Consider the following 115,343-nt stretch of genomic DNA (forward strand, 5'->3'; position numbering starts at 1 on the left):
ACCATCAGCTTCGGCTGCTCTTCTTCCGCAATCTGGCAAATCTGCTCGATACTGGTTTCGGAGAGCATATTCAGGTTCGCCGTCGGCAGGCCGAGACGATGCGCGCGCATCGCCACCTGCTGCAACGACTCTTCGCCGGTGACGTACAGCGTTTTCATCTGTTCGGCCAGCTTGCACAGGGTTTGCAGCAGCAGGGTCGATTTCCCCGCCCCCGGGTTACCACCAATCAGAATGGCGCTGCCGGGCACCACGCCGCCGCCCAGCACGCGGTCAAACTCTTTAAAGCCGGTCGAGAAGCGCGGTAGCTCTTCCAGGCTGATTTCCGACAGCTTCTGCACCTTGGCCACGCCAGCATTACCGGCATAGCCGCTCAGGCGTTCATTACGCGCGACCGTGGGAGAAGCCGCTACGCGCACCTCGGTGATGGTATTCCACGCATGACAGGCGCTGCATTGCCCCTGCCAGCGCGGGTAGTCCGCACCGCACTCATTACAAACAAATGCGCGTTTAGGAGCTTTCGCCACGTTAACCTCTTTATTTCTGATTCATGCTGCCGGAGAGGATGCAGAACACCCCCATCAAATCGGCATGACGGATAGTCACTTCCGTCTGTTCATTCACTTTGGGTTTGGCATGATACGCAATCCCCAGACCGGCTTTTTTGATCATCGGCAGGTCATTGGCGCCGTCGCCGATAGCCACGGTCTGCGCATGCGGAATTTCATATTTTTCAGCCAGCTGCAGCAGCGTTTTCGCTTTATACTGCGCGTCGACGATATCGCCAACCACTTCGCCGGTCAGCTTGCCATCGCGAATGCCCAGCTCGTTAGCCACCGCGGCGGTGAGGCGCAGCTTGTCGCGCAGATACTCGGCAAAGAAGGTGAAGCCGCCGGAGGCGATCGCCACCTTCCAGCCCAGCGTTTCCAGCTTCAGCACCAGTTGAGTCAGCCCCGGCATCAGCGGCAGCGTTTCGCGCACCTGACGCAGGATATCGGCATCCGCATCTTTCAACGTCGCCACACGCTGGCGCAGGCTGGCGCTGAAGTCCAGCTCGCCGCGCATCGCGCGTTCGGTGACTTCCGACACCAGCTCGCCGGTGCCGGCCAGTTTAGCGATTTCATCAATGCACTCAATCTGAATGGCCGTGGAGTCCATGTCCATCACCAACAGGCCCGGCGTGCGCAGATGCGGGATTTTCCCCAGCGGCGCGACATCCAGCCCGGCATCATGCGCCAGTCGCGTCGCGCGCGGCGTTAACGATCCGGCCAGACGAATCACCTGATAGTCTTCCACGCACCAGGCTGCCACAATGACCATCGCCGCGCCCAGCTTGCGCTGGTAGGTTGTCAGACGCGCTTTATCCAGGCCGCGGCCATACAGCAGCCAGCCGCTACGGCCAGCGTGGTAATCCAGCGGCATCACTTCATCACCGCTGAGCGAAAGCGGCAACCCAGGCCACAAGGAGACATCTTCAGGCAGGTCGCACCAGGTCAAACTGTTTGGCATTACAGCTCCAATCTTCTTTATTAAGCCCAGGAAAATAACGCATGAGGCTACCTTGTAACCAGCGCTTCTGGCAACATTAAGCTGTAAATTTTCAAAGGTGGAATATGGTTCGCGCAAAACTGAAATTTCGACTGCATCGCACGGTGATTGTTCTTATCTGTCTGGCGCTGCTCGTCGCGCTGATGCAGGGGGCGTCCTGGTTCAGTCAGCAAAGCCAGAAACAACGCAATCCGCAGCTGGAAGATCTGGCGAGGACGCTGGCGTATCAGGTGTCGCTCAATCTCGCGCCGATGATGAAAACGGAAACGCCGGACGAGAAAAAAATCGGCCAGTTGCTGAAACAACTTACCGTGAAAAGCCGAATCCTCGACGCGGGCGTCTATGATGAGCAGGGCGACCTTATCGCGCGCGCCGGCGAACAGGTTGAGCTTCGCGACCGTCTGGCGCTGGACGGCAAAAAGGCCGGGAGCTACTTCAACCAGCAGATTGTTGAACCTATTCAGGGAAAAAATGGCCCGCTCGGCTATCTGCGTCTGACGCTCGATACGCACACCATCGCTACCGAATCCAATCAGGTGGATAACACCACCAATATTTTACGCCTGATGCTGCTGCTGTCGCTGGCCATTGGCGTGGTACTGGCACGCACGCTGCTGCGCGGCAAACGTACTCGCTGGCAGCAGTCGCCGTTCCTGCTCACCGCCAACAAGCCCGTACAGGACGAAGATAAAGATTAATCAGAAAAGGAAATCGCTATGACAACGCTGCGCCTGCTGCTTTCTGACTCTCACGATCCGTGGTTCAACCTCGCCGTCGAGGAGTGTATTTTTCGCCAGATGCCCGCCACCCAGCGGGTGCTATTCCTGTGGCGCAACGCGGACACGGTCGTTATCGGTCGCGCGCAGAACCCATGGAAAGAGTGCAATACCCGACGTATGGAAGAAGATAACGTCCGCCTGGCGCGTCGCAGCAGCGGCGGCGGCGCGGTGTTCCACGACCTTGGCAACACCTGCTTTACCTTTATGGCGGGTAAACCGGAGTACGACAAGACCGTCTCTACCGCCATCGTGCTGGAGGCACTGAATTCACTCGGCATTACGGCTGAAGCCTCAGGGCGAAACGATCTGATCGTTAAAACGGAGGAAGGCGATCGTAAAGTCTCCGGCTCAGCCTACCGGGAAACGAAAGATCGTGGTTTCCACCACGGCACGCTGCTGCTGAATGCCGATCTCAGCCGACTGGCCAATTATCTGAATCCAGACAAGAAAAAGCTCCAGGCAAAGGGAATAACCTCCGTGCGTGGGCGCGTAGCGAACCTGATTGAACTGCTGCCGGATATTACCCACCAGCAAATTTGCGAAGCCGTAACCGAAGCGTTTTTCCGCCACTACGGTGAGCGCGTCGAAGCAGAAATTATCTCGCCGGATAACGTGCCAGACCTGCCCAACTTCGCCGAAACCTTTGCCCGACAAAGCAGTTGGGAGTGGAATTTTGGCCAGGCGCCGGCGTTCAGCCATCTGCTGGATGAACGTTTTACCTGGGGTGGCGTCGAGCTACATTTCGACGTTGAGAAAGGCGTGATTACCCGCACTCAGGTGTTTACCGATAGCCTGAATCCGGCACCGCTTGAGGCACTGGGCGAGCGTTTACAGGGCTGCCAGTATCGAGTGGATGTATTGGAGCAGGCCTGCGAATCTTTAATTGCTGAATTCCCGGCTCAGAAAGGTGAGCTGCGAGAACTGGCTGCATGGATGGCTCAAGCTGTACGCTAAGCGTCTACGCCAGCCGCCCGATGGTCTGCGCGGCTAACTTCAATTTACCCACCATCGCGCGGGCAATCTCCTGAAAGCCCGCGCTGATGCGTCTATCATCAGCGACCAGCAGCCAAAAGCGCTCGGCCAACGGCAAGGCAAATTCCCACGCTTTCTTATCGATTGTTGCCTCCACACGGATGTCGACAGGCGCGTAGCGCAACATGCCCGATGCCGCCGGAGCGTAAGCCATCGGCAACATATCATAGACAGGCGCGAGCGCCATCGGGGCATCGGAGTAATAAAACGAGAGGTTACCCGCATGCATATCGCTGTTGGCGATAAGCCGGCCAAACGCCCAAATTTTCTCAATTTGCTGATGGGCAACAGCATCTATAATGCCCTGCCCGGCAAGCCGATGCATGACCACCGGCCAGATGCCTGGCGAAGATGCATACTCGCCTTGCAATGCCTCCAGGGAAACAATTTGCCGACGACCACGTATCCCGGTGCAGTCGAAGCGAATGCTTTCCAGAAAGACCTGTCCTCCCTCGCTGCAAATCGCCGTGGCTGAACTGGCGTCAATGTTGGCGGAAGAAAGCACGGCTAATGCGATGGACTCGGCAATCAAGAGATCGCTCCAGCGTTCAGAAACGGCGTTCCTTTCACGCGTGCTGAATTTCACCAGCACGTGCTGATTGCCCCATCTTGTTTCTGCAAAACAGGCAAATTTAGGCTGCTTACCACCGGCTGAAGAGCCGATGACCTCACCTGCGAGCGCATCTTCCGCCAGTTGTTGATAGCGGTTGAGTTTTTCGGCCTGCGTAATTGCCGTCGCATCCGGCGCGGTCACCCAACGCTGGTAATTTTCCTCACCCACGATCCAGCCGCCCGCATTCTCACCCTGATACGCCCGCAGCGCATACAGGACTTCATCCTCTTGCCACAACCGGATGTCATCAGGCAGATGCGCATACCCAGCCACGGCCCTTCCCCAGGCTCGTCCAAGGAATCCCTGTGGCCGAAGATCGGTCAGATACCATGGCAGGCTGTCAAACCATTGCCATTCACCTGTATCAAGCGCAACCAGGCAACTCCCCTGAGGCCAACACGGATAAAGAACGCCAAACTTAGCGGCCTGCCCTTGTGCATTGACCTGCCAGAGGGGAAAGGCCGCAACGCCGCGAACAGGCCGAACAAGCGCGTAGCGCGTTGCACGGGCTTTACCAAACTGGATGACGTCCTGATGCGCGGAAACCAGACGAGAGAACGTTGCCTGACTAATGGCCAGCGATGATCTTAATTCAGCGGCGGAACTCGGCCCCTGTAGGAGCAAATCGGTTAATGCGCTCATAGATGAATAGATTAATGAATAGATACTTGAATGGATTTAAGGACACAGACCTTTGATTGTCAATACAAACAAAGAGAGAGCGAGAGGAAATATGAATAGATTATCGGAAGAGATTTGATATAACGCTGACATTACCCGGACCAGGCCTTGACGCACCTCGTCCGGGTCGATTTACTGCTTACTCCTGGTCGCCCAGCAGCACAGATTCCAGCGCGATTTTGATCATGTCGTTGAAGGTCGTCTGACGTTCAGCGGCAGTGGTCTGCTCGTGGGTACGGATGTGGTCGGACACGGTGCAGATGGTCAGCGCTTTCGCACCAAACTCAGCCGCAACGCCGTAGATACCCGCCGCTTCCATTTCCACGCCCAGTACGCCGTATTTTTCCATCACGTCGAACATTTCGCCGTCCGGAGAATAGAACAGGTCTGCGGAGAACAGATTGCCCACGCGCGCGTCTACGCCCAGCGCTTTTGCCGCGTCAACCGCGTTCCGGACCATGTCGAAGTCAGCGATAGCCGCGAAGTCATGATCTTTGAAACGAATACGGTTCACCTTGGAGTCGGTGCAAGCACCCATACCGATCACCACGTCACGCAGTTTGACGTCCATGCGCACGGCGCCACAGGAACCTACGCGAATGATTTTCTTCACGCCGAAATCGGTGATCAGTTCTTTGGTGTAGATAGAGCAGGACGGGATACCCATGCCGTGGCCCATCACGGAGATCTTACGGCCTTTGTAAGTACCGGTGAAACCTAACATGCCGCGAACGTTGTTCACTTCACGGACATCTTCGAGGAAAGTCTCAGCAATGTGCTTCGCGCGCAGCGGGTCGCCCGGCATCAGCACGACATCAGCGAAATCGCCCATTTCAGCGTTAATATGTGGGGTAGCCATCGTAATATCCTTTATTTTTTAAATAGACGAAGGGCGGGAAATCCTCCCGCCCAAATACTCACAGCATGTTTTTGCCGTATTCCATTGGCGACGTACCAAAGTAAGTCGCCAGCGTCTGACCAATATCCGCGAAGGTTTCACGGTGGCCCAGCGAGCCCGGTTTTACTTTCGGGCCGTAGATCAGCACCGGAATGTGCTCACGGGTATGGTCAGTACCGGTCCAGCTCGGGTCGCAGCCGTGGTCAGCGGTCAGGATCAGAATGTCATCTTCCCCCACCAGCTCCATCAGCTCTGGCAGACGGCGGTCGAACAGTTCCAGGCCTGCGGCATAGCCCGCGATGTCGCGACGGTGGCCCCAGGACGAGTCGAAGTCGACGAAGTTGGTGAAGACAATGGTCTCATCGCCCGCTTCTTTCATCTCTTTGATGGTCGCGTCGAACAGCGCGTCCAGACCGGTGGCTTTCACTTTCTTAGTGATGCCACAGTTAGCGTAAATGTCCGCAATCTTACCGACGGAAACCACGTGGCCGTTTTTCTCGTCCACCAGTTTCTGCAACACGGTCGGCGCTGGCGGTTCAACGGCCAGGTCGTGACGGTTGCCGGTACGCTGGAAGTTACCCGCTTTGTCGCCGATAAACGGACGCGCGATAACGCGGCCAATGTTGTAGCCGCCTTCGGTCAGCTCTTCACGCGCGATTTCACACAGCTCGTAGAGTTTATCCAGGCCAAAGGTCTCTTCGTGACAGGCGATCTGGAACACGGAGTCAGCGGAGGTGTAGAAAATCGGCTTGCCGGTTTTCATATGCTCTTCGCCGAGCTGGTCCAGAATGACCGTACCGGAAGAGTGGCAGTTGCCGAGATAACCCGGCAGATTGGCACGCTTAACCAGTTTATCCAGCAGTTCTTGTGGGAAGCTGTTTTCGTGGTCGCTGAAATAGCCCCAGTCGAACAGTACCGGCACGCCGGCAATTTCCCAGTGGCCTGACGGCGTATCTTTACCGGAGGAGAGCTCATGCGCCCAGGCGTATGCGCCCACCACTTCCGCGTTGCCGTCCATTCCGGCAGCAATTTTACCCGTTGAGCCTTCATGGGCTTTCACCAGGCCCAGACGGGTCAGGTTAGGCAGCGTCAGCGGGCCTTTACGACCGTGGTCAGCCTCACCTTTGGCGCAGGCTTCGGCAATGTGGCCCATGGTATCCGCGCCAACGTCGCCAAAGCGGTCAGCGTCTTCCGTTGCACCAATCCCAAAGGAGTCCAGCACCATAATAAATGCACGTTTCATCTTGTTCTCCATACATCTTGCGCTGCAAAAAAGCGATCAGATCAGTATATCGCTATTCGGTAATACGACGATAGACTGTCGGTGTAATTTCTGGGGCTTTATCGTCCAGTTTAATTGCCGCTTTGACGGCTTTCGCCGCTTCCTGCCAGCTTGATTCATCTTTCGCATGAATCACCGCCAGCGGGCGCTGCCCGTCGATGCTGTCGCCCAGACGAGCCATGTCGGTAAAGCCAACGCTGTAGTCAATGGTGTCAGACGCCTGACGACGGCCGCCGCCCATAGAAACCACCGCCATACCCAGCGCGCGGGTGTCCATCGCGCTGACGAAACCTTCAGTATCAGCATAGACAGCTTTGCTCAGCATCGCCGTTGGCAGATATTTCGCATAGTTTTCAACGAAGTCGGTCGGGCCTTTCTGCGCTGCAACCATCCGGCCAAAGATCTCCGCTGCTTTACCGTTATCCAGTACCGCCTGCAGTTTGGCACGCGCTTCGGCGTCGTCTTTCGCCAGCTTGCCGGAGATCAGCATCTCCACGCACAGCGCCATCGTGACGTCGAACAGACGCGGGTTGCGATATTCACCTGTCAGGAACTGCACGGCCTCACGTACTTCCACCGCATTACCCGCACTGGAGGCCAGCACCTGATTCATGTCGGTCAGCAGCGCCGTGGTTTTGACGCCTGCGCCATTGGAAACGCCGACGATGGCTTCCGCCAGCGCAGCTGAGAGTTCGTAGGTCGGCATAAACGCACCGCTGCCGACTTTCACATCCATCACCAGCGCGTCCAGACCTTCCGCCAGTTTTTTGGCGAGGATGGAAGCGGTGATCAGCGGGATGGAGTCCACCGTCGCGGTAATGTCGCGGGTGGCATAAAAACGTTTGTCCGCCGGTGCGAGCGAGCTGGTCTGCCCAATAATCGCCACACCCACGTCTTTAATAATTTCACGGAAACGGTTGTCGTCCGGGAAGATGTCGAAGCCCGGAATGGCTTCCAGTTTGTCGAGCGTGCCGCCGGTATGGCCGAGGCCGCGACCGGAGATCATCGGAACATAGCCGCCGCAGGCCGCTACCATCGGGCCAAGCATCAGCGAAGTGACGTCGCCGACGCCGCCGGTAGAGTGCTTGTCGACAATCGGGCCGTTGAGGTTGAGGCTCTTCCAGTCGAGGACGGTGCCTGAATCTCGCATCGCCATGGTCAGCGAGACACGCTCCGGCATGCTCATATCATGGAAGAAAATGGTCATCGCCAGCGCGGCAATCTGCCCTTCAGAGATGGTGTTGTCGCGAATGCCGTTGATAAAGAAACGAATTTCTTCATCACTCAGCGCCAGGCCATCACGTTTTTTGCGAATAATTTCTTGAGCGAGAAACAAGGTACCCTCCTTTGGAGTTAATAGCGAGGCTGCGGGGATGCCCCCTCACCCTAGCCCTCTCCCCCGTGGGGAGAGGGAACCGTATGACATCGTTTGTCTGTCATGACGTTACCCGGTTTTCTCCCTCTCCCTTCCAGGGAGAGGGGCGGGGTGAGGGAACACCCGTCGAACATGCAAACTTAGTAGCTGCTTGCGCTCTTACCGTCGCCGTGGCCCAGCGCCTTCAGCAGGCTAGCCAGCAGAGAAGAAGCGCCGAAGCGGTAGTGACGGGAGTCGGCCCAGTCCGCGCCAAACAGTTCGTCCGCGATAGACAGGAACAGTTGCGCGTCTTCTGCGGTACGCACGCCGCCAGCAGGCTTAAAGCCCACGGTTTTCTGTACGCCCATATCACGGATCACTTCCATCATGATGCGTGCGCTTTCTGGGGTCGCGTTCACCGGCACTTTACCGGTAGAGGTTTTGATGAAATCAGCGCCAGCTTTGATAGAGATTTCAGACGCTTTACGAATCAGCGCTTCTTCTTTCAGTTCACCGGTTTCAATGATCACTTTCAGCAGCACGTTAGCCGCCGCACAGGCGTCTTTACAGGCTTTGACCAGATCAAAACCAACCTGCTCGTTCCCGGCGATCAGCGCGCGGTACGGGAAGACCACGTCAACTTCGTCAGCGCCATAGGCAATCGCCGCGCGGGTTTCCGCCAGAGCAATATCAATATCGTCATTGCCGTGCGGGAAGTTAGTCACGGTGGCAATACGGATGTCAGGCGTTCCCTGCTCTTTCAGCGTTTTACGCGCGATCGGGATGAAACGCGGATAGATGCAGACAGCGGCGGTGTTGCCCACTGGCGTTTTCGCCTGATGGCACAGGGCGATCACTTTCGCATCGGTGTCATCTTCGTTCAGGGTGGTTAAGTCCATCAGTTGCAGTGCACGCAGGCTGCTTGCCTTTAAATCAGTCATTTTGCTCTCCGACGGCGTATTGCCGTTTAAATCGTTACCTTGCGGGTCTGTGATTATTGTAACACCGCCCCGCGCTCACACTTCGACTTTCATCACACTTAGTGAAAACTTCGTACAAATTTGCATAACAACAACGAGATCTTAATCAAACTTTGCCACCAAAGATGGGCCATAAAGCACCACTTCAACGGCTCGGATCAAAAGATGCCTTCATCGTTTCTCATACACTTCGCGCATCGCTCGTCTGAGGAACTCAACATGTCCACTTCGCCAGAATCATCACTGCTGCAACACTGCCAGCAAATTGTGACAAGCTCCGTGTTATCCCCGGAACAAAAACGCCATTTCCTGGCATTAGAAGCCGAGAATGCCCTGCCCTATCCTGAGCTATCAGAGCAGGCGCAAGCCGCGCTGAGCGAGGGCGTAATCTGCGATATGTTCGAAGGACACGCCCCCTACAAACCGCGCTATGTCCTGCCGGACTACGAACGTTTTCTCGCCAACGGCTCCGCATGGCTGGAGCTGGAAGGTGCGCAGGATCTGGACGACGCCCTGTCGCTGCTGACCATCCTGTATCACCATGTTCCTTCTGTGACGGCGATGCCGGTGTATCTCGGCCATCTTGATGCGTTGCTGTCACCATATGTTAGAATTCTAACACAAGATGAAATCGATGTTCGAATAAAACGTTTCTGGCGCTATCTCGACCGCACGCTGCCCGATGCCTTCACACACGTAAACATTGGCCCGCACGATACGCCGATTACGCGCGCCATTTTACGTGCTGATGCTGAATTAAAGCAGGTTGCGCCTAATCTAACCTTTATCTACGATCCACAAATTACACCTGACGATCTGCTGTTACAGGTGGCACAAAATATTTGCGAGTGCAGTAAACCACATATCGCTAACGGCCCGGTGAATGATAAAATATTCACAAAAGGCCAATATGGCATCGTGAGCTGTTACAACTCTCTGCCGATCGCCGGCGGCGGCAGCACCCTGGTTCGCATGAATCTGCAGCAGGTTGCCCAACGCAGCGACTCGATTGACGATTTCTTCAGCCGCGTCCTGCCACACTACTGCCAGCTGCAAATCGATATCATTGATGCCCGCTGCCGCTTCCTCTACGAGCAGTCTCACTTCTTTGAGAATAGCTTCCTGGTGAGCGAAGGGCTGATAAGCCCGGACCGTTTTGTACCGATGTTCGGGATCTACTCGCTGGCGGAAGCGGTCAACATCCTGTGTGAACGCAACGGCATTGCCGGGCGCTACGGTAAAGATGAGCAGGCCAATACGCTGGCTTATCGCATCAGCGCGGCGCTGGCCGAGTTCGTCGCCCAAACGCCGGTGCAGTACGGCTGGCAGCAGCGCGCGCTGCTGCACGCACAGTCTGGCATCAGCTCCGACACCGGTACCACGCCGGGCGCGCGTCTGCCTTACGGCGATGAACCGGACCCGATTAGCCATCTGCTGGCCGTCGCACCGCACCATGCTTTCTACGCCGCGGGCATTAGCGACATTCTGACCCTCGATGAAACCGTGAAACGTAACCCGCAGGCGGTGATGCAACTGTGCCTTGGCGCGTTCAAGGCGGGGATGCGTGAATTCAGTGCTAACGTCAGCGGTAACGATCTGGTGCGCGTCACCGGCTATATGGTGCGCCTGTCCGATCTGGAAAAATACCGCGCGGAAGGCTCACGTACCAATACCACCTGGCTCGGTGAAGAAGCCGCGCGTAATACCCGTATTCTGGAACGTCAACCTCGTGTCGTGAGCCATGAACAGCAGATGCGCTTTAGTCAGTAAGATTATCCCGTTCTCCTGCGTCGACGGGCCGGGCAGCCGCCTGGCCCTGTTCCTGCAGGGCTGCAACCTACGCTGTAAGAACTGCCACAATCCGTGGACTATGGGGCGCTGCAACGATTGCGGCGAATGCGTGCCGCAGTGTCCGCATCAGGCGCTCAGCCTTGAGGCTGGTCGCGTAGTGTGGCAACCCGACGTCTGCCAGCAGTGCGATACCTGCCTGCACCTGTGCCCGCAGCAGGCAACGCCGATGGCGCAGTCGATGAGCGTTGAGCAGGTGATTGAGCACATCAGCAAGGTGGCGCCGTTTATTGAAGGCATTACCGTCAGCGGCGGCGAAGCCACCACTCAACTGCCGTTTGTCTGTGAGCTATTCACTCGCCTGAAGGCCACGCCGGCGCTTAAGCATCTGACCTGTCTGGTCGACAGCAATGGTGAATTGCCCATCGGCGGCTGGGAAAAGCTGCGTCCGGTGTGTGACGGCGTGATGGTCGATTTAAAAGCCTGGGACAACGCCTGCCATCTCGCGCTGACCGGCAGAAGCAACGTGCGGATAAAGCAAAGCATTCAATGGTTGGCTGAACACGACATGCTGGCTGAACTGCGATTGTTAGTCATTCCCAACCAAACAGATTATCTACAGGAGGCGGAGGCGCTGAGCGGATTTATCGGCGGGCTGGGTGAGGTGACTATTCGTCTGAACGCTTTTCATGCACATGGCGTTTATGGTGAAGCCAGAACATGGCGTAGCGCCGGGCCGCAGGATATCGAAGCCTTAAGCCAGGCGCTACGTGCCGGAGGAATAACGCAAATTATCCCTCCAGCGCTGTACTTATAGGGCGAGGAACACGCCGGCAATGGTGGCGCTCATCAGGTTGGAGAGCGTCCCGGCGGCCACCGCCTTCAGGCCCAACTGGGCAATATCCTGACGGCGCTTCGGCGCCATGCTGCCCAGGCCGCCAATCAGAATGGCAATAGACGAGAGGTTAGCAAACCCACACAGCGCGAAAGAGATAATCGCTTTGGTATGGTTTGAAATGACCTGTAGCCCTGCTGCCGCCACTTCTGCATCCGCCTTCAGGTATTCGCCGAAGTTCATGTAGGCCACAAATTCGTTAATCACCAGCTTCTGGCCGATAAACGAGCCCGCTACCGTCGCTTCACTCCACGGTACCCCAATAACCCACGCCAGCGGCGAGAACACCCAGCCCAGGATCAGCTGCAACGACAGTTCCGGGTAGTTGAACCAGCCGCCCACGCCAGAGAGGATACCGTTCAGCAACGCAATCAGCGCGATAAACGCCAGCAGCATTGCGCCCACGTTCAGCGCCAGCTGCATCCCGGATGCCGCGCCCGATGCCGCGGCGTCCAGCACGTTAGTTGGAGCATCCGGATCTTTCGAATTCTGCTCCAGCGTAGGGGAATCCTGCGGCGTTTCGGTTTCAGGAACCATAATCTTAGCGAACAGCAGGCCACCCGGCGCCGCCATAAACGATGCGGCAATCAGATATTCCAACGGCACGCCCATCTGCGCGTAACCCGCCAGCACGGAACCGGCTACTGATGCCAGACCGCCGCACATTACGGCAAACAGCTCAGAACGCGTCATCGTGGCAATGTACGGACGGACAACCAGCGGCGCTTCCGTCTGGCCAACGAAGATGTTCGCAGTCGCAGAAAGTGATTCGGTACGCGACGTTTTGAGCACCTTGCGCAGGCCGCCCCCGAGAATACGGATGACAAACTGCATAATGCCGAGGTAATACAACACGGCAATCAGCGAGGAGAAGAAGACAATGACCGGCAGCACGCGCAGCGCAAAGACGAAACCACCGCCGCCAAAGACTTCAAACATCTTGTCGGAGACCAGACCGCCGAACAGGAAGCCGATCCCTTCGTTGCCGTAAGCGATAACGTTAGCCACGCCTTCCGACATCGCCAACAGCACCTTACGCCCGGCAGGCACATAGAGGATTAATGCACCGATGCCCACCTGCAAAAGCCAGGCTCCCAGCACGGTGCGAAGATTGATTGCTTTACGATTACTCGATAGAAGTAAGGCAATGGCGAGCAGCACCACCATGCCGATAAGTCCCATGAGGATTTGCATACAGAGTCCCTGTGTATTGAAAAATATAAAGATTACGGCAAACCAGCGAGGCCGATTATAACGTTCCGCAATTATATTTTTCGTTTAATGTCACAGGTTTTTCGCAATAGCGGAGAGTTAATACTCAATAACGAGACCTAAGTCACCCTACAAGTCCAAAAAGAGCGCACAGGTATTCTCGTAAAGGGTATGAGCTATCTGTTGCGGTGATTCCGGGCGCAGCGCACACAGATGCGTAAACACCTCGGCAATGCGCTCAGGGCGATTAGGCTGCCCTTGATAGCCATTGAGCGGCATATCCGGCGCATCGGTTTCCAGCACCAGCGCCGAAAGCGGCAACCGGGCCATCACGTCACGCGTCTTACTGGCGCGCGGATACGAAATCGTGCCGCCGACGCCAATTTTATAGCCTAACTGCACAAACCGCTCAGCCTGTTGCAGACTACCGGAAAAACCGTGCACCACCCCTGTTCTCGGCAGGTTGTGCCGCTTCAGATGCAGCGCCAGCTTGTCGTGCGTGCGTCGCGAATGAAGGATTACCGGCAGATCGTAATGTTTGGCTAGCCGCAGCTGTGCGTCCAGCAGGTACTGCTGGCGTTCAAACTGCGGGTTTTCGCGGTAGAGATCGAGACCAATTTCTCCCACCGCAACCAATTTGGAGGGCTTACGGGAGAGTTCCACTTCCAGTTGCGCCAGGCTCTCATCGCTATGGCGTTCCACAACAATGGGATGCAGGCCAATCGCGGCATACAAAGAAGGAAAGCGTTCGGCTAACGCCAGCACACGAGTGAAATTGTCAGCCTCGGTTGCCGGGATCACTATCTTGCTAATACCGGCTGCCGCCGCGCGTTGAAGACTGGCCTCTTCATCGCCGGTAAACGGTGGAAAATCAAAATGGCAATGGGTATCAATGAAGCTGCTGTTCAAGCCAGATCCTCATTATTGAAGAGAGTGTCATTGATGGGCGATACGTCGGACATCGCCGCCGTAGGAATATCGTTTGCGACCGGTAGCGTAGGAATAGACCTCACGCCGGGTGAAATATGGCGCGCTAACGGCGGTTTTTCCGCCAACAGCTTCCCGATCGTCGCCAGAAAATAGCGACCGCACAAACGCCCTGTTTTGTAATCCTGCCGCAGGGCGGGAATACGGCTGCCAAGCGCCATACTCAGCAACGGTTTCGGCGGATAGATTTCAAAAATACGCAGATTACCCGGGGGATTCTCGATAAATTTCTGGATTTCGGAATAGCTGGTTTCATGGTGTTGCACCAGATTCAGCAGCGGCTGCAGGCTACTCTCCCCCAGCCACCGTTCCATTCGTTTAAACCACTGCGGCGTATAGTACATCTGAGATGGCACGGTGCGGATCACCACCAGCGTCTTCGCCCCCTGCTTTGCTGCTTCGCGCACCGGGATCGCATCGCTCACGCCGCCATCAAAGTAACTAATCCCATCCAGCGCCACGCCGGGGCGATAGAAGCCCGGAATCGCGCTGGACGCCCGAATAATATCGAGCCAGTTATGCCGGGTGGGTGAAAAATAGCTCGGCGTATAGTCATCACTGCGACAGGCGCAGATATAAAAGGATTTTCCCAGCTCAAACAGGCGTTCGGCGGTGTCCATTGCCAGCGGCATTTGCCCAGCGGTTGAGCCGACCAGCCAATCCAGGTCAATAAGGTTGCCGCCGCGGACAAAACGAACCGGGTCGAAAAACTCCCGCCGGGTGGTGTAACGCATGATGACTTTACGCCCGTATCCCGGCTGGTTACACAGATAGGCAGAAATATTCTGCGCCCCCGCCGAGCTGCCATAGTAGAGATCGAAGGGGTTGAACTGTGCCCGCATAAACTCATCAAGCACCCCTGCGGTGAAGATACCACGTTGCCCTCCCCCCTCGCAGACCAGCGCCATGCGACCAGGAGTGAAACGCCTCAGCGATAATGGCGCAATATTGCCAAGCGTGACGGGTATACGCTGCCCCACCTTTACCTACCTGTTTTTTAGTTCTCAGACTAACAAAGTAGCCTAAATTCGCGTCGGCTAAAACTAATAAAGCCAGTCCGCTGGACTGGCTTTGATTTCATGCTATTTCGTACGCGATGCTCTAGGGCCGTTTACGCCCGGTAAACAGGCTCACCAGGAAGATGATAATCCCCACAACAAACACGATTTTCGCTGCCCATGCAGCGGTACCTGCCAGTCCACCAAATCCTAATGCGGCGGCAATTAACGCGATAACCAGAAATATAATGCCCCAACGAAACATAAGCTTCTCCTTTACCATAGTTAATGTCGCCCGCTTGCTATGAGCGTCCAGGCCACCCATCGGCACTTTTTTTAGTGTGGTGCACATCTTGTCTCCTGCCAAATTTCAGGAGACAAGATGACCACTTATTACTGCACTTTCAGATCATTTTTGACGCTTTTCACACCTTCGACGGCTTTAGCGACACTTTCCGCACGCTCGCTTTGCGCCTGGGATTCCACGGTACCCGACAGTTGCACAACGCCGTCTGTCGTCTCAACTTTCACGTTACGTGAGGGTACGATGTCGTCAGCCAGCAGCTTGGCTTTCACTTCGCTGGTCGTTGCCGTATCACCGGCATAGCCTTTTATCGAGCTTTCTTTACTGTCGCGGACGTGGAGTTTGTCACTCACAGAAGCAACGCCCTCAACAGTTTTCGCCGCTGCGACAGCCGCTTCCGCCTGCGCCTGACTTTGTACAAAGCCGCTCAGGGTCACGACTTTTTTGTCTGTTTTCACAGAGATATCCGTGCTCTTAATACTCTCGTTGTCCAGCAGGGCGGCTTTAACTTTTGCCGTGATGGTGCTGTCATCCATAAAGTTACCCACTTTATTCCCTGCACTTTCAGCACTGGCCTGAGCCTTGTCCATCGTTGTCGTTTCTGCGTAGACGGAACCGGTAGCCACAGCAGAAGTCAGCATTACGGCAAGCAGCGTTTTAGACATCGTCAGTTTTTTCATCATCAAAATATTCCTGTATGTTTTGCCCGCAATTTGAGCATGTGCAACACGCAGGTTGCATTGCTGAATAGGGGACGAAGCCCCTGACCACGTATTTCACGACAGTCCCAATTCTTCGGGTCACAAATCACCGCGAAAACGCGCCCTTATCCAGTTATTAATATTGCGATGAAAATAAGTGTCAGCTTTAAGCACTTTACATGGCGTGACTAACAGAATTTAAAGCCGACACAGATGTCATCGCTTTGTTAAATATAGATCACAATTTTGAAAGCGCCCGCTTCGTTGGGCAAAAAACAGACAGTTAATGGAAAAAGGAGCGGAATTAAGAACTTTCCGTAACAGGCTAAAAAGGAAGGAAAAGTGTCAGGGTGCAGCGGCTGCCGCACCCTGAAGGGGGTTTTAGTGCTCGCGAGTTTTGCGGAACTCAACGTCAGGATAACGTTCCTGAGTCAGGTTCAGGTTTACCATGGTCGGGGCGATGTAGGTCAGATTATCGCCACCGTCCAGCGCCAGCTGAACTTCGTTTTTACGCTTGAACTCTTCGAATTTCTTCGCGTCTTTACCCTCTACCCAACGGGCGGTGGCGACGTTCACCGATTCGTAAATCGCTTCAACGTTGTATTCGCTTTTCAGACGCGCAACGACCACGTCGAACTGCAGTACACCCACGGCGCCCACGATCAAATCGTTGTTGGCAATCGGACGGAACACCTGCACCGCGCCCTCTTCCGACAGCTGTACCAGCCCTTTCAGCAGCTGTTTCTGCTTCAACGGATCCTTCAGACGGATACGACGGAACAGTTCCGGCGCGAAGTTCGGAATACCGGTGAACTTCATCATCTCGCCCTGAGTAAAGGTGTCGCCGATCTGGATGGTACCGTGGTTGTGCAGCCCGATGATGTCGCCCGGATAGGCCTCTTCAACGTGCGAACGGTCGCCCGCCATAAAGGTCAGCGCGTCGGAGATAACCACATCTTTACCGATACGCACCTGACGCAGCTTCATGCCTTTTTCATATTTCCCCGACACCACGCGCATAAATGCCACGCGGTCGCGGTGTTTCGGGTCCATGTTGGCCTGAATTTTAAACACGAAGCCGGAGAACTTCTCATCCTGCGCTTCCACCAGGCGGGTATCGGTTTTACGCGGCATCGGCGCTGGCGCCCACTCCACCAGACCGTCGAGCATATGGTCAACGCCGAAGTTGCCCAGCGCGGTACCGAAGAAGACCGGAGTAATTTCCCCTGCCAGGAACAGCTCTTTATCGAACTCGTTGGACGCACCCTGCACCAGTTCCAGCTCGTCACGCAGCTGCTGGGCCAGCTCTTCACCTACCGCCGCGTCCAGCTCAGGGCTGTTCAGCCCTTTAACAATACGCACTTCCTGAATGGTGTGGCCTTTACCCGTCTGATACAGATAGGTTTCATCTTTATAGAGGTGGTAAACGCCTTTGAACAGCTTGCCGCAGCCAATCGGCCAGGTAATCGGCGCACAGCCGATTTTCAGCTCGCGCTCAACTTCATCCAGCACTTCCATCGGATCGCGGATATCACGGTCGAGTTTGTTCATGAAGGTCAGGATCGGCGTATCACGCAGACGGGTGACTTCCATCAGCTTGCGGGTACGATCCTCTACGCCTTTCGCGGCGTCGATGACCATCAGGCAGCAGTCGACCGCTGTCAGCGTACGATAGGTATCCTCGGAGAAGTCTTCGTGCCCCGGGGTGTCCAGCAGGTTCACCAGGCTGTCACGGTATGGGAACTGCATTACGGACGTGGTAATCGAGATACCACGCTGCTTTTCCATCTCCATCCAGTCGGATTTCGCATGCTGGCTGGAACCACGACCTTTTACCGTACCGGCGGTCTGAATGGCCTGTCCGAATAACAGCACCTTTTCAGTAATCGTCGTTTTACCGGCATCCGGGTGAGAAATAATGGCAAAAGTGCGGCGCTTGGCCACCTCTTGCAAATAAGGAGACAACGTCATAATTCAATCTTCTTAGTAAACGCGGCAACGCGCCGCGCATGTTGAATACGAAAAAATTGCGGCTATTTTACCCATCAAAGGGGGGCTGGCAATCACTGTTTACACAGGAGTCGCTCCAGTTCAGGCAATGAGGTTACCGTCCAGTCAGGCGTGATGCCTTCCGGCAGCGCGCGCTGGTGCGCATTCAGCCAGCAGGTTGCCCAGCCAGCGTTCATTCCACCGCGGATATCAGACTCGGCGGTATCGCCGACCATCAGCACGCGGGAAGGGTCCGGATGACCGGCTTGTTCAAGGGCGTAATCAAAGATCTGGCGATCCGGTTTGGCGACGCCGACTTCTTCAGAAATGATCAGCAAATCAAAGTGATTGCTAAAGCCAGTACGCTCAAGACGCGTTTGCTGTAATGAGGTAAAACCGTTTGTGATAATCCCCATTTTCACTTTGCCTTTCAGAGCGTTCAGCAGTGACTCCGCCCCCGGCAAGGGCGCACAAATCTCGGCCATCGCGTTCATAAAGGCATCGTTCAGATCGCCCGGATGAACGTTCAGACGTTCCGCCCAGCCGGTAAAGCGCTGATGTTGAAGCTGGAGAGAAGTGATCGTGCCGTTCTGGTAATCGACCCACAGCGGCTTATTCACCGCCTGATAGTCCTGGAAATCTTCCGCGGTAAAGGTCACGCTATAGTCGAGAAACATCCGCTGTAAGCCGCTAAACGAGTCAAACGTAAACAGCGTCTCGTCGGCATCGAAGAAAATCCAGTCCCACTTCATCATCTTTTCACCTTGTCTTACATACTGATGGGCAGCGCCATAATAATGGCATCCTCGCGGCCTTCTGCCGTGGGATAATAGTTGCGACGGATCGTCGCCTCGTTAAAGCCTAAACTTTCATACAGGGCAATAGCGGCATGATTTGACGCGCGGACTTCCAGCCATAGCGTGACCACGCCCTGGGCTTCTAACGCATCAATGAGATGTTCAAGCAGCTCGCGCCCTAGCCCACGGCGCTGATATGCCGGGTCGACGGCAATATTGAACAGCGTCGCTTCATCCAGCACCACCTGCGTGATCGCAAAGGCGGCCATTTCACCGTCGACCGACAGCTGCAGGTTCAGATAGCGCTCTCCCTGATTACTGGCGAAGGTTGTTTCACTCCAGGGAAACGCATGAGCGCGCGTTTCAATCGCGAAGGCGCGGGGTAAATCAGTCGTGCTGAGGGTAGAAATCGTGTTCATGGGCGCAAATTTGTTGCCAAAGCGCGGCGCGCGCGGGCGCGCTGGCTTGCAGTTCATTAAACGGCGGCGTCGAAATCACCGCCCCTTCCAGCGTGACGGGCTCATCATTACCTAGCCGCCAGCAGTGGCAGCGGCTCTCCTGCGGCAGCATCGCGACGCGATCGGGCGTCAGCGGTAAAACCTGGTCCGGCGTCAGACGCAGAGCGCGCAGAATATCGCCCATCAGCGGTTCCGTCAGCGCGGGCAGATCCTCGCCGACAATGACTAAGCGAACGTGCTGTGGAAGCGTAATCGCAATTTCACCCTGCAGCGCCCCAGGGCGACGCAGTGACCATTGGGTAATACCCAACTGTTGTAATTGCCAGTCTCGCCGGGATGTCATGTGCAACGCTCCTGTCTATCAAGGGCGCAAATATAGCAAATTCATCGAAACTGCGCCAATTACACTCTATATACACAAAATCATTCGAGTTGCATCGAGGCGGCAAGCGAATGAATCCCCAGGAGCGTACAAAAGTACGTGACTGAGGTGAATGAGTGCAGCCAACATAGAGGCAACTTGAAGGATGACGTGTATAATCGCGGCCTGAGTTTAATGAGGAACCATTCATGTCTGCTTTTACCCCGGCAAGTGAAGTCTTGCTGCGCCACAGTGACGATTTCGAACAGAGCCGTATTTTCTTTGCCGGCGATCTGCAGGATGACCTGCCCGCACGTCTTGAGACCGCCGCAAGCCGCGCACATACCCAGCAGTTTCACCACTGGCAGGTGCTGAGCCGCCAGATGGGCGACAACGTCCGCTTTGGCCTTGTGGCGCAGGCGGAAGACGTCGCCGACAGCGACACCTTTATCTACTACTGGCCAAAGAACAAACCGGAAGCCCATTTCCAGCTGATGAACATTCTGTCTCTGCTGCCGGTGGGTACCGATATTTTCGTCATTGGCGAAAACCGCAGCGGCGTGCGCAGCGCTGAACAGATGCTGGCAGAGTTCGCGCCGCTGAATAAAGTCGACAGCGCTCGCCGCTGCGGCCTGTATCACGGTCGTCTGGAAAAACAGCCGGCGTTCGATGCGGAAACATTCTGGGGCGAATATCAGCTTGATAAGCTGACCATTAAGACCCTACCGGGCGTCTTCAGCCGTGACGGGCTGGATGTCGGCAGCCAGCTGCTGCTCTCCACCCTGACGCCACACACCAAAGGTAAAGTGCTGGACGTCGGATGCGGCGCGGGCGTGCTGGCGGCGACGCTGGCCAGCCACTCGCCGAAGGTTCGTTTGACCCTGTGCGATGTGAGCGCTCCGGCGGTCGAAGCCAGCCGCGCAACCCTGGCGGCAAATGGCATTGAAGGCGACGTGCTGGCGAGCAACGTCTTCTCTGAGGTGAACGGTCGTTTCGATATGATCATCTCCAACCCGCCGTTCCACGATGGCATGCAGACCAGCCTGGACGCCGCGCAAACGCTGATTCGTGGCGCCGTGCGTCATCTGAACAGCGGCGGCGAGCTACGCATCGTGGCCAACGCCTTCCTGCCGTATCCGGCAGTGCTGGATGAGACCTTTGGCTTCCATGAAGTCATTGCCCAGACTGGCCGTTTCAAGGTGTACCGCACCGTTATGACCCGTCAGGCGAAAAAAGCCTAATCAATGCAGGCCGGATAAGGCATTTACGCCGATATCCGGTGCTGCATCGAACAAGGCCGGATGGCGCTAACGCTTATCCGGCCTACAACAAACGGCAAAATCCGCATAAACGCCTTTTTTTTCGGCAATCGCGCAGTCTTCGATAATTAACTATTGACGCACAGCGTAAAATCTCTAGAATTCGCCTCCGTGGTAACGATTCTTTCATAAAGAATCGATGGTATGCGAAGGTGGCGGAATTGGTAGACGCGCTAGCTTCAGGTGTTAGTGTCCTTACGGACGTGGGGGTTCAAGTCCCCCCCCTCGCACCAGTTTCCTCGTTCTCTTCCTGATTTCCTTTCTCGCTTCATCCCATCGATTTTAAATTCATTATAATCAGTACAATACCGCCAATTAACGCAATACAAGACGGCAACAGTACAAAATGCCTTAGCTGACGATGCCAGATCATCGCACTGCTTAGCAGCAGCCCGCAGACAATCACTCCGCGCCAGACATCGGCAGAAAGCTCCATGGTGCTAAGTAGCGCCATAATCACTCCCGGAAGCACTACGCCCCAACCGCTGCCTAACGTTTTTTGCAACATGATCAGACCTTCAAATGATAATGATTACCAATATCATATAGTCTTTTTTGTCATTTGTCTGCTATTGCGCTAAGGTTTCATATTCATTAATGACATGAATATTATATGGTGTTAAGTTGTCTAAAAAACCAACATGTCAAATATAAAGCAAACGCACAACTCTTCCTGCATTATTGTTGCTTTTGATGCAGTTACTTATTTATTTAAGGCTGACTACAACTTCAAACAATGACTGTACAATCATGGCGCACCCTGCGTGCGCAAAAATATCAGCTAACGTTCCGGCTGTTTTTGTTTCTCAATTTGGTCTCATCGGCGCTGTCGGTGTTCAGTCCGATATATGATGTACATATATTTCCCTTACCGGCAATGCTCATTGCGGTGGGCAGCGGCGCTATGCTGCTGTGGAACTGGCGATACGCGAGAGTAAAACTCAACCTGCCGATAGTTTCGGCAATATTTGGCTGCTTGTGGGGCTGGCATATTTTAAGTAAAACTTTTGTACTCCCCACGGTAAATGATAACTTTCAAATGGTTGCGCTATTTAGCGTGTTATTTGTTGGAACTATTGCCTTTTCAAATAATATCGTTGCCTTTGTGCTGCATTCATTACCGACTTTTATTGTCTGCCTGTTCAGCAGCAATTCGGAAGAGTGGTGGAGAATGGTCTACTGCTTCGCGCTACCATTAATCGGCATTACCATTCAGCACATCATCCAGCGGCGTAACGACAGCTTTGCCCAGGGGTTGATGTACAAACTGCTGGAGGAACGCGAAACGCTGAACGGCCTGAGCATGCTCGACCCACTTACCGGCTTGTATAATCGTCGCGGCTTCCAGTTCCGCCTGGATTCCCTGAAAGCGCTTGGCCCGGCGCAACACTCGGTGCTGCTGCTGGATATCGACCATTTTAAGGCCTACAACGACCACTACGGTCATATGATGGGCGATCAGGCGCTGATGCGTGTTTCTGCCGCGATTCGCAATGCGGTGCGCTCTCGCGACATTGTGACCCGCTACGGTGGCGAAGAGTTTTTGGTCCTGCTGCCGCAGTGTGATCTGAATAATGCCATCCTGACGGCAGAGCGCATTCGTCAGCAGGTCTACGATCTGAAGATCCCACATATGTTTAATGCCAGCGTCGCCACCCATGTCACCGTCAGTATTGGCATTGCCCCGTTAGAGGATAACGATATCGACGCGGCAATCCAGATGGCGGATAAGGCGCTGTACGAAGCCAAACACCAGGGGCGTAACAACGCCCTGACCAGCGAACGGCTTCCCGCCATCTGAGTTCACAAAAAACAAGCGCGAGCGATAAACCGCTTGCGCTTGTTTTTATCTATAGCTAGGATTGCTAATCATTATCATTTAGTTTTGTATCTAGCTAATCCTATGGCCTATCGTTCCGCTCCGATTGCTGATGATCTCATCTGGCGCGCGCCGCTTCCTTCGTGGGAACACGCGTTCGCTGACTCGGTACGCGCGAAAATCGCCGAGCATCGTCCGCATATGCTGGAGATGTTTCGCCTGGACGAGACGCCGCCAGGCAACGCCAGAACGCTAGCCGAATGGGCAAAACCAACGGAACTGCGTTCTCTGCTGGCTATTTACTCTGATCATATCTACCGCAACCAGCCAACGCAGCCGCGTGAAAACAAGCCGTTGATTTCACTCTGGGCGCAGTGGTATCTCGGCCTGATGGTGCCACCGCTGATGCTGGCGTTACTGACCGAAGAATCGGCTATCGCCGTCTCGCCAGAACATATCCACGTCGAATTCCACGAAACCGGCCGTGCAGCCTGCTTCTGGGTCGACGTACGCCACGATCTGCGCGCCAGCCAAAAGCCGCTTGTCGAGCGTATGGATCATCTGGTGATTCAGGGAATCACGCCGGTTATTGAAGCGCTGGAAGCGACTGGCGACATTAATGGAAAGCTTATCTGGAGTAATACCGGTTATTTAATTAACTGGTATCTCGGGGAAATGATGGCTTTACTGGGTGAAGAACAGGTGAACCAACTGCGTCAGCGATACTTCTTTAGCAAGACGCTGGCGAATGGTCAGGATAATCCGCTCTGGCGTACCGTTGTGGTAAGAGAAGGTCGTTTGGCGCGGCGTACCTGCTGTCAGCGCTATCGCCTGCCAGACGTCCAGCAATGCGGCGACTGCACGCTAAAATAACCAACGGGGCGATAACGCCCCGTCGATTTTCTAATCATTAAGCAACCTGCTGGCTCTCTTCAGCCGAACGCTGTGCTTCTTCCTCTTCCTGTGCCAGCAACTGTTTCTCATACACCTTGAAGAACGGGTAGTAGATAATTGCCGAAACACAGGCCAGCAACACGACCAGAATCGCCGCACGGAAATCCCAACCTAATGCCCACGCGCCACCGATAGGTGCCGGCGCAGTCCACGGAACAACAGAGATCACTCGGCCAATCAGATCCAGCTTCATTGCGGCCCAAGCCAGAATAGCGTTAACCATCGGCGCCAGCAGGAACGGAATAAAGAACACCGGGTTCATTACGATAGGCGTACCGAAAATCACCGGCTCGTTGATGTTGAACAGGCTTGGCACCACGCTCAGACGGCCAATCGAGCGCAGATGTGCCGAGCGGCTACGCAGATAGCAGAATACCAGACCCATGGTAGCGCCTGAACCGCCGACCACGATGAAGAAGGTCCAGAACGCTTCCATAAAGATGTGCGGCAGCGGTGCCCCTTGCGCCAGCGCGGTCTGGTTCAGACCGAGGTTGGTCAGCCAGAACATCTGCAGCATGCCGGATACAATCGCCGCCCCGTGAATCCCTGCGAACCACAGCAGGTGGCCAATCAGTACCGCCAGCAGAATAGCCGGTAAGGAGTCAGCCGCGGACACTAACGGTTTGAACACCGACATGATGGCCTGAGGGATCAGCATATCGAACTGGCTCTGAATAAACAGGCTCAGCGGATAAAGCGTCAGCACCACCACCAGCACAGGAATCAGCAGGTCGAAGGAGTTTTTGATCATCGGCGGCACCTGGTCCGGTAAACGGATCCCGATGTTGCGGATTTTCAGAAAGCGCATCATCTCTACGCAATAAACGGCGACGAGGATGGCGGTGAAGATCCCGGTACCGCCGAGGCTATCCACCGGCAGAGTGCCGTTAGTTTTCGGTGCGGCAACCAGCAGGAAGGCCATAATTGACAGCATCGAACACATGAAGGGATCGAGCTGATTGGTCTTTTCGTAGTGTTTACCTAAGTTGTAGGAGATGGCGGCACAGATATAGATAGACATAATGCCCATCGTCATATCAAACGGCGTGAGAATGCGGCCTTCAAACTGTTTCGCCAGGTCCAGCCATGCGCGAGCAAAGCCCCAGGTGGTATCCGGCGAGAATGGCGGGTATGCGAATACCAACAAGAACGACCCCACAATCATGAAAGGCATAGCAGAGATAAAGCCGTCACGGATAGCCATGACGTGGCGCTGAGATGAAATACGCCCAGCAACTGGACTAACGTAGTTTTCTACAAAACGAAATATCAAATTAAATGCAGCGTGATTAGCAGACATAGCAGCCCTCCTGACAGGCTTTAGACGTAAGCACAGCAACAACGATTTTGCCGACATACGACTGGGCAAACTGTGAACGCTCTGCGGTTGCAGCAACGCGACCTGACATATTGTTCATAGGGATACAGTTCATATATGGCTCTTATTATGGATACAAAGGAAGTTACCCTCGCAGTATCAATCGACTGAACACGAACCGCAACCGGTTACTGTAACCGGTTGCAGCGAATGTGAAGGAGATCCAGAAATCAAACAATTTTTGCACAACTTAGTCGATATATTTACAACCAAGGTAGCTTTATGACAGAGTGACTCGCCGAAAAATCAGGAGACCATGATGAGCTTACAGTCTGTACGAGAATTCTTTGCCGAGCACGCGCCCGACATCAATATTATCGAGCTTGAGCAAAGCACTGCGACCGTCGCGCTGGCCGCCGCCGCTCACCAGGTTGAGCCTGGACAGATTGCCAAAACTCTGTCGTTAAAGATCAAAGACCGTGTCATTCTGGTGGTCGCCAAAGGCGATGCCCGTCTGGACAATAAAAAGCTGAAAGAAACGTTCGGGGCGAAGGCTCGCATGCTCAGCAGTGATGAAGTGGTCATGCTGACCGGACACCCCGTCGGCGGCGTATGCCCGTTTGGTCTGGAAAACCCGCTGGACGTCTATTGCGATATCTCACTGCAGGCCTATGACGAAGTTCTCCCGGCGGCGGGCGCCATTCATAGCGCGGTACGCATCTCTCCGCAAAGAATGGCCAGCCTGACCTCGGCAACGTGGGTTGACGTCTGCTTACCATCATCCCATTAAACAGAATGGGATGGTCTCTGGTTGTATGCGATATTCCTGTCGGGCAGAGACACCAATAAGTCAGCGGCACTCAGCAGTCCAACGTCTGAATTCACACCGAGCTTCGTCATCGCATTGAATTTGTGCGCACGGATAGTTTTGATGTTTCTATCCAGGCGCTGCGCAATTTCCATCAGCGAATAGCCGTAAGTCATATAACGCAGAATAATATTTTCGGTCGGACTCAGGCTGCGACTTTCATGATGCAGTAAGGATGCATCAATGTATTCATGACCAAGCGCCGCCTCTCGCAGTAGATCCTGCATACGCTGTTGAAGCTCCGCTAACGGACTGGATTTACTCAGTACTCCGTGAAGATAAGTTGGTGAGAGGTGCTTAATAAGTTCTGCCTCCACGCTATCGTTCGCCAGAACGATACGTGTTATTCCGGCGTCATGACGCGCAATCTCCTCCATCGTAAGCAGACACTCAATCCGCGGCTCCCTAGTACCGGACAGGCAGCAGATTAATACATCAAAAGAGGTCTGACGGAGCGCCAGCTTAAATTCACGAATAGATCGATAAAAGTGAAAAGTAAAATTTCGATAATGAGAATGCGCCAACAGATGACGCAGCCCCATTTCAGCCATCATACAATGTTCTATGATAGCGACGCACTGCTTCCTGCTGTGCTTTTCCATTCCGCTTGTTCTCCATAAGCCGAGTAGAGATTGAGTTCCTTCATCCCTTGATTGCTATTGATCCAGGCATACATTTCCGCATTACTGCGCAATGACAACCGGCGCATTGCGCTATTTTTCTGCGCGCTGATCGTCTTGTTGCTCTTTTTCAATAATGCGGCAATTTGATTAATTCCCCAGCCTTTAGCCAGCAGACGTAATACCTTACGTTCTGATAGCGTAAGCATGATTAATTGATCATTTTCACCATCAATCTCATCGTTGTTTTGCATGGAAAGCAGCGTCTGACTGATCTTTTCCGTACTGACGCCCCCTTGCTGGACGGCCCTGATAAGACGATCGATGGGATCTGAATCTGAAAGCAACGTGCTTTCCGGGCGCATTAAAAACTCAACGGCGAGCGGGTAATATTGCCGACTAATCATGAAGATCCAGTGAATATCACGATATTGGGACAACAGCGTGTAGTATTGTTCGCAAAGCGCGCGAGGGTGTCTGACCTCCCCCGAAAAATCAACAATGACTACGTCAGTACGACGTAACTGAAGTAACGTTAACTCTTCAAGAGACTGGCAAAAATTGAGCTCATAATCAGGAAAATGCGTTTCCATTATCGTACTGAGCCCAGACTGCATTACCGGTATTTTGCTGATAATCACCGCGAATTTGCAGTATTCTGGCGACATAAAACCTCCGTATCCATTCGAAGATTCATTTCCTGAATATAAAATTATTTAATACTATGCAAAGTATTAACAGGAAACTGAACCCATCCGTTTCTATTCCCTTTACTGCAATAAAATTATTATTATGTTGTCGTTACCGGACCAATAAATATTTTGCCACATGGATGTACTGGTGGGATTGACGAAGGTAGTATGGCATGTCGTCTGGAAAGCACTAACTTAGAAAATATTAATTAAGTTATAAGAAAATTTAAAATTCGCGCCCTGTATTTTTTCCTCGTTATTGCATTTTCATTTTGAATTCTTTGGGCGTCATGCCCCCCCGTTTTCTGAAAAAACGGGAAAAATAGGTGACATCACTAAATCCAAGATAGTCAGACACCTGGGTGATGGTCATACTGGTGTACTGTAGGCTTCTTTTGGCCTCCAGCAACAGTCTCTGGTGCAGTACGCTCAGCGCGCTGGCCCCATGGAATTCGCGGCACAGGCAGTTTAAATGGGTTGTCGATACCCCGAGCCGCTGTGCATATTCCGCCAGCGACAAATGCTCGCGATAATGGCTTTCAACCAGCCGCGCAAACTGCCGAAGCACGCCGCGCTTGCGCTCGCTTTTGTCTTCAATCACCTTTGACGGCGTGCCCTGCCGATTTAGCCAAACCAGTAACACGCCCAGTAGTGAATAGAGCATCATCTCGCGCGCATCGTTCTCGTGCGTATACTCCTCAAGCAGCGTCGTAAACACCGACCGAATATGACGACTTGAACGCTTAACCGGAATACATCCTGGCTGGCTAAGCACATCAAGCTGGCCACCGAACTGCGCCTCCAGCTTGCTCAGCAATGGAAGCGCTAGCGACAGCACGTAGCCCTGGGTACCGGGTGAAAAGCGAAAACCGTGCACGCACAGCGACGGCACAACCTGGATACTGGACTCGTTGACCACGTAGCGCTCGCCCTCCACTTCAATTTCCGCCTGCCCCTTGTGCAAATAGAGCAACTGCACCAGTTCCGCATGCTGATGCACGCGGATATGCCACTCATACAGGCTGCTGCGCTGGAGTATCGACTCACAGTGCAACAGGTCAGGCGTGGGCCAGCCTATCTGCTCACCATAGAGCTTAAAGACCGGCACGATATCCGACTGTGGTGTCGCCACGCCCGCACGCTTCATGTTCTATTCCACTGTTTCATAAGGCAACCCAACATAGTTCTCCGCAATGGTGGTCAGCCCGGCGCGCGATCCCAGATAGTACTGGCGATCCGCCTCCTGCATTTTTCTGTCGAACGCGCTCTTGTCCTGGAAATCGTGTAGCAGATGCGTCATAAACCAGCTAAAGCGTTCGCCTTTCCACACCCGATTCAGCGCCAGCTGCGAATAGTGGCTAAGCAAATCTTCGCGGCCATGGCGGTAGTACTGACGCAAAATACGCCACAGATAATTCACATCCGACACCGCCAGGTTCAACCCTTTGGCGCCCGTCGGTGGGACAATGTGCGCCGCATCACCGACAAGGAACATTCGGCCATACTGCATTGGCTCCACCACGTAGCTGCGCAGCGGCGCGATGCTCTTCTCAAGTGAGTGACCAGTCACTAACTTTTGACTCAACTCCTCCGGGAGGCGCCGCTTGAGCTCACCCCAGAAGCGTTCATCAGACCACTGCTCGACCTTATCGCTGAGCGGGACCTGGAGATAGTAGCGGCTTCTTGTTAGTGAGCGCTGACTACACAATACAAACCCACGTTCATGGTGAGCATAAATAAGCTCGTGGTTTACCGGCGGCGTATCCGCGAGCAGCCCCAGCCAGCCGAACGGCCAGATACTTTCGTACTCGCGCAGAATCTCGCGGGGAATGCTCTGTCGCGAAACACCGTGGAACCCGTCGCAACCCGCGACAAAATCACATTCCAGCCGACACGTTTCGCCATTTTTCACAAACGTCACACAAGGTTTATCACTCTTGAGATCGTGCAGCTCGACCTGTTCTACGCCATAAATGGTCTGGGCGCCGCACGCCTGTCGCGCCTCCATTAAATCGCGCGTCACTTCGGTCTGGCCGTAAACCATCACCGTTTTCCCCCCCGTGAGCTCGCTCAGCGGCACGGGAATGCGCTGGTTGGCAAACAGAAACTCCACGCCGTGGTGAATCAGCCCTTCGGCGTCCATGCGGCGAGAAACTCCCGCTTCACGCAGCAACTCAACGGTACCGTTTTCCAGAATGCCCGCGCGAATGCGCCCCAGTACATACTCCGGCGTCTGGCGCTCAAGGATAACGGTTTTAATCCCGGCGTTATGCAGCAGCTGGCCTAACAGCAGCCCCGAAGGCCCGGCACCGATAATGGCGACTTGCGTGTTCATAGGGTGACCTCACATTCTGGTTAATTATTTGTTTGTTTTGTGTATACATAAAGTTTCAGAATGCATTTTTGATAAGTCAGTAACGAAAAAGAAGGCCAGAATCCGTTCAAAATTTGCACTTTCGAACAGTTTTGCAAAAGTGTGGGCGATATCAACTCTTCACCCTCTGGTGACGAACGCTGAATTTTTGCACATTGTTTGATCCGGCGCGGAGAGTACAGACCAACTCTTCGGGTACAAGTAGGTCATTACACAGGCGTTTTGGGTACCAGGGTGCTTATGGAAGTCGATCAGTCAGAACAACGCATCGTTACGCGGCTATGTATTCAGTGCGGGCTTTTTTTATTGCAGCACGGGGCGGAGAGCGCCCTGGTGGAGGAGTTGTCAACGCGGCTGGGTCGGGCGCTGGGGATGGACAGCGTCGAAAGCGCCATCTCATCGAACGCCATCGTGCTAACCACCATCAAGGATGGTCTCTGCCTGACGTCCACGCGCAAAAACAGCGATCGCGGCATTAACATGCACGTGGTCACCGAAGTACAGCACATCGTCATCATGGCCGAGCACAAGCTGCTGGACTATAAAGATGTCGGTAAACGTTTTGCGCAGATAAAACCGCTTCGCTATCCGCGCTGGCTGGTCGTGCTGATGGTCGGGCTATCGTGCGCCTGCTTCTGTAAACTGAACAACGGCGGCTGGGACGGCGCGCTGGTCACCTTCTGCGCCAGTACTATTGCCATGTACATCCGCCAGTTGCTCACGCACCGTTCCATGCATCCGCAGATTAACTTTGGGCTGACCGCCTTCGTGGCGACCACCGTCTCCGGTCTGATGCTACAGTTGCCAGCCTTTCATCAGACTTCGACCGTCGCCATGGCGGCCAGCGTCCTGCTGCTGGTGCCGGGCTTCCCGCTAATTAATGCCGTCGCCGACATGTTCAAAGGGCATATCAACACCGGCCTGGCGCGCTGGGCGATTGCCAGTCTGTTAACCCTTGCCACCTGTGTCGGCGTGGTGATGGCCATGACCTTATGGGGGCTGCGCGGATGGGTGTAATCGATTTTGTACTGCTGCTGGCGCAGGACATGGTGCTGTCGGCCATTCCAGCGGTTGGTTTCGCCATGGTCTTTAACGTGCCGCACCGCGCGCTGCCATGGTGCGCCCTGCTGGGGGCCATCGGCCACGCTTCGCGCTTTTGCATGATGACCGCGGGCTTCAATATCGAATGGGCCACCTTCCTGGGCGCCATGCTGGTGGGCAGCATCGGCATCCAGTGGTCGCGCTGGTATCTGGCGCATCCGAAAATTTTCACCGTGGCCGCCGTGATCCCGATGTTCCCGGGTATTTCGGCCTACACGGCCATGATCTCGGCGGTCAAAATCAGCCATTTTGGCTATTCCGAAGAGCTGATGATCACCCTGCTGAGTAACTTCCTGAAAGCGTCGTCCATCGTTGGCGCGCTCTCCATCGGTCTGTCGATTCCCGGGCTGTGGCTGTATCGCAAGCGCCCACGGGTATGATCCTGAGGGCGGTACGGGAGAGTGCCGCCCTTCCCCCGGCTTGTGCTACTATGTGCAGTATTCGTGCGGATTTCCCGCACCCTTCCCGTATTTTTCAGTATTGAGATAGTGTGTTATGTCTTCTCGTATTTTAACGCCAAACGTGATTGGTATTGACGCTTTCGTGGCCGATCCGGCAGCCATTCTTGCGCAAACCCAGGGCGGCGCGGTCGCCGTGTTTGCCAATAATGCGCCGGCATTCTATGCCGTCACGCCGGAGCGATTGGCGCAATTGCTGGCGCTGGAAGAAAAGCTTGCCCGTCCGGGAAGCGACGTGACGCTGGACGCCCAGTTCTTTGAAGAACCCACGGCGGCACCGGTCTCCGTACCGATGGGAAAATTTGCCATGTACGCAGGATGGCAGCCCGATGCCGAGTTTCTGCGTCTTTCCGCGCTGTGGGGGATCGCCTTAAGCGAGCCGGTCACGCCGGAAGAGCTGGCCTCCTTCGTCGCATACTGGCAGGCGGAAGGCAAAGTCTTCCATCACGTACAGTGGCAGCAAAAATTAGCGCGCAGCGTACAGATGGGCCGGGCGAATAACAGTGGCCAGATGCGGCGCGACGTTAACGCGGTCAGCGAACCTGACCGTCAGATTCCACCGGGTTTCAGAGGTTGAGCATGAAAAACGTTGGCGAATTAATGAAACGCCTGCAAAAGATGATGCCGGCGCATATTGAACCCGCCTTTAAAACGGGCGAAGAGCTGCTGGCCTGGCAGAAAGAACAGGGCGAGATCCGCGCGGCGGCGCTGGCGCGTGAAAACCGCGCGATGAAAATGCAGCGTACCTTTAACCGCTCCGGCATTCGTCCGCTGCACCAGAACTGCTCGTTCGATAACTATCGCGTGGAAAACGAAGGCCAGATGAACGCGCTGGCGAAAGCGCGGCAGTACGTTGACGAATTCGACGGCAATATCGCGAGCTTTATCTTCTCCGGCAAGCCAGGCACCGGTAAAAACCATCTTGCCGCCGCCATCTGCAACGAACTGCTGCTGCGTGGGAAATCAGTGCTGATTATCACCGTCGCCGATATTATGTCGGCAATGAAAGAGACCTTCAGCAACCGTGAAACCAGCGAAGAACAGCTGTTAAGCGACTTAAGCAACGTTGATCTGCTGGTCATCGATGAGATCGGCATGCAGACCGAATCGCGCTATGAGAAGGTGATCATCAACCAGATTGTCGATCGCCGCTCGTCGTCCAAGCGCCCGACCGGCATGCTCACCAACAGCAATCTCGACGAAATGAACAAGCTGCTGGGTGAACGAGTGATGGACCGCATGCGCCTCGGTAACAGCCTGTGGGTCATCTTCAATTGGGAAAGTTACCGCAGCCGTGTGACCGGGAAAGAGTATTAAGATATATCTTATGAATGACAGGCGTATACTTATCACGTCCATTTATAATTGCACACACGAGTAGACCCCATGAAATCTGTAAAATCGATGCTTTGCCGCGTAATCATTGCCAGCGCGTTTATTTCTACCGCTGCGAGCGCCGTATCGTTGAATGATCTGAGTAGCGCAGCCAGCTCCCTCGCCGGCAGCAGCAGCTCGTCACAGAGCGGCGGAACGTCCATCTCAACGCTGACCAGTCTGCTTAACGGTGGCAGCCAGTCGCTGAGCGCCAGCAGCATGAACAATGCCGCCGGCATCATGGGGTACTGCGCGAAAGAAAAACTGACTTCCGTCGCCAACGTGGATAACGTAAAAAATCAGGTACTGGATAAACTGGGCCTCAACACCGCGACTGAGCAGAAGAAAGATACCGGCTACATGGAAGGCCTTGAGGGGCTGCTGAACGCCAAAGACGGTCAGAAACTCGATCTCGACAGCCTGGGGAACACTGAACTGGGTAAAAAAGTGAAAGCAAAAGCCTGTGATTTCGTCCTGAAACAAGGTGTTAGCTTCATTTCCTGATAGTCAATTTGGGTGGCGGGACTCACACTCGCCGCCCGAAATCGCTCAAATAACGCTCATTTCTAAACCAATTCCGAATAACAGCACACTTTCACTACGTTAGAATTGCAGACAGATGACGGCACAATTACATTGTGAAGTTACTTTCTGTGTAGCCAGAAAACCTGGCGCGGTTGAGGACGTGTAGTGTCAGAGTTGTTATCCCTCGTTCTGTTTCTGGCTTCCATTGCGATATACGCCTGGAAGGCCGGGCGCAATAAATGGTGGTTTGCCGCCACGTTAACGGTACTGGGCCTGTTTGTGGTCCTGAATATTACCCTGTATGCCAGCGACTACTTTACCGGTGACGGTATCAACGATGCGGTGCTCTATACGCTGACCAACAGCCTGACAGGCGCGGGCGTCAGCAAATACATTCTTCCTGGAGTCGGCCTCGTCGTCGCGCTGGTCGCCGTTTTTAGCGCGTTAGGCTGGCTACTGCGCCGACGCCGTCATCATCCTCACCATTTTGGCTACAGCCTGCTGGCGCTGATTCTGGCCGTCGGCTCGGTCGACGCCAGCCCGGCGTTCCGCCAGATTAGCGAACTGGTAAAATCCCAGTCGCGCGACGGCGATCCTGATTTCTCGGCGTACTATAAAGAGCCGTCGAAAACGATCCCGAACCCCAGGCTGAACCTCGTCTATATCTATGGCGAGAGCCTGGAACGCACCTACTTTGACAACGATGCCTTCCCCAACCTGACGCCAGAGCTGGGCGAGCTGAAAAACCAGAGTCTGGATTTCAGCCATACCATGCAGCTGCCGGGTACCGATTACACCATTGCCGGCATGGTTGCCTCCCAGTGCGGCATCCCGCTGTTCGCGCCGTTCGAAGGCAACGCCTCCGCATCGCTGTCGAGCTTCTTCCCGCAAAATATCTGCCTTGGCGATATCCTTAAAAACTCCGGCTACGAAAACTATTTCGTGCAGGGCGCCAACCTGCGTTTCGCCGGCAAAGACGTGTTCCTGAAATCGCACGGCTTCGACAATCTGTACGGCGCGGAAGAGCTGAAAACCACCGTTGCGGACCCGGCCTACAAAAACGACTGGGGCTACTACGACGATACCGTTCTCGACGAAGCGTGGAAGAAATTTGAGACGCTATCCCGCGAAGGCAAGCGCTTCTCGCTGTTCACCTTAACCGTCGATACCCACCACCCCGACGGTTTTATCTCACGTACCTGCAATCGCAAAAAATACGATATCAACGGTAAAGCCAACCAGTCGTTCAGCGCAGTGACCTGTAGCCAGGAAAATATTGCGGAATTTATTAATAAAATCAAAGCGTCCCCCTGGTTTAAAAATACGATTATCGTGGTTTCTTCCGACCATCTGGCGATGAAAAACACCGCCTGGGACTACCTGAATAAACAAGACCGCAGCAATCTGTTCTTTGTGATTCGCGGTGATAAACCCGACGAGCAGGACGTGCTGGCGGTAAAACGTAACACCATGGATAACGGCGCAACGGTATTGGATATGCTCGGCGGCGACAACTTTATCGGCCTGGGCCGCAGCAGCCTGTCCGGGCAGTCGCTGTCTGAAGTGTTCCTGAACATGAAAGAGAAGGTTCTGGCGTGGAAACCGGACATTATTCGCCTGTGGAACTTCCCGAAAGAGATCAAAAACTTCTCTATCGACACCCAGAAAAACATGATTGCTTTTTCCGGGAGCCACTTCCGCCTACCGCTGCTACTGCGCGTGTCGGATAACCGCGTTGAGCCGCTGCCGGAAAGCGAATACTCCGCGCCGCTGCGCTACCAGCTGGCCGATTTTGCCCCACGTGATAACTTCGTTTGGGTCGATCGCTGCTACAAAATGGCGCAACAGTGGTCACCAAATCTGGCGTTGTCTACCGACTGGTGCGTGTCGCAGGGCCAGCTTGGCGGCGAGCAAAAAGTACAGCACGTCGACAAAACGCAGTGGAACGGTAAAACCGAGTTTAAAGACACGGTGATCGATATGGTGCGCTACAAAGGCAATGTCGATTCATTGAAAACCGTCGACAACGATATCCGCTACAAAGCCGATAGCTTCATCTTTAACGTCGCGGGCGCGCCGGAAGAAGTGAAAAGCTTTAGCGGCATCTCTCGCCCGGAAGCCTGGGGCCGCTGGTCCAACGCCCAGCTTGGCGAGGAGGTAAAAATTGAATATCAGCACCCGCTGCCGAAGCGCTTCGACCTGGTGATCACTGCCAAAGCCTTTGGGCCAAACGCGGATAAACCGATCCCGGTTCGCGTGGGCAACAGCGAACAGACAATCACGCTTAGCCACGATGTGACCACCACTACGCTGCACTTCGACAACCCGTCGGCTGCCAGCACGCTGGTCATTGTGCCGCCAGACCCGCAGTCAACTAACGAGGGCAATATCCTCGGCCACTCTCCGCGCCAGCTAGGTATTGGAATGGTGGAAATCAAAGTGATCGATGCGCAAGGCTAATACATGAAGCGCGTGGGGGGCATAATGCCCCCCTTTCCCCCACCTACTTTCGTAAAAATAAAAACCTATAAAAAGCTTATAAATAAGTCATAAAAACCATATAAATCGAATTCATATTTATAAATATACCAACAAAAGCAAATTACATAGCATTTACCAATATTGAAAAACATTGGTCAACATTGCTGCGTAATCATGCTCACAGGTTATAAATTCGAATCCATCCGCGTCTTACATAATGAACGTATCGTTGCCTGGGAAGTTCTCTCAACCGCAGCAGATCAGATTAACCTCGAGCATTTTTTCAGCAATCTGGCCCTCGATGCCAGAGTCGAACTTTTCTTCGCCCAGCTTGCGCATGTGATCAACACCGCGGGCTCCGGCAAGTATTACCTGAACGCCAGCGCGGACGTCATGCTGACACCTCACTTTTTGCAACAGCTCGAAGAGCAGGTTGTCGCGCCCGAACGCATTGCCGTTGAGCTAACCGATCTGGATCAACTAGTGGTGCTGACCCCTGCAAAGAGTCAGCAGCTACGTGCGTGTATCAACGTCGTAAGAGGAATGGGGATTGCCGTCTGGGCTGACGACGTTCATGACGACATTTTGCCCTGCCTGGTTGAACAGAATTATCACTTTTCCGGGGCCAAAATTGATAAACACGCGTTCTGGACGGCACGCAAATGCAAAGAACCATTTTTTAAGCTGGCCCGTTGTTGCCAAAAGATTGCCGATGAAGTCCTTGTGGAAGGCATCGAAACGCTCGCTGACTATCAATTAGCCTGTGATTCTCACGCTAATTATGGTCAAGGTTTTCTGTGGAATAAGTAATCAATATGTTTGCACCTTATCAGCTGGTAATCCTGAGTAAAAATTATTTCCTGTGGCAGGGAGTGAAACACGCGCTTCCTTATATGGTTAACCCCGCCCCCACACTACAGTGGTTTAATAAAGACAATGACAACTGCGTCTTTGAACTGCGCGAAAAGATCCTCTGTGATAATAGCGAAACAAAATGGCTGATCATTACCGAAGAGAATCGGACACAGGAAATCCAGCAGTTTCTGCCGCCAGGGCGCGTTTGCGTACTCAGCGACAAACTGTCGATAAAGCAGCTCACCCAGCAGCTTAAGCACCCTGAATTTCGCCGCTGCATGCGTAAAGAATCACCGTTAACACACTCAGAGATCCACATCTGTTTGCTGATAATTATGGGTTTTTCCCCCAATACCATTGCCCGTATGCTGCATAAATCCCCTAAAACGATCTATACACATCGACGAAATGCGATGGCGAAATTCCATTGCAATACGCTAGCGGAATTACACCGAAAAATACGAACCATAGAAAACCATTCGCTTCATCAGTAATAAACCAGGGAAATCATATCTGTTGCGAAGCAAGAATTACGCGAGTGTTTCCGGAAGGAAATACCTCAGAAACTTACACCGAACATTTTTATTACATTATCAGGAATAAGCTTAGATTTAGCAGATAAAGATATCTTTAATCGCATCGTCGAATTTATTCTCTGCGCATTCATCATGCCGAAAAAATAGGCTTATTAAACCACTGAGTGATTTCATTTATCGGAGTTCACCATGAAAAGGATGCCCCTCGTCATTTTCAGCTTATTGTGTGCAATTTATCAAACTGCGCTAGCCAATAGCTCAGCGACAGCAACGATGCATGTCTCGCTTGAGGTGCTGAAATCCTGCACGCTGCAGGCCAACGATCTCAACTTCGCCAGCCATGGCTCCGATGAAGCCAGCGAAATCAACGCGATGACCCAGCTAAGTGTTCTGTGTACCAACGGCACGCCGTTTACCCTGTCAGCGGCCAGCAGTGACGGCGAAAGCGACGGAACCTTCTGGCTTAAGCCCGAGGACAGCAGTATCAATGCGCAGAACATCGCTTATCGGCTCTATGCGGATGAAAGCAAGAAAACGCCGGTGAACGCTAGCGGCGGCATTGAAGGCACCGGAACTGGGCAGCCGCAGTCAGAAACGATTGTTGGCGTTATCGAAGCAGGCGCGCTGACCAACGCCAAAGCGGGCCTGTACAGCGATAACGTCACGCTAAATCTGGTGTACTAAGATGCGCAGAATCACCCTCTTTGCCCTTTGCTGGCTGGCCGTGATCGTGGTTTTCGCTCGCTATGCCATCAGCGCCACGCTCCAGGTTGCACCGGTAATGCTGAACCTTAATGCTACCCAGCGGGCGACGGCGTTGTATTTGACCAACACCGGCAGTGAGCCAATCCATGCGCAGATTCGCGTGTATGACTGGTCGCAGTCACAGGGCAAAGACGTGCTGACGCTGACCGACGACATCGTCAGCAGTCCGGCAGTGACCGCATTGAAACCGGGGCAGCAGCAGTTGGTGCGCATTGTGGTGCTCAACCCCATGGTCCACCCACAGGAACAGAGCTTCCGACTGCTGGTTGATGAGCTACCCGGCGGGCATCAGGCTGGCACGGAGCAGAACGGCGTCCATTTTCTGCTGCGCTACTCCATTCCCTTGTTTATCGCCAGCGAGCAAACGGAGAGCAAAGCTGAAGATACTCAGCTCACCTGTACGCGACAGGATGCCAGCATCAGCTGTCAGAACAAGGGTACTGTGCATATACGCCTGAGTCACGTCGAGGCGATCGACGCGCAGGGACAGGTGGCGGAAACGCTCTCCGGGCTGGCAGGTTACGTCCTACCCGGTCAACGATTCGTGCTGCCGTTTAAACAGCTTCATCGCCATCCGCCTTCTTCCCTGCGCGCGTATCTGAATGAACATACCCAAGCCAGCCTGCTTAACGTGCATTCTGCTGCTGTGGCTTCTGTCGATGACCCTTCACGCTGAACCTCCCACCGCCAACACACAATACCTTTCCGTCACCGTTAACCACTACGCTTACGATGGACTGTGGGCCGTGCGTGTGGTGGATAATGCGCTGTGGATAGCCACTCACGATGCGGTCAAGTTGGGTATTGCATCTGAGCAGGCGAACGCGGGGTGGCTCAATCTGTCCACTCTGCCTGGCATTCAGGTCAACTTCGACAGTCTGCAACAGCAACTGTCGCTTACCCTTCCTGAGCAGGCGCTAACACACGTCCAGCATCTGGAAAGTCAGCCACATTCCGCTTTCACATACGCCCAACAGGCCCAGCCGCTGGGCAACCTCACGCTCGACTATTCCCTTTATTCCAGCGAGACCGCCAGCCAACAGCAAACCAGCCTGCAAAGCCAGCTACAAACCTCCGGCTGGCTACCGGGGCAGCTCAGCAGCAGTATGAACAGCCGATTTCCACACGGGCAACACGACGAGGGCACCACGCAGACCCGGTTGATGACCACCTGGCAGCACGACTTCCCGCAGTGGCTCACCAGCGTTGCGCTTGGCGACAACGTGACTACCGGTGTTAGCTGGAGCCGTCAGGTACGTTTCGCAGGCCTGCATCTGGCGCGTAATTTCCAGCTCGATCCACAGTTGAACACCGCGCCACGCGCGCAGTTCAGCGATAGCGTGGTGCTGCCGTCTACCGTCGACTTGTACATTGATGGACTGCAGCAAAGCCACCAGCAGGTCACGCCTGGTAGCTACATTCTCGATACCTTGCCCAACTTTTCCGGCAGTGGGCAGGCGCAGGTTGTCATCACCGACATCAACGGCCAGCGCCGCGAAGTCACGCTCGATCTGTACGGTGCGCCGGATATGCTGGCGCAAGGCGTGAGCAGCAGTTCGCTGGACGTCGGCTGGCTACGAAAAAACTATGCCACGCGCTCTAACGATTACGCCGCCTCACCGCTGCTCGACGCGGGCTGGCGCTACGGCGTAAGTAATCGCCTGACGGTCAGCGGCCACACTGAGCAACATCGCGACGCACACAACATCGGCATCGCCAGCGACTGGTTGATCTCACCGCTGGCCGGAATTATCAGCGGTCACACGGCCGTCAGCCAAAGTCCGCAAGGAGAAGGGAACAAATGGGGTATCGGTTACCAGTGGAATGCTCAAGGACTCGGGCTCTCCGCGAATACCAGCCGCAGCAGCAACGCCTGGGCAGATATCGCCCGCGTTAGCGGTAGCCTGCCGGTACAGCACAGCGATAACGTGTGGATGAGTCAAACCGTCCCCGACTGGGGAACGCTGGGCGTTGGCTGGGTACGTCAGGATAGCGCCCGCTACCTCAACGCCAGCTGGTCAAAATCCTTTCATAACCGGGTGTCAGCCACGCTGGGGTTTACCCATGCGCTGAACAGCGGTGATAAAACCTTCCAGCTCATGCTCTTCGTTCCGCTGGGCAACCGCGACTCACTCTCACTCCAGGCGGGAAATCCCTCGTCTCGCTGGGATTATCGCCACCAGCCGGATAGCCAATTGGGCGGCTGGTCGTGGCAGGTAAGCCAGAGCACGGGCAGCGCGTCGCGCGAGGCGCATGCGGATATCGGCTACCTTGGCCAATACGGCGAGTGGCATGCGGGACTGGACCGTGACCAGAGCAGCGCCAACCGCTATCTCAGCGGAGAAGGTTCGATGATGCTGCTGGAAAATCACCCCTATGCGCTCCGCTACAACCGGCAGGGAATCGCGTTGATCTCCACGAACGGTATTGGCGATGTGCCCATCGCCGTCGAAAACCGTCAAGCGGGCAAAACCGATAAAAACGGCTATCTGCTGCTAACGGATTTACCGCTCTACCATAACGCCAAAATCTCGCTCGACCCACTCAGCCTGCCGCCGGAGATCGTTACACCGTTAACCGAAATTCATGCCCGGCCCGGGATGACCACGGCAGTGATGGTCGATTTTCAGGTGCATCGCGCACGCCTGGTGTCGGCCCAACTTTTCGACCACCAGCACCAACCGATACCGGTCGGCAGCAGCGTCAGCTATCCCGGCGTAGAGTCTGTTGTCGGGCGTGACGGCTATATCTGGCTGGAAAACCCGCCAATGCCGGGTTCATTACGTATTCATACGCCGATTGGCTACTGCAACGTAACGTTTCCCGCCGCGCCCTCCTCTGCCACGATGCTCAATCTGGGAACCTTGTTGTGTCATTAAAATTGCCCCTCACCTTACTGCTACTGTTGACGCTCGCGCTGCTTTCAAGCCGCGCACAAGCCGCTAACTGCTGGATAACTCAGGGCGCCTCCACCGCCTTCGGCACGCTGGTCGCGGGCAATCCCGGCTCGGCGCAGTCAAGCGTAAAGTTCACCTGCTACGCCGATTACGGCGAAACGCGCTACTTCAACATCTGTCTGAACAGCCTGGAATCGGCACCGTTTAAAATGACCTCCAACGCAGATGAAGAAGGTAAGCAGTACACGATGTTGTTTCGTTTTTACAGCACGCTGGATAACAGCCTGGAACTGACCTCTGGCGGCGCGGGACGCGCGCTGCAAACCACGCTAACGATAGGCGGTAATCAGACCTCCAGCGGCAGCTTTCCACTGCTCGCCACCATTCCCGCCGGGCAAAGCAACCTGCCGGTGCGTAGCTACTTCAACTATACTTTGGGGCTGAAACTGACGTGGAACAGCGCCACCCGAAAAGAGGCGCTTGCCAGTTGTCAGGATGGTAAGTGGCAGGGGGTAGCGACGGATGCCTCATCCAACGCCAGCGCCACGCTCTCCGATAGCTGCTTTATTCAGAGCGTCACGTCGCTCAGCTTTGGCACCGTGGGCAGCACGGCGCTGACGTCCCGTCTGGCCTCGACGGCCAGCATTCGCGCGCGCTGCCCGGTTGGTACCACTTATTCACTGGGCATCAGCCGTGGTGAGCATGCCTCGGGTACTCAGCGCCAGATGTGTAACGATCGCCAGCAGTGTCTGCAATACGCCCTCTGGCAGGATGCCGCCGCCACCCGCCCATGGGGCGAAACACCGGGAAACAATACGATGGAAATGAGTCATCACGACGGGAGTGTGCAGACGGTCACCGTGTATGGCACGGTGCCAACGCAACCCCTCACCGGCACGGGCTTGTTTAGCGATAATGTCGTGGTGACGCTCACTTATTAATCTAAATAATGCGCGGCCTGGATCAATGTTACCGATAACAATTCACGGTACAGTTTCCTTCCCGCACCGGGTCACTCTTTTTTCTCTTAGGCGGATCGCTGACAATTTCATGAAATACCTGCTTGCCGATGCCATCGTGTATGACAACGAGGATGGTTCACTGACCTTACAAAGCGCTGACGCCGAGAGTCAGACGCTGACCTGTACGGCGCAAACCATCCTGAACCTGCTGATTGCCCATCACGGGATGGTGGTCGAACGCGAGGTTTTTCTCCAGCAGGTGTGGGACGATCGCGGCCTGCGTGGGTCGAGCAACTCCTTGAATCAGTACATCAGCATCCTGCGCAAAATGCTGGCAGGGATGGTGCCGGACAACCTGTTTATCGTCACCGTTCCCAAAGTCGGGTTTATGCTCAGCGCGGATATCAGCGTCGTGCCGCTCAATGCGCCCGTCTCTGCGCCCGCGCCGGTAAGCAGCAAACGCGCGGTCCCCAAAAGACGAAACTGGCTTTATGGTATCGTGACCGCCACCGTGACGCTCCTGTGCGCCGCCGCGCTCATCTGGAATGCCCAGCGCCAGCAAATTGAGCCATATCTGCTGGCTCACATCGACAGTTGTCCGGTCTATACGCTGGCGCCGCTCTCTGACGTATTCCAAAAGCAAGCCCAGACGCTGCTCGGACAGATCAAAAATGAAGGCGCTTTCTCCTGCCTGCCCAGCTCAATTTTTTACATACATATTCAGGATCCCGTTCTCTATGGCGACGAGGGCCGCCTGGTCCTGTCGCAGTGTTCCCAGTTTCGCAGCAAGGCCAGCACCTGCCAGACGCTGTACTTTTACGAGTGGTAGAGAGTGAAACAGAAGAAAAAACTTTTTTGCATCATCGCACTCAATGCGCTGCTGATCCTCGGTACATTGCTGTGGATACACCAAAGCACGCGCCTTTCCATGACCTGCCAGGGCAGCCTGACCTACAAAGATAGCCGCCTGGATAACCATTTCACCTTTGAAGGGATGGTCGTGATGCACTTTACGCCGAACGGTACGGGCTATTTCAATATCAACGGCGATGTAATGAATAGCGGCCAGAACATGAAGGTCTCACGTCAGGAAAGCTTTAACTGGCAGTACGTGCATGAATCGTTCTATCAGCTGTACATCACCCAGGTAGAAAAATTTGGCCACGATAACGTGCCTGCAGGGGTGTTTGAACAGTACGCACTGGGCATTACCGCAGGTCAGAAAAGGTTGCTGAGCATCCGCACAACACCGGATAAAGCCGTGGTTATCAGCAATTTTTACTCGCCGATTCTGCTCTGCGCCGGATAACGGTCACACGGGTATCAGGCATCAGGTTATACTCAGCGCATGATCTACACCTTTCGTCCGACATCCCCGGCGGATATTTCCGCCCTACCGGCGATTGAACGCGCCGCCGCGCAGCGCTTCGCGCTATTGCCTGAATTCAGCTGGCTCGCCGCCGGCCCGGTGATCTGCGCCGAACGTCATCAGCACTTCGTCAGCCAAGCCATGAGTTGGTTAGCGCTGGCAGACGATCGTCCCGTGGGTTTTCTGCTGGCGGAAGCGCACGACGCTTCGCTCTTTATCGTCGAGTTTTCGCTCCACCTTGACTGGCAGGGGCGCGGTCTTGGCCGTCGCCTGATGGCTTATGCGATCGAACAGGCGCGAGAAAAAGGCTTCAGTGCTCTCACGCTCACAACGTTTCGCGACGTGCCGTGGAATGCACCGTGGTATGCGCGGATGGGGTTTGAAATCGTGCCTGAGGCATTACTTAACGACGCGCTGCGGCAAAAACTGCGTGAAGAAGCGGCGCACGGCCTGGCAGCGGAGTCTCGCTGCGCCATGCGCCTGGCACTACGTTAACGCGCCCGTTAAAGGGCGCATCCGGGTCAGAAGGTTTCCCAGTTTTCCGCACCGTCGGTTGCTGCCGCTTTACGCAGCAGGGTCGGCGCAGGTATCGGCGCAGCGCTCACCGTTTCGCGCCCGCTGTTGCTCTGATTTTGCTGGATGCGGAATACCGCAACGGCCTGCGTCAAGCGGCTGGCCTGCTCTTCCAGCGCAGCGGCGGCGGCGGCGGACTCTTCCACCAGCGAGGCGTTCTGCTGGGTCACGCGATCCATCTCGGCCACCGCCAGACCCACCTGATCGATACCGCGGCTCTGCTCATCCGATGCAGAGGCGATTTCCCCCATGATGTCGGTTACACGGGTCACCGCATTCACGATCTCATCCATGGTTTCCCCGGCGCTTTCCACCAGCGTGGAGCCGAGATCGACACGATTAACCGAATCTTCAATCAGACTCTTAATCTCACGTGCCGCCTGGGCGCTGCGCTGCGCCAGATTACGCACTTCTCCGGCCACCACCGCAAAACCTCGGCCCTGCTCGCCTGCGCGGGCGGCTTCGACCGCAGCGTTCAACGCCAGGATGTTGGTCTGGAAGGCAATTCCGTCAATGACGCTAATAATATCGGCAATTTTCTGCGAACTGGCGGTAATATCGCGCATCGTCTGCACAACATTATCGACCACTTTACCGCCCTTCTGCGCGGTTTCCGACGCACTCAGCGCCAGATGGCTGGCCTGGCGCGCGTTTTCGGCGTTTTGCTTCACGGTTGCGGTCAGCTCTTCCATGCTGGCGGCGGTCTCTTCCAGCGAAGCCGCCTGCTGCTCGGTACGCGAGGAAAGATCGTTATTGCCCATCGCGATTTCACTCGCGCCGCTGTAAATGGCATCGGCGCCCTGACGCACTTCCCCGACGGTGCGCGCCAGCTCTCCCTGCATATGACGCAGCGAATGCGCCAGCTGGCCCATTTCGTTATCGCTTTCCACATCAATGCGTTTCACCAGATCGCCACCGGCAATATGACGAATGCTGTCAATGAGACGATTGAGCGGCGCAATCAGCGTCTTACGTACGCCCAGCCAGACGGTGACGATCACCGCCAGCACGGCAATCATCACGCCGAACAGGATCCACATCGCCTGGGTATAAGAGGCATTGCTGTCCTTTACCGCCAGCTCGTAGAGGCTGTCGTTCTGTTGCAAATAGTTGACGTACGCTTTCTCAAAACCATCCTGATAACCCTGGGTCGGCTGGTCGAAGAAGTCGTTAATCTTGCCGGCCCCCAGCAGCTGAATCAGCTCCGCCAGCGCGCCGTGATAGATATCGTAGTTACGCTTAATTTCCAGCGCCGCGGCTTCACTTTGCCGCGGGTCGCGCGGCATCGCTTCATACTCGGCCCAGCGTTTTTCCGCTTCAGCCAGCGATTTCGTGGCAATCTGCATCAGCTCGGCAACGGTGGCGCCGCTACCGATGTTGTTCTGATCCATCATGTAGCGGATCCCGGCACGGTTAAGCGTGTTGCGGGTTTGCAGCAGGGCAACCCAGCTGCCGTTCAGCCCGGACTGCTGCTGACGCACGGTTTGTAAGATAGTGAAGTTCTCTTTGTCATGCTTCAGTGAGTTAAAGAACAGGCCCCCTGAGACCATCTGCAACAAGCCAAACAACACCAAAACCAGCACAAGGCTGGTGACGATTTTAATACGCTTTAACATGTTTCTCTTTCCTCCAGACGAATAACGAATTTTCGGCGGCGAAAGGAAAAACTTTATAGAAAATGTGACTATTAATACGCGGGGAAGGTGGAATATTCGGACGTTATGGATTGACGCGAGGCCATGGCGTTGTCGTCGCGTCCAGAGTGGATGTAGGCCTGATAAGCGTAGCGCCATCAGGTAGAGCTGCACAAATTGCCGGATGGCGGCTCCGCCTTATCCGGCCTACTCAAAGATGCTATTAACGCAGCGCGCAGATTTCCTCATACAGGCTACGCGAGAGATTCAGCCCCTGCTGTTCACTCTGCTGGCGCGCCTGGTAGCGACGCTCACCCGGCAGTCGCGCCCCCTGCGCCTGCATGCCGCTAAACAGCGTCTCGGCGCGCGCCAGATGGGATGCGGCCTCATCGCCGAGGAACCGTGCGGGGTCAAGCGCCAGAATCAGCTCACCGCCGTAAGGCAGGCCACCCGCGCCGTTATCCCACGCCAGCGATTCGGCGCTGGTCATATCGCCAATCAGCGGCCCGGCGAACAGTTCCACCATAGCAGCCAGCGCCGATCCTTTATGTCCGCCGAACGTCAGCATCGCGCCGTCGAGTACCGCCTGAGGATCGGTGGTCGGCTGACCGTCGCTATCAATTCCCCAACCCTCCGGAATCGCTTTACCGGCCCGCTGATGGAGCTGAATTTCACCGCGCGCCGCCGCGCTGGTCGCCATATCGAATATAAACGGCGGCTTGTCGCCGCGCGGCCAGCCGAAGGCGATAGGATTGGTGCCAAACAGCGGCTGGGTTCCGCCGGCTGGCGCCACCCATGCGTGGCTGGGTGTGCAGGCGTAGCCCACCAACCCGACCTCGGTCAACGGCTCAACATCGGCAAACAGCGCGGAGAAATGCACGCAACGGTTGATCGCCAACGCCGCAATGCCGCAGTGGCGCGCCTTTTCAATCAGCAGCGGCAGCGCCTGTTCATACGCGCACAGCGAGTACGCGCCATGCGCATCAGCTTTGACGATCGCCGGAGCCTGATCGACGATCGTCGGTTCGGCGTCCGGCGAAACTTTGCCTTTGCGCAGGGTTTCCACAATGCCGAGCAGACGCCACAGGCCGTGCGATGCGCAGCCGTCGCGTTCACCCGCCGTTACGTTACGCGCGATGGCGTCGGCATGGGGTTGTGAAAAACCGTTGGCACGCAGGACCTCGAAGGCCAGCGTGTAAGCGTCGTTGAGTGCGATGTTGACCGTTGTCATGTAGTTCTCCGTATTATTGTTGTACTGGCATAAAGCGTAGACGGAGGCGCAGGTTTTACTTAGTTAACGCAGTGATTTAAATCACATTAATACCCGGAGGCGCCGTCGATGTTCTCTGCAAACTCTATCACGCCTTTAATCAACCGTGGATTATTGATGACGTCGCGCTCAAAGGTGCTACCCAGTTCGCTAAAGCGCAACCGGTGGGTCAGTAGCATTCCGGCACTCAGCTCGCCGCTGCGCATCAGTTCGCCAACGCGGGCAAAATCCTCGGCGGTGGCGTTGCGACTGCCCATCAGAGTGGTCTCTTTTTTATGAAACTCCGGATCGGAAAACTGCAGATCGCCCTTAAACAAACCAACAAACACGATGCTGCCAGCGTGACGGATCAGATCCACCGCACGGTTCATTGACTGCGGATTGCCGGTCGCATCCACGATCTTTTGCGCCAGATTGCCGCCAAACAGGCTGCGCAGCCGGGCGTCGAAATCCGCCGCCAGCGGATCCAGCGCTGGAAGATCCAGCTGATCCGTCACATGCGCACGTCGTTCATCGCTGACATCCGCCACCACGACCCGCGCGCCTTCCGCTTTGGCAATGGCCGCCGCACCCAGACCGATTGGTCCCGCACCAACTACCAGCACCTCATCCCCCGCCCGTACCGCCGCGCGCCGCACCGCATGGGCGCTGATGGCGAACGGTTCAATGAGCGCAACGGCTTCCGGCGCAATCCCTTCCGCCAGCAGTACGTTCTGCTGCGGTACGCAAAGATATTCACTGAAGCCGCCGTCGCGATGCACGCCGATCACCGCGATATTCTCGCAGCAGTTGCCGCGCCCCTCGCGACAGGCGCTACAGGTATTGCAACCCACATAGGGGATCACCGCCACCTGCTGCCCAATCTGCCATTGTTGCGCCTCGCTGCCGACCTCAACAATATCACCGCAAATTTCATGCCCTAATACCCGTGGGTAGCTGAAAAAAGGCTGTTTACCGCCCCATGCATGGATATCGGTGCCACATATCCCTACCGTTTTTATTTTTATTAACACCTCATCTTTTTGTGGCTTTGGAATATTTCTTGATTGCCATGCCCATTCACCCGGTTGCTGACAAACTAACGCTTTCATAATATTCATTTGAACTTCTCCTTTTTTGTTCTCCTTGTTATTGTGGATTTCGTAATAATTCAGCAGTCACGCCACAAATTCTTGTGAATGCCAACGCAGAAATAGGTTTTAAATTCGTTTTTAATGATTATCAGGAGGATGTCAGCATGAGCCGTTCGCAGAATTTACGCCGTAGCGTGGTGAACCAGATTATTGAAGGTATCGCCCGCGGCCATATCCCCTCTCCGCTGCCGGTGCAATCGGCACTGGCCGAGATGTACAACATTAGCCGCACCACCGTCAGGCACATTCTCACCCATCTGCAACAGCGCGGCGTGCTGGAAAAAATTGGCAATGATTACATCGTGCTACGTAAACCCGATGCGCTGGACGGCTTCGAATGCACCCAGGCGCCGCTCGAAGAGCAGACGCAGATTTTTGAACAGGCGTTCTTTTCGATGATTAACCAGCGGCAGCTGAAGGCCGGGGAAGTAATGAGCGAAATAGCGCTGGCAAAAATGGCCGGGGTCAGCCCGGTAGCCGCCAGGGAATATTTGCTCAAATTTGGTCGCTATAATCTGATTGTCAGCGAAAAACGCGGCTTCTGGCGCATGAAAGAATTTGACCGAGCCTACGCCGAGCAGCTTTTTGAATTACGCGAAATGCTGGAATTACACGCTCTTCAGCGCTTCCTTAATTTGCCCGATGGCGATCCTCACTGGCTGCAGGCGAAAACATTACTGGAACATCATCGCCAATTAAGAGATCGCATTGGCGATAACGTAAAAACATTCTCCCAGCTCGATCGGGATTTTCATGCATTATTACTTTCGGCTGCTGATAATATATTTTTCAATCAATCACTGGAGATTATCTCGGTTATTTTCCACTTCCACTATCAGTGGGATGAAAGCGATCTTAAGCAGCGTAATATTATCGCCATTGATGAACATATGATGATCCTGATCGCGCTGATCTGCCGTAACGAGATCGACGCCACCCTGGCGCTGCGCAACCATTTAATGACGGCGAAACAGTCGATGATCCGTTCGATCGATCAAACCGCTCGCCGTTAATTTCGCTAGCGCAGCGGCTTCACCTGCCGCTGCGGCGCATCCTGATCGCCCATGAAGTGACCAATCGCCAACAGCATCTCCAGCGCCTCATGGCGGCGCAGATAGCGGCGCGGACGGAAGCGCCCTTCTTCATCGCAGCGCATAAAGCCAAAAGCCACCGCGCGCTGGGCGTTAGTCAGGTAGATATCGCGCAGGATACGTCCGTCTGTGAAGGTCGATTGCAGCATCGTTGATGCGTTACGGTACGATACGCCGCAGCTCATCATCGCCACCGTGGCCGCTTCTTCACGGCGTATCGGCCTGTCGGGCAGGAACTTGCCCTGCACCAGCGCCATCATGCCGCGCTGAATCAGCGCGGCAATGCCCGGATACCAGACGGAGTCCGGGGCAATATCCTGGATGACGACGCCATTCGACGGCTGATACTGCAATCCCCACAGGCGAATGATCATCTGCGCCAGTTCAAAGCGGGTAATACACTCCGCGCCGCTTTCCTCTTCGATCACTCCGCGCGCGCGCAAAATACCGGCATTAACCGAATTACCGCTCGCCAGATCGATGCTGCCTTCCGGCTGAATCAGCCACGGTTTACTCAGCAAGCTCATCTCACCGTGGTTGACCCGGCAGCGCACGAAGCGCCCGGCCATCGTCGGCGTCAGCGCCAGAATATCGCCCTCGCCCAGCGGCGTCATTGGCCCTTCCGCCGTTTTTCCCAGCCACCACGAATAATGCAGGACCGCTTCATCATCACCCGGCAACTGCGCAATCGCCCGCAGATAATCGCCCACCTGCGGCAGTCCGCGAATGAAAAGCTGCACCGGTCGAGGGTACGCCAGACCGTTAATGGTGACGTTTTCCATCTTCACGCCGCTGCCCCAGTGGGCGGCATGCAGCGGATGGTCGACGTCGGTGATGCGAATATCCTTCAGCACCAGACCTTCAATCGGCGACTGCGCCAGACCTTCAATAAACAGACCGTATTCACCGCCGCTCGCTTCCAGGTCTTCAATCACGATATTGCGAAAACGCGGTAGATGGCTGCCGTAGACGCCCTCGGCATAGTTCATGGTGGCGTGGACCACCGCATCACGCACCCGTTTAACCCGCGAGTGACGCAGCCAGATGTTTTCGATTACGCCGCCGCGCAGGGCGTTAGCCTTGAGACGTAGCGGGTAGGTTAGCGCCGGACTGTCAAATTCATTCCCCACGGCAAACACGTTGCGGATGCCGCCGCTCATCTCGCTGCCCAGCGCAATACCGCCGTGCCCGTCGGCAAAACGGTTATTGCGGATGATGATGTTTTCACAGGGAATGTTGGCTTCACGCCCGTCGCGATCGCGCCCGGATTTAATGGCGATGCAGTCATCGCCGGAGTCGAACAGGTTGTCTTCAATCAGCACATCACAGCAGCTTTCGGGATCGACGCCATCGTTATTGTGGCCATGGGAGCGTAGCGTCATGCGTCGGATGGTGACGTTGCGGCACATGACCGGATTCACCTGCCACATCGGCGAATTGCGTAGCGTGACGCCTTCCAGCAGCACGTTCTGGCAGCGCAGCGTCTGGATAAACATGGGCCGCAGGTAGTGCCCGTCGCCAAAGCGCCGCTCCGCCACCGGCACACCGTTGAGGTTCATTTCACGCAGCCGCAGGCTGGCGGGGCGCTGCAGGTTGCGGGCGGAGGTCGACCAGGCGTGCTCAATCTGATGCGTCCAGTGCCACCAGACGCCGTCGCTGGCCTGACCGTCCAGCACGCCTCGCCCGGTGAGCGCAATATTTTGCGCATCACAGGCGTAAATCAGCGCCCGGTAGTTCCACAGCGGCGAGCACTCCCAGTGGCCGAAGGCCAGCGGGTAGTGCGCTTCGGTGGTCTCGGTCGTGAACAACAGCACGCTCTGCGGGCTGTCCAGATGCAGATTTATATGACTGAGCAGCGCCAGAGAGCCGGTAAGATAGCGCCCGGCGGGCACAATCACCCTGCCGCCGCCCTGGCGGTGGAGATAAGCGATAGCCCGCTGAATCGCCTGCGTGTCCAGCGTGACGCCGTCGCCGACGGCGCCAAAATCGCGCACGTTCACCTCGGCTGAAGGAATGCGCGGATCGTGGATCCGCGCCAGAATGTTTTGCTCTTCCTCGACGCTCAGCACCGCGCAAGGGTTTGTCGTCATGACCTTGTCCTTAAGTTATCCGTTTAAATGGGCAAGCGCTTCCCCTAGCGCCAGCATGGCCAGCGACTGCCCGTAGGCGCGCTGACGAACGCGAATATCCAGATAGTGCTGGAGGTCGCGCCCCACCGATGTGCCCGCCGACACGTCAGCCACTTCCCCTTGATCGTTAATCCGTGCAATCAGCGCCCGGATACCCGCCCAACCCGCATCACGGCAGCGGTTGTCCAGCAGACCCAGCCGCGCGCCTTTCAGCAGCGCATAGGTCAGCCCCGCGGTTCCCGACGCCTCCTGATAGCTCTCAGGGTGATCGATTAACGTCGACCACATCCCGTTGTTATGCTGGTAGTGCACCGCCGCCTGCATCTGGCGGAGAAACGCCTCGCGGATAAACCGCGTGTTGGCGGTATCCGCGTTCGCCATCTCCAGAAAATCGACGCTGCCGACCGCCGCCCAGCCGTTACCGCGCCCCCACAGCGCCGCACCGTAGTTGTTGCGCTCGATAAAGCTCCAGCCGTGCATCCACAGCCCGCTGCGACGGTCAACGAGGTATTTGATGTGCAGTAAGAATTGATACGCCACATCGTCCATGTAGTGCGGTTTATTGAGCAGCTGCGACGCCCTGGCGTGGAACAGGCCGCTCATAAACAGCGTGTCGACCCACAGCTGCTCTTCGTTGAGATGGTCGCTGGTGCAGTGGGTATAGCCGTTTTCCTGCGTGCGCAGCAGGCGCGTGTCGATCCAGTCGGCGTACTCGCCGATATCCGCCAGCCAGCCCGTTTCGCCGAGTTCCGCCGCCATACAGGTGGCGGTCAGCATCGGCGCCATCCGGTTGATATTTTTCTCCGGCAGCCCTTCGGCCATGCGCCGTGAGAACCAGCCCTTCAGGTAGTCGAGGTAGCGCGGCTCGCGGGTAATCTGATAGAGACGCCAGATACCGTAAATCCCCACGCCCTGCGACCAGTCCCAGTTTTCAATCGACAGGTCAGAAGCGATAACTTTCTGTTTTTTCAGCTCGGCGTCATCGGTGCGTACCACAATCACTTCATTAAACAGGGTATCCAGCTTGCTTAAAATGGACTCTTTTAATAATTGCGACATAACCACCTCAATTACATGATCTTTTTCAGCACACGCTGCGCGCGCTGAGGGAATTCATCGGCCAGTTGTTCGAGGGTGAGCTGCCCGTAGTCATAGCGTTGAACGGCATCAAGGAACCAGGACAGCAGTTGCGGGTTTTCAAACCACGGTGACGGTTCGATTTTGCCCATCAGTTGATCCACCTGTGCCAGCCCCTGCACCTGAATCTGGCTGTTATTCAACACGCCTTCCTGCTGCAAGACCTTGACCGCCTCGGCGCTCAGCGGTACGCCGCGCTGGAGGCCCATCGCTTTAATGCCCTGTGGATCGTTAAGCAGGAAGTTAATCAGCTTCGCCGCCAGCTCCGGGTGTTTGCTGTTTTTGCCGATGGAGAACATCATCGCCGGTTTAAAGAAGATGCCGGCATCGGTCGCGCCGGGCAGCATTGGATAAGGCCCCACTTCCAGATGCGCAGGCGCGCGCAGGCTACCGGCAAAGGTGCCGTCGGTGCTCCAGGTGTGCACGCCGCCAATTTTGCCGTCCAGCCACGGTTTAATTTCCCAGGCGTTGGCTTTACCAAAGGACGAAAGGTACTTCATCGACGGAATAACATGATTGTCCACCAGCTTCTTATACATGCCGAAATAGTCCAGCCACTGCTCACGGGTGTAGGTGAAGTCTTTCTTCTGCGGGTCAATCATCGGGATATTGTATTTCTGCACCATATAGGAGTTCAGAAACGTCATGATGGTGGTGTCGTGATTGGCGAGGATAAACGGGTAGTAGTCGTCTCCCAGCTTGGTTTTAAACACCGGCCCCGCGGCAATCATCTGCTCCCAGGTTTGCGGATAGGCAACGCCCGCTTTTTTCCACAGTTCGGGGTTGTAGTACATCGAGCGACCGGTCATGGCCACCGGCACGCCGTTCAGCTTGCCGTTCATCGTCACCAGCTGTTTGCCCTGACTGGAGAACTGGCTAAGGTCGATAATCGACGACTGGCGGTTAATATCGTAAAACCCGTCGCCGTTTTTTGAGAACATCACCAGCCAGTTCCAGTTAATCTGCATCACGTCCGGTTCGGTGTTCCCTGCCAGTTGGGTACTCAAACGCGATAAGTAACCGTCCCAGCCGCTCGGTTCGGTATTGATTTTGACGTCAGGGTTCTGTGCTTCGAAGGCTTTAATCGCCTCGGTGGTCGCCTGATGGCGCTGGTTGCCGCCCCACCACGACATGCGTAATTCCGTGGCGGAGTGCCCTACCGCTGGCCACAAGATTCCCGCGCCCAGAACCCAACAAAGTGCTTTTAGCCGCTTATTATTCATTGTGTTAATCCTTTTTAGGGGTACAGGCCAGCGGGCTGAATGGCTCACCGGCCGGGTTGAGCCAATAGTCGGGAAAAAGCAGCGGCGTGGAGACGGTCATCCCCCTGAGTTGTGATCAATTAGTGACAATAGTGTTTTTTATTGGTTTTTAATCATACGTAGTTGCGCGTAGGGAAACGGCGACGGGAAAAAAACTTGCGATCTCAATCACATATTTCCGCGTAGGACAAAGGTTGCCCAACCGCTTACCGCGAAAAGTGACCGCTTAGCCTCCGCTTTTAACCGCTCACCCATTTACCCAACTTTACGCGCGCGTAGGTCTGGCAAACTCATCAGCAGAATCAAGACCTCCTCAACCCCCAAACCCAAAAAACAACGGCAGCTTCGGCTGATTATTAATCTTAAAAACCAGGTTTTACTATGGATACGAAAAAGCTATTCAAGCACATACCCTGGGTGATTCTCGGAATCATCGGTGCGTTTTGCCTCTCGGTCGTCGCTCTGCGTCGCGGTGAGCACGTCAGTGCCCTGTGGATCGTCGTGGCGTCGGTTTCCGTTTATCTGGTGGCCTATCGCTACTACAGCCTGTACATCGCCCAGAAGGTGATGAAGCTCGACCCGACGCGCGCGACGCCGGCGGTCATTAACAACGATGGCCTGAACTACGTGCCGACCAACCGCTACGTGCTGTTCGGCCACCACTTCGCCGCGATTGCCGGCGCAGGTCCGCTGGTGGGGCCGGTACTGGCCGCGCAGATGGGCTACCTACCGGGTACGCTGTGGCTGCTGGCGGGCGTGGTGCTCGCGGGCGCGGTGCAGGACTTTATGGTGCTGTTTATCTCCACGCGCCGTAACGGTTCCTCGCTGGGCGAGATGGTTAAAGAAGAGATGGGCCGCGTGCCGGGTTCGATTGCCCTGTTCGGCTGCTTCCTGATTATGATCATCATCCTCGCCGTGCTGGCGCTGATCGTGGTGAAAGCGCTGGCGGAAAGCCCGTGGGGCGTGTTCACCGTCTGCTCGACCGTGCCGATTGCGCTGTTTATGGGTATCTACATGCGCTTTATCCGCCCGGGCCGCGTCGGTGAAGTGTCGGTGATTGGTATCGTGCTGCTGGTGGCTTCCATCTACTTCGGCGGCGTGATTGCCCACGACCCGTACTGGGGCCCGGCGCTGACCTTTAAAGACACCACCATCACCTTCGCGCTGATTGGCTACGCCTTTATCTCCGCTTTGCTGCCGGTATGGCTGATTCTGGCACCGCGCGACTACCTCGCCACTTTCCTGAAAATCGGCGTTATCGTCGGCCTGGCGCTGGGCATCGTGATCCTCAACCCGGATCTGAAAATGCCAGCGGTAACCCAGTACATCGACGGTACCGGCCCGCTGTGGAAAGGCGCGCTGTTCCCGTTCCTGTTTATCACCATCGCCTGTGGCGCCGTTTCAGGCTTCCACGCGCTGATCTCCTCCGGTACCACGCCGAAGCTGCTGGCGAATGAAACCGACGCGCGCTTTATCGGTTACGGCGCGATGCTGATGGAGTCCTTCGTGGCGATTATGGCGCTGGTTGCGGCCTCCATTATCGAGCCTGGCCTGTACTTTGCGATGAACACCCCGCCAGCGGGCCTTGGCATCACGATGCCGAACCTGCACGAGATGGGCGGTGAGAACGCGGCGCTGATTGCCGCACAGTTGAAAGATGTGACCGTACACGCGGCGGCGACCGTCAGTTCCTGGGGCTTCGTGATTTCGCCAGAGCAGATCCTGCAAACCGCGAAAGACATCGGCGAACCGTCGGTCCTGAACCGCGCGGGCGGCGCGCCTACGCTGGCCGTCGGTATTGCTCACGTGTTCCACAAAGTCCTGCCGATGGCCGATATGGGCTTCTGGTACCACTTCGGTATTCTGTTCGAAGCGCTGTTTATCCTCACCGCGCTGGACGCCGGTACCCGTGCGGGCCGCTTTATGCTGCAGGATTTGCTCGGTAACTTCGTGCCGTTCCTGAAGAAAACCGACTCTCTGGTGGCTGGCGTGGTCGCTACCGCGGGCTGCGTCGGTCTGTGGGGCTACCTGCTGTATCAAGGCGTGGTTGACCCGCTGGGCGGCGTGAAGAGCCTGTGGCCGCTGTTCGGCATCTCTAACCAGATGCTGGCCGCCGTGGCGCTGGTCCTGGGCACCGTTATCCTGATTAAGATGAAGCGCACCAAATACATCTGGGTGACTACCATCCCGGCAGTATGGCTGCTGATCTGCACCACCTGGGCGCTGGGCCTGAAGCTGTTCAGCTCCAACCCGCAGATGGAAGGCTTCTTCTACATGGCTAATCAGTACAAAGAGAAGATTGCCGCCGGTGGCGAGCTGACCGCCCAGCAGATTGCCAACATGAACCATATCGTTATCAACAACTACACCAACGCGGGCCTGAGCATTCTGTTCCTGGTGGTGGTGTACAGCATCATCTTCTACGGTTTCAAAACCTGGATGCAGGTGCGCAATAGCGATAAACGTACCGACAAAGAGACACCGTACGTGCCAGTACCGGAAGGCGGCGTGAAGACTTCTTCGCACCACTAATCCACCGAACCCTCCCTCTCCCGCCGGGAGAGGGCCGGGGTGAGGGAAAACGTGTTCCCCAGCCCGATAGAGATAACCTCGTCGGGCTTTGTCTTATCAGGATGGTCTATGTTTGGTAACTTAGGGCAGGCAAAAAAATACCTCGGTCAGGCGGCGAAAATGCTGATTGGCATTCCGGATTACGACAACTACGTCGAGCATATGCAGACCAACCATCCGGATAAGCCGTACATGACCTACGAAGAGTTCTTCCGCGAGCGCCAGCAGGCACGCTACGGCGGCGACGGAAAAGGCGGCATGCGCTGCTGCTAAAAGGAGACAACATGGCACCGATTGCAGTCACCCTACTTACCGGTTTCCTCGGCGCGGGCAAAACCACCCTGCTGCGCCACATTCTCAACGAGCAGCACGGCTTCAAAATTGCCGTGATTGAAAACGAATTCGGCGAGGTCTCGGTCGACGACCAGCTGATTGGCGACCGCGCCACGCAGATCAAAACCCTGACCAACGGCTGCATTTGCTGCACCCGCTCTAACGAGCTGGAAGACGCGCTGCTCGACCTGCTCGATAACCTCGATAACGGCAACATCCACTTTGACCGCCTGGTGATTGAATGCACCGGCATGGCCGACCCCGGCCCGATCATTCAGACCTTTTTCTCCCACGACGTGCTGTGCGAACGCTACCTGCTGGACGGCGTGATTGCGCTGGTTGACGCGGTACACGCTAACGATCAGATGAACCAGTTCACCATCGCCCAGTCGCAGGTAGGCTACGCTGACCGCATTCTGCTCACCAAAACCGACGTCGCCGGCGAAAGCGAAAAGCTGCGCGAACGCCTGGCGCGCATCAACGCCCGCGCGCCGATTTACACCGTCACCCACGGCGATATCGACCTCAGCCTGCTGTTCAACACCAACGGCTTTATGCTGGAAGAGAACATCACCTCAACACCGCGCTTCCACTTTATGGCCGACAAGCAAAACGACGTGTCGTCGATTGTGGTGGAGCTGGATTACCCGGTGGATATCAGCGACGTCTCCCGCGTGGTGGAGAACCTGCTGCTGGACTTCGCCGACAAGCTGCTGCGCTACAAGGGAATGCTGTGGATTGACGGCGAGCCGAACCGCCTGCTGTTCCAGGGCGTACAGCGCCTGTACAGCGCCGACTGGGACCGCCCGTGGGGCGACGAAACGCCGCACAGCACGCTGGTGTTTATTGGCATCCAGCTGCCGGAAGAAGAGATTCGCGCGGCGTTTGCCGGTTTACGCCAATAGCCGCAAGACCTGATGCCCTCCCCAGCCAGGAGGGCATCAACGCGCCGCTATTTCCGCACCACCACCAGCTTCTGGTTCACAAACTCTTTAATCCCCAGATCCGACAGCTCGCGCCCGTAGCCGGAACGCTTCACGCCGCCAAACGGCAGCTCGGCCGCGGTATCGGTCAGCCAGTTGATGTAGACCATACCGGTTTCAATGCGCGAGGCCATTTTCTTCGCCCGCTCAATATCCTGGCTGAACACCGCGCCGCCCAGACCGTAGAGGGAGTCGTTGGCCAGCGCCACCGCCTCGTCGTCACTCTTCACGACATAAATCTGCGCCACCGGGCCAAAGAACTCTTCAAAGTACGCCGGATTATCGCGGGTGATATGAGTCAGAATGGTCGGTTCAAAAAAGCTGCCGTCACGCTGCACCGGCTTACCGCCTAAGTGCAGTTTCGCGCCATTTTTCACCGCCGCGTTCACCTGTTTGGTCAGCGTTTCCAGCGCATCCTTCGAGGACAACGGCCCCAACGTGGTGCTTTCATCCAGCGGATCGCCAATCTTCACCTGCTTAAAGGCGTCGGTGAATTTTTCCAGGAAGGCATCGGCGATTTTCTCATGCAAAATAAAGCGCTTCGCCGCGGTACAAACCTGCCCGGCGTTATTCAAGCGGGCATTGACGCCAATTTTCACCGTTTTTTCCAGATTCGCGTCGTCCAGCACCACGAACACGTCGTTACCGCCCAGCTCGAGGGTCGATTTTTTAATGTGCTTCGCCGCCTGTGCGGCCACCACGCTACCCGCTTTTTCCGAGCCGGTCAGCGCCGCCCCCTGTACGCGGTCGTCGGCGATAATCTTCGCCACCTGATCCTGTGAGATATAGAGGTTAGTCCACGCCCCTTCCGGCGCGCCCGCTTCGCGGACCAGGTGCGCAAAGGTCTCTGCGCAATGCGGCACAATGCTGGCGTGCTTGGCCAGCACCGGGTTACCCGCCGCGAGGTTCGGCGCCAGTACGCGCATCAGTTGGTAATACGGGAAATTCCACGGCTCAACGGCCATCAGCACGCCAATCGGGTGATGCTCTACCCATGCCTCGCCCAGTTCAGATTTGTACTTCACCGGCGCTAAAAACTGCTTCGCGTTATCGGCGTAGTAGCGGGCAATTTGCGCGCAGAGTTTCACTTCGCCACGGCTCTGTTCAATCAGTTTGCCCATCTCCTGGCTGGCGATTTTAGCCAGCTCCTCCGCGCGCTCGTCAATCAGATCGGCAAGCTTATGCAGCACCGGCAAGCGTTGGTCTATATCACCTTTCGCCCAGTCGGAGTGATAGAGCGCGTCGGCGGCCTTCAGCGCCGCTTCAACGTCCGCATCGCTATGCGAGGGGTATTCCTTAATAAGCTGGTTAGTGGCAGGATTAACTGTCTGGTAAGCCATATTGTGTCTCCTTGTTTTACCGCTTAGGGTATTAAGCGTAGTCAAGATGACTGGATATGGGCGTAAAGTTGGGTATAAACGGAGGTTTCTGAATTAACATCCCCCGCCGGACAAGACGGGGAATGACAGCTCTTCGATTACCGCTTCACCTGCAATACTTCCTGCGATTCCTTGTGCGCGTCGACTTCCTGCGGCGTTAACCACAGCGATTTTCGCCCGAAGGTCTCGTACATTTTCAGCTGATCGTCATAGTGTTTATCCGCCTTGCCGTCCGGGGCAATAAATCCGCTTTGACCCGGCGCGACCACGTCCCAGGCAAGCACCGGGCTTTTGCTGGATGACGGTGAGAACACGATCATGTCGTTTTCCGTGCCACGGTTCTGGTATTCCGCCTGATGACGCGCCTCTTCCGCTGCCGCCTGCGGCACGCCGAAGAAGTTGTTGGCCCTGAAGGTCAGCGCCATCGCCGGGGTTTTCCAGCCGTTCAGGTCATTACCGTAGCGTGTTGACAGCGTCCGCCAGGCATCGTCCAGCGCCGCCAGCACCACCTCTTGCTGCGGTTTTCCGCCAAACAGATCGACCGCCTGTGGAACTGGCGACTTCTTCCCCTGCAGCGCCTCATAAAGGATCTTCGCCCCCACGCTGATGTTCAGCGAGCCGGTGGGCCCGTCTTGCGTCGTCTCATAGCCGCTGGCGCTGTACCAGTCGCCGAACGGCTTCGGCACCGCCGCGACCACCGTTCGCTTCAGCATGCTGGTCAGCCACGCGTTCAGAATCGCCGAACCCGGCTGCTGATAGGTTTTACCGCCTTCATTCAGCAGGTTGCTGCCATCCCAGACCGCCAGCGTATCCACCAGTTGACGACGCGGGTCGCTCACCAGCAGGCTAGCCGTCGCGTCTTTCAACACGGGCAGGAACAGCCGCAGGTTCAGGTCCTGACGGCTGGTTTTGCGGATCACGTCCCAGGCCTCGTCGGCGGTAAAGCGCGGCTGCTTATCAAGAATGCGGTCAATCTCGGTCACGCGATCCGCGCCGCCCCACAGGAAGGCAAACAGATCGGACGCCGGGTAATCTTTTTGCGGTGAGTTGTTCCAGTTGGCGATATAGCCCGACTGCGGGTTATACACTTTCGGGTTCAAATCGAACGAGAGCAGCCCTTTCCAGTCCCACTTGCCGGTGCCGGGCACCGGCAGGCGCGGGTCGTGGCCCGGCTGGCGGTCAGGGTACGCGCCAGTATGCACGTAGCCGATATTGCCGTTAACGTCGGCGTAGTACCAGTTGATGGTCAGCGCCTGTTTTGCCGCCTGCTGCGTCCACGCCTGCCAGTTTTTGGCCTTCATCTGATGAGTCCACGCCAGCAGCGAGGCCACCTCTTTGCCGTCCCACGCGCGCGCTTTGGCGTAGGCCGTTTCGGTTGCGGGGTCGGTTTGAATCACGTTGCCGTGCAGAGTGCGCCAGACGGTAAAGGTCTCCGGCTGGCCGTCTTTGACCTTAATGGTCTCTTCGCGGCTCAGCATCTTCACCCACTGGCCGTTATGTTGGTAATAGCCCGGTTTATCCTTCGATAATTTTTCGGCAAAAATGTCGACATCATCGCCGAAACCTGCGGTAGATCCCCATGAAATTGTACCGTTGTGACCAAACACCAGCCCCGGATAAGCGAACGGCGTATTCCCGGTGACATCATAGCCCGCGCCGTGCAGGCCAATGCCGTAGGTATACGCAGGCGCGTACCAGCCAAACTGCGGGCCGTTGACCATAATGGCCTTTGCATCCTGCGCTTTGCTTTTGCCAATCACCCACATGTTGCTGGTTGTCGGGTAGCCCGCCAGCCCGTTGGCCCCGCTCTGCGCAAACTGCGCGGCGATGATTTCCCGGTTTTGCCCCGCCGTCAGCGCCAGCAGCGCGCCATCGGCGCCTTTTGCTGGCCGGTCGAGCATCGGTGCCGGGCGGTCATAGCGCGGCAGCAGCGCTGCCGTTTGCGTGTTCTGAAGGTCGAAGGTGAGCGGGTAGTGGCTCTCCTCAGGGGAAATGGTGGTCGGCGCGGACGGGTTAACCAACCATTTCAGCTGGTTAAAGACCGCCATCCCCTGCTGTTTGCCGTACTTGTCTTTGAGAGCGGTCAGCAGCGCCAGGTTATCAATTTCGCTGGTGCTGTCAGAAAAGCGGTTCGCCATGGTGCCGACAAAAACCATCGCTACATCAAAAGGCTGCCAGTGCTGCGGGGCGAAACCGAAGGTGGCAAACTGTTTTGGCAGCAGCTTGCCGGGGTTGGCGTTCACCTTATCAATCCAGGCGTTCATACCGTCGGCATAGCCTTGCAGGATAGATTTATCTTCCGCAGAAAGCGCGGCGATCTGCGCGCGAATAGAGTCCGGCCAATAGTTCTGACGAATGTCCTTATCAAAACGCACAAACGACTTACCAAGCACTTCAGAGACCGTGCCCTGCGTGCTGCGTCGCGCCATCTCCATCTGGAACAGGCGATCCTGCGCCACCACGTAGCCATAGCCGTAAAACAGCCGATAGGTATCATCAGCGTAAATATGCGGCATGCCGTATTCATCGCGAACAATCTTGACCTCGGTCTGGGTACCTGCCGCCAGGGCGGTAAGGCTCCAGGAACACATCAGGGAAGCAGCAACACAGTTCACGATCATACGATTTGTATTTTTCATTGTATCCTCTTGCAGGTGTATGATTAGCGAGTTGATACTAGCTGCGAAGCAGCATTTATCTATATGAGGCGAATAGTTTCAGCGCGAACTGTGAGTCTGATAGCAGTTGTTTGATACATTAAATCTGTTAATGCGATCTAAAGCGAATCGTTTAATTTTCACACACCCCTGCCCGCTTTTTCCTGATGTGGTATAAAAATAAAAAACCGCCGGGACGAACGAATGACCACACCACGCGATATTCATCAGACCTTCACCCGACTGCCTGGGCTTGAGCGGCGCAGCACCTGGCAGAGCACGCAGGCCTACAAGCGCCACAGCCACCCGCAGCTCTCGATAGGGGCGATTCTCGAAGGCGGAACGCGCTGCGTCTGTGACGGGCTGGAGTACCTTTTATCCCCAGGTGACCTTATCGTTATCCCCGCTCACGCTCCGCATAGCTGCAACCCGATACAGGGGAAACCGCGCAGCTACCATATGCTCTACATCGACACGCCACTGCCATTAGCCCGACAGGTGATTCGCCACGGCGCGCTGTTCCGTCTGTATCTCAACGTGGTCGAGCAGATGTCCACCGACGCGCTGACCGCGCTGTTATCCGCCCTTTCCCTGAGCGCGAACGGTGAAGAAACGCTGCGCGCCACCAGCCAGCAATTGCAGCAGGAGCTGTTGGCTAACCCCGTCTCTCCGCCCTCTCTTGATGAGTTCGCCACGCGCTTTTCGCTGCGCAAAGAGACCCTAATCCGGACGTTCAAGCAGGATACGGGCCTGACCCCCGGCAGCTTTCTCAATAATTCCCGCGTGGAGTACGCCAAAGCGAGGCTGCGCGCCGGGGACGATATCGCCGATGTCGCCTACCAAAGCGGCTTTGCCGACCAGAGTCATTTCCATAAAACCTTCGTCAGCTACACCGCCGCCACGCCGCGCCAGTACGCGCTTGGCCGATCAATATCCGACAATAATTAGCGCGTAAGCTGGCATAAGCTGCCTTCAGTATTTTCACTGAGGTCGCTATGGAACAGGTCACAACGTTACTTCCCCCGGCGTTTCCCGCGCTGGCGCTGGCGCATTTTATGGCGCTGCTGAGCCCCGGGCCGGATTTCTTTTTACTGGTGGGCTATGCCGTCCGTTATCGCCTGCGCGGCAGCGTCGGGCTGTGCCTGGGCATCGCGGCGGGCAACGGGTTGTATATCCTGCTGGTGGTGATTGGCTCCGGGCTGCTGCGCCAGGCGCCGCTGCTCTTTGACATCATTGAGCTACTGGGCGCCGCCTATCTGCTGTGGATAGGCTACGCGTTGCTGAAAAGCCGCGCCGCACCGCTCGAATGGCGCCATTCCGCACAAATCTGCCCCTCGCTCGCGAAACAGCTGCTTTTAGGGCTCGCCTCTTCGCTACTGAACCCGAAAAACGCGCTGTTTTATCTGGCGCTGATGACCGCGCTGCTTGGGCCGAACGTCACCGTGGCGCAACAGGCGGCCTGCGGTATCTGGATGACCAGCGTGGTGCTGCTGTGGGATTTACTGCTGGTGATACTGCTCGCGCTGCCGCAGGTTCAGCGGCGTCTGGGAAATCTGATCTGGAAAATCGAGCGCACCGCGGGCGGTATCCTGATCGGCTTTGGCGGCTGGATCCTGTGGCAATTTATCCTGGGCTAAAACGAGAATGGGCGGCGTGTTCGGCGACGCCGCCCAAATGTTAACGCAGTTCATCTCGCCGTAAGCCCACATCTCTCAGCTGTTCGTCGCTCATTCGCTGCAATATGCGGCGCGTTTGCTGCACGCGCCACCAGTTTTTGATAAAACGCCACACCAGTACAAACCCAATAAACGGCTGTTTCGCTCTATTCTCGTGAAATTCCATACTTCGCCTCCTCACCTTGCCAGAGGCTTTATCTTCGCGGATTTCTGCTGTTGCAATACAGATTCAAAAAACACTTTTCTTTAACATACAGATTCGCTAAAACGATACCTGCGTGCGGTTTTTTTCGCCTGACTGTACTGTTTTTTTCATCTGTATGGCGACAAACGGGGATACAGCAATGACGCGTTACCAACATCTGGCCAACCTGCTGGCCGAGCGAATTGAACAAGGGCTGTATCGCCACGGCGAAAAGCTTCCCTCCGTACGCAGCCTGAGCCAGGAACACGGCGTGAGTATCAGCACCGTGCAGCAGGCCTATCAGATGCTGGAACAGCGCCAGCTCATTACGCCACAGCCGCGCTCCGGCTACTTCGTCGCGCCGCAGAAAGCACAGCCGCCGGTGCCTCATATGTCGCGCCCGGTGCAGCGTCCAGTGGAAATCACCCAGTGGGATCAGGTACTGAACATGCTGGAGGCTCGCAGCGATAAATCCATCATACCCTTCGGCGGCGGCTCGCCGGACGTCACCCAGTCCACCCTCAAACCGCTATGGCGCGAGATGAGCCGCGTGGTGCAACACAATATCAGTGAAGTGCTGAACTACGATGAGCTGGCCGGACGTCGTGAGCTACGCGAACAGATCGCTCGCCTGATGCTTGACGGTGGCTCGGTCGTCAACGCCGACGATCTGGTTATCACCAGCGGCTGCCACAACGCGCTGTCGCTGGCGCTGCTGTCGGTATGCCAGCCGGGCGATATTATCGCCGTGGAATCCCCCACCTATTACGGCACCATGCAGCTACTGCGCGGTTTGGGCCTGAAGGCGATCGAGATCCCGACCGATCCCAATACCGGGATCAGCGTCGAAGCGCTGGAGTTGGCGCTCGATCAGTGGCCAATCAAAGGAGTGATCCTCGTCCCCAACTGTAACAACCCGCAGGGCTTTATCATGCCCGACGCCCGCAAACGCGCGGTGCTAAACCTGGCGCAGCGCTACGATATTGTGATTTTCGAGGACGACATCTACGGCGAACTGGCCACCGACTACCCGCGCCCGCGCACCATCCACTCGTGGGATATCGACGGCCGGGTAATGCTGTGTAGCTCGTTTACCAAAACCATCGCGCCTGGCCTGCGCATCGGCTGGATAGCCCCCGGCCGCTATTACGATAAGCTGTTGCAGATGAAGTATGCCGCCAGCGGCACCAACGTCCCCTCCACGCAGCTGGCGGCGTCCAACTTTATCCGCGAAGGCCACTACCACCGCCATGTGCGCCGTATGCGCCAGATCTACCAGCGCAACCTGGAGATCTACACCTGCTGGCTGCGCGAGTTTTTCCCCTGCGGGATCTGCGTGACCCGCCCGACCGGCGGTTTTATGCTGTGGGTAGAGCTGCCGGAGCAGGTCGATATGGTGTGCGTCGCTCAGCAACTGTGCCGGATGAAGATCCAGGTCGCGCCGGGCTCGCTGTTTTCGGCGTCGGGGAAATACCGGAACTGCTTAAGGATCAACTGCGCGCTGCCGCCGATCGAGAAGCATCGGGAGGTGATGGTGCAGTTGGGGATGGCGGTGAAGGTGGCGATGGAGTGGGATGAATCCACCGCCCAACGCTAGTATTACGACGCCGCACTCACCGCACTTTCCCCATTCGCCGCATCCTGCGGTCGTGAAACCGTGCGGCTTTTGCTGCCATCCACCCCAACCGCAATCTCCCCTTCCACCGTCACCCGGCGCACCACGCGCGGCTGGGTGCCGTAGTCGTTGACCGCGTAGTGCTGGGTGCTGCGGTTATCCCAAATCACCACGTCGTCCTGCTGCCACTGCCAGCGCACGGTGTTATCGAGGCGGGTGATGCGGTTTTGCAGCAATTCGAACAGCTGCGCGGATTCGCGAGAACTAAAGCCCACCAGCCGCTTCACAAAATGCCCCAGCAGCAAAGCACGTTCGCCGCTGACCGGGTGGACGTGCACCACCGGGTGCTCGGCTTCCCAAAGGGAGGAGACGAACACTTTCTGGTGATGCGCCAGACGGTGCGTTTCGACGACGGTGCGCTCGGCACCGTAGTCATAGTCGTTGCTGTGCACCGCGTGCAGAGTGTCGACGAAACGCTTGAGCGTCTCCGGGAGTTGCTCGTAGGCGCGGGCGGTGTTGGCCCACACGGTGTCGCCGCCATATTCCGGGATGGTGACGCCGCGCAGGATGGAGATTTTCGGGAAGGCGTCAACGAAGGTGACGTCGGTGTGCCACGAGTCGGCGCGGCCGCCGCCTTTGGAGGCGTCGAGTTCAAACAGTTTGGTGCCTTCCGGGGAAGGGACCGTCGGGTGGGCGACAACTTTGCCAAAACGCGCGCCGAAGGCCTGATGTTCGGCATCGGTAAGATGGCTTTGCTGGCGGAAGAACAGCACTTTGTATTTGACCAGCGCCGCGTCGAGCTGGGCGAAAGTCTCAGCATCCAGCTCAGCGGAAAGACGGATATCGCGGATCTCCGCGCCGATATTACCCGCCACGCGGCGTAAATTTAATAAAGGAAAATCGGTATCAGCAGTGTTCACAGCAGTCATGATTGCGCCCCTTTAAAATAGTCAGAAACCCGAATATAGAAATATCCAGGCGGGTGACAAAGTCGAGTTTGTGATATTGATAGCTGCCAGACGGCAATACACAGGAGCTACTATGACCACGGAAATCACCCTTACCCCTGCCGAACGCGAGAAGCTGCGCGACCAGTTGACCGACTACTGCGAAAAACAGTTCGACCTCGAGCTGGAGCAGTTCGACGCCGAGTTCTTTATTGATTTTATTATCGAAAAACTGGGGCCGGCCTTTTATAACGCCGGGATTGATGAAGCGATTCGTACCCACTTCGCGTGGAGCGAACGCATTCAGGAAGAGATGGATCTGAAGAAAATTCTCTAAGCGGATCGCGGATCAACATAACCACAAATTATATATGGTTATAATGGCGGCTCATTTTATCGTCTCCCGTGTTACGGGGAAGGAAAATCATGTCGCTTATCACCGATCTACCCGCCATTTTCGATCAGTTCTCCGAAGCCCGCCAGAAAGGCTTTCTTACCGTGATGGATCTCAAAGAGCAAGGCACGCCGCTGGTCGGCACCTACTGCACCTTTATGCCGCAGGAAATTCCGATGGCGGCGGGCGCGGTAGTGGTCTCACTATGCTCCACCTCTGATGAAACCATTGAAGAGGCCGAAAAAGACCTGCCACGCAACCTCTGTCCGCTGATCAAAAGCAGCTACGGCTTCGGCAAAACCGATAAATGCCCCTACTTTTATTTCTCCGATCTGGTGGTCGGTGAAACCACCTGCGATGGCAAGAAGAAGATGTACGAGTACATGGCCGAATTTAAGCCGGTACACGTGATGCAGCTACCGAACAGCGCCGCCGATGCCGCCTCCCGCGCGCTGTGGAAAGCGGAGATTCTGCGCCTCCAGCAGGCGGTTGAAAAACGCTTCGGCACGGCGATTACCGAAGCCTCCCTGCGCGAGGCCATCGCCCTCAAAAACCGCGAGCGCCGGGCGCTGGCTAACTTCTACCGCGTCGGGCAGCTCAATCCTCCGGCGCTCAGCGGCAGCGACATTTTGAAAGTGGTGTACGGCGCAACCTTCCGCTTCGATAAAGAGACGCTGATTGACGAGCTGAACGGCATGGCCGAGCGCGTGCGTCAGGAGTGGGAAAGCGGCAAGCGGCTGGACGCCCGCCCGCGCATTCTGATCACCGGCTGCCCGATCGGCGGTGCGGCGGAGAAAGTGGTGAAAGCCATTGAGGATAACGGCGGCTGGGTGGTCGGTTTTGAAAACTGCACCGGCGCTAAAGCCTCCGAGCGCTGCGTCGACGAGGACGGCGACGTATACGACGCGCTCACCGACAAGTACCTCGCCATCGGCTGCTCGTGTATCTCGCCGAACGACCAGCGCTTAACGTTGCTCAGCCAGATGGTGGAAGAGTATCAGGCCGACGGCGTAGTCGACGTGATTTTGCAGGCCTGCCATACCTATGCCGTTGAATCGATGGCGATTAAGCGCCACGTGCGCCAGCAGCATAACCTTCCCTACATTGCCATTGAAACCGACTACTCCACCGCCGATATCGGTCAGCTTAGTACCCGCGTCGCGGCCTTTATTGAAATGCTGTAGGAGCGCGCGTGACGTTATCAATAGGCATTGATTCAGGGTCAACCGCCACCAAAGGTATCCTGCTGGAAGACGGCGTTATCCGCCGTCGCTTCCTTACCCCTACGCCGTTTCGCCCCGCTGACGCGATCGTTGAGGCGTGGGAGATGCTGCGCGCTGGTCTGGAGGCGCGGCCGTTCCTGACGCTCACCGGCTATGGCCGTCAGCTGGTTGATTTTGCCGATAAGCAGGTGACGGAGATCTCCTGCCATGGGCGCGGCGCGCGGCTGCTGCTACCGGAAACCCGCACGGTGATTGATATCGGCGGTCAGGACAGCAAGGTGATTCAACTGGATGAAGAGGGCAATCTCACCGATTTCCTGATGAATGACAAATGCGCGGCGGGCACCGGGCGCTTTCTGGAAGTAATTTCCCGCACGCTGGGGGCCAGCGTCGAGCAACTGGATGCGCTGACGGAAGGCGTTGAACCCCACGCCATTACCAGCATGTGCACGGTGTTTGCCGAGTCCGAGGTGATCAGCCTACGCTCGGCGGGCGTGCCGCCAGAGGCGATTCTGGCGGGCGTCGTCAACGCTATGGCGCGGCGCAGCGCCAACTTTATCGGCAGGCTGTCGGCGCAGGGGCCGCTGCTGTTTACCGGCGGCGTCAGCCACTGCGCGGCGTTTGGCAGAATGCTGTCGGCGCATGTGAATATGCCGGTGCAGACGCACCCGGACGCGCAGTTTGCCGGGGCGATCGGCGCAGCGATGATCGGGCAACGGGTGAGAAAATGACGGAGTATCTGTTTTTGTTTCACTCCACGCTCGGCGTGGTGCAAACCCGCAAAGCGCTACAGGCGGCGGGTATCACCTTTCGGGTGGCGGATATTCCGCGCCAGCTGCGCGGCGGCTGCGGGCTGTGCATTTATCTGCATTGCCCGCAGGGTGACGAACTGCGCTGGGTGATCCCCGGCGCGACGGAGAGTATTTACCGCTGCGACGAGGGTTTTCAGCTGTTGCACACATTCCCTGCACCATCACACAACCCGAGCGAAGCATAACCGCCCACGGTTTTGCCGGGTGGCGGCTTCGCCTTACCCGGCCTACAGAATCGCCCGTAGGTCGGATAAGCGCAGCGCCATCCGGCACGCCCCGCCGCTTAATGGCTCCACTTCTCCTGCTGCAACTCCAGCAGCAGCAGCATCATCAGCGCCTGGGCATATGGCACCGGGGCCATAGCGATATCGCAGTAGTATTGCAGATCCGGGCCAACCATCGTCCCTTTTGAGGCTTCCAGCACGATCCCGCCTTCGTCGATCCTGTCGCGCAGCGCGTGCCAGGCTCGCATCGCATGTTCCGCCACTTTCTCGTCGAGGATCCCCATCCGCACGCCGCGCAGCATGCCGTAAGCGATCCCGGCAGTGGCGGAGGATTCCTGCGGCGACAGCGGATCGTCGAGCAACGTATGCCACATCCCATTCTCAGCCTGTAGTTCGCACAGCGTATTGACCTGCCGCGCCACCACCACCGAGAGATAGCGCTTCACGCTGGCGTCGAGGCTATCGCCAAGCAGGGCGATAAACTCCGGGATTGCCACGGTGATCCACGCGTTGCCGCGCGCCCAGAAGGCTTCGGAGAAGTGGTGTTTGCCGACAAACGTCCAGCCGTGATACCACAGGCCGCTCGCCGGTTCGCACAGGTAGCGGGTGTGCAGCAGGAACTGATAAGACGCTTCGTCGATCAGATCTTTGCGCTTGAGCACCACGCCCGCCGTACCGAGGAACAGGCAGGTCATAAACAGCGTGTCGTCCCACAGATGGCCGGTGTTCGGCTGCTCTTTTACTACGTGTTGGAAGCCGCCCTCTTCGGTTTTCGGCAGCGTGCGCAGCAGGGAATCGGCCCAGTCGTTAACCACTTTCAGCAGATCGTCGCGCCCGGTATGTCCGGCCACCAGCGCGAGCGTGATCATCGGCGCGGTGGTGTTGATCTGGATCTCCGGTAGCCCCTTCGCCAGCTGATCTTCATACCAGGTGAGGATCGACTGTTGCAGGTTGGCATCGTTCTGCTGGCGGGCATACTGCCAGAAACCGTACAGGCCAACGCCCACCTCCCATTCCCACTCTTCAAAGTGGATGGCAAACCCCTCGCCGCCGCTGGTGTCGACTTCGCCCATGTTTTTCAGGCGGCAGAAGCCCTGAACCACCTGCTCCAGCAGACGGCTTAATATTGCATTGTTCATTGCGCGTCTCCTGACAGCGTAATCTGAAGTTCATTGCCCACCAGCGTCGGGAACGCGGCGGTTGCGCCGTTGTGCAGGCATTCACCCTGCCAGCTCAGTTGCATCAGCGTTTGTTGACCATCGTTGAGGCGTGCGACGTCCCCTTGGTGCGCAATGCGCAGCCCCTGAACGCGCTGGCAGAAAGCTTCAAAATCGCCCTCGCCCACTTCCAGCCACCACGCAACGCGGCGGCCTTCAGCACGAACTTCATCACCGATAACGGTCAGCGGCTGCGAGCAGAGCACGGCGGCAAACGCGTTGCCTGCGCGCATCGCGTAGCCTTGCGTCAGCGGGCGAACCTCGTCATAGGCTTCGCTGCACAGGTGGAGATGCGTCCAGCCCAGCACGTCATGTTCGTCTAACTGCCACAACATCAGCGCCCGGTTTTCTACCTGCATCAGCCGCGGCAGCACGCTGTTACCGGCCCAGAAGGAAGGACGCGCTTCGCTGCCCGGCGCAACGTCGCCGGGGTGGTTAATCCACAGGCGAGCGTCCGGTCGCGTAGCAAACTGCACATCAACCAGATGCTGCTGATGCCCACGCGCACCGGTATGATGATCGACACAGCTGGAGAGGCTCACCGCCGGCTGCTTCCACGCCACAATATTGCCGCCGCCGCACTGGTAGTGGGCGCTCAGCGTGCCGTGATTCAGACGCGCATAGCGGGCGGATTCCAGGGGCGGCACATAGTCGCTCAGACAAAAGAACGGCAGCGAGGCGCACTTACGGTTGACGCGGCCGCCGCCCCAGGCGACGTGACCAAAGGCGGAAAGCTCGCTCATCTGGCTTGCCAGCAGCTCTTTCTCATAGACACGCCCCATGGTGCCCGCGGCAATGCCGGACTGGTAGTGCAGCGCGCTGGTCATCATCAGACGGTCAATCAGATGGCGCGCGCGCTGGCGCAGCGTGGCGTCGTCGGCCAGTTGATAGAGCGCAAACAAGCCAATGTAATCCACCGGGTAATACGGGGCCGAATTCCACTCAACGAACCCCTGCTGCTCAACCGCATCAAACCAGGCATGCAGACGCTGGGTGGCGATCGCTTGCTGCTCGCGACCGCGACGCCCCGAAGCGGTAAACAGATCATCAGGGAACATCTGCCCGGCGAGGTACTGAGCGGTGTGGAAACAGAGCGCGTGATTCTCGCTCCAGTACCACATCACGTCGTTGCCCAGTTCGTCATACCAGTAGCGATAGCCGACAATGGCGGAACGCACGCGTTTCCACAGCACCGCCGGGAAGTGTTCGCCGTGGAAGTCATGCCAGATCCACAGCAGCGGCACCATGGAGAAATCCGAGCAGTCCTGACGGGCGCTGATGCGCTGGAGCGTGCTAATCAGCAGTTCCTGCGCCAGCGGGCCGCTGTCGCCAACGTGCAGCATTGCCAGCAGGCGGCCAGTGCGTGGCACGCCGTGTTCGGCAATATAGCTTAGCGCCACGCGCTTACGGGTCTCCAGCACGCCTTCACCGCCGGGCAGGACGTCGTCGGCCAGTACGGTGAGGCTCAGGTTGCGGCACATGGTGACTTCGCCCAAACGAGCGGTCAGTTCAAGACGGTAGTGCCCCATTTCAACGCTTGCCGGAAGCGGTAACAACAGCCCCGAGCTATCGCTCTCGACCGCGCCAAAATCCAGCGGACAGGTTGCAATCACGTCGTTACCCAGGCTATGGATAGCGCCACGCAGATGCAGCGTACGCTCTGCCTGGCAGGGCAGATTCAACTGCTGATGCTGCGCGGTCACCGTGGCGGGCAGCGAGTCCAGCACGGCCTGAAGCGTGTCGATGTCAGCGTTATTCACGCCAGGGAGCGTCGCGTCCAGCGGCGTGTCGCCCCGGTAGATCATGCGCAAAGCAAAGATCGTGTCGCGCTCAAACAGCTCATCGAGATGAATCAACAGCGCGTTTTCCCCCTGCTGAAGCGCAATATTAACCACCTGCGTTTGCAGCGTGTTGCGGGTGAACGGCGTAAAGCACACGGCCTGTTGGTCATCACGCCAGATACGCACGCCGCCGCAGGTGGCAATCTCGAACGGATAATCGCCTGCCTGCGGCGCATGCAGCGTCACGCGCAGCCAGCGCTGGCAGTGGGTCGCTACGTTTTGTACGCCGGAGAAGGTGACGGTATTGCTGGCCCCGGTCCAGGTGACAGCCGCCGCCGGTAAGGCACGCGCTGGCGACACCGTGCGCAAAGCCGTGTCGCGACGGAAGATGCGTCGGCAGAAGGATTCCTGCGCCGGGCCTTTGCCGTTGGCGAACTGATAGTCCATCGGCTCATCTACCGATTCACCGGTAAAGAATTCGGCAAACCGTTCATTGTGCGGCAGTGACACCGTAAAGCGCGTCAGCGCCTCGCCCGCAATCAGCCTCATCGTTGTTTCCTCAATAACCGCTAAATAATTAAGCGCTATTTTCTGGAAAGGATGGGAAGCATGCTACGCGCAGGAGCGCGCGCCTTCGCGGAACTGCCTGGTCATTCACAATCTCTTGCCGCCGGAAGGATAAAACGTGACAAGAGTCACACCAGCAGAGTCTGTGTGACGATGAATGCCGGGAAAACTCACGTTCCCCGGCGAAATGCACTTAATGATTCGTGAGGTAAATCACATTTCACCCCTTCAGCTGGGTCAATTCATGGCTCAGGCTATCGGCCAGCATGCGCACACGGGTGGGATCGAACATCACATGCAGCCCCGGAGAGGCCTCGGTATGCCGGGCGCAGAAGCTGTCCATTTCCGCCGCGCAGCGGTAGAGCTCCTGAATATTCACCTGGCAAATCTCGCGCATGCTCCAGCTGTTCTCCACCAGCCGCGCGAAGTGCAGCGTGAAAAAGGCTTTTTGCGCGTGACGGAACAGCAGACAGTAGAGGTCAAATCCCTGCCACTCTTCCTGCCAGCGCTGGTGCAACGAGAAGGGAAACGCCGCGCGGTCGGCAAAGGCCAGCGCCTGTTCGCGTAGGGTTACCGCCGCCTGCCAGGCGCTGTCTTTCTCTTCCGCAATCAGCGACAGGTTACGCGCGGAGGTCTCGACGTCGCTGGCGCTAAAGAAAATATCCCGCTCCGAGCCGGGTAGCCAGTGGTTGCGGTTAAGCTGACCGTACAGGCTCCACACCGCCTGACCATAGCTCGCAGGCACCTGGCTGTGGCGATGGAAGACGTGGTCGCGCACGTAGATAGCCTGATACAGCACCTGCCCGGCCTGGCCCATCAGCGACTGAAACTCGTCGAAGGTCGCCTCATCGGGACGCCAGCCGTAGCACTCATCCAGCCAGTGGGTCAGCAGCGCCGCGCGGGTCAGATGCTCGTTTTCCCGCGCCAGAATCTGGCTGCAGGCCACCAGGTTGCACTCGCTCAGCGTGCCCATCACCCAGTGGTTGTCCACCCCTTCCCAGCTGGTTTTGCACACCGCGCCGGTAATCGTGGGGTTGCCCCGGCACCACAGCAAGCGGCCCTGAAGCTCATCGATACGCGGGAAGGGGAACACGCCCCAGCCCACCTCTTCCCCCACCAGATCCAGCTCCACCCACACATCGCGGTCCTCGACATCCAGCAGCGCCGGGTTGTTGGGGAAGGTTGGCCAGAAGCGCTCCGGCGTCAGTTTAATGGACACCGAAACGCACTCCGGCAACGTGCGGATGGCCTCCATCACGTTGCTGATATCGTGGTTACCCGCCGGAAAAGCGCGCAGCACCAGGTGCTTATTTTCACGCATCACTGCGCGAGCCATAGCGCTGAAGCACTGGGTATAGCGGGAGAGACTGCGGGGATCAATATGCGGCGACGGGTCGTCCTGGCCGGTCAGCTCCCAGTTGGGGCGGGAGATCGGCAGCAGGCCGTCGGTATTGGAAAGCGCCACCAGCAGACCGCTGATCGCCGGGATCTGCTGGCACAGTAAGGTGAGTTTATCCGCCAGATACTGACACCAGAATTCGACGTCGAAGCGGATGCTGCCGTCTTTATCAATCAGCTGCGGGTGCGCCGCCAGCAGGTCAGCGGGAAAACTGAGCTCTTTGGCCTGAAGATAAAATTTCAGCCCATGCTGCTGGCAGTAACCGGCCAGCCGGTTGAGGTACACGCAGCGCGCGCGCTGCTGGCTGGAGAGGCGATCGTTGTACTGATGCGGGGTGTAGCCTTTCGGCGAAACGAGCTTATCAAACAGGTCCGTTTGCCCCACCACCACGGTCGTAAACTCATGGCGGGCCGCCCACTGCACCAGCTGGCAGGCTTTGTCCCAGTTCCAGAACTCCTGGTTATTCAGTTCCAGCGCACGCGTCTTCCACATTGTCTCTCTCCATCACGCCACCGCGGCGAGCGGCTATTGTAAACACAGATGGTAGAGAACAATCAGCGTCCTGAAGTGCGCTACTTCACAATAAAGCGCGTTGGCGCAAAGCAGTTGAGCAGGCGGTGCAGAATAAACACCATCGTCAGCGTGGCCAGCAGCGAAATCGTGACCGAGGTGGCGCGGTAGAGATCGCTGAACACCAGGTCGCCGTCCGGCTGCAGATTCTGGCCGAACATAATGCCGATGGTGGTGATGCTGGCAAAGCCAACGCCCGCCCCCACTTTTTCCATCACATGCAGCCGCGCGCTGAAGGCCAGCCCCAGGCCAATTAACGGCATCATCAACAGCATGTGACTGCTGTGATCGTAGAGGATCAGTTGCACCACCAGGATATACAAGCAGGCCAGAACTACGCCAGCGACGCGCCAGATGGAGCTGATCACCGCGCCGCGGTAGTGCATGGGGAACAGGATCAGGATCCCCGCCATCAGCGCCGACAGCGAGTCGCTAAGATCGCTAATCTGAAAGACGATAAAGATAATCGTCGCTACGCTGCCGGAGAGCAGCGATTCATGGCGCACGCGGGCAGCGTCTTTTTCAATCAGCGGCGGCGGCTTGCGCGGCTCAGCGTCCGGAATCAGGTAGTGCATCAGCGCGCTGAGCGCCACCGCCAGAACGCTGGCTTCGATATTTGAAAACAGCAGCGTATGCCAGTTCGCCGTCGGGTAGCTCATAAAGTTGAGCATCACGCTCTGGCACACCACGCCCATCGAGCCAAACAGGAACAGCGGCCCTTTGCTCATAAAACGAAAACGCATGACGTACAGCGCGAAGACCACTACCGTCATCATCACCGGCCATTGGCTCAAATAGCCGATGATCAGCACCATTTCCAGGCAGTTTAGCGAGGCGCTAAAGATAAACTGTTTCGCCACATGGCGATTAAACACCGGCACCAGCGCGGTGAGCAGCAGCGGGTAAACCACGTAAAAAACGCCGTACTGAGTATCGAAAAAGCTCGAAATACTCAGCGCCAGCATGCCGGCAAAAGAGATGCGCAAGGTCTGACGGAAATCGTTCGCCGTGTAGACGATATTGCCGTGAGGGGTAAAGACCTGCGCGAGGGTGTTAATAGACATAGTGCAACCAGCTTATCAGGTGGATTTGCAGGCCGGAGAAGAAGCGGGCAAACGCGCCTTCGCTGTTATACAGCTGAACGGTAGCGCGCGCGCCGGTCGGCAAGGTTTTCTCCAGCGGCTCGTCCAGCGCCACGTGAATGCGCATACGCTGCGCGTCGCGCACCCAGCGGGTAGATTGCTCCGGCTGCGATAGCTCGCCGTTCACCTCTTCCTGACCGGCAAGGATCCCGGCGTCGCTGCTGGTCACTCGCGCGGCGAAGACTTTACCCGGCATAGCATCAAATACCACCGCCGCGTCGGTTCCCTGACGCGTGTGGCGCAGGCTTTTTTCGCGGAAATCGGCGACGATGTCGGTCTGCTGATTGACCACTGCCATCACCGGGCTGCCCGCCGAGGCGTACAGGCCGGGGCTAAGCTGCAAATTACTGACGGTGCCGTCAGCTTCAGCGCGAATTTTCGTCCACTCGAGATTGAGCTGCGCTTCCCGCAATGTTGTCTGATACTGCTGGAGCGTGACGTTGCGACGGTCATCGCGCTCGCCGCGCTGAATTTGCAGATTGTGAATCGAGGCGCGCAGCGCGCTCACCGACTGCTCGCTGGTCTGCCAGGTGGTGCGCACCTTATCGAGATCGGCCTGCGAGACGTTTTGCATCCGGCTCAGGCTTTGATAGCGATCGTAGGTCACGCGATCGTTACGCGCGGTAAGCTGGGCGGTTTTGAGGTTGGCCTCGGCGGCGGCAATCTGCGCGTCCAGCTGTTGATTGCTCAGCTTTGCCTGGGCCAGCGCCAGCGTCGCGGCATCGACCTTATTCTGGAACGGCGTTGGGTCCAGCTCATACAGCAGGTCCCCCTTTTTCACCGTGCTGTTGTTGTGCACGTATACCTGCGAGACGTAGCCGGAAACGCGGGACGAAATCGGCGTCACCACGCGCATCACCGTGGAGTCCGGCGTGAGCGGGATCCAGATATCGGCAACGATAAAATAGGCAAACATCAGCAGGAAAGAGGCAATACTCACCCTTACCCAGCGGGCAAATTTCTGTTCTGGCGTCATCATGGTGTTATTCGGTTTTATTATTTTCTTCGCGGATATTCCGCAGATTGCAGGCTATTTGATTCAGGGTGTCGCTAAACTTCGCCATGTCAGCGGCGGGAATGCCGGTGGACACGCGCGCCTGTAAGGCTTCAATCACCTGGTTTAGCGTCTGGAGCACCGCCCGACCTTCGTCGGTCAGCGTCAGCAGGCGAATTCGTTTATCGTACGGCGATACCGTACGCAGCAGGTAGCCCTGCTGTTCAAGCAGGGTGAGCGTACGCATGAGCGGCGGCAGTTCGATCCCCTGCATTTCCGCCAGCTCGCTGACTGAGACGTTATCACCCAGCTGATGCAGCTGCATCAGCACCGTCCAGCTGGACTGGGTCAAGCCGGTGTCGGTAATCGCATGATCGATGATAGAACGCCATTGGCGCACGACCATGGCCATACGCATCCCCATCGGGCGACGGGCAAACAGTTCATCTTCAGTCATGGCAATCTCCGATCGTGTCGTACGATTACGATAATACTTACCATGATAACTATCAAGGAACGAACTGCCTAAACAGCATGGATTGTAAAATGGCCCTACTGACCGGCGATGTATTCAACGTCCATGGTTTCGCAATCAACAAAGCCAATACGTGCGAGCCTGGCCGATGGCCCTTTCGCCACGAACGGCACGCGATACTCATCTTCTTCAATCGAGACTTCGCCGAAGGTGAGTTCTGGCGTCAGGGTGCCCAGCGTGCGCTTTTCACGATACCAGTGGGGGAAGCGGCCGCGTAGATAATCATCTTTGACGCGCAGCAGCGCTTTACGGGAAAAATCAATACGGCACACAGAAGTGGTATCAGGATACATCTCATGAACAACAAATATGGTGGCGATGCCCGCAGTCAGCAGGCTACAAAATAGTGCGGTCACTAATAATGTCTTTCTCATGCTGAAGGTAGGTATGTTGAGTTAAATAATTATGGCATCTGAGATCATTCTAAAAATAAATAAAAACATGTAAAGCAATGCATTGGTATTGTTTCGTAAATATCGAATGGATGACTCAATAAAAAAGATTAAACCTCCTCCATTACGAGTATTTCACTGTTAATGCATGGTATTTATTTTGTTATACAACAACGAAATAACGGCTTAGTTGCTGCAATGATGCAGTAGTTTAGATCTAATAAAGAATGCTACACAATTCGCTATTCCCGCATGACAAACGCAAATTATTTTGAATATTAGTGGTAATGAATATAAGGGAGATAATCAAACATCAACCTGAAGAAGAAATATCAATACGGTTACGTAACGTTATTATTTTCTGGAAAAAATTGGCTAATCATTTCGTAAAAATTCGCCGTACTGATCATGTAAGGGGTAGACAACCAAGCCGGGTTGATGGCACGATGTCCAGATGAATACAAACGTGACCGTTACCCGCTCAAATCGTTGGTGGCTGCCTTTATAACAGGCGGCACGGATTACGTTATCTTTTTCAAAGCCGCCGGAAGGCGGCTTTGTTGTTTTTCAGTCTCGTCTTTCGGCTTTATGTCTTATAAGGAGCGACTGATGAACACCACACACACCATTCTTACCGGCGACCGTCCTACCGGACAGCTGCATCTTGGACACTATGCCGGCTCGCTGCGCCAACGCGTGCAGCTTCAGCATGAACACCAACAGTTTATTCTGATTGCCGACCTGCAGGGGCTGACCGACAACGGCAGCAATCCGCAGAAAATCAGCCACAACATACTGGAAGTCATGGCCGACTATCTCGCCGTCGGCATCGACCCGCAGCGCACCACCATTTGCCTGCAATCCGCCCTGCCCGCGCTGGCTGAGCTGACCGCGCTGTATATGAATATTGTTACCGTCGCCCGCGTGGAGCGTAACCCGACGGTGAAAAACGAGATTGCGCAGAAAGGTTTCTCGCGCGCGCTGCCGGTGGGCTTTATGGTTTATCCCATCAGCCAGGCCGCCGACATTACCGCATTTGGCGCCGATCAGGTGCCTGTTGGCGACGATCAGCTACCGATGATCGAACAAACCAACGAGATCGTGCACAAGATGAATAGCCTGACGACCGAACCGGTGCTACGCCACTGCAAAGCGCTGCTCAGCGACGTCAGCCGCCTGCCGGGAATTGACGGCGGCGCTAAAATGTCGAAATCGCTCGGTAATACGCTGACGCTGTCAGCCAGCGAGGCGGAGATTCACCAGGCGGTCAGCGCCATGTTTACTGACCCCAACCATCTGCGCGTGGCCGACCCGGGAAAAATTGAGGGTAACGTCGTCTTTACCTACCTTGATGCCTTCCATCCCGACAAAACGCTGGTCGCGGAGATGAAAGCGCACTACCAGCGCGGCGGGCTGGGCGACAGGCAGTGTAAGAACGAACTGGAAACCTGTTTGCAGGAGCTGCTGGCCCCCATTCGCGAACGCCGCGCGACCGTCATTCAGGATAAAGCGATGCTTCTGGATCTCTTACGCCAGGGCAGTGAGCGGGCGCATGCAGTGACGCAGCAGACGCTGCACGCGGTCAAGCACGGGCTGGGGCTCCCCATTTTGTTCTGAGCGCCATAAGGGCATCAGGCTGTGCGGATGCCCTTCGCCTGTTTTGATTAATCGTGTTACACAATCAGCAAGTCCCTGTTAATGGTATGGACATAATCAATGCCGATGCTAGTATGACATTGACAGTAGCTATATTTATGCGTGTTTCATTTACGGCCAGGATTGCTGATGATGACCACATGAGTAGCACACTTCACAGCATCCTTTCCCCTCCTCAGTACGAAACGCGCGCCACTCAGTAACAGGGAACAGAGCGGGTAGCGTATGGACAAATTCAAGCGGCATTGGGCCTGGTATCTCGTCGGTTTAGCGGTGGCAATTGCCGCCGTGACATGGTGGATGCTGCGTCCACCGGGGCTACCAGAAGGCTTCGCCAGCAGCAACGGCAGAATTGAAGCCACCGAAGTGGATATCGCCAGCAAAACCGCCGGACGTATCGAGGCGATTCTGGTCAAAGAGGGGCAGTTTGTCCGCCAGGGCGAGATCCTGGCGAAGATGGACACCCGCGTCCTGAATGAACAGCGGCTCGAAGCCGCCGCGCAGATTAAAGAGGCGCAAAGCGCCGTCGCCGCGGCAAAAGCCCTGCTCGACCAGCGACAAAGCGAAATGCGCGCCAGCGAAGCGGTGGTGAAACAGCGCCAGGCTGAGCTTGACTCAACGTCAAAACGCCATGCCCGTTCCAGCACGCTATCGCAGCGCGGCGCGGTATCGGCTCAGCAACTTGATGATGACCGCGCCGCCGCCGAAAGCGGTCGGGCTGCGCTGGAATCTGCCCGCGCCCAGGTTTCTGCGGCTAAAGCGGCCATCGAAGCGGCACGTACCAGCATTATCCAGGCGCAAACCCGCGTTGAAGCCGCTCAGGCCACCGAGCGACGTATCATGGCCGACATTGACGATAGCACGCTGAAAGCGCCGCGCGACGGACGTATTCAGTACCGCGTCGCCGAACCCGGCGAAGTGCTGGCCGCCGGTGGTCGGGTGCTGAATATGGTCGACCTGGCCGACGTCTATATGACCTTCTTCCTGCCAACCGAGCAGGCTGGCCTGCTGGCACTCGGCAGCGAGGTGCGTCTGATCCTCGACGCCGCGCCGGATCTGGTGATCCCTGCCCATATCAGCTTTGTCGCCAGCGTCGCCCAGTTCACGCCGAAAACCGTAGAAACCAGCGACGAGCGGCTTAAATTGATGTTCCGCGTTAAGGCGCGCATTCCGCCCGAGCTGCTGGCAGAACACCTGGAATATGTGAAAACCGGTCTGCCGGGCATGGCCTATGTCCGACTGGATAACCAACAGCAGTGGCCTGCCATGCTGATGGTGAGGCTGCCGCAATGAAACAGGACGCACATCCCCCGGTCGCTCGGCTTGAGCACGTCGGACAGCGTTTCGGCACGACAGTGGCGCTCAACGACATCACGCTGACCATTCCGTCTCGCTGCATGGTGGGGCTGATTGGCCCGGACGGTGTGGGCAAATCCAGTCTGCTGTCGCTGATTGCCGGCGCGCGAGTGATTGAACAGGGTAATGTGATGGTGCTTGGCGGCGATATGCGCGACGCCCGACATCGTCGCGATGTCTGCCCGAAGATCGCCTGGATGCCGCAGGGATTGGGTAAAAACCTTTATCACACGCTGTCGGTGTACGAAAACGTCGACTTCTTCGCCCGTCTGTTCGGTCACGATAAACACGAGCGCGAAGCGCGTATTGATGAGCTGCTGCACAGCACCGGGCTGGCGCCGTTCCGCGATCGTCCGGCCGGGAAACTCTCCGGCGGTATGAAGCAGAAACTGGGCCTGTGCTGCGCGCTGATCCACGATCCGCAGCTCTTGATCCTCGATGAACCTACCACCGGCGTCGACCCGCTCTCCCGCGCGCAATTCTGGACGCTTATCGACAGTATCCGCGAGCGCCAGCCTGACATGAGCGTACTGGTCGCTACCGCCTATATGGAAGAAGCCGAGCGCTTCGACTGGCTGGTCGCGATGAACGACGGGGAGGTGCTGGCCACCGGCAGCGCGGAAGAACTACGTACGCAAACCGCCAGCCAGACGCTGGAACAGGCGTTTATCGCGCTGCTGCCAGAAGCGCAGCGCAATGCGCACCAGCAGGTGATCATCCCACCGCGCGACGCGAGCGAAGAAGAGATTGCCATTGAAGCCCGCGGCCTGACGATGCGCTTCGGCGATTTTGTCGCGGTTGACCACGTTAACTTCCGCATTGCCCGCGGCGAGATTTTTGGCTTTCTGGGATCTAACGGCTGCGGTAAATCCACCACCATGAAAATGCTGACCGGGCTGCTGCCCGCCAGCGAGGGCGAAGCGTGGCTGTTCGGCCAACCGGTGGATCCGAAAGATATCGCCACCCGCCGCCGCGTCGGCTATATGTCGCAGGCTTTTTCGCTCTATAGCGAGCTGAGCGTACGTCAGAACCTGGAGCTGCATGCAAAGCTGTTCCATATACCGGATGATGAAATTCCTGGCCGTGTGGCGGAAATGAGCCAGCGCTTTATGCTTACCGAGGTCGAAGATGCCCTGCCCGCAGCGCTGCCGCTGGGGATCCGTCAGCGCCTTTCGCTGGCGGTGGCGGTGATTCATCGCCCGGAGATGCTGATCCTCGATGAACCGACCTCCGGCGTCGATCCGGTCGCGCGCGATATGTTCTGGCAGCTGATGGTGGACCTGGCGCGGCGGGATAAAGTCACCATTTTTATCTCCACCCACTTTATGAACGAGGCCGAGCGCTGCGACCGTATTTCACTGATGCATGCCGGCAAGGTGCTGGCCAGCGATACGCCGCAGGCGCTCGTGGAACAGCGCGGCGCGGCCACGCTGGAAGCGGCTTTTATCGCTTATCTGCAGGAGGCTTCTGACCCGGCTCCCGTCGCGGAAATGGTGGATACGCCGCGTAAGAGTGAGAACGAGCCGCCGCGCCAGGCCTTTAGTCTGCGCCGCCTGTTCAGCTACAGCCGCCGCGAGGCGCTGGAGCTGCGGCGCGATCCGGTGCGCTCAACGCTGGCGCTGCTCGGTACGGTGATCCTGATGTTTATCATGGGCTACGGAATCAGCATGGACGTCGAGGATCTGCGTTTTGCGGTACTCGATCGCGACCAAACGGTTAGCAGTCAGGGCTGGACGCAGAACATTGCCGGATCGCGCTATTTTATCGAGCAGCCGCCGCTGTATAGCTACGACGATCTCGACCGTCGCATGCGCGACGGCGAGCTGGCGGTGGCGATAGAGATCCCACCTAACTTTGGCCGCGATATTGCCCGCGGCACGCCAGTGCAGATTGGCGTGTGGGTGGATGGCGCGATGCCAAACCGCGCGGAAACGGTGCGCGGCTACGTGCAGGCGATGCACCTTGCGTGGTTGCAGGAGATGGCTGGGCGTCAGCCTTCTGCCAGCCGGGATACGTCGTTGATTTCTATCGAGACACGCTATCGCTATAACCCGGACGTGAAAAGCCTGCCGGCGATCGTCCCTGCGGTGATCCCGCTGCTGCTGATGATGATCCCGGCGATGCTCAGCGCACTGAGCGTAGTGCGGGAAAAAGAACTGGGGTCGATCATCAACCTGTACGTCACGCCAACCACCCGCAGCGAGTTTTTGCTCGGCAAGCAGGTGCCGTACATCGTGCTGGGGATGTTCAACTTTCTGCTGCTGTGCGCGCTGTCGGTGTTTGTCTTCGGCGTACCGCACAAGGGCAGCTTCCTGACGCTCACGCTGGCGGCGCTGTTGTATGTGACGATCGCCACCGGGCTGGGGCTGCTGATCTCCACCTTTATGAAGAGCCAGATTGCGGCGATCTTTGGTACGGCGATCATTACGCTGATCCCCGCCACACAGTTTTCCGGCATGATCGACCCGGTAGCCTCGCTCGAAGGGCCTGGACGCTGGATTGGCCAGATTTATCCAACCAGCCATTTCCTGACTATCGCCCGCGGCACCTTCTCGAAGGCGCTGGGTCTGGGTGACCTGTGGGGATCGTTTATTCCCTTACTGATTGCCGTACCGCTGGTATTGGGACTTTCCGTATGGCTGCTGAAAAAACAGGAGGGGTAATGCGCGGATTACGCAATATTTATAACCTCGGTGTGAAAGAGCTGCGCAGCCTGCTGGGCGATAAAGCCATGCTGGCGCTGATCGTCTTTGCCTTTACCGTCTCGGTTTACTCCTCCGCGACGGTGATGCCGGGCTCATTGCACCTGGCGCCAATCGCCATTGCCGACATGGATAAATCGCAGCTTTCCTCACGAATTATCAATAGTTTCTATCGTCCGTGGTTTCTGGAGCCGGAGCTTATCACCGCCGATGAAATGGACGCCGGGCTGGATGCCGGGCGCTATACCTTCGCCATTAACATTCCGCCTAATTTTCAACGAGATGTGCTGGCAGGAAGGCAGCCTGATTTGCAGGTAAACGTTGACGCCACACGCATGAGTCAGGCCTTTACCGGCAATGGCTATATCCAGAATATCGTGACCGCCGAGGTGAACAGCTTTGTGTCCCGCTACCGCGAAAATAGCGTGCTGCCGGTGGAGTTGGCGGTGAGGATGCGCTTTAACCCCAACCTTGAACAGGAACGATTTGGCGCAGTAATGGCGATTATCAACAATATCACCATGCTGGCGATTGTCCTGACCGGTTCAGCCCTGATTCGCGAGCGCGAGCATGGAACGGTGGAGCACCTGCTGGTGATGCCGGTGACGCCGTTTGAGATAATGCTTGCCAAAATCTGGTCGATGGGGCTGGTTGTTCTGGTGGTGTCGGGGCTGTCGCTGATATTGATGGTGCAGGGCGTGCTGCAGGTGCCAATTGAAGGGTCGATCCCGCTGTTTATGCTGGGGGTGGCGTTGAGCCTGTTTGCCACGACGTCGATCGGTATTTTTATGGGGACGATTGCCCGCTCAATGCCGCAACTGGGGCTGTTGATGATCCTGGTGCTGCTGCCGCTACAGATGCTTTCCGGCGGTTCCACGCCGCGCGAGAGCATGCCGCAGCTGGTGCAGGATATTATGCAAACCATGCCGACCACGCATTTCGTCAGCCTGGCACAGGCCATTCTCTATCGCGGGGCAGATTTTGCCATCGTCTGGCCGCAGTTCTTAACGTTGCTGGCGATTGGCGGCGTCTTTTTTACTATCGCGCTGGTTCGTTTTCGTAAGACGATTGGAGAGATGGCCTGATATCACGCTGTCCGTCACCCCGGCGGGCAGCGGCCAAATTCGCGATCCACTTCAAAAAACGCAGTTAATCCCTTCCGCTTCCGAGGATGTGTCAACCGTTTGACAGCCTTGCCGGAGGGCCGTTGTTACATTGCGGCCATCCGTCAGGACATACAGACACAGGAAGCAGCAATGAAAATCACCAAACTCACCACGTTTATTATGCACGTGCCGGTCACGAAAAATATTATCGGCGACTCAACCCATAGCATTACCCATTGGGGAATGCCGGGGGTGATGATCGAAACGGATACCGGTCTTGTTGGCTATGGCTATACCGGCACCCATGCCGATATCACCACCGACCGCCTTATCACCACGATCATTCAGGACGTTTTCGGCCCCATGCTGATCGGCGAAGATGCCAGCGAAGTCCGCTATCTGCACCGTAAGATGTCGCGCAGTTCGACCAATATCTGGGTTGGTCGCGGCGGTTTGATGCAAATGGCGCTCTCTGCCATTGATATCGCGCTGTGGGATCTTAAAGCCAAAATGGTCGAGCAGCCGCTATGGAAAGTCTTTGGCGGCTCGAAAAACACCCGCGTTCTCGCCTATAACACCGACTGCGGCTGGCTGGTCCGCGATACGGCGGAGCTGGTTGATGACTGCAAGAAAATGATTTTTGAAGAAGGGTTTAATGCCATCAAAATGAAAATCGGCAAGCCGGACCCGCGTGAGGATCTCAAACGTATTGAGGCCGTCAGAAAGGCGATCGGCGATGACGTGAATCTGATGGTCGACGCGAACGCCAAATGGGACATCAGTACCGCCAAACAATACGGCTCACGGCTGGCGGATTTCGACATCACCTGGTTTGAAGAGCCAATGTGGCACGATGACGTCGCAAGCCACCGTACGCTGGCTGAACATATCCACACGCCGATTGCGCTGGGCGAGCTTCTCTATCAATTTGATTCATTTAAAGAATTTGTGCTGGCGGGTGCCGTGGATTACCTGCAGCCCGATGCAACGCGTTGTGGGGGGCTGACGGCGGTTTGGGAAATTGCCGATCTGGGTCAGGCTTTCAATCTGCCGGTCACGCCACATCACGGTGACATGATGCAGGCGCAGCTGCACCTGGTCATGGCGCATCCTTCCTGCTCATTGCTGGAATTTATCCCCTGGACGCTGGACTGCTTCGTCGATCCGGTGGAAGTCAACGAGGGCTACTATTCTCTGCCCACCGCGCCTGGCGCCGGCACTACCCTTCGCCAGGAGGCGCTTGAGCGCTTTAGCGTAAGATAAACCAACCTGTATCGCCCGGGCACGGCTCGGGCCACAACAATAATGACAAATACAAAGAGGTGATTTATGCCCGCCCCTACCGATCAGGATTTATCACTGGCAATCCGTAAATCCATTCGTCGGATCATCCCGATGGTGACGTTGATGTTTATTCTGGCCTATCTGGATCGTTCCAACATTGGCTTTGCCAAACAAGAGTTTCAGCTGGATACCGGCCTCAGTGATACGGCTTACGCTTTTGGCGCCGGGATCTTCTTTATCGGCTATGCGCTGTTTGAAGTCCCCAGCAATATACTGCTTTATCGTATCGGCGCTCGCGTCTGGCTTGCGCGTATTATGGTGACCTGGGGCCTCGTGTCCGCGTCGATGATGTTTGCCCACACGGAGTCGGTTTTTATCTTCTTACGCTTCCTGCTTGGCGTCAGCGAAGCAGGTTTCTTCCCCGGGGTTATTCTTTATCTGACCTTCTGGTTCCCGCAGCATATCCGCGCGCGCGTCACCGGCTACTTTCTGTTTGGCGCACCGCTGGCCTTCATCATCGGCGGGCCGCTTTCCGGTTCATTGCTGTCGCTTGAGGGCACGGTACTGGCATTTGGTTTGCACGGTTGGCAGTTGATGTTCCTCGTGGAAGGTCTGCTCGCCTCCGCCGTTGGCATCTGGGTCTTCTTCTATCTTGATGACCGCCCTGATAACGCTAGCTGGCTGACAAAACAGGAAAAAGAGGCGCTAAATAAAACGCTGGATCAGGAGGAACAGGTCAAACTCGCCCACGGTCCGAAAGGGGTGTGGCAAGCGCTGCTGGACATCCGTGTGCTTTATTTATGCCTGATCTGGTTTACGGTGCAGGTATGCGGTTATGGGATCTACTTCTTCCTGCCGACGCAAATCGCTACGCTGATGGGCACCAAAGTGGGCTTACTGGTCGGTTTCATTACCGCTATTCCGCCGCTGTGCGCGGCTATCGCGGTGTACTACGTGCCACGTATTTCGGAAAGATTGCAGGAGCGCCGTTATGTTGCCTCTATCACCTTTATGTCCGGCGCCGTCGGGATTGCCATCTCCGGGCTCGCAGACAGTATCCCGTTGATTGCCATTGTCGCTCTGTGCGTCGCTGCTGCCGGGCACCTGGCAATGCAGCCGTTATACTGGACCTTCCCCTCTTCTTATCTTGGCGGTGCGGCAGCCGCTTCGGGCATCGCGTTGATTAACTCGATGGGAAATCTGGGAGGATTTGTGGCGCCAAACCTGCGCGTCTGGGCGGAACAGACCTTTCACTCTGCGCAGGCGGGGCTCTATTTCCTGGCCATGGTGACGGCAGCGGGCAGCCTGATGATTCTGGCGCTCCGTCGGTTCGGCATTGAAAAGCCCATGAACACGCCGCCCGCCAACCGCAACGTATCGGCCAGCGAGGCAAAATATCTGCGCCACTCTGATTAACAGGAAATGATACAGTGCTACGACAACAATCAACCTCAGGCAGTCACAACGATGGTTAAGATATTGGCCGTAGCACCGTCACATGATCCCGTCATTTCGCCGGAGGAGATCAACACTATTCTGCTTGGCAGCAGTTGGTTTCGCGCACTACCGGATTATCTCATTGAACAGATGGTGTCCCGCGCCACTCTGTATCAATACGAGAATGGTGAAATCATTCACTACCGCGGTGATGAATCTCTGGGTTTGTATGCGGTCATCACCGGTTCCGTGAAGGTGAGTTCCGTCTCTGCCGATGGCAGAGAATGTATTTTCCGCTATCTTTCGCCGGGCAACTGGTTCGGCGAAATTGGCATGATCGATAAGTCTACCCGCACCCACGATGCGAGGGCGATCGGTAAGACGATACTCCTGACGCTAAAGCCCCGCGATGTTGAGTTCCTTCTGCGAAACTACCCGATCCTTCATCGTTTTCTGGCGTTACTGTTGTGTAAAGTGGTACGCAATGCCTTCACCATGCTGCATGACAGCACGTTGTTATCGGTGTCTGCGCGCCTTGCAAAGCGGCTAGTCAGCCTATCAGAGGGATACGGCGAGCCGCATGAACGGGGAGTGTTGATCAATCTCTATCTGACGCAGGACGATCTGGCGACAATCATTAATACAACTCGCCAAACCATCAATAAACGGTTGGTTGCGTGGGAGAAATTGGGATGGATAGACGCGAAGTACGGCAAAATTTTAATCGTCAATATCAATGCACTCAGGCAGTTATATGCTGATGAAGACGAATAGCGCGATCTGATCGCTTTTTCTATTTCGCACAGACGCAAAAAAGCCCATCCGTCAGGATGGGCTTCTTCACTTATTTGATGCCTGGCAGTTCCCTACTCTCGCATGGGGAGACCCCACACTACCATCGGCGCTACGGCGTTTCACTTCTGAGTAAAGAGCAGTTGCGACGCGGCTTGCAGCTCACCGTCGCGAGGTGGCGTATATTACGCTTTCCTCTTTCAGAGTCAACCCTCATTTTCAGGTTTTTCTCTTCAACCAACCCGGCTACTTAGTGTGAAGTGATTCACATCCGCCGTGTCGATGGAGGCGCATTATAGGGAGTTTCCTCGGGGCCGCAACCCTTAAATTGCAGAAAAATGACTGACTGCTGCAATCCACAGCAGAATGCCGCCTTATACCCATTTACGCACAGAGTTATCCACAAATATCTCGATTACCACTACTATCCAGGCCTTATGATTTGTATTTATCAATGTCGCTCCGTCTATTTACTTAAGCGAGATTGCGCTTTTCCGCTGGCATCCGGCAACTAGCGCTCCCCCTTTCCTCATAAGGTCATCGCCAGCCTCTGCTTGCAAACACCCACCGTTTATCAGAAAGCACACGTATTGCAGAAGCGGACCAGTTCGCGCCTCACTGACTCGCTGCGGGAGATAACCGCCGCCATCAGCTGGTAAACTGCGTTAACGGAATAAGCATGTTCGTCATTATTTATCCGTGAGGTTTTGCACCAAATCCCAGACCGAAGAGGCATTACCTCCTTTATTATTCGCCACCCGTTTTTTGCATGGTGATCTCCCATTTAATTTTGGTGAAATTGAGCGACACCGTTTCAACTGGTTTACCGCCAGAAACTGTGGAAACAACCAAAGGTTGCCCAGCGGTCTGTGCAAGCGCGACGATGATGTGCTCGTTTGGGATGCCCCCCGCGCCGTTGATGGTCATTCCTGTCACCGGGTGATGCTAAACGGTATGCCGATGGCACGATTATGCGGGATACTTACAGCCAGTCCTACGGTCGCCACCGCCACAACCGCAGTACTCGGCCTGCTAGAGCCGATGCCATATATTCCCGGCACCGTCCGGGCGCACCGACAATAATGGTGATAGTGGGCGATATGCCCGCGCTGGCTGCTCTCAATGCTGATATGTATGTGGGGTGAGGTTATTAGGATTAGTTTTCCTGGATAGATAGCGCCGTGAGCTGGGGGGATTGGTGGTATTAATAATAGTTCAAGGATTGTACTGGATGGTGTTTATTTGGATGACTGGAAGGGGGGAAGCGCCTTTTTGGAGAAAATTAGGTGTTCTTTGGCATTGCAATAACTTGTAAAACAAAAGGAATAAGACCAGTGCGAAGGCCGGACTCGAATACCAACATTAATCAACTGAATTTTAAATGATTAATAGAAGTTAAATTAGTTATGTATACTCAGTTGTATACTCAAATGTTTTCTTTCAATATCAACGAGTATTGCAACACATAAACCAACCCAAAGATGGTGCAATGATTATAACCGATAGCATCATTTCAGCCAGGGGGTTTTTTACTATCGAGAGGTAGCATCCCGGGATAATGTTTCGGTCAGTTAAAACTTCAGCTTCAGTTTGCATGGTATTTTTTCCTATAAAAGCAAATGCCCCCAATACTGGCAGGCACATTATCTAATGAATAAATAAGGAAGAAAGGTCGGCTGTGTACACCGGGAAGACAATTCACAATCCAGAGTTACTACAGTTTCGTCGCAACAAGCCAGTGGCATGCCGTGCCCGTAGAATATCTACAGCCCGAAGATATGGGGACTGCTCCTGCCAGTTAAACCCTCTGTGATCGATACGAACCAGTTCGTACTTATCTACCAGAAAGTTAACGGCATCGGCCAAAGATATACCGGCATCGATATGTTCCTGAATTACCGTTTCATCACTGAATGGTGTGTCGTTTAGAGTCAGGCCATAATGTTGTTCCAGCAGGCGTGCAAGCAGCATTTGCCACACTGCCACGGGCGACAGACATAGCGTCGCCGCCTGCGGATTTGTTGCAGGTAGAGTTTTCATATTTGCTCTTGTGAAAGTAGTTAACGATGAGTGGGGTAAAGGGCGATGTATACGTAGCCGCAACTGCCAAGGGTATCGGCTTCGCAGGTGAAACCATTGTGGTATAGAGTGACGCAGTGGGCATGGCGAGGATTTATTTCACCAGTGGTCAGCATCGATTCCATTTGGCGGATAAAACGTGTGAATACTTCATCCAACTTCAAAGATTCCGCGTTACTGAATTCACCGCTAATGCTGGCCCGGTCAGCCAGATAGTGAAGTCGGTTTCCCTCCTGTACCAGACGAGCGCCAAAGCAAGGTGTCACATTACGATTCAGACCCCACTTGAGAAATGAATCGTTCTCTGAGTCAGTATATTTCATTGAAGTACCCTCATATCCAGCCTCGCTCTGCAAACGACACAATGCCATCTGAACCGACAACCAGATGATCGAGTATGTTCACATCAACCAGTGCCAGCGCTTCTTTAAGCCTGCCCGTAATGTTGCGATCGCATTGACTGGGCTTCGGGTCACCGGATGGATGGTTATGTGCCAGCACGACAGCTGCAGCATTGAAGCGAAGCGCTGACTTCACTACCTCTCGAGGATGGACCTGGACATGATTAACCGAACCGGCAAATAGTGTTTCGCTCTCCAGTAAACGGTGTTGGTTATCGAGATAGAGCACCATAAACACTTCCCGTTCTTGTCCTGCCAGTTGTAACCGAAGCCAGTCACGGGCAGCAGTGCTTGAGGTAAAGGATATGCCGGGCTGGCGCAGATATTTATCCAGCAAGTTGATAGCGAGGCGGATGGTCCGTTGGGCATAGGGTGTCAATCCGGAAGTCGGAGGGAGCAGGCAATCATGTTGAGCCATAACCGCCAGCGGAAAGAGTTCAGGCTGCGATGACTCCGGTGATAATACAGTATTCATGTCAGGCATTCCTCAGTCGATGAGATACATAATGGTGCTGCATTCCGGATGATTTAGCGCGAAGTCACGTAAGCGATAATAGTGTTCAGTCATCGCGTCACACTCGGTGCGACAGGCGTGGTGGTTGTAAGCCATCAGGCAGGCGACTATCCCTGCAGCTTCACTGGTAAGCTCTGCGCCATTGCCGTTCATGCTGTTGAACAATGTCCACTTCTCATCGTGATCTGACTCGGGAGCCATAAAAGCGCCACCGTTGCTGAGTGTCGAAAAGCGCCAGATACCACCTTGGTAATCGGCACACAGCCGATCCATCCAGGCGAAAATGCGGGGTTCAAGCGTTATCCATTGTGGGATGGAGCCAAAATGCTGCGGCCAGAAGCCGATGCGTAACTCGTCCGGGACCACTGAGGCAGTAATTGCGGTATGCTTCGCGAACTGATGATTTTGTGTATTCATTAAACTATCTCCTTATGCCGGAACGGTTGTTTAACGTCCGAAAAATTCGAGCATATTTTCTGCCATAACCCACAGGGCGCGATTGAGCTTCACGTCACCATCAATACCGGTAATGGCACGGGTGCGGCTGCTTTTCCCCTGAGCGGTTCGCCCTGACAGACCACCTTTCATCAGGTTCTCCTGCACGCGCTGGTAAACGGTCCACAGATCATCGCTGTAGTCCTCCCGGCGACGTGGGGTCAGCAACTGCGATACCGCGACCGGCTGGTGGTCCTCACCAAAGCGATACTTCAGTGCGGCATTCGCCAGCGCGTGACGGGCCGGAGCTGGCAACGCCAGTGACTGCATTGCATCGCGTTTCTCCTCTACCCGGTCAAATATGCCGAGCACTTCGTAAGCCCCTTCAATTACCTTCTCAACAACATTCCCTTTATGCGGTACCCGCACTTCTCCAAATGACTGACCGCAGACCAGACCGTTGGTACAGACGCCTCGAAACAGCCCCGGCAACATCTGGTAGCTTGATGAGCCGTCATGGCTGTTAAGCAGAATGATTTCCGGCACCTGATGTCCGGTCAGTTGACCGGCACGACGCAGGCGAAGCATGTGTTTGGTGTGCTCCCGCTTTCTCTGGTCCCTGACCTTCGTCTGGCAGGCAAAGAACGGCTCAAAGCCTTCACGCTGCAGGCTTTCGAGGATGGTGATGGTCGGGATGTAGGTATAACGGTCTGAACGAGATTCATGTTTGTCACTCCCGAACACGCTGGGAACATGACTCATCAGTTCTTCGGGGGTCAGAGGCCGGTCACGGCGTATCTGATTTTTTCGGCCAAAGCGGCTGGCTAATCGCATGGGTAACTCCTTAATGCAGCGGGTAAAAATACAAAAGGCCACACTTCCCGAGGGAGGTGTGGCCTGACTTTGTTTATAACGGTGAAGCGCTGGTGGTGGTTATGCAGGGAATTTGCGGATGCCATAACGAGCGATATACCGGTTCAGCCAGTAACCAGCATCCTGCTCAAAGTTCCAGGCTCGCCATACCATGCAATATTCATGACGGATAACCAGACGGAAATGCGTACCCTGGTCGTCCTCTATAGCAACGTTGGAATATTGAGACGCAACCGCCTCTGCCTGCTGGCGCGCAAACGCCCCATCAGGCAATTCAGTGAATTCAGCCATACAGGCTCCTTAAAACAAAAAGCCCCTGCAGCATGTGCGACAGGGGCTGAATCAAACGGGTAAAGAATTGGCTAAGACGCCTTACCTCCGACAACCGTGACTTGCAGCGGTTGGTAATACTGCGGGTCGAAAACAGACATTGGCAGGTCAATCTGGTAACCATTACGCTCTTCCGTTGCCTTCATGATTTCGACGGAGCTGACGTTTTCCACGCATTCGTTCTCCAGCGAGGCTTCCTGAGAGCGGGTGGCATCGCTGTCGCCAAATGCAGCCACCGCCATATTCCCCATCGCCAGCGTGTTTCCCCCTTTATCTTTCAGACGCAGGGAGAGTGTCAAAGGCCCGAACCCTTCACCACTTCCGCCGTTGTCCAGGCGAAACTGCCAGACGCAGATATTGCCCGGCACCCAGACCATGTCGGTATTACGGATACTGATGTAACGCTGTTCTTCGGCCTGAGCCGGTGACAGCAGGCAAAGGCTCAGAGCGCAAACTGAGAGAACGCATTTCAGCTTCTTCATGGATTTTTCTCCTGTTTCTCCGGCAGATAGAGTTTCCCCATGTCCTTGCCATCGTGCGAATACACCACTGATTTTTCACCCGTATAGCTGTCGGTTTCAATCCGGAAGCTCAGGGTGATATTGTCCGCAAGACACAGGGCAGCAATCAGAGGCTGCACCGTTTTCTGCTGCATATCCGCAATGTAGTAATAATTGCCTGACTCACAGCCTTCCGGCGACTGGCGGATTTTCATCACCGTATATTGCGGTGTACCGAAGGCATCCTTTTTTACCCACTCCTGGGCGATATCAGATTTATGCGAGACAACCTTGCTGAATGGTGGTGGAGTCAGGTCTTTAAACCTGGCTATCGCTTTCACGCCAGCATCTTCCTTGCTGTCGCAGCCAGAGGCACTCATTGCACCGATAACTGTCAGAACGGCAAGCACAGGTGGATACAATTTCTTCATGGTGCAGATTCCTTATTATTCGTCCGTTCCGTTGCTTCAGCAGTTGCCAGTTCGTCGGCACAACTCAGCCAGACTCTGTTGGGCTACCCACTGCTGCAGTTTCTGCTCTGAGGCAGAACGCTTCGCCGCCAGGGCCGCCTGCTGCCGTTTGTTGACACAGTTTTCCGGGAATGCAGCAAGTACCTGGTTGCTGTGAGGTTCGTCAGCCAGCTCCAGTTGATACTGGGTGTCGATGATAGTGAAATAACACCCTTTCCCCTGGTCTTCGCCCTGATAGACCGATGTCAGGTCGGAGTAATAACCGCTGGCAGGTTTCAGATTCAGCTTGCGCACGGTATGCGTTTTTTTATCGGCGAGAAAATAAGCTCCACCTCCCCGCTGACGCAGCAGAAATTGTTTAGTCCAGGGGTAATTGCCAATGACACTGGCCTGATAGAGCGTATTGTTTAGCGTGTCGTTATCCATGCCATCGGCCGATTTCCAGCCATCTGCCTGCATGTACTGCCAGAATTTGACGGTACCCACGACAGTTTCAGCAGACGCCGGAAAGACAGTGCCAGCGCAGAGACTGACGGCCAGCGCCGTTGTAGCCAGTAATTTTTTCATCATGATTCCTTATGAGGTAAAAGACAGTCGCCGGTTCTGGCGAGCAGTGAGTGAAAAACGTGAAAATGGGGAAGAGCTCTGAGGAATTCCGGTTCGGCGAGAACATTGCGAATCTGAAGGTCAGGCACGAACAGTTCCGGGTGCAAGGTAACTGCATGGATATCGTTTAGCGGAAACACTGCCACGCGATGATGATGCTCTCCAGTCAGATACCAGTGCCCGCCACAGAGTACGAGGCGGTATGGTGCAAGCCCTGAACAGCGACAACCTTCAGCCAGCAGTGTCACGCGACGATGCTCTGATATAGCCCTGACAAGGCGTGTGAATATGCCTGGCCTGGGCGGCGACAATGACTCCGATTCTGCCCATATGAGGCACGGAGACTCACCGGGCCCACTCAGCAGTGAGCTGACCATGTGGTTATCCATGTCAGGAAACAAGGCCTCCACACCTGACTGACGAGCAAAAGTCAGCACCGCCAGTTCGCGCTGATGGCTACCTGAAAGCAGACGACAGGTGCCGTCGCGATATTCCAGGTCCAGGTACATCAGTCGCTCACGAAAATCCCGGCGGAGGGTACGGAGCGATACACCAAACTCTGCGGCAAGAAGGCCCATATCCAGTGTTTCGCCAGCAACAAGGCGGCTGATAATGAGGGACAGCCGAACCGCCAGCCGCTCATGGCGACGCTCAGTCTGGGACATTAGATTTTCTCCATCCCGTTAACAGCCTGAAAATTAAGTGATTAGTGTAACGAAGGGGTCGGACAGGGTATGGACATGGGAAGGCGTATTTTTTCAGTGCGAGGATTACAGCTGTAATGCGCCTTTACGCGTTGAAGGTGCATTAATCGCTCATTAATTGAGCACGAAAAGGACAGGAAGTGTCCGCTATACGCGGTTTTTCAGAAGAAAATCCAGTCCCAGACGGCACGGGCAACGGTCACCACGGCTTCCCGCACGGTTCGAATCACAGCCCTTACAGGCGCTGGCAGAAAAGATGATGACTCAACATTGCCAATCATTTCATCAACTGCATGACCAAAGCGCTCACGTGCCTGCTTTTTTACCGGCTCGGTGCAGAGCCTTCCATGCAGTTGTGTTGTCAGTGGACTGGTGGCCCGGTCAGGCAGACTATGCATCATAGTATCGACAAGGGTTTCCACGCCCCACCCTGTGCGGGCTGACACCACACAGACAGGATGGTGCGGCAGGAACAACTGCTGCATCGCGATTCTCTTAGTCTCAATCGTTAACTGCTGAGCAGGTGAAGGCGTGCTATCGGTGGTACACCATTCATGACAGGGTTCGGCCTTGTCGACCTGATTAACCACGAACAAAACCCGGTACTGATACGCCAGCATCACCTTGCGATAGAAGTGTTCATCCACTGACAGTGCCCGATCATCAGCCTTGATGACCCATAAAACTAAATCCAGTTCGGGTAGGATGCGGCGATACAGTGCAGTGTATTCTTCATCGCGTTGCTCGCTTTCACCCACACCAGGTAAATCAACAATCATCAGGCTGTGATTGCCATTGCGGAGCCTGAAGCGCAGCACATCGCGGGTGCAGGCCTCCACATCGCTGACCGACGTGACTTCTCCCTGGAACAGGGCATTGCAGAGAGACGATTTGCCTGCCCCACTTTTGCCCATAATGCCAATAACCGGCTCGTACTGTGTGAGACTACGAAGGCGTTTAAGAATAAGACAGCGAAGAGTATGGGGCAGTGAAGCCAAGGGTTGCTCAAAGGCCTTAAGGCCGTCCAACTTTTGCATACAAAGATCTCAGCGTGAAAAATAACAGGCCCCGCGATCCGGTAAAGGATGCGGGTGATTCACGGAGATAATATCTGTCTGAAATTATTTAGAATTTTAGATTAACACGTAAATGACCTTGTGCAGTATAGGACTGAACGATATCCGTTTAGTGCCAGAAGCGGAAGTAGTTAATAATAGTCTATATGGATCAATGGGGAGCAGGTCAATACAGCAAATCAAAATTTGAAACTCAGATAGACTCGCCTTGTAAATGGAGTATTATCATGTTAATAGACGATATTTATTGCATATGTCAAATGCAAAACAATTAAAACTCAGTCAAGGACAAATAAATGTCTAAGTTTAGCAGTTATGAATATTCACCCTATGAGACACGAAAGATATTACGTACTAGGTTTACATCTAATCTGACTGTAACAAATACACATTCACGAGAAATCAACGAAGAGAATCTGGTAGATGATATTCTGGCAGTGGATTATCTGTCTAAAACGGACATAAAAGATAATGCATATTTAATCACTTCGAAATCAGACTACGAAAACACTAAACAGCCACAACATATTGATATTTCGTTTGACGAATTGATTAGTCAAGGCTGGGTCAAGTTAGTATGGGGCAAGTTACGGAATATCGGAAATATCAGAAAAAACATCTATAGCGTTAAGGATGATAAATATTCAGCCATAAAATCACTGCTCCTCAGTCTTGGCAAAAAAACGTATACCATCGTCGCGGATGCAGATGGAGAAAACGAAAAGACTCAAGTATTTGATCATGGCAACTTTAGCTGCCTTTCTCCCGCGTGGGTAGCCGCAAGATTATGGGAAATTACGCTTAACCAGTCTCAGAACAATGCTGATGCATTGAAAAAATGGCTTTCACTTTGGAGTTTATTAGATAACCCTCCGGTTGTATCCAGCATTGCTTGGCGTAAACAAGATGCTCAGACACTCATCCAGACTATCCTTGCAGAACTTAAGCAAGAAAAAGGGTTTACACGATGGGATAACTGCATAGAAGTTCTGGAACGTGAATATACATTACTTAAAGAACTCACGTCGCACCCTGTTTATTACCATGTTAAAACACCTCCCTCGACGCTGGTCGGAAAAGCTATCTGGTCAGAGTCCAGAGAAGTGGAAGGTTACTTTTGGGAATCGTTTGATACTTATGGAGAAATGCATAATTTAATGCATCTGTTATTACTTCAGATAAACAATGATATCCACTGCAAAGTCCCTCATTATTTAATTGAACCTCTAATAGATATGTCTGCCGAATACTGTGAAATGCTGTTTTCAATGTTGCTTCAGGCGAAAAACATGCCCGCCCTATTGGTTGATATTTTGTTCTACCCGCCGAGCTCAGCTTTAGCTTATTTGCTCATCGCAAAATGGCCAATACACACTGGAGCATGGGATCGCAAACTCGTTGAGACTGATTTGCAGCACGCTCGTGAAGCGTGTATTGATGATGCATTAAGCATTCTGACAAGGCACGTATCACTCGGCAGTACTCCACCCTCAGAGATGGCTGACCTTTACAACTGGTTGATAGGTAACAACAGTGAAAAATATATTGATAACCTGAAAACAGTAGACTTAACCATAATAAATTTTAGAAAAGCATTAAGTCAGTTAGACAGGAATATCATATTTGCTATGATTTCGCATCTTTTGGAACATCATGAAATAGCAGGTATTTATTCTCCGGAATTCGCCACGCTGCTGGATTTATGCTCCACGGGGCAGCTTGAGGAAAAAATAGATGCGGGAAAAATTCTCAAACTTTACTCGGATTCATTGCTGAAAGATACAATCGGAAGATCTGTTCACAGGATAGGGAGCGACGAAGCTAACGCTCTTCATAAAATATTAAAGTCAAGCGAAGACACATATGAAGCTTTTCTGTATCCATTTGATGTCACTGCTCTTATAAAAAAAATAAGCGAAGACGATAATATATACTCTGAAGTAGATAAAATTGCACATTCACTCAGAACTCATATTCGTATTTTATGCAGAGCGCTTTCGAAATCTGATGCTCAGTCTAAAACGCAAATAGTTAACTCATTGATAAAATATGTAAAATCTGGAGCTTTATTACATAAAGAAAAAGGACGAATAGATGCTTTTTCCCCGCGTTTTGATCGTTATATATCTTCACCCTCATATATAACTATGGCTTTTGATCTTTCGATTGCGTTACACCTGATTAACGCTGAGCAGCAGAATTATCTGGTTAACGCAATATGTGAAACTGATGAACCTAGTATGTTAGCAACATTACTTCCAATTGTTCCTTTCTCCTTGCGGAGTAAGATAACTGAAAGAATCAATGAATTAACACCTGAAGATGCAGGTGAGATTTATTCCCTGACAGATATGCAGTCGAGGATAGATGAACTGCTTACAGCCGGTGCTGTTACAGCCGCAGAAGCTTATATGAAATCTGAACGAAATTTAAAAACACTGGGGAAAGTAAGAGGCAGAGAAATACTTCGTTTGCAGTACGATCTCCGATTGATGTTTTTAAAGAAAGAATGGGAGAAAATAATTAACCACCCGATACCCGCAGACATCACCCCGCATGAAAAAGATGAGGCAAGCGACGTTTTGGCTCACTTTCGCGCGCTCGCATTCCTATCTTGTGATACACCCAATCCGATATTTTCTCGCAATGAATTCGAAAGGTTGTTTAATAAACAGCCTTCGATTTCACGGGTGACAAACTGGCTTGCAGCAGAACTGCAAATATTAATTCAAGGCGACACATTCGAGCTACTTACAGGAGAAGCTTACAGCGCAGGAGTGGCCGCAGTTTCTAAGCTGGAAGCAATGTTATCCAAAGTAACGGAAGATAATAACAATGAGACATTAAAGTGTAACACAGCCCTGCTACACCTAGTACTCGGTGAGACAGAGAAAGCACTTAATATTCTATCTGGCTTTCAATTCATTATGCTGCAGGATACTGCTTCAGCATATAAGGCAGTATCCTATTACAGACTTGGCAGACTCCTAGAAGCAAACGCAGCGCTTGATACGGCAGAACATATTTTTGGTATCACTGGCGTATTGGCGGCTGCCAGAAATTATATAGCCAAGGGCTCTGTAGCGCTTTCTTTGCCTCAAGTCATTCTTACGGAAGATATTATTAAAGTGGTTTCTTCTGCAATTTTGAAATTTAAAGATATGAATCCTGATAACAAAGCGGAGATCTTAAAGCAGAAGAAGAACTCCTTTGCTGAGGTTTTAGTTGATCACGTAAGAGCAGCTTCTGGCTCGCTTATAGCATTAGTTCCAACAATGAAGCAAATAACAGTAGATGGTTGTGAGGATGATTTATCCGCTTTATTCAGGCATTTTTTATCCGGCCGGCTTGAGTTTTTAGGCTGGACCGTTACAGAACAATCACGTGGCGGATACAGTGGTAATCTCAACCCCGGAGAACGGGATTTGACTATTAGCTGGGGAAACACCGAGCTGTCCGTCATTGAAGCTGTTATTTGTAGTAAACCTTTGACCCAAGATACTCAAAAAGCTGATTTGCTTAGCCATTTTCAGAAATTACTGGGATACACGCATAGCAGGGTTATGTTCCATATAACCTACGCTTACATTGAAGATAAAACTGGTATTTTGGAATTTCTGAAAACCAGCGCCAAAGAACATTCTCCTGATGGTTTTAATTTTATGGGTCTCGAAGATATACCCCATACTGATTCTCGCCCGCCTGGGTTTATTGCGTCCTACAGGGGAGATTTTGAAATCTTTCAGGTAGTGTTTTTGATACTGAATATGGGACAGCAAAGGCAAAAGCGTGCAGCAAAAACTGCTGCCGCAACAAAAAGAAGAAAAGCACCAAAAAAAATTGAGGCCAAATAAGAATGTGCAGCTAATGTCACTGTTTTTTGGCATTAGCTCAGATTTACCATACATTAACCATGTGCTGGCTTTTGGGGAAGCCGGACTCGTTTCAGGGCGTGCTGCCCCTCAGCTGATAGAACGAGCGTATATTCGCATCTCCCATTCCAGGAGTCATGCAGCTTTCACATCCATCGCCAACAAAAGGTAAGTAAACGGGTTCAGAGTAATTGGACTTGGAAGGACAGTTTTTAACAGGAATGCTAACTGTACTGCCCCCCGAAATTCGACTCCCTCCTTCCAAGCTGCCCATTCAAACTATTTTTTACACCATTGATGCCTGTAGTAGTTAATGTTGAGCAGGTCACTGTTAGCAATGTCCGTAGATCGCTCACAGCGGACCTGCAGTTTTGTTAGCTTGCCCGCTTAGTGCCAGGAGCGGACGTTGCGAATGCTTTAGTCTGTTGATCAATTCAGATATTAATTGATTAAAGGCATGGTAATGTTTAGGCTCTGTAGGATAAATTTCCCGCCGTATTTTCGGTTATCAATAGCTTGTGGAGTTAACTCTCAGAGGGGGTAGTTAGTGGGAACAACAATCGAGGACATCCAATACGAAGAAATGTTAAATGCACTTGTCTTCGAAAAAGTAATGCAGAATGAAGCAAAAAAACAATGTATTTACATTTTTGTTGAAGGTGAGTCTGAAGAACTTGCTTTTCAACACTTACTTGAAGGCTGTGGTATAGATTTTGATAAGTTTGGTATTGTAATTGCAAATTACAATGGAATTGGTAACTTAAAACACGCCATAAGACTTCTACATAAAACATTGAGCCATGATCGACCAATAATAGTAACATATGATGATGATCATGAAGGAAAAAAAATAAAGAAAATAAATAGCCCATTGATAACATACTTTAAAATACCATTTAGCCCTGTAGTTTCTTATAATGATGGTTCTTTAGGCGGAACATTTGAAGAAAGCTTTCCTAAAGATTGCTTTATAGATGCTTGCTTTCAGCAAAATGTTATAGCTAGTTCCTTTTTATCAAAACGCAATGATTTTGAAAAAAAATTTAATCCAACTGAGCCATGGTTATCTCAATTAGCACAATTCATTGCCTCCAATGGTGGGCCTTCTAATTCTATAAATAAAATAAAACTAGCTGAAAACATGATGTTTTCAGTATCTCAGATCCCTGAAACCTATAATGAATTAGCCAAAGTAATTATTGATATTCGAAACAAAAATCCAATAAAGCATCCTGAAGATGTAGATTTCAATTTGTAAAAAATACTATAAATTTTCATAAGCAGCTCTTTCCACATTTGGTCGATATTATCGCAACATCCTATTTTCGCTCACAACGGAGGTTCTGCACAGTCAGAACGTCCGCCCTGTACCTAAAGCAGACGTTCCAACAACTGAGCTACTTAATCGTGATGAATATCTTGAATTTTGTTTTATAAAATATAATGCAACTCACACCATAGGTAATACATCATTGGATAAATATTCCATTAGATTTTCATTACGTAGCACGCCGTCATAGAAAATATATCCCCAAGAGTTAATTGACTTTTCAAGAGCCATATCACGAAAATTTTCCAACTGCTCTCTTACATTCAAACCTTTACGGCGTATTTTCCCCACGAGACGCAGTAATCGTAAATAATTACTTTTAAAATAACGATTGTAGCGTGCAGGTATTTCTAATTCCGTTATATGTCTCGAAATTAATTTTTGCAACTCTCTGTCAATATCAGGATGTGGATAAAGTTCAATTGAAGTAGGTGCATTAAATGGTTCATGAATATCCAAAACTAGCACTTGTTGTTCTATAAAATCATCAAAGTAAGGGTGAATAAAAAATCGGTTACCTTCATCATCATTTATCTTAACGCCCTTAGCACCTTGGCAAATATCACACATTGGGAAAAGATTTACTAATGTGACTGAAAACTCAGGGAAAATATCTTTTGGCAAATAATGATCAAGAGTATTAGGAGTTCCATCTTCGCCGCATGCCGGGCAATAATCTAACTCTCGATTTCGCAAATTTTCCAGAAGGGGTTTCTGAACAGATTGCTCCCCTGGGGATAGATATAGGTTTTTGAATCGCCCATGAACTGATGGATCACTCATCTCTTCCCAAACTTCAATAAACTCTGAATTGCCACCAATTTCAATATATTTAAGGACCCGCATTCTCCATGCTTCTTTGATCCGGTTAAAATAAGCTCGATGTTTACCCCTCTGGCGCTCTTCAACAATGCGCTCAAGTAACTCAAGATCATTCAGCTCTAAACGAGGGTAGTTAAGGTGTATCACCACTTATCCTCCGCCATTGCATGGATCTGAATCAACATCTCTTCGTTGATGTTGTTACCTAAGGCTTCAATAAGTTTTTTTGCAGACCCGTACTCTTCCAACTTTTCTAGTAGCCACGCCTCGAATGGTTTAGAAACAGATTTATCGCCGAATACATAAGACGAAATCCGTTGTATATCTCCACCAAAAGTTTCAAAAGGGGGATGGTTGATAAATAGACCATCATTAGTGCGTTCAAAAACATGTACACAGTGTCGGGGCAGTTCACGCACAGTTACTAATGAATGTGTGGCCAGCAAGGCCTTGGAACTATAGTTACTAAGGATTTTCTTCAACATTTGGATGAATGCAATTTCAAGCGTCGGGTGTAGGAATAGTTCAGGTTCATCAATTAATATGAGACTGTTTCGGCGCATTGCTCCTAAGATATTCGTAACCATGTAGGAAAACAGTCGCTGACCTGAACTCAATTCAATAGGTGAACCACCCTTAAGGAAAACAATTCCGGTACGGGCATGGAGATACTCACGTAATTTTTTTGTATCAGGTTCATCCATACGGGATGGACGAATAGGAATATATGCATCTGGTTGCTCATTGCCACCAATTATCTCATCGACTTTGATGTATGAATCCTCCAGTAGCCATGCACCATCTTCAAATAGTTGAGCTTCATCTTTGAAACCAGCAACACCAATGGCGATATCATCAAAATCAATTGCGATTTTGAGTACAGAATAAAGGGTCATAATCTTATTGGACCAAGTCTTAATTGCACCGTATTTACGATCATCCTCAAGACATGATATCAAGGAATAAGCAGCATTAAGATGAGGCCATTGTCGAGATAAACGGATTTTTTTATATTCTTTTCCGTTAGAATCCTTTCCTGTTTCATAAGTTCGTAAGCCAAAGTATCGATAAATGCCATGATCTTTTCGCTCAATACCATTCTTTCTATCAGAAACTTCACTATCAAGTGGGAACAATTCAAATGGACTGTAAGAAACTACTACAATCTGATTAATGTTAGGTTCTTCTTCGAAACCTGTTTTGTTTTTTTCACCCGGGACTTGTCTAAGCCAGTCATCGACAATCTGAATTAAAGCTTGTGATTTTCCAATACCATTGGGACCAATCAGGACATTAATATCATGTGGTAGTGGCGTAACGGTAGCAAAATTCAGATTCAAGGGTTGGATATCTCCCGCAGATGTTAGAAGGCGAAAGATCATGTTGCCTATACTAATCCCTTGCCTGTTTAGAAAGCGCCATCCATCTAGAAATGCTTTAATAGACCCACGCTCACGTTGGAGCGACTTCTTAAACCCGTCTGAGTTAACTAATTCTAAGCTATTGGTATCTTCAAGAATATGAACCATATAACTCGCGTCACAGAGAATTTCTGCAACCTTAGTGGCAGCGTCCAAACCAAGGTACCCATCTATTAGTTCATAAAAAGTAATATCTTCCGGATTTGAAACATAGGATAAATCTTTAATAGGGAATACACCATCCCATCCTTTTGAGACAAGTTCATCAAGAAAACTGAAAGATATCATTTGATCTTTGATCAAAATCTTAAGAGTTGGAAGTTCAACCTCTTTGCCACCAATCTGACAGTATATTGGGAATGATGTTTTGTAATCGAAGTCATCCCATCGGTCGTATAGTAATAGGATGACAGTATGATGCGATTTAAGGATAGCCTCCCGTTTTACGCTATCCTTCCCTACATAAATTACGTCCATATGAACCTCTTTCTAATTGACAGTCGTTGAGGATTACTACTTTTCCTTTTATTTATCATCTAGAATCGTTCGTGTCGATTTCTTAGTCACCATGTAGTGGTGCACGAAATTTGGCCACTGGAGCAAATATGTAAATGTCCGTTCCTCGCTCAAAGCAGACCACATCCTCTGAGCCTCCCATAACTGTCCGCCTTGTACCAGAAGCGGACGGCATTAATCCAGCTTCCATCACATATTCGAAAGCATTTTCATGTTAATAGGAAGCGCTTAAGCTTATGTCAGGAAAAAGGAATCCATATTCTAACTTAAAATTCGTTGATTTTTATGTAAAATAGTGGTAATAACCTAATGATAAAATAATATATCAAGGACCTAATTGTGGCCGATTATATAAACAGCAACATATTATGTGAGTCATATGTTCATGTTGAGCCAGGATGGTTGAAACAGGTAAGTGCTGTAATTCGTAAAGAAAAGTTATCACTAATTAGAAACGAAATAGAGGATTTTGCTGACAAAAGAATAAAATTCTTTTTATCTGATGATGTTTTAATTGAAATTAAATTTACTGAAGGTTCAATTAAAGCAAAGGTAACTGCTTATGGTCCAATTATTTTATTGATCGGTTCAGCAATATTAAATTACTCAAGCTTTAGAGAAAGTGTGAAGCAGTTGGCCTCTGATATGTATCGTGCGTCATCAATGTTATCCTCAGAAATGCTTTTCCAGACAAACTCTAGAAACAAGAGTGAAATCCTTCGTATTGAAGCCAGAAAAGGAATCGTTGGGTCCATAGAGAGAATTAATAATAAAATTGATTCCATTAACTCTCAATTAGATGGTAAAGAACTATCACCTACGCGTATAAATAGCGAGTTACTTGATCTAAATGATATGATCCTAACGCTACTATCGAACCTAAAAAACGCAGAAGATACAAAATTAGTTGCTTCAGCATTAAGTGATGGTGTATCTAAATTATCAATACGTAAATCTCGCTTTAAGCTCAAGAATAAGCTCGATGAATCAATGTATGCAAGCCTCCTTAATGAGAGGAAAAGTATTATTAAAAATCTCGCCCAATATAAATGATAAGAGTGCGGGAACACTGCTTTCATTCGCGTCCGTATGTCCACTTTGTGCCAACAACGGACATTATGGAAGGTCAGAATAAAAGATTAAAATGGGATGCTGTGTGCAAAAAAACGCATTTTTTGCGGTTTTCTCAAGGTTTTGCTCTGCACCTTCCTGGGATACTCCACCAACAGAATACGAAAATCAATATTATCAACGACCCGGAAGTGTTTAGATTATCCGTGGCTATTCAGAGTACAACAAAAACCTATCTTTTTACGCCACATCCAGATCACACCAACTGCCTTTACGCGCTGGTGCGTATCAGATATCAATACTTATGCTTGGAACTCCGGTTCATGTCAGACAGAGCGTCTACACTGCAGCGCAATATATTTTTTATCACATTACTGACTTTCACCGGCACAAGGTAATTCAACCTGGATGAGTCTGAGGTTGCCACGGGATAGATGAAAACGCATGGCATGGCAGGAACAAGAATCAACGTTACTTTTTGCCCTGGTAGACCACTGTGATGTTGTCTGGTTTTCTTAACGTCGGGGCCGTAGCAGGGTCAATCAGGTACACAGGTACTATCACGGCATTTTTCCCACTAAACAGGATTGGCACCCAGCAGTGAACTCGTGGGTCTCCTGTCGTCTCCGGGATACCACTTGTACCGTATGACATAAGATCAACCACATTGATAAAAAGCGCCTTACCTATATCAAAGAAAAACTCGTTAAAAACCACATCTTTTGCCAGCAAAATCACAGCGTCACCTGCCGCAAATTTGACTGGCGATGAGGGGAGTTCTGAGGTCTCGGCATCAGCAAATATAATCCTTTCGGTATAGATAAAACAGGCGTAACGGGCATCCTGTTCTGACCTCTCCAGGATAAACTGACAGAGCTCTTTGATATGTCGATTTTCGACCCTGCCAACTGCATTATCCCGACGGTAGTGTCGTTTATGTTCGCGAACATGCACCTTGCCATTGACGCTGTCAAAGTCATACCCTTTTCCAACCTGGAGCTTACTTTCCCAGATCTCCATGCAGTACTTTTCAGCAGTCACAACATTTCTTCGGCGAGGCAAATCCTGCTGGTAGACACCAGACAGTAGCCGGGCCTTAAGTTCGTCCGCAAGCTGATAATAACGATTAATATCTTTCAGTACCGGAACGGTGGCATCCAGCAATGTGGAAATAACCTGCGACCGTGAGATCTTCTGTTTTTTGCTGTATTCATCAACAACACGCAGAATCTCAGAATTGGTTACATTGAAAGTAATTCGTTCTGACATGCCAATCACCTATTAAGCATTTTTGGGAAAGTGCATAACAATTAACCTTAAAAACCCTAATTATCAACAAGTTTGTTTTTTTGATCTTTCTCTTTCGTTATCAATTCATAGTAATATGCTCTCACGTAAAAATACTGAATATGATGCTGTCAGGACAGCCTGGATACCAGGAACGAACATTTGGGTTTTTAGTATAATTAAGGTCTTCATGTTTTAAGAACTTCCTCTTCATATCCCCTCCCGCTGTGATCCGCTTAACCCGTCTGTATATCTCCTGTTCCCACAGTACTGCTCAGTAAACAGAAATACCGTGACTTTCCTGCATAAAAATTACGTATCACCACCTTCCTTTGTACACACACTACAGAGGATTAAATCATGGACTTTCCCTGGCCCTGGAACCGCAAATACACGATGAACTGGTTCCTGCTGTCGTTACTGAACCACCATCTTGATCAGCTACTGGGACGTTACTCCCGCCTTCAGCCCCTCAGACTCGATGTGTTCTATCAGAATGACACGTGGCGTTATAACCATCACGGATGGTACGAGACAGAAAGGGAGGTACGTCAGTTAACAGAACATCTGATGTTAGAGAGCAACATCGTAGGTCACTTCTGGGTGCTGGAGTGTACTTCCCGACACAAATGCCATGCCCATATCGTGATGTATCTTGATGGTCACCATAACCAGGCCACCTTTCCAATGGCTGAACAGGCAGGGGCTGTCTGGCAGAAGATTACACAGGGTGAGGGGTACCACAATCGCTGTGATCGTAAGAAATGCTACGAAGCCGATATCACCCGTCCCGTCAATTACGATGATGCTGCAGCCATCGACAACCTGCGCTATATCATCAGCTACCTCGCCAAGGAGAAATCAAAACACGGGCAGACTTACTACGGGGCCAGCGAGGTACCACCCGCAAGTGGACTGGGCAGACCGCGAGGGCTTCGATAAAACGACGCACTTTTTTACGTCAGTTCCGGTTGTTATGCCGGAGAAGGCTACAGTGATTCATCACACGACTCCGGTACTTACTTAGCTACCGGAGAATCTCATCATGACCATTAAACCTTCCCTGTCTGAAGACCAGTTCGTCAATATGGCTTTCATTACCCATCTCACCGGATTAACCGATAAATGGTTCTACAAGCTCATCAAAAACGGTGAGTTTCCGGCCCCCATCAAGTTTGGTCGTAGTTCCCGCTGGCGACAGAGTGAAGTCGAAGCCTGGCTACAGGCCCGCATTGATGCATCCCGTGGGGAGAATTCCGCCCTGGCAATGACCCACAAACTTACTGTAACTCCCGTAGAGGCGTTGTCATGAAAACGCCGTATTCCCGTCATGACTTCCTATTGCAGCATTACCAGCGCTGGCTGGACGATTTCACCCGTCTGGCTGTACGACATGGGTTGTGTCACCCGAACATCCAGGCCAGTCATCAGCTCACCATAGGTTCGCTCCGCTTCACGGGTACGGGGCAGGTCACTGCCGTGGTACCTCATGCTCTGTACCGGTTGTTCTGCGGTAATCAACCTCCGGTCATCACGGTGACAGAGGACATGTCCACCCGGCTGGATTCAGACACCACGCTGCTGCTTCACCATCCCATGCTGGAAGGCATATTGCTGAGTGAATGCGCCCGACTGAAGCAGTTCCCGGTACAACGGGCACTGCTGGTGATGCTACAGCGACTGACCAGTCAGGAAATCCGACACAAAATAGTCTGGCTGTGCTGGTGCGATTTGATGTGCGGGGATGACCCTTGCGACTGGTTGGAGCGTCTGGTCGGACAGCCAGACGACGCGCTTTATCTCTGGCTGGGTGACCGCCAGGATAGTGATCCCGTTTTAACCTTGATGATGGATGAATACCTGCTGTTTACCGGCAACTGAGCCAGAGACGAAAGCACATCATCCTCCCCCAATCCCGCATTACTTTCCACAGATGCCGTTTCCCGCACCGCTTCACACTAGCGGAACGGCGCTGTCTGCGATTCAACGATAAGGATTTACAGATGAACTCAACCATTTTTACCGCGCACTGTCAGACCTGGCTTGATGACCTCACCCGGCTGCAGGTCACTCATGGGCTCTGCCAGCCTGAAATTAAAAAGTGGCACAGGCTGACAGTGACGTCCTGCTCGTTACCAAACGGGCTTACCGGACTGCTCATTATCCCGCAGTTTTTGCTGACAGTAACGCAGGCTGCTTGTGTGGAAGAAGAATCGGTAGCGGGACGTATCATTAAACGTGCTGAGGGGCCAGCGCTGGCGGGGATGTTGCGCAGTGAATGTTACCGACTGGGACTCAGTGCCATTGCTGAGCAGTTATCGCTGCTCTTCCGCCAGTATCCACAGCCCGGTATACGTGAATCACTGATGTTGCTGTGCTGGTGTGAGCTGGTGAAAGGGATTGAGCCGGAAGCATGGTACGCACTGCATCTGCTGTTTCCGGCCACGCTGAAGAAATGGATCAATACACGACAAAAAGAGTTCAATGGTTTATCGGCACTGACTGAGGATTACATTCGTGCCACCCGGCCACTATGAAGGTCGGATACCTGTCCGTAACAGCGATCCGGTACCGAGCGGCATGCGCAATGTACCGGAGCATATGACCTGGATTGAGCAGAAAAATACGCGCTTACTGTATGGCTGTAACGGAGTAGCTGACCATCAGTTAACCGTGCGCCGACGAAGTATCGATTTCTGAGTCTGACAGTTTTTACGTCAGCATTCCATTATGTGACAGCCACACCAATCCCCCCTTTAATCATCTAATCGCAAGGCACAGGCTTCCCTTTTCGGGACGACTTGCGCCTGCCCTCAGGAGTCTGAAGATGTTTGCCAAATTCTTCCTCGCACACAACGATAAACGGCGCTGTGTGACCTGCCATACCGATAGATACATTACAGTACATAACATCCAGATCGAGGTACTGGCATGCGCATGCTGAAATGTTACATTGCCAATAATCGTGACGGGCACATTGTGACTGCTAAAGACGCGATGCAGTCACCAGGCAGGGTATGGACCTGCTCTTCCTGTGGCTGCCAGTTGATACTTCATGCGGGTTCATCTGGTGAGTCCCCCTGGTTTGAACATGACCAGCGAACAGTGACGACGAACGTTCTGATGCAATGTACCCATCTCGATCCTGAAGTGAAAGCCGAAGCTCGATGCCAAAAACTACGCAGTATCATCGGCAATCTGGATGCACCTGTAATGGTGCTGTTCTGGCATTGCGTGTGGTGCGGAAATCATTACAGTGGGAAAAAGCATTGCACTTCATGCGGAACAGGCATCTACAGTATCGAAGAAACTGACAAACAATCAGATGCGAACTGATTGGGCATGGGTTATTTCCTTAATATGATGAAGATCGCTTTAACACTCATGTTATTTCAGGAAATCTTATGGAGTTTTTAAACGATGAGCTGACAGAAATACAGCAAGTAAAGCGGGTGGTTCAGCAGGCCATCGACCAATACCCACGTCTGGCTGTATTTCGGTTGACGTTGGACTGCCCCAGCCCTGAGTCAATAGGGTGTTTTCAGGATACCGTCTACCGAAAAGTAAGTGAACTGGCAGCAATCCGACAATTGAGCGGCAGACCATCGCCACCAACAATTCTCAGATGGATTGGAAGCAAAACTTATCCCCACTCATATCAGACACTACTGATGCTCAACCAGGACACTTTTTACCTTTCCCGACACGACCTACTTCCGGAGAAGTGTTTCCAGACAATAAAAACTTTGCTCCGTCAGGCATACAATACAATCCGAATAACGAATGAACTGTATCAGAGTAATGAAACAAAAATAAGCGTCTTAAGAGTGGACAGAACCCAGGCAGGACACTCTGACGCTGAGCATAAATTATTACAGGAAAATGCCCTGTCGTTTCGACCTGCAGCGATTACACAGAGCCCCAGTATCTTTCCCTGACTGAGTGACGAAACTAAAGACGCTCCCCAGCTATACGCTGCGTATGTTCAAATATCAGATCTAAATCACAGTATTGTTAAACATACCTACATCATAAAGAAAGCTCCTACCAGTTCTCCTCATGAAGATTTGGTACGATTTCAAAATGCTCTAAAATGTGATGTATTCGAGGGACCCTGGAGTCCCTCTTTTTTATTCCACGCTGAATAACATCTCCGTACAAAAATCATTCCTGCTGCACCTTCCTTTCAGGAGTTAAATAATGCGTAAAGAAATATCAATTACATCACCAGATAATTATTTGGCGACAATACAATTTCGACTGGATGAAATGACTAATAATAATGTTGATCAGGAAGACTCACATGAGGAAACGTTGCGTTATCATACTCTGACCTGGGTAAACGCAGCTTCTTCAAATGGAAAAAAAATTGCATTCATCGCACCAGTTTTTCTGGTGCGGTGTCTGAATCCTGTAACCAGGCCAGCATATGTCCTCCCGCCATCGTGCGAATTACCGGAACCATTCACAACTGACATCCCATCTCTTTGTCATATTTTACTGAACGAGCTTCAGCGACTGGGTATGATGAAAAGGTATGAAGGGTTAAAAAACACGTTAGAGTTAATAAAACAGAACTGGCTAAAAGAAAAGCTGGTTTTGGCTAACTGGTATCTTTTGATGTCAGGGGAAAATTATTGGATATACAGTAACCAGAGCACATGCGATGATAATGTTCTGGATTCAGAGATAACCCGCTGTCTTCAGGCACACGGACATCTTCATTCAGAGATAGATGCCTGTGTCTTTTTTTCACACTTCGGGTGTTGGTCAACAACACCATATTTCTCTGACAACTTATCTGATAGCGACTGATTTAACCCCTTCTATTTTCAAAATTTCCGGGCACAGATCGCTGATGGAACTCCCGGGACGCAATGTCAGGACCAAAAGCAATTCCCATACATTCTCTCCTGAGGAACTTTTTTTCAGAGAGCGAAAAGCAAAACGTATTGACCTCGTCTGAAGCACAGTAAATACCCAAGGAACGCTATCCGGACCCAGTTTAACCAGCAAACCACAGTGTCTGCTTAACAAGCGATTACTCAACTGACGAAACACTTCCAGTACAACAAGCGTTAATACGGCCCCGTAGATACCAATTTCATACAAACCACTCCCGATAACCAAGCCAATAGCCGCAGTAACCCACATACCTGCGGCTGTAGTCAGTCCCTTAACAACCTGTTTCTGAATGATTATGGTTCCGGCCCCCAGAAATCCCATACCGCTGACCACCTGTGCAGCGATACGGCTTGGATCTAAAGCGACATGGCTTTCCAGCAGAATATCTTCAAAACCATATTTGGAAACAATCATAAACATGGCGCTACCAATACCAACCAGAATATGCGTTCGTAACCCCGCTTCCTTCGCACGCAGCTGACGTTCAATCCCAATAAATCCACCTAATAATCCAGCCAGTGCAATTCTGAGTAGTAAATCAGTAACCATTATTTACATCCATTTCTTAATAAATATTCAGTACAACTCTGTTTAATGAAACCGGAGGATAACAATCGAATCTGTCAGCTGAATGATGACTGTCTTCAGCTGCACAAAAATACACCAACCAAATCGCTATACGCTAAGTGAGAAACAATAAACAATTTGTGACAACCATCACAATTCAGTGAATGTAAATATCTCATACCTCTGCAATTACCCCTCCAACATGGTTGACCATAAAATCCACACTCTGTGGTTGTTTATACCACCAAATAACAGCAAAACAACGTAACCATCCATTTCCGAGTAATTTTCGGCACAACAACAGAACTTTCACTTACGGCCTTTGAAAAGGTATGACATAATAAGATTAATTTGTAATGAAAAGAGAACCTGAATTTTTTTACCCAGTCATAACATCATGTTTCCTGCCTTATATTCCCCACGGAAACCGTAATCATGAAAATTATTCTTAAATTACGATCGATATACTCGATCGATACGATCGATTTTGTTCAATTTTAATTCGCTAAGATTTTTCCTATAAATAACCACACATGAACTGTGGCTATGTCATTTATTAATATTTACGTCTGACCTTCCTGAACCGGGAATATTTATCAGTTCTCTCCGGGATGAGAGAAAACTCGTCTGAATATTATTCAGTTCATGTATCAACACCTGCCTGTCTGGATTATTTTATTTGTAACCAAGGAATTGATATGTTCAGAAAAACCTGCCTGACCGTGTTAGCCACCGCAGCCATGCTGAGTGGTACAAACGCCTTTGCCGACCCTCCCACCTCGGGCCCCTTTGGACAGGGCACCATTTTCTTCCACGGTACAGTGACTAACTCCCCCTGCAACATCGCACCGGGTGATGACGCTCTGAAAGTGGAGTTTGGCCAGGTGTCTTACCGCGCCCTGAAAACAGCAGATGCCACCACAGCATCCCAGCCGATTGTTATTCATCTGACAGATTGTTCATTTGACCCGGATACCGCATCGCCGGTAACCCGCCCGGAGGGTCTGATGTCTAAAGTGAAGGTAACCTTTACCGGGGACGCAACCAGCAATAATAAAGGGTATGTGAATACGGGCAGTGCCACCAACGTTGCTGTCCAGTTGCTCAAAAACGATAACAGCACACCGATCCCACCGGGTTACGTTCCGACCGATGCTGATGCCCAGCAGCTGCAGCCCGGTAATAATGAACTGCGTTTCTTTGCCCGACTGCTGGCTCTTGGTGCCGCCACGCCGGGTGAGGTTAAATCTCAGGTCACCTACACCCTGACCTACCTCTGATCCCAGAAAAATAAAAGCAGTGGCTGTGCAGACCGTCCCGGAAGGGGCGCCGGGACGGTTTTGCCTCTGACAATGTTTTCCGCACCCGCATTCCCGGTGATAACCGCAGACAGAACCCAAAGACATGAAACTGACCCGGCTCGCCATACTCATCACCCTGACGCTTTCCGCACGCCCGGTACTGGCCACGGAATTTAACGTCAATATGCTGAACACAGAGGACAGAAAACACGCTGACCTCTCGGCCTTCAGCCGGGAAGGGTATATTGCGCCGGGCAACTATCTGCTGGATATCTGGCTGAACGAGCAGTCTGTCCGGGAGCAGTATCCTGTCAGTGTGGTCCCGGTTAAGGGGGCCGGCAACGAGGAAGACTCCGTCATCTGCGTGACGCCTGAGCTGGTGGATATGCTGGGCCTGAACGCGGAGACTCTCAGTCGTCTGAAACCCGTTTCCGGTACACAGAGCAAACGCTGTCTGGACCTGCGGACACCGGACAGTCAGGTGCGTTACAGCGCGGCGCAGCAGCGACTGACCTTTGTGATACCGCAGGCCTGGATGCAGTATCAGGACCCGAACTGGGTTCCCCCTGCCCGCTGGAGTCAGGGCATCAGTGGCGCGCTGCTGGACTATAACCTGATGGTCAGTCGTTATATGCCGCAGCAGGGTACCTCCAGTACCAGCTACAGTCTGTACGGCACCGGTGGACTGAATCTGGGGGCCTGGCGACTGCGGAGTGACTGGCAGTACAGCCGGTATGACACTGGTCAGGGAAGCACACAGTCCGATTTTTATCTGCCCCAGACCTACCTGTTCCGTCCCCTTCCATCGGTGCGCTCCAGGCTGACGCTGGGGCAGACTTACCTCAATTCTGCCATTTTTGACTCCTTCCGTTTCGCCGGCGTCACGCTGGCCAGTGATGAGCGTATGCTACCACCGTCCCTGCAGGGGTATGCCCCGCAAATCAGCGGCATTGCGAACAGTAATGCTGAGGTCACCGTCAGCCAGAACGGTCGCATCCTGTACCAGACCCGTGTGTCTCCCGGCCCTTTTGTCCTGCCTGACCTGAGTCAGAACATCAGCGGTAATCTGGATGTCACGCTCCGGGAAAGTAACGGAACCACACGCACATGGCAGGTCAACACCGCCAGCGTCCCGTTCATGGCCCGCCGGGGACTGTTACGTTATAAGGTGGCGGCTGGTCGTCCGCTTTACGGCGGGTCGCACAATAACCGGGCGGTCAGCCCGGACTTTCTGCTGGGGGAGGCCACCTGGGGGGCCTTTAACAGCACCTCGCTTTACGGCGGGGTCATCGCCTCCACCGGGGATTATCAGTCCCTTGCGCTGGGTGTCGGCCAGAACATGGGGATACTGGGAGCGGTGTCCGCGGATATCACCCGCTCGGATACCCGCCTGCCGCAGGGACTGCGTCAGACCGGATACAGTTACCGGATAAACTATGCCAAAACCTTCGATAAAACCGGCAGCACCCTGGCGTTTGTCGGTTACCGGTTTTCAGACCGCCATTACCTGTCCCTCCCGGAATATCTGGCGCGCCGGGCGGTGAACGGCGGTGACGTCTGGCACGAAAAGCAGAGTTATACCCTCACGTACAACCAGTATTTTTCCGCTCCCGCCATGAGCGCCTCCCTGTCCGTCAGCCGGCTGGCTTACTGGAATGCGGAATCAAACAATAACTGGATGCTCAGTCTGAACAAAAGCTTCAGCATCGGGGCCATTCGCGGAATTTCTGCCTCCCTGTCGCTGGCCCGTAACCAGTACGCCGGCGGCGGAACGCAGAACCAGGTTTATGCCTCCGTGACCGTTCCCTGGGGGGAAGGACGTCAGGTCAGCTATAACGCGCAGCGGGATAACCGGGGAAGCCTGCAGCAGAACGTCAGCTACAGCGATTTCAGCCATCCCGACACCACGTGGAATATCAGTGCCGGGCTGCGTCGTGATGACAGTACCGGCAGCAACAGTAACTTCAGCGGCAGTCTCCAGAGCCGGATGCCCTGGGGACAGGTCAGCGCGGATGCCACCCTGCAACCCGGTCAGTACCGCAGTCTGGGCCTGAGCTGGTATGGCTCGGCTACCGCCACGGCGCATGGTGCGGCCCTCAGCCAGTCCCTGTCCGGTAATGAGCCCCGGATGATGGTGGATACCGGCGGCGTGGCCGGCGTCCCGGTCTCCGGCAACAACGGCGTGACCAACCGCTTCGGAATTGCGGTGGTCAGCGGTGGCGGCAGCTATCAGCGCAGCGACATCGCGGTCGACGTCACCCGTCTGCCGGAGGATGTGGAGGTCAGTGATTCGGTTATCAGCCAGGTCCTGACGGAAGGGGCGATTGGTTACCGGCGTATCAGCGCCAGTCGGGGGGCGCAGGTCATGGGACATATCCGCCTGGCTGACGGCAAAGCACCGCCGTTTGGTGCGCAGGTGATTTCAGAGAAAACGGGTAAAACACCGGGGATGGTGGGCGATGACGGGCTGGCATATCTGACCGGCATCGGTGACGAAGACCGCAGCGCGCTGGCGGTTTCCTGGAACGGGCGCGTGCAGTGCCGGCTGACCCTGCCGGCAGACCTGACGCTCAGCCAGGGGCCGCTTCTGCTGCCCTGCCGGTAAGCCTTTTCCGGGGTTTTCCCCGGACGAACAACAGGGAGAACACAGAGTGAAACACAGCAGTATTACCCGGGGCGCGGTGATTGCCCTGGCGGCGTGGAGCCTGAACGCGCAGGCCGCCGTCAACGCGGATCGCACGCGGGTCATCATGAGCGGGAACGAAAAAACGGTCTCCGTCACCCTGACCAATGAGAACAAAACGATGCCCTTTCTGGCCCAGTCCTGGGTGGATGACAGCAACGGCAGACGAAGCAGCATGCTGATGGTGCTGCCGCCGCTGCAGCGAATTGATGGCGGTCAGAAAACGCAGGTCCGCATCATGCAGGTACAGGGGACCGGGCTGGATAAACTGCCGGCGGACCGGGAAACGCTGTTCTGGTTCAACGTCCGCGAAATCCCGCCAGAGCCGGAGACAACGAATGTCCTGCAGCTGGCCCTGCAGAGCAGGCTGAAGCTGTTTTACCGTCCGGTTGCCATTAAAAAAGGCAGCAATGACACCTCAGAGAAAAAACTGACGGTGGAGCGGGAGGGAGGGAAGCTGGTCCTGAAAAATCCGACGCCTT

General features: G+C 54.0%; 108 protein-coding genes, 1 tRNA gene and 1 pseudogene (2 of these 110 cut by a window edge). 54 read left to right on the plus strand and 56 right to left on the minus strand.

From position 1 onward, the window contains the following. Both radA and serB read right to left on the minus strand, forming a co-directional pair. A protein-coding gene (gene radA, locus GY169_RS20230; protein WP_163449611.1) for a DNA repair protein RadA crosses the window boundary here: on the minus strand, nt 1–524 show its start. 859 nt of this gene lie to the left of the window's left edge; 524 of the gene's 1,383 nt are visible here — the first part of the coding sequence; it begins with the start codon at nt 522–524; its stop codon lies beyond the left edge, outside the window. Nucleotides 525–534: 10 nt separating this feature from the next. After that, nucleotides 535–1,506: a phosphoserine phosphatase gene (gene serB, locus GY169_RS20235; RefSeq protein ID WP_163449612.1), complete on the minus strand. Its 972-nt coding sequence runs from the start codon at nt 1,504–1,506 to the stop codon at nt 535–537. A gap of 104 nt (nt 1,507–1,610) precedes the next feature. Here serB and GY169_RS20240 point away from each other — a divergent pair, with 104 nt between their 5' ends. After that, on the plus strand, nt 1,611–2,243 hold the full coding sequence (locus GY169_RS20240) for a YtjB family periplasmic protein (protein ID WP_167576924.1): 633 nt from the start codon (nt 1,611–1,613) through the stop codon (nt 2,241–2,243). Nucleotides 2,244–2,261: 18 nt separating this feature from the next. Then, nucleotides 2,262–3,278 (plus strand): lipoate--protein ligase LplA, encoded by a 1,017-nt coding sequence (gene lplA / locus GY169_RS20245; RefSeq protein ID WP_167576926.1) that lies wholly within the window; start codon nt 2,262–2,264, stop codon nt 3,276–3,278. Between the two features lie 4 nt (nt 3,279–3,282). Here lplA and yjjJ read toward each other — a convergent pair whose 3' ends face one another. From yjjJ to deoC, 5 genes are all read right to left on the minus strand, one after another. Beyond that, entirely contained in the window at nt 3,283–4,611 is a 1,329-nt protein-coding gene (yjjJ, locus tag GY169_RS20250; RefSeq protein ID WP_167576928.1) for a type II toxin-antitoxin system HipA family toxin YjjJ, read from the minus strand. Between the two features lie 178 nt (nt 4,612–4,789). Further along, the gene (gene deoD, locus GY169_RS20255; RefSeq protein ID WP_000224865.1) at nt 4,790–5,509 is read right to left on the minus strand and encodes a purine-nucleoside phosphorylase; all 720 of its coding nucleotides are present in this window, start codon (nt 5,507–5,509) and stop codon (nt 4,790–4,792) included. Between the two features lie 58 nt (nt 5,510–5,567). Next, entirely contained in the window at nt 5,568–6,791 is a 1,224-nt protein-coding gene (gene deoB / locus GY169_RS20260; protein ID WP_163449615.1) for a phosphopentomutase, read from the minus strand. 52 nt (nt 6,792–6,843) lie between these two features. Further along, nucleotides 6,844–8,166 carry a thymidine phosphorylase gene (gene deoA / locus GY169_RS20265; protein WP_167576930.1) on the minus strand — a complete coding sequence of 441 codons (1,323 nt, stop codon included), beginning with the start codon at nt 8,164–8,166 and terminating at the stop codon, nt 6,844–6,846. Nucleotides 8,167–8,345: 179 nt separating this feature from the next. After that, the gene (deoC, locus tag GY169_RS20270; protein WP_064547166.1) at nt 8,346–9,125 is read right to left on the minus strand and encodes a deoxyribose-phosphate aldolase; all 780 of its coding nucleotides are present in this window, start codon (nt 9,123–9,125) and stop codon (nt 8,346–8,348) included. A 258-nt stretch (nt 9,126–9,383) separates the two neighbouring features. Here deoC and GY169_RS20275 point away from each other — a divergent pair, with 258 nt between their 5' ends. Further along, a complete protein-coding gene (locus GY169_RS20275; RefSeq protein WP_167576932.1) occupies nt 9,384–10,934 on the plus strand; it encodes a YjjI family glycine radical enzyme in 1,551 nt (516 codons plus the stop codon). Then, nucleotides 10,906–11,769: a YjjW family glycine radical enzyme activase gene (locus GY169_RS20280; RefSeq protein ID WP_167576935.1), complete on the plus strand. Its 864-nt coding sequence runs from the start codon at nt 10,906–10,908 to the stop codon at nt 11,767–11,769. Before GY169_RS20275 ends, GY169_RS20280 begins: the two co-directional genes overlap by 29 nt. Here the strand turns inward: GY169_RS20280 and GY169_RS20285 are convergent. The 9 genes from GY169_RS20285 to GY169_RS20325 form a co-directional block, all read right to left on the minus strand. Beyond that, nucleotides 11,764–13,041: a NupC/NupG family nucleoside CNT transporter gene (locus GY169_RS20285; RefSeq protein ID WP_163448808.1), complete on the minus strand. Its 1,278-nt coding sequence runs from the start codon at nt 13,039–13,041 to the stop codon at nt 11,764–11,766. The genes GY169_RS20280 and GY169_RS20285 overlap by 6 nt on opposite strands. 147 nt (nt 13,042–13,188) lie before the next feature. Beyond that, complete coding sequence (locus GY169_RS20290; RefSeq protein ID WP_167576937.1) at nt 13,189–13,968, minus strand: metal-dependent hydrolase; 780 nt, start codon at nt 13,966–13,968, stop codon at nt 13,189–13,191. After that, nucleotides 13,965–15,026, minus strand: a complete 1,062-nt coding sequence (locus GY169_RS20295) for a patatin family protein (protein WP_167576939.1) — start codon at nt 15,024–15,026, stop codon at nt 13,965–13,967. The genes GY169_RS20290 and GY169_RS20295 overlap by 4 nt, the downstream gene beginning before the upstream one ends. A gap of 121 nt (nt 15,027–15,147) precedes the next feature. Then, entirely contained in the window at nt 15,148–15,309 is a 162-nt protein-coding gene (locus GY169_RS20300) for a DUF1328 domain-containing protein (RefSeq protein ID WP_064547200.1), read from the minus strand. A gap of 128 nt (nt 15,310–15,437) precedes the next feature. Continuing rightward, nucleotides 15,438–16,031: a molecular chaperone OsmY gene (gene osmY, locus GY169_RS20305; protein WP_411908104.1), complete on the minus strand. Its 594-nt coding sequence runs from the start codon at nt 16,029–16,031 to the stop codon at nt 15,438–15,440. 399 nt (nt 16,032–16,430) lie between these two features. Then, complete coding sequence (gene prfC / locus GY169_RS20310; protein ID WP_163448812.1) at nt 16,431–18,020, minus strand: peptide chain release factor 3; 1,590 nt, start codon at nt 18,018–18,020, stop codon at nt 16,431–16,433. 92 nt (nt 18,021–18,112) lie between these two features. Further along, nucleotides 18,113–18,790 (minus strand): pyrimidine 5'-nucleotidase, encoded by a 678-nt coding sequence (yjjG, locus tag GY169_RS20315; RefSeq protein ID WP_163448862.1) that lies wholly within the window; start codon nt 18,788–18,790, stop codon nt 18,113–18,115. Nucleotides 18,791–18,807: 17 nt separating this feature from the next. Beyond that, complete coding sequence (gene rimI, locus GY169_RS20320; RefSeq protein ID WP_167576942.1) at nt 18,808–19,254, minus strand: ribosomal protein S18-alanine N-acetyltransferase; 447 nt, start codon at nt 19,252–19,254, stop codon at nt 18,808–18,810. Then, on the minus strand, nt 19,223–19,636 hold the full coding sequence (locus GY169_RS20325; protein ID WP_167576944.1) for a DNA polymerase III subunit psi: 414 nt from the start codon (nt 19,634–19,636) through the stop codon (nt 19,223–19,225). The genes rimI and GY169_RS20325 overlap by 32 nt, the downstream gene beginning before the upstream one ends. 227 nt (nt 19,637–19,863) lie before the next feature. Here GY169_RS20325 and rsmC point away from each other — a divergent pair, with 227 nt between their 5' ends. Both rsmC and GY169_RS20335 read left to right on the plus strand, forming a co-directional pair. Next, complete coding sequence (rsmC, locus tag GY169_RS20330; RefSeq protein ID WP_167576945.1) at nt 19,864–20,895, plus strand: 16S rRNA (guanine(1207)-N(2))-methyltransferase RsmC; 1,032 nt, start codon at nt 19,864–19,866, stop codon at nt 20,893–20,895. 224 nt (nt 20,896–21,119) lie between these two features. Next, nucleotides 21,120–21,206, plus strand: a tRNA-Leu gene (locus GY169_RS20335). Nucleotides 21,207–21,241: 35 nt separating this feature from the next. On the opposite strand, the gene GY169_RS20340 is transcribed toward GY169_RS20335, so the two are convergent. After that, on the minus strand, nt 21,242–21,481 hold the full coding sequence (locus tag GY169_RS20340; RefSeq protein ID WP_163448816.1) for a DUF1435 domain-containing protein: 240 nt from the start codon (nt 21,479–21,481) through the stop codon (nt 21,242–21,244). Nucleotides 21,482–21,709: 228 nt separating this feature from the next. Between GY169_RS20340 and GY169_RS20345 the strand changes: the two genes are divergently transcribed. Together GY169_RS20345 and fhuF are read left to right on the plus strand one after the other, a co-directional pair. Further along, complete coding sequence (locus GY169_RS20345; RefSeq protein ID WP_163448817.1) at nt 21,710–22,774, plus strand: GGDEF domain-containing protein; 1,065 nt, start codon at nt 21,710–21,712, stop codon at nt 22,772–22,774. Between the two features lie 102 nt (nt 22,775–22,876). Continuing rightward, the gene (fhuF, locus tag GY169_RS20350; protein ID WP_163448818.1) at nt 22,877–23,665 is read left to right on the plus strand and encodes a siderophore-iron reductase FhuF; all 789 of its coding nucleotides are present in this window, start codon (nt 22,877–22,879) and stop codon (nt 23,663–23,665) included. Nucleotides 23,666–23,702: 37 nt separating this feature from the next. Here the strand turns inward: fhuF and GY169_RS20355 are convergent, their stop codons facing one another. Next, complete coding sequence (locus tag GY169_RS20355) at nt 23,703–25,046, minus strand: PTS sugar transporter subunit IIC (RefSeq protein ID WP_163448819.1); 1,344 nt, start codon at nt 25,044–25,046, stop codon at nt 23,703–23,705. A gap of 337 nt (nt 25,047–25,383) precedes the next feature. Between GY169_RS20355 and GY169_RS20360 the strand changes: the two genes are divergently transcribed. Then, complete coding sequence (locus GY169_RS20360) at nt 25,384–25,854, plus strand: YbaK/EbsC family protein (protein ID WP_163448820.1); 471 nt, start codon at nt 25,384–25,386, stop codon at nt 25,852–25,854. On the opposite strand, the gene bglJ is transcribed toward GY169_RS20360, so the two are convergent. The 4 genes from bglJ to pobA form a co-directional block, all read right to left on the minus strand. After that, entirely contained in the window at nt 25,851–26,534 is a 684-nt protein-coding gene (bglJ, locus tag GY169_RS20365; protein ID WP_223882121.1) for a DNA-binding transcriptional activator BglJ, read from the minus strand. The genes GY169_RS20360 and bglJ overlap by 4 nt on opposite strands. Next, the gene (locus GY169_RS20370; RefSeq protein ID WP_167576946.1) at nt 26,495–27,220 is read right to left on the minus strand and encodes a helix-turn-helix transcriptional regulator; all 726 of its coding nucleotides are present in this window, start codon (nt 27,218–27,220) and stop codon (nt 26,495–26,497) included. The genes bglJ and GY169_RS20370 overlap by 40 nt, the downstream gene beginning before the upstream one ends. Nucleotides 27,221–27,500: 280 nt before the next feature. Beyond that, entirely contained in the window at nt 27,501–28,391 is an 891-nt protein-coding gene (locus GY169_RS20375; protein WP_167576947.1) for a helix-turn-helix domain-containing protein, read from the minus strand. A gap of 3 nt (nt 28,392–28,394) precedes the next feature. Then, complete coding sequence (gene pobA / locus GY169_RS20380; RefSeq protein WP_163448824.1) at nt 28,395–29,579, minus strand: 4-hydroxybenzoate 3-monooxygenase; 1,185 nt, start codon at nt 29,577–29,579, stop codon at nt 28,395–28,397. 279 nt (nt 29,580–29,858) lie between these two features. Here pobA and GY169_RS20385 point away from each other — a divergent pair, with 279 nt between their 5' ends. From GY169_RS20385 to GY169_RS20455, 15 genes are all read left to right on the plus strand, one after another. Next, nucleotides 29,859–30,635 carry a threonine/serine exporter ThrE family protein gene (locus GY169_RS20385; protein ID WP_163448825.1) on the plus strand — a complete coding sequence of 259 codons (777 nt, stop codon included), beginning with the start codon at nt 29,859–29,861 and terminating at the stop codon, nt 30,633–30,635. After that, nucleotides 30,626–31,099, plus strand: a complete 474-nt coding sequence (locus tag GY169_RS20390) for a threonine/serine exporter (RefSeq protein WP_167576948.1) — start codon at nt 30,626–30,628, stop codon at nt 31,097–31,099. Before GY169_RS20385 ends, GY169_RS20390 begins: the two co-directional genes overlap by 10 nt. 115 nt (nt 31,100–31,214) lie before the next feature. Further along, on the plus strand, nt 31,215–31,754 hold the full coding sequence (gene dnaT / locus GY169_RS20395; protein ID WP_167576949.1) for a primosomal protein DnaT: 540 nt from the start codon (nt 31,215–31,217) through the stop codon (nt 31,752–31,754). A 2-nt stretch (nt 31,755–31,756) separates the two neighbouring features. Further along, complete coding sequence (gene dnaC / locus GY169_RS20400; RefSeq protein WP_163448828.1) at nt 31,757–32,494, plus strand: DNA replication protein DnaC; 738 nt, start codon at nt 31,757–31,759, stop codon at nt 32,492–32,494. Between the two features lie 69 nt (nt 32,495–32,563). Next, on the plus strand, nt 32,564–33,055 hold the full coding sequence (locus GY169_RS20405; RefSeq protein ID WP_163448829.1) for a DUF2501 domain-containing protein: 492 nt from the start codon (nt 32,564–32,566) through the stop codon (nt 33,053–33,055). 186 nt (nt 33,056–33,241) lie between these two features. Further along, nucleotides 33,242–35,536: a phosphatidylglycerol--membrane-oligosaccharide glycerophosphotransferase gene (opgB, locus tag GY169_RS20410; protein ID WP_167576950.1), complete on the plus strand. Its 2,295-nt coding sequence runs from the start codon at nt 33,242–33,244 to the stop codon at nt 35,534–35,536. Nucleotides 35,537–35,731: 195 nt separating this feature from the next. Further along, complete coding sequence (locus GY169_RS20415) at nt 35,732–36,367, plus strand: EAL domain-containing protein (protein ID WP_167576951.1); 636 nt, start codon at nt 35,732–35,734, stop codon at nt 36,365–36,367. Between the two features lie 5 nt (nt 36,368–36,372). After that, nucleotides 36,373–36,906, plus strand: coding sequence for a helix-turn-helix transcriptional regulator (locus GY169_RS20420; protein WP_163448831.1), 534 nt, complete (start codon nt 36,373–36,375; stop codon nt 36,904–36,906). Between the two features lie 231 nt (nt 36,907–37,137). Beyond that, nucleotides 37,138–37,632: a spore coat U domain-containing protein gene (locus GY169_RS20425; RefSeq protein ID WP_167576952.1), complete on the plus strand. Its 495-nt coding sequence runs from the start codon at nt 37,138–37,140 to the stop codon at nt 37,630–37,632. A 1-nt stretch (nt 37,633) separates the two neighbouring features. Next, nucleotides 37,634–38,389, plus strand: a complete 756-nt coding sequence (locus GY169_RS20430; protein ID WP_167576953.1) for a molecular chaperone — start codon at nt 37,634–37,636, stop codon at nt 38,387–38,389. Then, nucleotides 38,373–40,592 (plus strand): fimbria/pilus outer membrane usher protein, encoded by a 2,220-nt coding sequence (locus GY169_RS20435; protein WP_167576954.1) that lies wholly within the window; start codon nt 38,373–38,375, stop codon nt 40,590–40,592. The genes GY169_RS20430 and GY169_RS20435 overlap by 17 nt, the downstream gene beginning before the upstream one ends. Continuing rightward, nucleotides 40,583–41,551 (plus strand): spore coat U domain-containing protein, encoded by a 969-nt coding sequence (locus tag GY169_RS20440; RefSeq protein ID WP_223882122.1) that lies wholly within the window; start codon nt 40,583–40,585, stop codon nt 41,549–41,551. Before GY169_RS20435 ends, GY169_RS20440 begins: the two co-directional genes overlap by 10 nt. Before the next feature lie 109 nt (nt 41,552–41,660). Then, the gene (locus GY169_RS20445; RefSeq protein ID WP_167576955.1) at nt 41,661–42,401 is read left to right on the plus strand and encodes a transcriptional regulator; all 741 of its coding nucleotides are present in this window, start codon (nt 41,661–41,663) and stop codon (nt 42,399–42,401) included. A 3-nt stretch (nt 42,402–42,404) separates the two neighbouring features. After that, nucleotides 42,405–42,881 (plus strand): hypothetical protein, encoded by a 477-nt coding sequence (locus GY169_RS20450; RefSeq protein ID WP_163448836.1) that lies wholly within the window; start codon nt 42,405–42,407, stop codon nt 42,879–42,881. Between the two features lie 39 nt (nt 42,882–42,920). Further along, nucleotides 42,921–43,436: a GNAT family N-acetyltransferase gene (locus GY169_RS20455; protein WP_167576956.1), complete on the plus strand. Its 516-nt coding sequence runs from the start codon at nt 42,921–42,923 to the stop codon at nt 43,434–43,436. 26 nt (nt 43,437–43,462) lie between these two features. On the opposite strand, the gene tsr is transcribed toward GY169_RS20455, so the two are convergent. The 3 genes from tsr to GY169_RS20470 all read right to left on the minus strand — a co-directional run bounded on the left by tsr (nt 43,463) and on the right by GY169_RS20470 (nt 47,509). Next, nucleotides 43,463–45,130, minus strand: coding sequence for a methyl-accepting chemotaxis protein (tsr, locus tag GY169_RS20460; protein WP_167576957.1), 1,668 nt, complete (start codon nt 45,128–45,130; stop codon nt 43,463–43,465). Between the two features lie 241 nt (nt 45,131–45,371). Beyond that, nucleotides 45,372–46,379: an Ldh family oxidoreductase gene (locus GY169_RS20465; protein ID WP_167576958.1), complete on the minus strand. Its 1,008-nt coding sequence runs from the start codon at nt 46,377–46,379 to the stop codon at nt 45,372–45,374. Nucleotides 46,380–46,465: 86 nt separating this feature from the next. Continuing rightward, nucleotides 46,466–47,509, minus strand: a complete 1,044-nt coding sequence (locus GY169_RS20470) for a zinc-binding alcohol dehydrogenase family protein (RefSeq protein ID WP_275957288.1) — start codon at nt 47,507–47,509, stop codon at nt 46,466–46,468. 146 nt (nt 47,510–47,655) lie between these two features. Here GY169_RS20470 and GY169_RS20475 point away from each other — a divergent pair, with 146 nt between their 5' ends. Then, nucleotides 47,656–48,564 carry a GntR family transcriptional regulator gene (locus GY169_RS20475; RefSeq protein WP_163448841.1) on the plus strand — a complete coding sequence of 303 codons (909 nt, stop codon included), beginning with the start codon at nt 47,656–47,658 and terminating at the stop codon, nt 48,562–48,564. A gap of 5 nt (nt 48,565–48,569) precedes the next feature. Here the strand turns inward: GY169_RS20475 and GY169_RS20480 are convergent, their stop codons facing one another. From GY169_RS20480 to GY169_RS20490, 3 genes are read right to left on the minus strand one after another with little or no spacing between them, the layout of a single operon-like run. Then, nucleotides 48,570–50,732: a glycosyl hydrolase family 28 protein gene (locus GY169_RS20480; RefSeq protein ID WP_167576960.1), complete on the minus strand. Its 2,163-nt coding sequence runs from the start codon at nt 50,730–50,732 to the stop codon at nt 48,570–48,572. Nucleotides 50,733–50,747: 15 nt separating this feature from the next. Then, nucleotides 50,748–51,830 (minus strand): glycoside hydrolase family 105 protein, encoded by a 1,083-nt coding sequence (locus tag GY169_RS20485; RefSeq protein ID WP_167576961.1) that lies wholly within the window; start codon nt 51,828–51,830, stop codon nt 50,748–50,750. An 11-nt stretch (nt 51,831–51,841) separates the two neighbouring features. Next, a complete protein-coding gene (locus GY169_RS20490; protein ID WP_223882123.1) occupies nt 51,842–53,131 on the minus strand; it encodes an ABC transporter substrate-binding protein in 1,290 nt (429 codons plus the stop codon). 420 nt (nt 53,132–53,551) lie between these two features. Between GY169_RS20490 and btsT the strand changes: the two genes are divergently transcribed. From btsT to yjiA, 3 genes are all read left to right on the plus strand, one after another. Next, a complete protein-coding gene (gene btsT / locus GY169_RS20495; protein ID WP_167576962.1) occupies nt 53,552–55,702 on the plus strand; it encodes a pyruvate/proton symporter BtsT in 2,151 nt (716 codons plus the stop codon). 108 nt (nt 55,703–55,810) lie between these two features. Then, nucleotides 55,811–56,014 (plus strand): YbdD/YjiX family protein, encoded by a 204-nt coding sequence (locus tag GY169_RS20500; protein WP_035893372.1) that lies wholly within the window; start codon nt 55,811–55,813, stop codon nt 56,012–56,014. Between the two features lie 11 nt (nt 56,015–56,025). After that, nucleotides 56,026–56,979, plus strand: a complete 954-nt coding sequence (gene yjiA / locus GY169_RS20505; protein WP_167576963.1) for a GTPase — start codon at nt 56,026–56,028, stop codon at nt 56,977–56,979. A gap of 47 nt (nt 56,980–57,026) precedes the next feature. Here yjiA and GY169_RS20510 read toward each other — a convergent pair whose 3' ends face one another. Together GY169_RS20510 and GY169_RS20515 are read right to left on the minus strand one after the other, a co-directional pair. Next, complete coding sequence (locus GY169_RS20510; RefSeq protein ID WP_167576964.1) at nt 57,027–58,397, minus strand: NAD-dependent succinate-semialdehyde dehydrogenase; 1,371 nt, start codon at nt 58,395–58,397, stop codon at nt 57,027–57,029. 137 nt (nt 58,398–58,534) lie between these two features. Then, entirely contained in the window at nt 58,535–61,075 is a 2,541-nt protein-coding gene (locus GY169_RS20515; RefSeq protein ID WP_167576965.1) for a penicillin G acylase, read from the minus strand. Between the two features lie 222 nt (nt 61,076–61,297). Between GY169_RS20515 and GY169_RS20520 the strand changes: the two genes are divergently transcribed. Together GY169_RS20520 and GY169_RS20525 are read left to right on the plus strand one after the other, a co-directional pair. Beyond that, entirely contained in the window at nt 61,298–62,041 is a 744-nt protein-coding gene (locus GY169_RS20520; protein ID WP_167576966.1) for a helix-turn-helix transcriptional regulator, read from the plus strand. Nucleotides 62,042–62,088: 47 nt separating this feature from the next. Then, entirely contained in the window at nt 62,089–62,730 is a 642-nt protein-coding gene (locus tag GY169_RS20525; protein WP_167576967.1) for a LysE family translocator, read from the plus strand. Nucleotides 62,731–62,770: 40 nt separating this feature from the next. On the opposite strand, the gene GY169_RS20530 is transcribed toward GY169_RS20525, so the two are convergent. Continuing rightward, nucleotides 62,771–62,935: a DUF1127 domain-containing protein gene (locus GY169_RS20530; RefSeq protein ID WP_167576968.1), complete on the minus strand. Its 165-nt coding sequence runs from the start codon at nt 62,933–62,935 to the stop codon at nt 62,771–62,773. A gap of 178 nt (nt 62,936–63,113) precedes the next feature. On the opposite strand from GY169_RS20530, the gene GY169_RS20535 reads away from it, so the two are divergent. Then, a complete protein-coding gene (locus GY169_RS20535) occupies nt 63,114–64,550 on the plus strand; it encodes a PLP-dependent aminotransferase family protein (RefSeq protein WP_163448851.1) in 1,437 nt (478 codons plus the stop codon). A 2-nt stretch (nt 64,551–64,552) separates the two neighbouring features. Here the strand turns inward: GY169_RS20535 and GY169_RS20540 are convergent, their stop codons facing one another. Then, complete coding sequence (locus GY169_RS20540; protein WP_167576969.1) at nt 64,553–65,497, minus strand: TauD/TfdA dioxygenase family protein; 945 nt, start codon at nt 65,495–65,497, stop codon at nt 64,553–64,555. A 112-nt stretch (nt 65,498–65,609) separates the two neighbouring features. Between GY169_RS20540 and GY169_RS20545 the strand changes: the two genes are divergently transcribed. The 4 genes from GY169_RS20545 (at nt 65,610) to GY169_RS20560 (ending at nt 68,129) form a co-directional block, all read left to right on the plus strand. Beyond that, complete coding sequence (locus GY169_RS20545; RefSeq protein WP_064547081.1) at nt 65,610–65,852, plus strand: DUF2164 domain-containing protein; 243 nt, start codon at nt 65,610–65,612, stop codon at nt 65,850–65,852. An 89-nt stretch (nt 65,853–65,941) separates the two neighbouring features. After that, a complete protein-coding gene (locus GY169_RS20550; protein ID WP_167576970.1) occupies nt 65,942–67,093 on the plus strand; it encodes a double-cubane-cluster-containing anaerobic reductase in 1,152 nt (383 codons plus the stop codon). An 8-nt stretch (nt 67,094–67,101) separates the two neighbouring features. Next, the gene (gene yjiL, locus GY169_RS20555) at nt 67,102–67,863 is read left to right on the plus strand and encodes a putative 2-hydroxyacyl-CoA dehydratase activator YjiL (protein ID WP_167576971.1); all 762 of its coding nucleotides are present in this window, start codon (nt 67,102–67,104) and stop codon (nt 67,861–67,863) included. Further along, on the plus strand, nt 67,860–68,129 hold the full coding sequence (locus tag GY169_RS20560; protein WP_167576972.1) for a DUF3343 domain-containing protein: 270 nt from the start codon (nt 67,860–67,862) through the stop codon (nt 68,127–68,129). Before yjiL ends, GY169_RS20560 begins: the two co-directional genes overlap by 4 nt. A 98-nt stretch (nt 68,130–68,227) precedes the next feature. Here GY169_RS20560 and GY169_RS20565 read toward each other — a convergent pair whose 3' ends face one another. The 7 genes from GY169_RS20565 to GY169_RS20595 form a co-directional block, all read right to left on the minus strand. Beyond that, the gene (locus tag GY169_RS20565) at nt 68,228–69,307 is read right to left on the minus strand and encodes a glycoside hydrolase family 105 protein (protein WP_167576973.1); all 1,080 of its coding nucleotides are present in this window, start codon (nt 69,305–69,307) and stop codon (nt 68,228–68,230) included. Beyond that, entirely contained in the window at nt 69,304–71,715 is a 2,412-nt protein-coding gene (locus tag GY169_RS20570; RefSeq protein WP_167576974.1) for a hypothetical protein, read from the minus strand. The genes GY169_RS20565 and GY169_RS20570 overlap by 4 nt, the downstream gene beginning before the upstream one ends. Nucleotides 71,716–71,953: 238 nt before the next feature. Beyond that, complete coding sequence (locus tag GY169_RS20575) at nt 71,954–73,624, minus strand: hypothetical protein (protein WP_167576975.1); 1,671 nt, start codon at nt 73,622–73,624, stop codon at nt 71,954–71,956. An 80-nt stretch (nt 73,625–73,704) separates the two neighbouring features. Beyond that, a complete protein-coding gene (locus GY169_RS20580) occupies nt 73,705–74,766 on the minus strand; it encodes a DUF2955 domain-containing protein (protein WP_167576976.1) in 1,062 nt (353 codons plus the stop codon). Then, nucleotides 74,756–75,823, minus strand: a complete 1,068-nt coding sequence (locus tag GY169_RS20585) for an HlyD family secretion protein (RefSeq protein ID WP_064547065.1) — start codon at nt 75,821–75,823, stop codon at nt 74,756–74,758. Before GY169_RS20585 ends, GY169_RS20580 begins: the two co-directional genes overlap by 11 nt. Before the next feature lie 4 nt (nt 75,824–75,827). Beyond that, nucleotides 75,828–76,295: a MarR family transcriptional regulator gene (locus GY169_RS20590; protein WP_163448860.1), complete on the minus strand. Its 468-nt coding sequence runs from the start codon at nt 76,293–76,295 to the stop codon at nt 75,828–75,830. A gap of 95 nt (nt 76,296–76,390) precedes the next feature. Continuing rightward, nucleotides 76,391–76,729, minus strand: coding sequence for a YebF family protein (locus GY169_RS20595; protein ID WP_167576977.1), 339 nt, complete (start codon nt 76,727–76,729; stop codon nt 76,391–76,393). 645 nt (nt 76,730–77,374) lie between these two features. On the opposite strand from GY169_RS20595, the gene trpS reads away from it, so the two are divergent. The 7 genes from trpS (at nt 77,375) to GY169_RS20630 (ending at nt 87,080) form a co-directional block, all read left to right on the plus strand. After that, nucleotides 77,375–78,382, plus strand: a complete 1,008-nt coding sequence (gene trpS / locus GY169_RS20600; protein WP_167576978.1) for a tryptophan--tRNA ligase — start codon at nt 77,375–77,377, stop codon at nt 78,380–78,382. A 264-nt stretch (nt 78,383–78,646) separates the two neighbouring features. Further along, a complete protein-coding gene (locus GY169_RS20605; RefSeq protein WP_167576979.1) occupies nt 78,647–79,714 on the plus strand; it encodes an HlyD family secretion protein in 1,068 nt (355 codons plus the stop codon). Beyond that, complete coding sequence (gene rbbA / locus GY169_RS20610) at nt 79,711–82,440, plus strand: ribosome-associated ATPase/putative transporter RbbA (RefSeq protein WP_167576980.1); 2,730 nt, start codon at nt 79,711–79,713, stop codon at nt 82,438–82,440. Before GY169_RS20605 ends, rbbA begins: the two co-directional genes overlap by 4 nt. Beyond that, nucleotides 82,440–83,564, plus strand: coding sequence for an ABC transporter permease (locus GY169_RS20615; protein WP_163449108.1), 1,125 nt, complete (start codon nt 82,440–82,442; stop codon nt 83,562–83,564). The genes rbbA and GY169_RS20615 overlap by 1 nt, the downstream gene beginning before the upstream one ends. A 171-nt stretch (nt 83,565–83,735) precedes the next feature. After that, the gene (locus GY169_RS20620; protein WP_163449109.1) at nt 83,736–84,848 is read left to right on the plus strand and encodes a mandelate racemase/muconate lactonizing enzyme family protein; all 1,113 of its coding nucleotides are present in this window, start codon (nt 83,736–83,738) and stop codon (nt 84,846–84,848) included. A gap of 66 nt (nt 84,849–84,914) precedes the next feature. Continuing rightward, the gene (locus GY169_RS20625) at nt 84,915–86,285 is read left to right on the plus strand and encodes an MFS transporter (RefSeq protein WP_223882124.1); all 1,371 of its coding nucleotides are present in this window, start codon (nt 84,915–84,917) and stop codon (nt 86,283–86,285) included. Nucleotides 86,286–86,336: 51 nt separating this feature from the next. Then, nucleotides 86,337–87,080, plus strand: coding sequence for a Crp/Fnr family transcriptional regulator (locus tag GY169_RS20630; protein ID WP_167576981.1), 744 nt, complete (start codon nt 86,337–86,339; stop codon nt 87,078–87,080). Between the two features lie 765 nt (nt 87,081–87,845). On the opposite strand, the pseudogene GY169_RS23660 reads toward GY169_RS20630, so the two are convergent. The 12 genes and pseudogenes from GY169_RS23660 to GY169_RS20690 all read right to left on the minus strand — a co-directional run. Then, nucleotides 87,846–87,950: pseudogene (locus GY169_RS23660) on the minus strand (type VI secretion system tube protein Hcp); the annotation flags it as partial. 846 nt (nt 87,951–88,796) lie between these two features. Next, complete coding sequence (locus GY169_RS20640; RefSeq protein ID WP_167576982.1) at nt 88,797–89,138, minus strand: TA system toxin CbtA family protein; 342 nt, start codon at nt 89,136–89,138, stop codon at nt 88,797–88,799. 20 nt (nt 89,139–89,158) lie between these two features. Next, nucleotides 89,159–89,500, minus strand: a complete 342-nt coding sequence (locus tag GY169_RS20645) for a type IV toxin-antitoxin system YeeU family antitoxin (protein WP_167576983.1) — start codon at nt 89,498–89,500, stop codon at nt 89,159–89,161. A gap of 10 nt (nt 89,501–89,510) precedes the next feature. Then, complete coding sequence (radC, locus tag GY169_RS20650; RefSeq protein WP_167576984.1) at nt 89,511–90,053, minus strand: RadC family protein; 543 nt, start codon at nt 90,051–90,053, stop codon at nt 89,511–89,513. A 12-nt stretch (nt 90,054–90,065) separates the two neighbouring features. Beyond that, nucleotides 90,066–90,509, minus strand: coding sequence for an antirestriction protein (locus GY169_RS20655; RefSeq protein ID WP_167576985.1), 444 nt, complete (start codon nt 90,507–90,509; stop codon nt 90,066–90,068). Nucleotides 90,510–90,539: 30 nt separating this feature from the next. Then, a complete protein-coding gene (locus GY169_RS20660) occupies nt 90,540–91,361 on the minus strand; it encodes a DUF932 domain-containing protein (protein WP_167576986.1) in 822 nt (273 codons plus the stop codon). A 99-nt stretch (nt 91,362–91,460) separates the two neighbouring features. Then, nucleotides 91,461–91,691 (minus strand): DUF905 domain-containing protein, encoded by a 231-nt coding sequence (locus tag GY169_RS20665; RefSeq protein WP_167576987.1) that lies wholly within the window; start codon nt 91,689–91,691, stop codon nt 91,461–91,463. A 71-nt stretch (nt 91,692–91,762) separates the two neighbouring features. Next, nucleotides 91,763–92,212, minus strand: coding sequence for an IrmA family protein (locus tag GY169_RS20670; RefSeq protein ID WP_167576988.1), 450 nt, complete (start codon nt 92,210–92,212; stop codon nt 91,763–91,765). After that, nucleotides 92,209–92,661, minus strand: coding sequence for a YfjS/YafY family lipoprotein (locus GY169_RS20675; RefSeq protein WP_167576989.1), 453 nt, complete (start codon nt 92,659–92,661; stop codon nt 92,209–92,211). Before GY169_RS20675 ends, GY169_RS20670 begins: the two co-directional genes overlap by 4 nt. 36 nt (nt 92,662–92,697) lie before the next feature. Further along, a complete protein-coding gene (locus GY169_RS20680) occupies nt 92,698–93,267 on the minus strand; it encodes a hypothetical protein (protein WP_020839076.1) in 570 nt (189 codons plus the stop codon). Continuing rightward, entirely contained in the window at nt 93,267–93,971 is a 705-nt protein-coding gene (locus GY169_RS20685) for a helix-turn-helix transcriptional regulator (protein WP_167576990.1), read from the minus strand. The genes GY169_RS20680 and GY169_RS20685 overlap by 1 nt, the downstream gene beginning before the upstream one ends. A 200-nt stretch (nt 93,972–94,171) precedes the next feature. Next, nucleotides 94,172–95,047 carry a GTPase family protein gene (locus tag GY169_RS20690; RefSeq protein ID WP_167576991.1) on the minus strand — a complete coding sequence of 292 codons (876 nt, stop codon included), beginning with the start codon at nt 95,045–95,047 and terminating at the stop codon, nt 94,172–94,174. A gap of 335 nt (nt 95,048–95,382) precedes the next feature. On the opposite strand from GY169_RS20690, the gene GY169_RS20695 reads away from it, so the two are divergent. Together GY169_RS20695 and GY169_RS20700 are read left to right on the plus strand one after the other, a co-directional pair. After that, complete coding sequence (locus tag GY169_RS20695) at nt 95,383–98,940, plus strand: hypothetical protein (protein ID WP_167576992.1); 3,558 nt, start codon at nt 95,383–95,385, stop codon at nt 98,938–98,940. A 565-nt stretch (nt 98,941–99,505) separates the two neighbouring features. Further along, on the plus strand, nt 99,506–100,216 hold the full coding sequence (locus GY169_RS20700) for a TOPRIM nucleotidyl transferase/hydrolase domain-containing protein (protein ID WP_223882126.1): 711 nt from the start codon (nt 99,506–99,508) through the stop codon (nt 100,214–100,216). Between the two features lie 192 nt (nt 100,217–100,408). Here GY169_RS20700 and GY169_RS20705 read toward each other — a convergent pair whose 3' ends face one another. Both GY169_RS20705 and GY169_RS20710 read right to left on the minus strand, forming a co-directional pair. Continuing rightward, entirely contained in the window at nt 100,409–101,260 is an 852-nt protein-coding gene (locus tag GY169_RS20705; protein ID WP_223882127.1) for a hypothetical protein, read from the minus strand. Next, nucleotides 101,254–103,008 carry an AAA family ATPase gene (locus GY169_RS20710; protein WP_167576993.1) on the minus strand — a complete coding sequence of 585 codons (1,755 nt, stop codon included), beginning with the start codon at nt 103,006–103,008 and terminating at the stop codon, nt 101,254–101,256. Before GY169_RS20710 ends, GY169_RS20705 begins: the two co-directional genes overlap by 7 nt. A 378-nt stretch (nt 103,009–103,386) precedes the next feature. Between GY169_RS20710 and GY169_RS20715 the strand changes: the two genes are divergently transcribed. Next, a complete protein-coding gene (locus tag GY169_RS20715) occupies nt 103,387–104,100 on the plus strand; it encodes a hypothetical protein (protein ID WP_167576994.1) in 714 nt (237 codons plus the stop codon). A 489-nt stretch (nt 104,101–104,589) separates the two neighbouring features. Here the strand turns inward: GY169_RS20715 and GY169_RS20720 are convergent, their stop codons facing one another. Beyond that, complete coding sequence (locus tag GY169_RS20720) at nt 104,590–105,387, minus strand: hypothetical protein (RefSeq protein WP_163374914.1); 798 nt, start codon at nt 105,385–105,387, stop codon at nt 104,590–104,592. Nucleotides 105,388–105,765: 378 nt separating this feature from the next. Between GY169_RS20720 and GY169_RS20725 the strand changes: the two genes are divergently transcribed. Beyond that, nucleotides 105,766–106,347, plus strand: a complete 582-nt coding sequence (locus GY169_RS20725) for an inovirus-type Gp2 protein (RefSeq protein ID WP_167576995.1) — start codon at nt 105,766–105,768, stop codon at nt 106,345–106,347. A gap of 103 nt (nt 106,348–106,450) precedes the next feature. Continuing rightward, nucleotides 106,451–106,717 (plus strand): helix-turn-helix transcriptional regulator, encoded by a 267-nt coding sequence (locus GY169_RS20730; protein ID WP_167576996.1) that lies wholly within the window; start codon nt 106,451–106,453, stop codon nt 106,715–106,717. A gap of 26 nt (nt 106,718–106,743) precedes the next feature. Here GY169_RS20730 and GY169_RS23490 read toward each other — a convergent pair whose 3' ends face one another. Next, nucleotides 106,744–106,896, minus strand: a complete 153-nt coding sequence (locus tag GY169_RS23490) for a hypothetical protein (RefSeq protein ID WP_223882128.1) — start codon at nt 106,894–106,896, stop codon at nt 106,744–106,746. A gap of 57 nt (nt 106,897–106,953) precedes the next feature. Between GY169_RS23490 and GY169_RS23495 the strand changes: the two genes are divergently transcribed. The 4 genes from GY169_RS23495 (at nt 106,954) to GY169_RS20750 (ending at nt 110,220) form a co-directional block, all read left to right on the plus strand. After that, nucleotides 106,954–107,286, plus strand: a complete 333-nt coding sequence (locus GY169_RS23495) for a hypothetical protein (protein WP_223882129.1) — start codon at nt 106,954–106,956, stop codon at nt 107,284–107,286. A gap of 122 nt (nt 107,287–107,408) precedes the next feature. Then, nucleotides 107,409–107,942 (plus strand): secretoglobin family protein, encoded by a 534-nt coding sequence (locus tag GY169_RS20740; protein ID WP_167576998.1) that lies wholly within the window; start codon nt 107,409–107,411, stop codon nt 107,940–107,942. A gap of 394 nt (nt 107,943–108,336) precedes the next feature. After that, the gene (locus tag GY169_RS20745) at nt 108,337–108,741 is read left to right on the plus strand and encodes a putative zinc ribbon protein (RefSeq protein WP_167576999.1); all 405 of its coding nucleotides are present in this window, start codon (nt 108,337–108,339) and stop codon (nt 108,739–108,741) included. An 864-nt stretch (nt 108,742–109,605) separates the two neighbouring features. Further along, the gene (locus GY169_RS20750) at nt 109,606–110,220 is read left to right on the plus strand and encodes a hypothetical protein (protein WP_167577000.1); all 615 of its coding nucleotides are present in this window, start codon (nt 109,606–109,608) and stop codon (nt 110,218–110,220) included. Here GY169_RS20750 and GY169_RS20755 read toward each other — a convergent pair. Continuing rightward, nucleotides 110,203–110,859 (minus strand): MgtC/SapB family protein, encoded by a 657-nt coding sequence (locus GY169_RS20755; RefSeq protein ID WP_163374920.1) that lies wholly within the window; start codon nt 110,857–110,859, stop codon nt 110,203–110,205. The genes GY169_RS20750 and GY169_RS20755 overlap by 18 nt on opposite strands. 716 nt (nt 110,860–111,575) lie before the next feature. Between GY169_RS20755 and GY169_RS20760 the strand changes: the two genes are divergently transcribed. The 3 genes from GY169_RS20760 to GY169_RS20770 all read left to right on the plus strand — a co-directional run. Next, a complete protein-coding gene (locus tag GY169_RS20760; RefSeq protein WP_013367819.1) occupies nt 111,576–112,157 on the plus strand; it encodes a fimbrial protein in 582 nt (193 codons plus the stop codon). A gap of 124 nt (nt 112,158–112,281) precedes the next feature. Next, nucleotides 112,282–114,783 carry a fimbrial outer membrane usher protein StdB gene (gene stdB / locus GY169_RS20765; RefSeq protein WP_167577001.1) on the plus strand — a complete coding sequence of 834 codons (2,502 nt, stop codon included), beginning with the start codon at nt 112,282–112,284 and terminating at the stop codon, nt 114,781–114,783. A 46-nt stretch (nt 114,784–114,829) separates the two neighbouring features. Then, nucleotides 114,830–115,343 carry the 5' portion of a fimbria/pilus periplasmic chaperone gene (locus tag GY169_RS20770; RefSeq protein WP_167577002.1) on the plus strand. The gene runs 230 nt beyond the window's last position, so 514 of the gene's 744 nt are visible here — the first part of the coding sequence; its start codon is at nt 114,830–114,832; its stop codon lies off the right edge, out of view.

Source organism: Kluyvera genomosp. 3, assembly GCF_011765685.1.
In the GTDB taxonomy this organism is placed as follows: domain Bacteria; phylum Pseudomonadota; class Gammaproteobacteria; order Enterobacterales; family Enterobacteriaceae; genus Kluyvera; species Kluyvera georgiana_A.

Excerpts from the sequence above, each read along its gene's own strand:
- serB (WP_163449612.1), bottom strand. The coding sequence starts at position 1,506 with ATGCCAAACAGTTTGACCTGGTGCGACCTGCCTGAAGATGTCTCCTTG.
- GY169_RS20240 (WP_167576924.1), top strand. The coding sequence starts at position 1,611 with ATGGTTCGCGCAAAACTGAAATTTCGACTGCATCGCACGGTGATTGTT.
- lplA (WP_167576926.1), top strand. The coding sequence starts at position 2,262 with ATGACAACGCTGCGCCTGCTGCTTTCTGACTCTCACGATCCGTGGTTC.
- yjjJ (WP_167576928.1), bottom strand. The coding sequence starts at position 4,611 with ATGAGCGCATTAACCGATTTGCTCCTACAGGGGCCGAGTTCCGCCGCT.
- deoD (WP_000224865.1), bottom strand. The coding sequence starts at position 5,509 with ATGGCTACCCCACATATTAACGCTGAAATGGGCGATTTCGCTGATGTC.
- deoB (WP_163449615.1), bottom strand. The coding sequence starts at position 6,791 with ATGAAACGTGCATTTATTATGGTGCTGGACTCCTTTGGGATTGGTGCA.
- deoC (WP_064547166.1), bottom strand. The coding sequence starts at position 9,125 with ATGACTGATTTAAAGGCAAGCAGCCTGCGTGCACTGCAACTGATGGAC.
- GY169_RS20275 (WP_167576932.1), top strand. The coding sequence starts at position 9,384 with ATGTCCACTTCGCCAGAATCATCACTGCTGCAACACTGCCAGCAAATT.
- GY169_RS20280 (WP_167576935.1), top strand. The coding sequence starts at position 10,906 with ATGAACAGCAGATGCGCTTTAGTCAGTAAGATTATCCCGTTCTCCTGC.
- GY169_RS20285 (WP_163448808.1), bottom strand. The coding sequence starts at position 13,041 with ATGCAAATCCTCATGGGACTTATCGGCATGGTGGTGCTGCTCGCCATT.
- GY169_RS20300 (WP_064547200.1), bottom strand. The coding sequence starts at position 15,309 with ATGTTTCGTTGGGGCATTATATTTCTGGTTATCGCGTTAATTGCCGCC.
- osmY (WP_411908104.1), bottom strand. The coding sequence starts at position 16,031 with ATGATGAAAAAACTGACGATGTCTAAAACGCTGCTTGCCGTAATGCTG.
- prfC (WP_163448812.1), bottom strand. The coding sequence starts at position 18,020 with ATGACGTTGTCTCCTTATTTGCAAGAGGTGGCCAAGCGCCGCACTTTT.
- yjjG (WP_163448862.1), bottom strand. The coding sequence starts at position 18,790 with ATGAAGTGGGACTGGATTTTCTTCGATGCCGACGAGACGCTGTTTACG.
- rimI (WP_167576942.1), bottom strand. The coding sequence starts at position 19,254 with ATGAACACGATTTCTACCCTCAGCACGACTGATTTACCCCGCGCCTTC.
- GY169_RS20325 (WP_167576944.1), bottom strand. The coding sequence starts at position 19,636 with ATGACATCCCGGCGAGACTGGCAATTACAACAGTTGGGTATTACCCAA.
- rsmC (WP_167576945.1), top strand. The coding sequence starts at position 19,864 with ATGTCTGCTTTTACCCCGGCAAGTGAAGTCTTGCTGCGCCACAGTGAC.
- GY169_RS20340 (WP_163448816.1), bottom strand. The coding sequence starts at position 21,481 with ATGTTGCAAAAAACGTTAGGCAGCGGTTGGGGCGTAGTGCTTCCGGGA.
- GY169_RS20345 (WP_163448817.1), top strand. The coding sequence starts at position 21,710 with ATGACTGTACAATCATGGCGCACCCTGCGTGCGCAAAAATATCAGCTA.
- fhuF (WP_163448818.1), top strand. The coding sequence starts at position 22,877 with ATGGCCTATCGTTCCGCTCCGATTGCTGATGATCTCATCTGGCGCGCG.
- GY169_RS20355 (WP_163448819.1), bottom strand. The coding sequence starts at position 25,046 with ATGTCTGCTAATCACGCTGCATTTAATTTGATATTTCGTTTTGTAGAA.
- GY169_RS20360 (WP_163448820.1), top strand. The coding sequence starts at position 25,384 with ATGAGCTTACAGTCTGTACGAGAATTCTTTGCCGAGCACGCGCCCGAC.
- bglJ (WP_223882121.1), bottom strand. The coding sequence starts at position 26,534 with ATGGAAAAGCACAGCAGGAAGCAGTGCGTCGCTATCATAGAACATTGT.
- GY169_RS20370 (WP_167576946.1), bottom strand. The coding sequence starts at position 27,220 with ATGTCGCCAGAATACTGCAAATTCGCGGTGATTATCAGCAAAATACCG.
- GY169_RS20375 (WP_167576947.1), bottom strand. The coding sequence starts at position 28,391 with ATGAAGCGTGCGGGCGTGGCGACACCACAGTCGGATATCGTGCCGGTC.
- pobA (WP_163448824.1), bottom strand. The coding sequence starts at position 29,579 with ATGAACACGCAAGTCGCCATTATCGGTGCCGGGCCTTCGGGGCTGCTG.
- GY169_RS20385 (WP_163448825.1), top strand. The coding sequence starts at position 29,859 with ATGGAAGTCGATCAGTCAGAACAACGCATCGTTACGCGGCTATGTATT.
- GY169_RS20390 (WP_167576948.1), top strand. The coding sequence starts at position 30,626 with ATGGGTGTAATCGATTTTGTACTGCTGCTGGCGCAGGACATGGTGCTG.
- dnaT (WP_167576949.1), top strand. The coding sequence starts at position 31,215 with ATGTCTTCTCGTATTTTAACGCCAAACGTGATTGGTATTGACGCTTTC.
- dnaC (WP_163448828.1), top strand. The coding sequence starts at position 31,757 with ATGAAAAACGTTGGCGAATTAATGAAACGCCTGCAAAAGATGATGCCG.
- GY169_RS20405 (WP_163448829.1), top strand. The coding sequence starts at position 32,564 with ATGAAATCTGTAAAATCGATGCTTTGCCGCGTAATCATTGCCAGCGCG.
- GY169_RS20415 (WP_167576951.1), top strand. The coding sequence starts at position 35,732 with ATGCTCACAGGTTATAAATTCGAATCCATCCGCGTCTTACATAATGAA.
- GY169_RS20420 (WP_163448831.1), top strand. The coding sequence starts at position 36,373 with ATGTTTGCACCTTATCAGCTGGTAATCCTGAGTAAAAATTATTTCCTG.
- GY169_RS20425 (WP_167576952.1), top strand. The coding sequence starts at position 37,138 with ATGAAAAGGATGCCCCTCGTCATTTTCAGCTTATTGTGTGCAATTTAT.
- GY169_RS20430 (WP_167576953.1), top strand. The coding sequence starts at position 37,634 with ATGCGCAGAATCACCCTCTTTGCCCTTTGCTGGCTGGCCGTGATCGTG.
- GY169_RS20435 (WP_167576954.1), top strand. The coding sequence starts at position 38,373 with ATGACCCTTCACGCTGAACCTCCCACCGCCAACACACAATACCTTTCC.
- GY169_RS20445 (WP_167576955.1), top strand. The coding sequence starts at position 41,661 with ATGAAATACCTGCTTGCCGATGCCATCGTGTATGACAACGAGGATGGT.
- GY169_RS20455 (WP_167576956.1), top strand. The coding sequence starts at position 42,921 with ATGATCTACACCTTTCGTCCGACATCCCCGGCGGATATTTCCGCCCTA.
- tsr (WP_167576957.1), bottom strand. The coding sequence starts at position 45,130 with ATGTTAAAGCGTATTAAAATCGTCACCAGCCTTGTGCTGGTTTTGGTG.
- GY169_RS20465 (WP_167576958.1), bottom strand. The coding sequence starts at position 46,379 with ATGACAACGGTCAACATCGCACTCAACGACGCTTACACGCTGGCCTTC.
- GY169_RS20470 (WP_275957288.1), bottom strand. The coding sequence starts at position 47,509 with ATGAAAGCGTTAGTTTGTCAGCAACCGGGTGAATGGGCATGGCAATCA.
- GY169_RS20475 (WP_163448841.1), top strand. The coding sequence starts at position 47,656 with ATGAGCCGTTCGCAGAATTTACGCCGTAGCGTGGTGAACCAGATTATT.
- GY169_RS20480 (WP_167576960.1), bottom strand. The coding sequence starts at position 50,732 with ATGACGACAAACCCTTGCGCGGTGCTGAGCGTCGAGGAAGAGCAAAAC.
- GY169_RS20485 (WP_167576961.1), bottom strand. The coding sequence starts at position 51,830 with ATGTCGCAATTATTAAAAGAGTCCATTTTAAGCAAGCTGGATACCCTG.
- GY169_RS20490 (WP_223882123.1), bottom strand. The coding sequence starts at position 53,131 with ATGAATAATAAGCGGCTAAAAGCACTTTGTTGGGTTCTGGGCGCGGGA.
- btsT (WP_167576962.1), top strand. The coding sequence starts at position 53,552 with ATGGATACGAAAAAGCTATTCAAGCACATACCCTGGGTGATTCTCGGA.
- GY169_RS20500 (WP_035893372.1), top strand. The coding sequence starts at position 55,811 with ATGTTTGGTAACTTAGGGCAGGCAAAAAAATACCTCGGTCAGGCGGCG.
- yjiA (WP_167576963.1), top strand. The coding sequence starts at position 56,026 with ATGGCACCGATTGCAGTCACCCTACTTACCGGTTTCCTCGGCGCGGGC.
- GY169_RS20510 (WP_167576964.1), bottom strand. The coding sequence starts at position 58,397 with ATGGCTTACCAGACAGTTAATCCTGCCACTAACCAGCTTATTAAGGAA.
- GY169_RS20515 (WP_167576965.1), bottom strand. The coding sequence starts at position 61,075 with ATGAAAAATACAAATCGTATGATCGTGAACTGTGTTGCTGCTTCCCTG.
- GY169_RS20520 (WP_167576966.1), top strand. The coding sequence starts at position 61,298 with ATGACCACACCACGCGATATTCATCAGACCTTCACCCGACTGCCTGGG.
- GY169_RS20525 (WP_167576967.1), top strand. The coding sequence starts at position 62,089 with ATGGAACAGGTCACAACGTTACTTCCCCCGGCGTTTCCCGCGCTGGCG.
- GY169_RS20530 (WP_167576968.1), bottom strand. The coding sequence starts at position 62,935 with ATGGAATTTCACGAGAATAGAGCGAAACAGCCGTTTATTGGGTTTGTA.
- GY169_RS20535 (WP_163448851.1), top strand. The coding sequence starts at position 63,114 with ATGACGCGTTACCAACATCTGGCCAACCTGCTGGCCGAGCGAATTGAA.
- GY169_RS20540 (WP_167576969.1), bottom strand. The coding sequence starts at position 65,497 with ATGACTGCTGTGAACACTGCTGATACCGATTTTCCTTTATTAAATTTA.
- GY169_RS20545 (WP_064547081.1), top strand. The coding sequence starts at position 65,610 with ATGACCACGGAAATCACCCTTACCCCTGCCGAACGCGAGAAGCTGCGC.
- GY169_RS20550 (WP_167576970.1), top strand. The coding sequence starts at position 65,942 with ATGTCGCTTATCACCGATCTACCCGCCATTTTCGATCAGTTCTCCGAA.
- GY169_RS20560 (WP_167576972.1), top strand. The coding sequence starts at position 67,860 with ATGACGGAGTATCTGTTTTTGTTTCACTCCACGCTCGGCGTGGTGCAA.
- GY169_RS20565 (WP_167576973.1), bottom strand. The coding sequence starts at position 69,307 with ATGAACAATGCAATATTAAGCCGTCTGCTGGAGCAGGTGGTTCAGGGC.
- GY169_RS20570 (WP_167576974.1), bottom strand. The coding sequence starts at position 71,715 with ATGAGGCTGATTGCGGGCGAGGCGCTGACGCGCTTTACGGTGTCACTG.
- GY169_RS20575 (WP_167576975.1), bottom strand. The coding sequence starts at position 73,624 with ATGTGGAAGACGCGTGCGCTGGAACTGAATAACCAGGAGTTCTGGAAC.
- GY169_RS20580 (WP_167576976.1), bottom strand. The coding sequence starts at position 74,766 with ATGTCTATTAACACCCTCGCGCAGGTCTTTACCCCTCACGGCAATATC.
- GY169_RS20585 (WP_064547065.1), bottom strand. The coding sequence starts at position 75,823 with ATGATGACGCCAGAACAGAAATTTGCCCGCTGGGTAAGGGTGAGTATT.
- GY169_RS20590 (WP_163448860.1), bottom strand. The coding sequence starts at position 76,295 with ATGACTGAAGATGAACTGTTTGCCCGTCGCCCGATGGGGATGCGTATG.
- trpS (WP_167576978.1), top strand. The coding sequence starts at position 77,375 with ATGAACACCACACACACCATTCTTACCGGCGACCGTCCTACCGGACAG.
- GY169_RS20605 (WP_167576979.1), top strand. The coding sequence starts at position 78,647 with ATGGACAAATTCAAGCGGCATTGGGCCTGGTATCTCGTCGGTTTAGCG.
- rbbA (WP_167576980.1), top strand. The coding sequence starts at position 79,711 with ATGAAACAGGACGCACATCCCCCGGTCGCTCGGCTTGAGCACGTCGGA.
- GY169_RS20615 (WP_163449108.1), top strand. The coding sequence starts at position 82,440 with ATGCGCGGATTACGCAATATTTATAACCTCGGTGTGAAAGAGCTGCGC.
- GY169_RS20620 (WP_163449109.1), top strand. The coding sequence starts at position 83,736 with ATGAAAATCACCAAACTCACCACGTTTATTATGCACGTGCCGGTCACG.
- GY169_RS20625 (WP_223882124.1), top strand. The coding sequence starts at position 84,915 with ATGCCCGCCCCTACCGATCAGGATTTATCACTGGCAATCCGTAAATCC.
- GY169_RS20630 (WP_167576981.1), top strand. The coding sequence starts at position 86,337 with ATGGTTAAGATATTGGCCGTAGCACCGTCACATGATCCCGTCATTTCG.
- GY169_RS20640 (WP_167576982.1), bottom strand. The coding sequence starts at position 89,138 with ATGAAAACTCTACCTGCAACAAATCCGCAGGCGGCGACGCTATGTCTG.
- GY169_RS20645 (WP_167576983.1), bottom strand. The coding sequence starts at position 89,500 with ATGAAATATACTGACTCAGAGAACGATTCATTTCTCAAGTGGGGTCTG.
- radC (WP_167576984.1), bottom strand. The coding sequence starts at position 90,053 with ATGAATACTGTATTATCACCGGAGTCATCGCAGCCTGAACTCTTTCCG.
- GY169_RS20655 (WP_167576985.1), bottom strand. The coding sequence starts at position 90,509 with ATGAATACACAAAATCATCAGTTCGCGAAGCATACCGCAATTACTGCC.
- GY169_RS20660 (WP_167576986.1), bottom strand. The coding sequence starts at position 91,361 with ATGCGATTAGCCAGCCGCTTTGGCCGAAAAAATCAGATACGCCGTGAC.
- GY169_RS20665 (WP_167576987.1), bottom strand. The coding sequence starts at position 91,691 with ATGGCTGAATTCACTGAATTGCCTGATGGGGCGTTTGCGCGCCAGCAG.
- GY169_RS20670 (WP_167576988.1), bottom strand. The coding sequence starts at position 92,212 with ATGAAGAAGCTGAAATGCGTTCTCTCAGTTTGCGCTCTGAGCCTTTGC.
- GY169_RS20675 (WP_167576989.1), bottom strand. The coding sequence starts at position 92,661 with ATGAAGAAATTGTATCCACCTGTGCTTGCCGTTCTGACAGTTATCGGT.
- GY169_RS20680 (WP_020839076.1), bottom strand. The coding sequence starts at position 93,267 with ATGAAAAAATTACTGGCTACAACGGCGCTGGCCGTCAGTCTCTGCGCT.
- GY169_RS20685 (WP_167576990.1), bottom strand. The coding sequence starts at position 93,971 with ATGTCCCAGACTGAGCGTCGCCATGAGCGGCTGGCGGTTCGGCTGTCC.
- GY169_RS20690 (WP_167576991.1), bottom strand. The coding sequence starts at position 95,047 with ATGCAAAAGTTGGACGGCCTTAAGGCCTTTGAGCAACCCTTGGCTTCA.
- GY169_RS20695 (WP_167576992.1), top strand. The coding sequence starts at position 95,383 with ATGTCTAAGTTTAGCAGTTATGAATATTCACCCTATGAGACACGAAAG.
- GY169_RS20710 (WP_167576993.1), bottom strand. The coding sequence starts at position 103,008 with ATGGACGTAATTTATGTAGGGAAGGATAGCGTAAAACGGGAGGCTATC.
- GY169_RS20720 (WP_163374914.1), bottom strand. The coding sequence starts at position 105,387 with ATGTCAGAACGAATTACTTTCAATGTAACCAATTCTGAGATTCTGCGT.
- GY169_RS20725 (WP_167576995.1), top strand. The coding sequence starts at position 105,766 with ATGGACTTTCCCTGGCCCTGGAACCGCAAATACACGATGAACTGGTTC.
- GY169_RS20730 (WP_167576996.1), top strand. The coding sequence starts at position 106,451 with ATGACCATTAAACCTTCCCTGTCTGAAGACCAGTTCGTCAATATGGCT.
- GY169_RS23490 (WP_223882128.1), bottom strand. The coding sequence starts at position 106,896 with ATGAGGTACCACGGCAGTGACCTGCCCCGTACCCGTGAAGCGGAGCGA.
- GY169_RS23495 (WP_223882129.1), top strand. The coding sequence starts at position 106,954 with ATGTCCACCCGGCTGGATTCAGACACCACGCTGCTGCTTCACCATCCC.
- GY169_RS20740 (WP_167576998.1), top strand. The coding sequence starts at position 107,409 with ATGAACTCAACCATTTTTACCGCGCACTGTCAGACCTGGCTTGATGAC.
- GY169_RS20745 (WP_167576999.1), top strand. The coding sequence starts at position 108,337 with ATGCGCATGCTGAAATGTTACATTGCCAATAATCGTGACGGGCACATT.
- GY169_RS20750 (WP_167577000.1), top strand. The coding sequence starts at position 109,606 with ATGCGTAAAGAAATATCAATTACATCACCAGATAATTATTTGGCGACA.
- GY169_RS20755 (WP_163374920.1), bottom strand. The coding sequence starts at position 110,859 with ATGGTTACTGATTTACTACTCAGAATTGCACTGGCTGGATTATTAGGT.
- GY169_RS20760 (WP_013367819.1), top strand. The coding sequence starts at position 111,576 with ATGTTCAGAAAAACCTGCCTGACCGTGTTAGCCACCGCAGCCATGCTG.
- stdB (WP_167577001.1), top strand. The coding sequence starts at position 112,282 with ATGAAACTGACCCGGCTCGCCATACTCATCACCCTGACGCTTTCCGCA.